The sequence below is a fragment of the Pseudomonas sp. 22189 genome, from assembly GCF_052045635.1.
GTDB lineage: Bacteria > Pseudomonadota > Gammaproteobacteria > Pseudomonadales > Pseudomonadaceae > Aquipseudomonas > Aquipseudomonas parakoreensis.
Genome location: NZ_JBQEPG010000003.1, coordinates 184,132 through 298,732, shown reverse-complemented (window position 1 = coordinate 298,732; position 114,601 = coordinate 184,132). Strand labels below are relative to the sequence as shown.

The 114,601-nt window shown below is 60.4% G+C and carries 103 protein-coding genes and 1 pseudogene (2 of these 104 running past the window's edge); 61 read left to right on the top strand and 43 right to left on the bottom strand.

Translation table 11 applies throughout. The annotated features are described in order from the left end of the window. Positions 1 to 771, bottom strand: partial view of a DNA-processing protein DprA gene (dprA, locus tag ACTJKS_RS04665; protein ID WP_108181238.1) — the 5' portion only. 330 nt of this gene lie to the left of the window's left edge; only the first 771 of its 1,101 coding nucleotides appear in the window; its start codon is at positions 769 to 771; the stop codon falls past the left edge of the window. A 79-nt stretch (positions 772 to 850) separates the two neighbouring features. Further along, complete coding sequence (locus ACTJKS_RS04660) at positions 851 to 1,876, bottom strand: LysM peptidoglycan-binding domain-containing protein (RefSeq protein ID WP_041073622.1); 1,026 nt, start codon at positions 1,874 to 1,876, stop codon at positions 851 to 853. A gap of 159 nt (positions 1,877 to 2,035) precedes the next feature. On the opposite strand from ACTJKS_RS04660, the gene def reads away from it, so the two are divergent. The 5 genes from def (at position 2,036) to ACTJKS_RS04635 (ending at position 6,747) form a co-directional block, all read left to right on the top strand. Continuing rightward, entirely contained in the window at positions 2,036 to 2,542 is a 507-nt protein-coding gene (def, locus tag ACTJKS_RS04655; RefSeq protein ID WP_027610272.1) for a peptide deformylase, read from the top strand. Positions 2,543 to 2,599: 57 nt separating this feature from the next. Then, positions 2,600 to 3,559, top strand: a complete 960-nt coding sequence (gene fmt, locus ACTJKS_RS04650; protein ID WP_108181237.1) for a methionyl-tRNA formyltransferase — start codon at positions 2,600 to 2,602, stop codon at positions 3,557 to 3,559. Beyond that, the gene (rsmB, locus tag ACTJKS_RS04645; protein ID WP_108181236.1) at positions 3,556 to 4,866 is read left to right on the top strand and encodes a 16S rRNA (cytosine(967)-C(5))-methyltransferase RsmB; all 1,311 of its coding nucleotides are present in this window, start codon (positions 3,556 to 3,558) and stop codon (positions 4,864 to 4,866) included. The genes fmt and rsmB overlap by 4 nt, the downstream gene beginning before the upstream one ends. A gap of 22 nt (positions 4,867 to 4,888) precedes the next feature. After that, a complete protein-coding gene (gene trkA, locus ACTJKS_RS04640) occupies positions 4,889 to 6,265 on the top strand; it encodes a Trk system potassium transporter TrkA (protein ID WP_003220233.1) in 1,377 nt (458 codons plus the stop codon). A 167-nt stretch (positions 6,266 to 6,432) separates the two neighbouring features. Further along, complete coding sequence (locus ACTJKS_RS04635; RefSeq protein WP_007960748.1) at positions 6,433 to 6,747, top strand: tetratricopeptide repeat protein; 315 nt, start codon at positions 6,433 to 6,435, stop codon at positions 6,745 to 6,747. A gap of 1 nt (position 6,748) precedes the next feature. Here the strand turns inward: ACTJKS_RS04635 and ACTJKS_RS04630 are convergent, their stop codons facing one another. The 3 genes from ACTJKS_RS04630 to ACTJKS_RS04620 form a co-directional block, all read right to left on the bottom strand. Then, positions 6,749 to 6,988 (bottom strand): PilZ domain-containing protein, encoded by a 240-nt coding sequence (locus ACTJKS_RS04630; protein ID WP_041073615.1) that lies wholly within the window; start codon positions 6,986 to 6,988, stop codon positions 6,749 to 6,751. A 110-nt stretch (positions 6,989 to 7,098) separates the two neighbouring features. Further along, positions 7,099 to 7,986 carry a lysophospholipid acyltransferase gene (locus ACTJKS_RS04625; protein ID WP_041073613.1) on the bottom strand — a complete coding sequence of 296 codons (888 nt, stop codon included), beginning with the start codon at positions 7,984 to 7,986 and terminating at the stop codon, positions 7,099 to 7,101. 40 nt (positions 7,987 to 8,026) lie between these two features. Then, a complete protein-coding gene (locus tag ACTJKS_RS04620) occupies positions 8,027 to 8,584 on the bottom strand; it encodes a DNA-3-methyladenine glycosylase I (RefSeq protein ID WP_108181235.1) in 558 nt (185 codons plus the stop codon). A gap of 81 nt (positions 8,585 to 8,665) precedes the next feature. Between ACTJKS_RS04620 and glyQ the strand changes: the two genes are divergently transcribed. The 4 genes from glyQ (at position 8,666) to ACTJKS_RS04600 (ending at position 13,076) form a co-directional block, all read left to right on the top strand. Next, complete coding sequence (glyQ, locus tag ACTJKS_RS04615) at positions 8,666 to 9,619, top strand: glycine--tRNA ligase subunit alpha (protein WP_003187265.1); 954 nt, start codon at positions 8,666 to 8,668, stop codon at positions 9,617 to 9,619. Then, complete coding sequence (gene glyS / locus ACTJKS_RS04610; RefSeq protein ID WP_108181234.1) at positions 9,616 to 11,670, top strand: glycine--tRNA ligase subunit beta; 2,055 nt, start codon at positions 9,616 to 9,618, stop codon at positions 11,668 to 11,670. The genes glyQ and glyS overlap by 4 nt, the downstream gene beginning before the upstream one ends. A gap of 4 nt (positions 11,671 to 11,674) precedes the next feature. Next, positions 11,675 to 12,214: a D-glycero-beta-D-manno-heptose 1,7-bisphosphate 7-phosphatase gene (gmhB, locus tag ACTJKS_RS04605; protein WP_177325594.1), complete on the top strand. Its 540-nt coding sequence runs from the start codon at positions 11,675 to 11,677 to the stop codon at positions 12,212 to 12,214. Between the two features lie 82 nt (positions 12,215 to 12,296). Continuing rightward, a complete protein-coding gene (locus tag ACTJKS_RS04600) occupies positions 12,297 to 13,076 on the top strand; it encodes a lysophospholipid acyltransferase family protein (protein WP_108181233.1) in 780 nt (259 codons plus the stop codon). A gap of 166 nt (positions 13,077 to 13,242) precedes the next feature. Here ACTJKS_RS04600 and ACTJKS_RS04595 read toward each other — a convergent pair whose 3' ends face one another. Then, a complete protein-coding gene (locus tag ACTJKS_RS04595; protein WP_108181232.1) occupies positions 13,243 to 14,775 on the bottom strand; it encodes a sensor histidine kinase in 1,533 nt (510 codons plus the stop codon). 168 nt (positions 14,776 to 14,943) lie between these two features. On the opposite strand from ACTJKS_RS04595, the gene ACTJKS_RS04590 reads away from it, so the two are divergent. Further along, positions 14,944 to 15,663 carry a response regulator transcription factor gene (locus ACTJKS_RS04590; RefSeq protein ID WP_108181231.1) on the top strand — a complete coding sequence of 240 codons (720 nt, stop codon included), beginning with the start codon at positions 14,944 to 14,946 and terminating at the stop codon, positions 15,661 to 15,663. A gap of 97 nt (positions 15,664 to 15,760) precedes the next feature. Here the strand turns inward: ACTJKS_RS04590 and gyrB are convergent, their stop codons facing one another. The 4 genes from gyrB to dnaA are packed head-to-tail and all read right to left on the bottom strand — an operon-like array spanning position 15,761 to position 21,968. Continuing rightward, the gene (gene gyrB / locus ACTJKS_RS04585) at positions 15,761 to 18,178 is read right to left on the bottom strand and encodes a DNA topoisomerase (ATP-hydrolyzing) subunit B (protein WP_007960764.1); all 2,418 of its coding nucleotides are present in this window, start codon (positions 18,176 to 18,178) and stop codon (positions 15,761 to 15,763) included. Between the two features lie 5 nt (positions 18,179 to 18,183). Continuing rightward, positions 18,184 to 19,287 (bottom strand): DNA replication/repair protein RecF, encoded by a 1,104-nt coding sequence (gene recF / locus ACTJKS_RS04580; RefSeq protein WP_003220208.1) that lies wholly within the window; start codon positions 19,285 to 19,287, stop codon positions 18,184 to 18,186. Positions 19,288 to 19,301: 14 nt separating this feature from the next. Further along, complete coding sequence (dnaN, locus tag ACTJKS_RS04575; RefSeq protein ID WP_003220202.1) at positions 19,302 to 20,405, bottom strand: DNA polymerase III subunit beta; 1,104 nt, start codon at positions 20,403 to 20,405, stop codon at positions 19,302 to 19,304. Between the two features lie 39 nt (positions 20,406 to 20,444). Beyond that, positions 20,445 to 21,968: a chromosomal replication initiator protein DnaA gene (dnaA, locus tag ACTJKS_RS04570; RefSeq protein WP_041073598.1), complete on the bottom strand. Its 1,524-nt coding sequence runs from the start codon at positions 21,966 to 21,968 to the stop codon at positions 20,445 to 20,447. 566 nt (positions 21,969 to 22,534) lie between these two features. Between dnaA and rpmH the strand changes: the two genes are divergently transcribed. The 24 genes from rpmH to ACTJKS_RS04450 all read left to right on the top strand — a co-directional run bounded on the left by rpmH (position 22,535) and on the right by ACTJKS_RS04450 (position 46,592). Further along, positions 22,535 to 22,669 carry a 50S ribosomal protein L34 gene (rpmH, locus tag ACTJKS_RS04565; protein ID WP_003213577.1) on the top strand — a complete coding sequence of 45 codons (135 nt, stop codon included), beginning with the start codon at positions 22,535 to 22,537 and terminating at the stop codon, positions 22,667 to 22,669. A 16-nt stretch (positions 22,670 to 22,685) separates the two neighbouring features. Further along, positions 22,686 to 23,087 carry a ribonuclease P protein component gene (rnpA, locus tag ACTJKS_RS04560; RefSeq protein ID WP_218191430.1) on the top strand — a complete coding sequence of 134 codons (402 nt, stop codon included), beginning with the start codon at positions 22,686 to 22,688 and terminating at the stop codon, positions 23,085 to 23,087. Then, positions 23,080 to 23,325, top strand: a complete 246-nt coding sequence (gene yidD / locus ACTJKS_RS04555) for a membrane protein insertion efficiency factor YidD (protein ID WP_080921994.1) — start codon at positions 23,080 to 23,082, stop codon at positions 23,323 to 23,325. The genes rnpA and yidD overlap by 8 nt, the downstream gene beginning before the upstream one ends. A 2-nt stretch (positions 23,326 to 23,327) precedes the next feature. After that, complete coding sequence (gene yidC / locus ACTJKS_RS04550; RefSeq protein ID WP_108184349.1) at positions 23,328 to 25,010, top strand: membrane protein insertase YidC; 1,683 nt, start codon at positions 23,328 to 23,330, stop codon at positions 25,008 to 25,010. Positions 25,011 to 25,091: 81 nt separating this feature from the next. Continuing rightward, positions 25,092 to 26,462: a tRNA uridine-5-carboxymethylaminomethyl(34) synthesis GTPase MnmE gene (mnmE, locus tag ACTJKS_RS04545; RefSeq protein ID WP_108184348.1), complete on the top strand. Its 1,371-nt coding sequence runs from the start codon at positions 25,092 to 25,094 to the stop codon at positions 26,460 to 26,462. A 551-nt stretch (positions 26,463 to 27,013) separates the two neighbouring features. Next, positions 27,014 to 28,912: a tRNA uridine-5-carboxymethylaminomethyl(34) synthesis enzyme MnmG gene (gene mnmG, locus ACTJKS_RS04540; protein WP_108184347.1), complete on the top strand. Its 1,899-nt coding sequence runs from the start codon at positions 27,014 to 27,016 to the stop codon at positions 28,910 to 28,912. Then, positions 28,909 to 29,553: a 16S rRNA (guanine(527)-N(7))-methyltransferase RsmG gene (rsmG, locus tag ACTJKS_RS04535; protein WP_108184346.1), complete on the top strand. Its 645-nt coding sequence runs from the start codon at positions 28,909 to 28,911 to the stop codon at positions 29,551 to 29,553. Before mnmG ends, rsmG begins: the two co-directional genes overlap by 4 nt. 18 nt (positions 29,554 to 29,571) lie before the next feature. Further along, the gene (locus ACTJKS_RS04530; protein WP_440828799.1) at positions 29,572 to 30,369 is read left to right on the top strand and encodes a ParA family protein; all 798 of its coding nucleotides are present in this window, start codon (positions 29,572 to 29,574) and stop codon (positions 30,367 to 30,369) included. Positions 30,370 to 30,378: 9 nt separating this feature from the next. Next, complete coding sequence (locus ACTJKS_RS04525) at positions 30,379 to 31,251, top strand: ParB/RepB/Spo0J family partition protein (RefSeq protein ID WP_003229785.1); 873 nt, start codon at positions 30,379 to 30,381, stop codon at positions 31,249 to 31,251. Positions 31,252 to 31,399: 148 nt separating this feature from the next. After that, positions 31,400 to 31,807 carry a F0F1 ATP synthase subunit I gene (locus tag ACTJKS_RS04520; protein WP_003229783.1) on the top strand — a complete coding sequence of 136 codons (408 nt, stop codon included), beginning with the start codon at positions 31,400 to 31,402 and terminating at the stop codon, positions 31,805 to 31,807. A gap of 16 nt (positions 31,808 to 31,823) precedes the next feature. Continuing rightward, a complete protein-coding gene (atpB, locus tag ACTJKS_RS04515; RefSeq protein ID WP_047297389.1) occupies positions 31,824 to 32,693 on the top strand; it encodes a F0F1 ATP synthase subunit A in 870 nt (289 codons plus the stop codon). A gap of 133 nt (positions 32,694 to 32,826) precedes the next feature. Beyond that, positions 32,827 to 33,084, top strand: coding sequence for a F0F1 ATP synthase subunit C (atpE, locus tag ACTJKS_RS04510; protein WP_003097235.1), 258 nt, complete (start codon positions 32,827 to 32,829; stop codon positions 33,082 to 33,084). A gap of 59 nt (positions 33,085 to 33,143) precedes the next feature. Then, positions 33,144 to 33,614 carry a F0F1 ATP synthase subunit B gene (locus ACTJKS_RS04505; protein WP_011336718.1) on the top strand — a complete coding sequence of 157 codons (471 nt, stop codon included), beginning with the start codon at positions 33,144 to 33,146 and terminating at the stop codon, positions 33,612 to 33,614. A 12-nt stretch (positions 33,615 to 33,626) separates the two neighbouring features. After that, a complete protein-coding gene (locus tag ACTJKS_RS04500) occupies positions 33,627 to 34,163 on the top strand; it encodes a F0F1 ATP synthase subunit delta (protein WP_007911956.1) in 537 nt (178 codons plus the stop codon). Positions 34,164 to 34,184: 21 nt separating this feature from the next. Continuing rightward, entirely contained in the window at positions 34,185 to 35,729 is a 1,545-nt protein-coding gene (gene atpA, locus ACTJKS_RS04495) for a F0F1 ATP synthase subunit alpha (protein WP_041073579.1), read from the top strand. Positions 35,730 to 35,779: 50 nt separating this feature from the next. Beyond that, a complete protein-coding gene (atpG, locus tag ACTJKS_RS04490) occupies positions 35,780 to 36,640 on the top strand; it encodes a F0F1 ATP synthase subunit gamma (RefSeq protein WP_007954161.1) in 861 nt (286 codons plus the stop codon). A gap of 27 nt (positions 36,641 to 36,667) precedes the next feature. Next, positions 36,668 to 38,044 carry a F0F1 ATP synthase subunit beta gene (gene atpD, locus ACTJKS_RS04485; RefSeq protein ID WP_007954162.1) on the top strand — a complete coding sequence of 459 codons (1,377 nt, stop codon included), beginning with the start codon at positions 36,668 to 36,670 and terminating at the stop codon, positions 38,042 to 38,044. A 45-nt stretch (positions 38,045 to 38,089) separates the two neighbouring features. Further along, the gene (locus ACTJKS_RS04480) at positions 38,090 to 38,515 is read left to right on the top strand and encodes a F0F1 ATP synthase subunit epsilon (RefSeq protein WP_007954164.1); all 426 of its coding nucleotides are present in this window, start codon (positions 38,090 to 38,092) and stop codon (positions 38,513 to 38,515) included. Between the two features lie 117 nt (positions 38,516 to 38,632). Beyond that, positions 38,633 to 40,000, top strand: a complete 1,368-nt coding sequence (gene glmU, locus ACTJKS_RS04475) for a bifunctional UDP-N-acetylglucosamine diphosphorylase/glucosamine-1-phosphate N-acetyltransferase GlmU (RefSeq protein WP_108184345.1) — start codon at positions 38,633 to 38,635, stop codon at positions 39,998 to 40,000. Positions 40,001 to 40,158: 158 nt separating this feature from the next. Further along, complete coding sequence (locus ACTJKS_RS04470) at positions 40,159 to 40,935, top strand: DeoR/GlpR family DNA-binding transcription regulator (protein WP_041073573.1); 777 nt, start codon at positions 40,159 to 40,161, stop codon at positions 40,933 to 40,935. A 2-nt stretch (positions 40,936 to 40,937) separates the two neighbouring features. Continuing rightward, positions 40,938 to 42,770, top strand: coding sequence for a glutamine--fructose-6-phosphate transaminase (isomerizing) (gene glmS, locus ACTJKS_RS04465; RefSeq protein WP_108184344.1), 1,833 nt, complete (start codon positions 40,938 to 40,940; stop codon positions 42,768 to 42,770). A gap of 75 nt (positions 42,771 to 42,845) precedes the next feature. Continuing rightward, a complete protein-coding gene (locus ACTJKS_RS04460; protein WP_108184286.1) occupies positions 42,846 to 43,772 on the top strand; it encodes a LysR family transcriptional regulator in 927 nt (308 codons plus the stop codon). 102 nt (positions 43,773 to 43,874) lie between these two features. After that, on the top strand, positions 43,875 to 44,501 hold the full coding sequence (locus tag ACTJKS_RS04455) for a glutathione S-transferase family protein (protein ID WP_041073785.1): 627 nt from the start codon (positions 43,875 to 43,877) through the stop codon (positions 44,499 to 44,501). Positions 44,502 to 44,561: 60 nt separating this feature from the next. Next, complete coding sequence (locus ACTJKS_RS04450) at positions 44,562 to 46,592, top strand: pyridoxamine 5'-phosphate oxidase family protein (protein WP_440828798.1); 2,031 nt, start codon at positions 44,562 to 44,564, stop codon at positions 46,590 to 46,592. Between the two features lie 36 nt (positions 46,593 to 46,628). Here ACTJKS_RS04450 and ACTJKS_RS04445 read toward each other — a convergent pair whose 3' ends face one another. Genes ACTJKS_RS04445 through ACTJKS_RS04410 form a run of 8 tightly spaced genes read right to left on the bottom strand, consistent with a single transcriptional unit; the run spans position 46,629 to position 55,634 of the window. Then, positions 46,629 to 47,759 carry a glycosyltransferase family 4 protein gene (locus tag ACTJKS_RS04445; protein WP_108184284.1) on the bottom strand — a complete coding sequence of 377 codons (1,131 nt, stop codon included), beginning with the start codon at positions 47,757 to 47,759 and terminating at the stop codon, positions 46,629 to 46,631. Further along, a complete protein-coding gene (locus tag ACTJKS_RS04440; RefSeq protein ID WP_108184283.1) occupies positions 47,760 to 48,890 on the bottom strand; it encodes a glycosyltransferase family 4 protein in 1,131 nt (376 codons plus the stop codon). Then, positions 48,874 to 50,250, bottom strand: a complete 1,377-nt coding sequence (locus tag ACTJKS_RS04435; protein WP_086792543.1) for a glycosyltransferase family 4 protein — start codon at positions 50,248 to 50,250, stop codon at positions 48,874 to 48,876. Before ACTJKS_RS04435 ends, ACTJKS_RS04440 begins: the two co-directional genes overlap by 17 nt. Beyond that, on the bottom strand, positions 50,247 to 51,512 hold the full coding sequence (locus tag ACTJKS_RS04430; RefSeq protein ID WP_041073794.1) for an ABC transporter ATP-binding protein: 1,266 nt from the start codon (positions 51,510 to 51,512) through the stop codon (positions 50,247 to 50,249). Before ACTJKS_RS04430 ends, ACTJKS_RS04435 begins: the two co-directional genes overlap by 4 nt. Continuing rightward, on the bottom strand, positions 51,512 to 52,309 hold the full coding sequence (locus tag ACTJKS_RS04425) for an ABC transporter permease (RefSeq protein WP_041073796.1): 798 nt from the start codon (positions 52,307 to 52,309) through the stop codon (positions 51,512 to 51,514). Before ACTJKS_RS04425 ends, ACTJKS_RS04430 begins: the two co-directional genes overlap by 1 nt. Then, positions 52,309 to 53,751, bottom strand: a complete 1,443-nt coding sequence (locus ACTJKS_RS04420; protein ID WP_108184282.1) for a mannose-1-phosphate guanylyltransferase/mannose-6-phosphate isomerase — start codon at positions 53,749 to 53,751, stop codon at positions 52,309 to 52,311. Before ACTJKS_RS04420 ends, ACTJKS_RS04425 begins: the two co-directional genes overlap by 1 nt. Before the next feature lie 3 nt (positions 53,752 to 53,754). After that, positions 53,755 to 54,723: a GDP-mannose 4,6-dehydratase gene (gene gmd / locus ACTJKS_RS04415; protein ID WP_047297367.1), complete on the bottom strand. Its 969-nt coding sequence runs from the start codon at positions 54,721 to 54,723 to the stop codon at positions 53,755 to 53,757. Next, entirely contained in the window at positions 54,720 to 55,634 is a 915-nt protein-coding gene (locus ACTJKS_RS04410) for a GDP-mannose 4,6-dehydratase (RefSeq protein ID WP_108184281.1), read from the bottom strand. Before ACTJKS_RS04410 ends, gmd begins: the two co-directional genes overlap by 4 nt. A 427-nt stretch (positions 55,635 to 56,061) precedes the next feature. On the opposite strand from ACTJKS_RS04410, the gene ACTJKS_RS04405 reads away from it, so the two are divergent. The 7 genes from ACTJKS_RS04405 to ACTJKS_RS04375 are packed head-to-tail and all read left to right on the top strand — an operon-like array spanning position 56,062 to position 65,193. After that, positions 56,062 to 57,672: a glycosyltransferase gene (locus tag ACTJKS_RS04405; RefSeq protein ID WP_108184450.1), complete on the top strand. Its 1,611-nt coding sequence runs from the start codon at positions 56,062 to 56,064 to the stop codon at positions 57,670 to 57,672. Next, complete coding sequence (locus ACTJKS_RS04400; protein WP_108184280.1) at positions 57,666 to 58,970, top strand: glycosyltransferase; 1,305 nt, start codon at positions 57,666 to 57,668, stop codon at positions 58,968 to 58,970. Before ACTJKS_RS04405 ends, ACTJKS_RS04400 begins: the two co-directional genes overlap by 7 nt. Beyond that, positions 58,967 to 59,857: a class I SAM-dependent methyltransferase gene (locus ACTJKS_RS04395; RefSeq protein ID WP_108184279.1), complete on the top strand. Its 891-nt coding sequence runs from the start codon at positions 58,967 to 58,969 to the stop codon at positions 59,855 to 59,857. Before ACTJKS_RS04400 ends, ACTJKS_RS04395 begins: the two co-directional genes overlap by 4 nt. Continuing rightward, the gene (locus ACTJKS_RS04390; protein WP_108184278.1) at positions 59,854 to 61,008 is read left to right on the top strand and encodes an acyltransferase family protein; all 1,155 of its coding nucleotides are present in this window, start codon (positions 59,854 to 59,856) and stop codon (positions 61,006 to 61,008) included. Before ACTJKS_RS04395 ends, ACTJKS_RS04390 begins: the two co-directional genes overlap by 4 nt. Beyond that, positions 61,002 to 61,823 (top strand): class I SAM-dependent methyltransferase, encoded by an 822-nt coding sequence (locus ACTJKS_RS04385; RefSeq protein WP_108184277.1) that lies wholly within the window; start codon positions 61,002 to 61,004, stop codon positions 61,821 to 61,823. Before ACTJKS_RS04390 ends, ACTJKS_RS04385 begins: the two co-directional genes overlap by 7 nt. Positions 61,824 to 61,883: 60 nt before the next feature. Next, positions 61,884 to 63,074 carry a DUF3142 domain-containing protein gene (locus ACTJKS_RS04380; RefSeq protein ID WP_108184276.1) on the top strand — a complete coding sequence of 397 codons (1,191 nt, stop codon included), beginning with the start codon at positions 61,884 to 61,886 and terminating at the stop codon, positions 63,072 to 63,074. Next, positions 63,061 to 65,193 (top strand): hypothetical protein, encoded by a 2,133-nt coding sequence (locus ACTJKS_RS04375; protein WP_262949061.1) that lies wholly within the window; start codon positions 63,061 to 63,063, stop codon positions 65,191 to 65,193. The genes ACTJKS_RS04380 and ACTJKS_RS04375 overlap by 14 nt, the downstream gene beginning before the upstream one ends. Here the strand turns inward: ACTJKS_RS04375 and ACTJKS_RS04370 are convergent. Then, positions 65,190 to 65,819: a LysE family translocator gene (locus tag ACTJKS_RS04370; RefSeq protein WP_108184274.1), complete on the bottom strand. Its 630-nt coding sequence runs from the start codon at positions 65,817 to 65,819 to the stop codon at positions 65,190 to 65,192. The two genes, ACTJKS_RS04375 and ACTJKS_RS04370, sit on opposite strands and share 4 nt — an antisense overlap. 144 nt (positions 65,820 to 65,963) lie before the next feature. Between ACTJKS_RS04370 and ACTJKS_RS04365 the strand changes: the two genes are divergently transcribed. Continuing rightward, on the top strand, positions 65,964 to 66,437 hold the full coding sequence (locus ACTJKS_RS04365) for an Lrp/AsnC family transcriptional regulator (protein ID WP_007960832.1): 474 nt from the start codon (positions 65,964 to 65,966) through the stop codon (positions 66,435 to 66,437). 157 nt (positions 66,438 to 66,594) lie between these two features. Here ACTJKS_RS04365 and lpdA read toward each other — a convergent pair. Further along, positions 66,595 to 67,995, bottom strand: a pseudogene (gene lpdA / locus ACTJKS_RS04360) (dihydrolipoyl dehydrogenase). A gap of 210 nt (positions 67,996 to 68,205) precedes the next feature. Here lpdA and hflK (ACTJKS_RS04355) point away from each other — a divergent pair. The 5 genes from hflK (ACTJKS_RS04355) to cfaB all read left to right on the top strand — a co-directional run bounded on the left by hflK (ACTJKS_RS04355) (position 68,206) and on the right by cfaB (position 75,571). Then, positions 68,206 to 70,167 (top strand): protease modulator HflK, encoded by a 1,962-nt coding sequence (gene hflK / locus ACTJKS_RS04355; RefSeq protein WP_108184272.1) that lies wholly within the window; start codon positions 68,206 to 68,208, stop codon positions 70,165 to 70,167. Continuing rightward, positions 70,164 to 71,210: a protease modulator HflC gene (gene hflC / locus ACTJKS_RS04350; protein WP_108184271.1), complete on the top strand. Its 1,047-nt coding sequence runs from the start codon at positions 70,164 to 70,166 to the stop codon at positions 71,208 to 71,210. Before hflK (ACTJKS_RS04355) ends, hflC begins: the two co-directional genes overlap by 4 nt. After that, a complete protein-coding gene (gene hflK / locus ACTJKS_RS04345) occupies positions 71,207 to 72,268 on the top strand; it encodes a protease modulator HflK (RefSeq protein ID WP_108184270.1) in 1,062 nt (353 codons plus the stop codon). Before hflC ends, hflK (ACTJKS_RS04345) begins: the two co-directional genes overlap by 4 nt. Continuing rightward, the gene (locus tag ACTJKS_RS04340; RefSeq protein ID WP_108184269.1) at positions 72,265 to 74,172 is read left to right on the top strand and encodes a heavy metal translocating P-type ATPase; all 1,908 of its coding nucleotides are present in this window, start codon (positions 72,265 to 72,267) and stop codon (positions 74,170 to 74,172) included. The genes hflK (ACTJKS_RS04345) and ACTJKS_RS04340 overlap by 4 nt, the downstream gene beginning before the upstream one ends. A 211-nt stretch (positions 74,173 to 74,383) precedes the next feature. Beyond that, positions 74,384 to 75,571: a C17 cyclopropane fatty acid synthase CfaB gene (gene cfaB, locus ACTJKS_RS04335; protein WP_047297352.1), complete on the top strand. Its 1,188-nt coding sequence runs from the start codon at positions 74,384 to 74,386 to the stop codon at positions 75,569 to 75,571. A 42-nt stretch (positions 75,572 to 75,613) separates the two neighbouring features. Here the strand turns inward: cfaB and cls are convergent, their stop codons facing one another. Beyond that, entirely contained in the window at positions 75,614 to 77,053 is a 1,440-nt protein-coding gene (cls, locus tag ACTJKS_RS04330; RefSeq protein WP_108184268.1) for a cardiolipin synthase, read from the bottom strand. Positions 77,054 to 77,185: 132 nt separating this feature from the next. Between cls and ACTJKS_RS04325 the strand changes: the two genes are divergently transcribed. Beyond that, entirely contained in the window at positions 77,186 to 77,704 is a 519-nt protein-coding gene (locus tag ACTJKS_RS04325; protein ID WP_027610324.1) for a DUF3617 domain-containing protein, read from the top strand. Positions 77,705 to 77,798: 94 nt separating this feature from the next. Here ACTJKS_RS04325 and ACTJKS_RS04320 read toward each other — a convergent pair whose 3' ends face one another. From ACTJKS_RS04320 to folE2, 6 genes are read right to left on the bottom strand one after another with little or no spacing between them, the layout of a single operon-like run. Continuing rightward, on the bottom strand, positions 77,799 to 79,118 hold the full coding sequence (locus ACTJKS_RS04320) for a dihydroorotase (RefSeq protein WP_108184267.1): 1,320 nt from the start codon (positions 79,116 to 79,118) through the stop codon (positions 77,799 to 77,801). A 3-nt stretch (positions 79,119 to 79,121) separates the two neighbouring features. Further along, complete coding sequence (locus ACTJKS_RS04315; RefSeq protein WP_108184266.1) at positions 79,122 to 79,682, bottom strand: gamma carbonic anhydrase family protein; 561 nt, start codon at positions 79,680 to 79,682, stop codon at positions 79,122 to 79,124. Next, positions 79,679 to 80,554 carry a metal ABC transporter substrate-binding protein gene (locus tag ACTJKS_RS04310; RefSeq protein ID WP_108184265.1) on the bottom strand — a complete coding sequence of 292 codons (876 nt, stop codon included), beginning with the start codon at positions 80,552 to 80,554 and terminating at the stop codon, positions 79,679 to 79,681. The genes ACTJKS_RS04315 and ACTJKS_RS04310 overlap by 4 nt, the downstream gene beginning before the upstream one ends. Positions 80,555 to 80,565: 11 nt before the next feature. Beyond that, positions 80,566 to 81,432: a metal ABC transporter permease gene (locus ACTJKS_RS04305; RefSeq protein ID WP_108184264.1), complete on the bottom strand. Its 867-nt coding sequence runs from the start codon at positions 81,430 to 81,432 to the stop codon at positions 80,566 to 80,568. After that, positions 81,432 to 82,100 carry a metal ABC transporter ATP-binding protein gene (locus ACTJKS_RS04300; protein WP_142579864.1) on the bottom strand — a complete coding sequence of 223 codons (669 nt, stop codon included), beginning with the start codon at positions 82,098 to 82,100 and terminating at the stop codon, positions 81,432 to 81,434. Before ACTJKS_RS04300 ends, ACTJKS_RS04305 begins: the two co-directional genes overlap by 1 nt. Next, positions 82,097 to 82,993, bottom strand: coding sequence for a GTP cyclohydrolase FolE2 (gene folE2 / locus ACTJKS_RS04295; RefSeq protein WP_108184263.1), 897 nt, complete (start codon positions 82,991 to 82,993; stop codon positions 82,097 to 82,099). The genes ACTJKS_RS04300 and folE2 overlap by 4 nt, the downstream gene beginning before the upstream one ends. A gap of 84 nt (positions 82,994 to 83,077) precedes the next feature. On the opposite strand from folE2, the gene ACTJKS_RS04290 reads away from it, so the two are divergent. Beyond that, positions 83,078 to 84,280 (top strand): N-acetylmuramoyl-L-alanine amidase, encoded by a 1,203-nt coding sequence (locus ACTJKS_RS04290; protein ID WP_108184262.1) that lies wholly within the window; start codon positions 83,078 to 83,080, stop codon positions 84,278 to 84,280. Here ACTJKS_RS04290 and ACTJKS_RS04285 read toward each other — a convergent pair. Next, positions 84,277 to 84,654, bottom strand: a complete 378-nt coding sequence (locus tag ACTJKS_RS04285; RefSeq protein ID WP_108184261.1) for a glutamine synthetase — start codon at positions 84,652 to 84,654, stop codon at positions 84,277 to 84,279. The genes ACTJKS_RS04290 and ACTJKS_RS04285 overlap by 4 nt on opposite strands. A gap of 233 nt (positions 84,655 to 84,887) precedes the next feature. Here ACTJKS_RS04285 and zigA point away from each other — a divergent pair, with 233 nt between their 5' ends. Then, entirely contained in the window at positions 84,888 to 86,093 is a 1,206-nt protein-coding gene (zigA, locus tag ACTJKS_RS04280; protein WP_108184260.1) for a zinc metallochaperone GTPase ZigA, read from the top strand. Next, positions 86,093 to 86,743 carry a DUF1826 domain-containing protein gene (locus tag ACTJKS_RS04275; protein WP_108184259.1) on the top strand — a complete coding sequence of 217 codons (651 nt, stop codon included), beginning with the start codon at positions 86,093 to 86,095 and terminating at the stop codon, positions 86,741 to 86,743. The genes zigA and ACTJKS_RS04275 overlap by 1 nt, the downstream gene beginning before the upstream one ends. Positions 86,744 to 86,747: 4 nt before the next feature. Here the strand turns inward: ACTJKS_RS04275 and ACTJKS_RS04270 are convergent, their stop codons facing one another. Further along, a complete protein-coding gene (locus ACTJKS_RS04270) occupies positions 86,748 to 87,104 on the bottom strand; it encodes a hypothetical protein (protein ID WP_047297341.1) in 357 nt (118 codons plus the stop codon). 28 nt (positions 87,105 to 87,132) lie between these two features. Between ACTJKS_RS04270 and ACTJKS_RS04265 the strand changes: the two genes are divergently transcribed. After that, the gene (locus ACTJKS_RS04265) at positions 87,133 to 88,104 is read left to right on the top strand and encodes a CobW family GTP-binding protein (protein ID WP_108184258.1); all 972 of its coding nucleotides are present in this window, start codon (positions 87,133 to 87,135) and stop codon (positions 88,102 to 88,104) included. Position 88,105: 1 nt separating this feature from the next. On the opposite strand, the gene ACTJKS_RS04260 is transcribed toward ACTJKS_RS04265, so the two are convergent. Further along, entirely contained in the window at positions 88,106 to 88,519 is a 414-nt protein-coding gene (locus ACTJKS_RS04260; protein WP_086792506.1) for a DUF3301 domain-containing protein, read from the bottom strand. 117 nt (positions 88,520 to 88,636) lie between these two features. Here ACTJKS_RS04260 and pdxY point away from each other — a divergent pair, with 117 nt between their 5' ends. After that, complete coding sequence (pdxY, locus tag ACTJKS_RS04255) at positions 88,637 to 89,509, top strand: pyridoxal kinase PdxY (protein WP_047297339.1); 873 nt, start codon at positions 88,637 to 88,639, stop codon at positions 89,507 to 89,509. Between the two features lie 95 nt (positions 89,510 to 89,604). Here the strand turns inward: pdxY and ACTJKS_RS04250 are convergent, their stop codons facing one another. After that, entirely contained in the window at positions 89,605 to 90,087 is a 483-nt protein-coding gene (locus tag ACTJKS_RS04250) for an acyl-CoA thioesterase (RefSeq protein WP_003229693.1), read from the bottom strand. A 282-nt stretch (positions 90,088 to 90,369) separates the two neighbouring features. Here ACTJKS_RS04250 and ACTJKS_RS04245 point away from each other — a divergent pair, with 282 nt between their 5' ends. After that, positions 90,370 to 92,133 (top strand): cation:proton antiporter, encoded by a 1,764-nt coding sequence (locus ACTJKS_RS04245; RefSeq protein WP_041073855.1) that lies wholly within the window; start codon positions 90,370 to 90,372, stop codon positions 92,131 to 92,133. A gap of 21 nt (positions 92,134 to 92,154) precedes the next feature. On the opposite strand, the gene ACTJKS_RS04240 is transcribed toward ACTJKS_RS04245, so the two are convergent. The 4 genes from ACTJKS_RS04240 to uvrD all read right to left on the bottom strand — a co-directional run bounded on the left by ACTJKS_RS04240 (position 92,155) and on the right by uvrD (position 96,516). After that, complete coding sequence (locus ACTJKS_RS04240) at positions 92,155 to 92,562, bottom strand: SMI1/KNR4 family protein (RefSeq protein WP_108184257.1); 408 nt, start codon at positions 92,560 to 92,562, stop codon at positions 92,155 to 92,157. A 136-nt stretch (positions 92,563 to 92,698) separates the two neighbouring features. Further along, positions 92,699 to 93,574, bottom strand: coding sequence for a Tim44 domain-containing protein (locus tag ACTJKS_RS04235; protein ID WP_041073858.1), 876 nt, complete (start codon positions 93,572 to 93,574; stop codon positions 92,699 to 92,701). Positions 93,575 to 93,750: 176 nt separating this feature from the next. Next, entirely contained in the window at positions 93,751 to 94,191 is a 441-nt protein-coding gene (locus ACTJKS_RS04230) for an EamA family transporter (protein ID WP_027610340.1), read from the bottom strand. Positions 94,192 to 94,332: 141 nt separating this feature from the next. Continuing rightward, the gene (uvrD, locus tag ACTJKS_RS04225) at positions 94,333 to 96,516 is read right to left on the bottom strand and encodes a DNA helicase II (RefSeq protein ID WP_262949060.1); all 2,184 of its coding nucleotides are present in this window, start codon (positions 96,514 to 96,516) and stop codon (positions 94,333 to 94,335) included. Between the two features lie 225 nt (positions 96,517 to 96,741). Here uvrD and ACTJKS_RS04220 point away from each other — a divergent pair, with 225 nt between their 5' ends. From ACTJKS_RS04220 to ACTJKS_RS04210, 3 genes are all read left to right on the top strand, one after another. Continuing rightward, positions 96,742 to 99,648 (top strand): GGDEF domain-containing phosphodiesterase, encoded by a 2,907-nt coding sequence (locus tag ACTJKS_RS04220; protein WP_108184256.1) that lies wholly within the window; start codon positions 96,742 to 96,744, stop codon positions 99,646 to 99,648. Positions 99,649 to 99,775: 127 nt separating this feature from the next. Continuing rightward, positions 99,776 to 100,642: a transcriptional regulator HexR gene (gene hexR / locus ACTJKS_RS04215; RefSeq protein ID WP_007962240.1), complete on the top strand. Its 867-nt coding sequence runs from the start codon at positions 99,776 to 99,778 to the stop codon at positions 100,640 to 100,642. 240 nt (positions 100,643 to 100,882) lie between these two features. Further along, a complete protein-coding gene (locus tag ACTJKS_RS04210; protein ID WP_025112635.1) occupies positions 100,883 to 101,095 on the top strand; it encodes a PA3496 family putative envelope integrity protein in 213 nt (70 codons plus the stop codon). Here the strand turns inward: ACTJKS_RS04210 and ACTJKS_RS04205 are convergent. Continuing rightward, entirely contained in the window at positions 101,037 to 101,999 is a 963-nt protein-coding gene (locus tag ACTJKS_RS04205; RefSeq protein WP_108184255.1) for a LysR family transcriptional regulator, read from the bottom strand. The two genes, ACTJKS_RS04210 and ACTJKS_RS04205, sit on opposite strands and share 59 nt — an antisense overlap. Before the next feature lie 190 nt (positions 102,000 to 102,189). Between ACTJKS_RS04205 and ACTJKS_RS04200 the strand changes: the two genes are divergently transcribed. Continuing rightward, positions 102,190 to 103,605 carry an acetyl-CoA carboxylase biotin carboxylase subunit gene (locus ACTJKS_RS04200; protein WP_041073867.1) on the top strand — a complete coding sequence of 472 codons (1,416 nt, stop codon included), beginning with the start codon at positions 102,190 to 102,192 and terminating at the stop codon, positions 103,603 to 103,605. Positions 103,606 to 103,616: 11 nt separating this feature from the next. Continuing rightward, positions 103,617 to 105,425, top strand: coding sequence for a sodium-extruding oxaloacetate decarboxylase subunit alpha (gene oadA / locus ACTJKS_RS04195; RefSeq protein WP_108184254.1), 1,809 nt, complete (start codon positions 103,617 to 103,619; stop codon positions 105,423 to 105,425). 134 nt (positions 105,426 to 105,559) lie between these two features. On the opposite strand, the gene ACTJKS_RS04190 is transcribed toward oadA, so the two are convergent. The 3 genes from ACTJKS_RS04190 to ACTJKS_RS04180 form a co-directional block, all read right to left on the bottom strand. After that, complete coding sequence (locus tag ACTJKS_RS04190; RefSeq protein ID WP_440828797.1) at positions 105,560 to 107,809, bottom strand: autotransporter outer membrane beta-barrel domain-containing protein; 2,250 nt, start codon at positions 107,807 to 107,809, stop codon at positions 105,560 to 105,562. A gap of 259 nt (positions 107,810 to 108,068) precedes the next feature. Next, positions 108,069 to 108,905, bottom strand: a complete 837-nt coding sequence (locus tag ACTJKS_RS04185) for an amino acid ABC transporter permease (RefSeq protein WP_003229672.1) — start codon at positions 108,903 to 108,905, stop codon at positions 108,069 to 108,071. Beyond that, positions 108,902 to 109,723 carry an ABC transporter substrate-binding protein gene (locus tag ACTJKS_RS04180; RefSeq protein ID WP_108184252.1) on the bottom strand — a complete coding sequence of 274 codons (822 nt, stop codon included), beginning with the start codon at positions 109,721 to 109,723 and terminating at the stop codon, positions 108,902 to 108,904. Before ACTJKS_RS04180 ends, ACTJKS_RS04185 begins: the two co-directional genes overlap by 4 nt. A 110-nt stretch (positions 109,724 to 109,833) precedes the next feature. Between ACTJKS_RS04180 and ACTJKS_RS04175 the strand changes: the two genes are divergently transcribed. After that, positions 109,834 to 110,733: a homocysteine S-methyltransferase family protein gene (locus ACTJKS_RS04175; protein WP_108184251.1), complete on the top strand. Its 900-nt coding sequence runs from the start codon at positions 109,834 to 109,836 to the stop codon at positions 110,731 to 110,733. Between the two features lie 88 nt (positions 110,734 to 110,821). Here the strand turns inward: ACTJKS_RS04175 and ACTJKS_RS04170 are convergent, their stop codons facing one another. The 3 genes from ACTJKS_RS04170 to ACTJKS_RS04160 are packed head-to-tail and all read right to left on the bottom strand — an operon-like array spanning position 110,822 to position 112,586. Beyond that, positions 110,822 to 111,493 carry a GNAT family N-acetyltransferase gene (locus ACTJKS_RS04170; RefSeq protein ID WP_108184250.1) on the bottom strand — a complete coding sequence of 224 codons (672 nt, stop codon included), beginning with the start codon at positions 111,491 to 111,493 and terminating at the stop codon, positions 110,822 to 110,824. A gap of 12 nt (positions 111,494 to 111,505) precedes the next feature. Then, the gene (locus ACTJKS_RS04165; protein WP_108184249.1) at positions 111,506 to 111,952 is read right to left on the bottom strand and encodes a GNAT family N-acetyltransferase; all 447 of its coding nucleotides are present in this window, start codon (positions 111,950 to 111,952) and stop codon (positions 111,506 to 111,508) included. Positions 111,953 to 111,962: 10 nt separating this feature from the next. Beyond that, a complete protein-coding gene (locus tag ACTJKS_RS04160) occupies positions 111,963 to 112,586 on the bottom strand; it encodes an FMN-binding negative transcriptional regulator (RefSeq protein ID WP_108184248.1) in 624 nt (207 codons plus the stop codon). Between the two features lie 92 nt (positions 112,587 to 112,678). On the opposite strand from ACTJKS_RS04160, the gene pdxR reads away from it, so the two are divergent. Continuing rightward, positions 112,679 to 114,235 (top strand): MocR-like pyridoxine biosynthesis transcription factor PdxR, encoded by a 1,557-nt coding sequence (gene pdxR / locus ACTJKS_RS04155; protein WP_108184247.1) that lies wholly within the window; start codon positions 112,679 to 112,681, stop codon positions 114,233 to 114,235. 34 nt (positions 114,236 to 114,269) lie between these two features. Here the strand turns inward: pdxR and ACTJKS_RS04150 are convergent, their stop codons facing one another. Then, positions 114,270 to 114,601: the final stretch of a hypothetical protein gene (locus ACTJKS_RS04150; protein WP_108184246.1), read on the bottom strand. 4,192 nt of this gene lie beyond the right edge of the window; 332 of the gene's 4,524 nt are visible here — the last part of the coding sequence; its start codon lies off the right edge, out of view — the gene reads right to left on this strand; the stop codon is at positions 114,270 to 114,272.

Here is a 114,601-nt window from a genome sequence, read left to right as displayed (position 1 = left end):
CTGTTCCGCCGCCAGTCGCGCGGTGATCAGCGAACCGCTGGCGACACTGGCCTCGACCACCAGCACGCCCAGGGACAGACCGCTGATGATCCGGTTGCGTCGGGGAAAATTGCTCGCCGTCGGGCCGGCGTCCAGGGGAAACTCTGAAAGCACCGCACTGCCGGAGGCGATCATTGCATCGGCAATGCGTCGATTGCGCTGTGGATAAATTTTTTCCAGTCCCGTGCCAAGCACGCCGACGGTTTGTCCGCCGACGTCCAGCGCCGCTTGATGGGCCGCCGCATCGATACCCAACGCCAAACCACTGGTGATGACAAAACCGGCCCCGGCCAGGCTACGGGAAAACGCTGCGGCGGTGTCCATTCCCGGACGTGAAGCACGTCGACTGCCAACCATCGCCAGTTGCGGTTTTTCCAAAATCAGCGGATCGCCGGCCACAAACAACAGCGGTGGCGGGTCGGGAATCTGCGCCAGCAGCGCCGGGTAATCTGCTTGATCCCACATCAGCACATGCTGCTGCGGCTGCTCTAGCCAGCGCAATGCATGGCTCGCGCCATCGCGCACTTCGCAACTGCGCCGAGCGTCACTGCACGCCGCCGGCAAACCCAGCGCACGCCAGGCACTGCCTGGCGCACTGATGGCTTTTGACGCCGAGCCGAAGGCTTCAAGCAGCTTGGCAAAACGTTTCGGGCCGATTTCCGGCAAGCGGTGCAGGCGCAAACGCGCTTCCAGTTCCGCAGGGGAAATGGAGGTACTGGCAGACAGCATCATGGATCATCCTTGATCGTTATAAGTCCCGAACCATTCGGAACAAGCTGTGGATAACTCTGTTGGTAACTTGTTAAGCCTGCTAAGGATTTCGCACCTTGTCGAGCACCGCCAACGAGCGTGATGCGTTGAGTACGAGGCCGTAACTGAGCTTGTCGTAGGTGCGGAACACCATCAGCAGACCGGCCCGTTCGTCAGGAATTTTCAGCGGCTGGCCGGTGATCCGGTCACGCACGGTTTCCCCGGTTTTCATCACCACCAGCACATTGCCTTCGGCGAGGCCGTCGCGCCTGCCCTTGTTCAGGGTGACCACGTCCATTACGCCGATCTGCGTGACACCACGCGGCACGTCGATGATCAGTCCATTGATGTGGGTGCTCGGGGCGCTGGGCATGAAGGTCGAATTGACCGAGCGCTCTTCGCCGCTGAACAGGCGGTCGCCCAGACGCACCTCCTGAGTGGTGCGTTGCAGGGCGAGGGTGGCGACGTCGCCTTCGGTGGCGACGATTTCACCGCCACCGATATCGTCGGCGTTGATCCCCAGGAACTCCTTGGTCTGCGGGTCGGTATAGACCTTGCCCTGGCGGAAGATGCCGTACACCGGTTGATTCGGGTCGAAATGCCCGCGAGCGAAGATTCGGTCACCGGTGCCGCTCAACACGCGCTCGGCATCGCCGGCGACGATGTACGGCGCCTTGTCGAAGTCCTCGACCTTGTCGACGATGCGGTTGCTCAGCAGAAAGCTGTTGATCGATTTCAGCGGAATGCTCGGAATCGCCTCGGCCACCGGGCTGGTGCGGATGCGTGGCGACAGCTTGATGGTGCCCCGTGACTCGCCGCGCTTGAGCGTCAGTTGCGGCTGGCCGTTGACGTAACTGAGCGTCAGCGTGTCGCCGGGGTAGATCAGGTTGGGGTTTTCAATTTGCGGATTGGCCCGCCACAGCTGTGGCCATTGCCAGGGCTCGCGCAGGTATTTGCCGGAAATGTCCCAGAGGGTGTCTCCCGAAACCACCGTGTATTGCTGTGGAAAACCATCCCTGAGTTGCACTTGCCCTTGCGCTGCCGCGGCCGAAGCCAGAAGCAGCAGGGCGAGTAGTGTTTTCCTCATGCAGCGAATCCCTTTATCATGTGCGTTCGCGTGAACCGTCAGAGCCCCCGTGGCTCGCTACTGCAAATTGCATTAGCTACGCTTCACAACGGTAGCCTGCATCTTCGGACCTGCCAGGCCATCGACCCGACTTTACTCAATACGTGCAGCAATCAGCCTATGGCCATTTTAAACATCCTCGAATTCCCGGACCCGCGTCTGCGTACTATCGCCAAGCCTGTGGCTGTAGTGGACGACGAAGTGCGTCAGTTGGTCGATGACATGTTTGAAACAATGTATGAAGCGCCGGGCATCGGCCTCGCCGCGACCCAGGTCAACGTGCACAAACGTATCGTCGTGATGGACCTTTCCGAAGACCGCACCGAACCCCGGGTGTTCATCAACCCCGAGTTCGAATCGCTGACCGACGAGATGGATCAATACCAGGAAGGCTGCCTGTCGGTGCCGGGTTTCTACGAAAACGTCGACCGCCCGCAGAAGGTCAAAATCAAGGCACTGGACCGCGATGGCCAGCCTTACGAACTGATCGCCGAAGGCCTGCTCGCGGTGTGCATCCAGCACGAGTGCGACCACCTCAATGGCAAGTTGTTCGTCGATTACCTGTCCACGCTCAAACGCGACCGGATCAAGAAGAAACTGGAAAAGCTGCACCGCCAGAACGCTTGATGCCCCTCTTCAAAGGCTTGCTGCGGCAAGCCTTTTTCTTTTTATGAGACTCCTTTCATGACTGAGCCACTGCGCATCGTTTTTGCCGGCACCCCGGAATTCGCCGCCGAACATCTCAAGGCCCTGCTGAACAGCCCTTACGAGATCGTTGCGGTCTACACCCAACCGGATCGTCCGGCCGGTCGTGGGCAAAAACTGATGCCGAGCCCGGTTAAGCAGTTGGCGCAGGAAAATAATATCCAGGTGTTGCAGCCGCCGACCCTGCGCAACGCTGAGGCTCAGGCTGAACTCGCCGCACTGAAGCCGGACTTGATGGTGGTGGTCGCCTACGGCCTGATCCTGCCGCAAGCCGTGCTGGATATTCCGCGCTTGGGCTGCATCAACAGCCACGCTTCGCTGCTGCCACGCTGGCGCGGTGCGGCGCCGATCCAGCGCGCCGTGGAACACGGTGATGCCGAAAGCGGCGTGACCGTGATGCGCATGGAAGCGGGCCTCGACACCGGACCGATGCTGCTCAAGGTCGTGACCCCGATCAGCGCCAACGACACCGGCGGCACGCTGCACGACCGCCTCGCCGAAATGGGTCCGCCCGCCGTGGTCCAGGCAATTGCCGGTCTGGCCGCCGGAACCCTCGAAGGCGAAGTGCAGAACGACGAGCTCGCCACCTACGCCCACAAACTGAACAAAGACGAAGCGCGCCTCGACTGGAGCCGTCCGGCGGTCGAACTGGAGCGTCTGGTGCGTGCTTTCAACCCATGGCCGATCACCCACAGCACCCTCAATGGCGAAGCGCTGAAGGTATTGGCCGCCACGCTGGCTGACGGCAATGGCGCACCGGGTGAAATCCTCAGCGCCAGCAAGGACGGCCTGATCGTCGCCTGCGGTGAGCAGGCACTGTGCCTGACCCGCCTGCAACTGCCCGGCGGCAAGGCGCTGAACTTCGCCGATCTGTTCAACAGCCGCCGCGAGAAATTTGCCGTCGGCACTGTGTTGGGTGCAGCGGTGGACGCGCAATGAACCCGCGTCTGGCCGCCGCCAAGGCACTCGCCGCCGTGCTCAGTGGCAAGGCATCGCTGAACAGCTCCCTGCCGACGCAACTGGATAAGGTCGAAGACCGTGATCGCGGTTTCACCCAGGATCTGGCGTTCGGCACCGCGCGCTGGCAGCCACGGCTGTCGGCACTGGCGGAAAAACTTTTGCAGAAACCGTTCAAGGCTGCCGACGCCGATGTCGAGGCGTTGCTGCTGGTCGGTCTCTATCAACTGCTCTACACCCGCGTGCCGCCGCACGCGGCCATCGGCGAAACCGTCGGTTGCGCCGACAAGCTGAAAAAGCCGTGGGCCAAGGGGTTGCTCAATGCCGTGCTGCGCAACGCCCAGCGCGAAAGCGAGACGATTTTCGCCGAGCTTGAGCGCGATCCGGTGGTGCGCACCGCCCACCCGCGCTGGCTGCAAAAATCCCTGAAAGCCTTCTGGCCTGAGCAGTGGGAAGCGATCTGCGCGGCGAATAACGCGCATCCACCGATGATCCTGCGGGTCAACCGCCGGCATCACAGCCGCGACGCCTACCTCGGCTTGCTGACTGAAGCGGGTATCGTTGCGGCGCCATGCGTTTACAGCCGCGACGGCATCGTCCTCGAAGCCGCCACCGACGTGCGCAGCCTGCCGGGTTTTGCCGAAGGCTGGATCAGCGTGCAGGACGAAGCGGCGCAATTGGCCGCCGATCTGCTCGATCTCGCCCCCGGCCAGCGCGTACTCGACGCTTGCTGCGCTCCGGGTGGCAAGACCTGCCACATCCTCGAAGCCGAATCGGCGCTGGCCGGCGTGGTGGCCGTGGATCTGGAAGCCAAGCGTCTGGTGCGCGTAAAGGAGAACCTTGAGCGGCTGGGCCTGAGCGCCGAGCTGATTGCCGCCGACGGTCGCGACACCGCCGCGTGGTGGGACGGCAAACCGTTCCAGCGCATCCTGCTCGACGCGCCATGCTCGGCCACCGGGGTGATCCGCCGCCACCCGGACATCAAGCTGACCCGTCAGCCGGAAGACATCGTTGCCCTCGCGCAGCTGCAAGGCGAGCTGCTCGACGCCCTGTGGAAAACCCTCGAAGTCGGCGGCATGCTGCTCTACGCCACTTGCTCGACCTTGCCAACCGAGAACACCGACGTCATCGCCGCGTTTCTCGAGCGCACGCCGGGTGCCCGCGAACTGGATCTGGCGACCACCGCCGGGATCAAACAGCCCCACGGTCGCCAATTGCTGGCCCAGCAGGGCGGGCATGACGGGTTCTACTACGCCAAGCTGATCAAGATCGCTGCCGCGCGCGGCTAAACGGATTCAACGGAGTGACTGGATGAAAATCATCATCCTCGGCGCGGGGCAGGTCGGCGGTTCGCTGGCCGAACACCTGGCGAGCGAAGCCAACGACATCACCGTGGTCGATACCGACGGCGAACGCCTGCGCGACCTCGGCGACCGTCTCGACATCCGCACCATTCAGGGCCGCGGCTCGCTGCCGTCGGTATTGCGTCAGGCCGGCGCCGACGATGCCGATATGCTCGTGGCGGTGACCAACAGCGACGAAACCAACATGGTCGCCTGCCAGGTCGCGCACACGCTGTTCCACACCCCGACCAAGATCGCCCGGGTGCGCGAAGCGTCCTACCTCAATCGCGAAGAACAGCTGTTCCAGAATGAAGCGATTCCGGTCGACGTGCTGATCAGCCCCGAGCAAGTGGTGACCAACTACATCAAGCGCCTGATCCAGCATCCGGGCGCGCTGCAAGTGATCGATTTCGCCGAAGGCCAGGCGCAACTGGTGGCGGTGCGCGCCTATTACGGCGGACCGCTGGTGGGCCAGCAACTGCGCCAGTTGCGCGAGCACATGCCGAATGTCGAGACGCGTGTCGCGGCTATTTTCCGCCGTGACCGACCGATCCTGCCTCAGGGCGATACGGTGATCGAGGCCGATGACGAAGTTTTCTTCATCGCCGCCCGTGAGAATATTCGCGCGGTGATGAGCGAAATGCGCCGTCTCGACGAAACCTACAAGCGCATCGTGATTGCCGGTGGCGGGCAGATCGGCGAGCGTCTGGCCGAGGCCATCGAAAGCCGCTACCAAGTGAAGATCATCGAGATGAACCCGGCACGCTGCCGCTATCTCTCCGACACCCTCGACAGCACCGTGGTGCTGCAGGGCAGTGCGTCGGACCGTGATCTGCTGCTGGAGGAGAACATTGCAGACGCCGACATCTTCCTGGCGCTGACCAACGATGACGAAGCCAACATCATGTCGTCGCTGCTGGCCAAACGGCTGGGGGCGAAGAAGGTGATGACGATCATCAACAACCCGGCGTACGTCGACCTGATTCAGGGGGGCGACATCGACATCGCCATCAGTCCGCAACTGGCGACCATCGGCACTTTGCTCGCTCACGTACGGCGTGGCGATATCGTCAGCGTGCACTCACTGCGTCGGGGTGCGGCGGAAGCCATCGAGGCGATTGCCCACGGCGATGCGAAGTCGAGCAAGGTCATCGGCCGGCCGATCGAGAAAATCGGCCTGCCGCCGGGCAGCACAATCGGTGCGATCATCCGCAACGAAGAAGTGATCATCGCCCACGACGATACGGTGATCGAAACGGGTGACCATGTGATTCTGTTCCTTGTGGATAAAAAGCATATCCGCGATGTGGAGAAGCTGTTTCATGTGGGTCTGAGCTTCTTCTGATCCTGAATGAGCGGTGCCTTCATTGGCCCCATCGCTGGCAAGCCAGCTCCCACGGGTTTTTCGGTTGTTCACAAATGTGATGTGCACCCGAGATCCTTGTGGGAGCTGGCTTGCCAGCGATGGCGGCACCGCAGATCTTTCTGAAGCACTAGAAAAGGACTCCACCCATGCTCGAATCCCTGGAAAAAATGCTCGCCAAGGGTGTGGATAACTCATTGCTGCGCTTCGGCCTGGGCAAGGGTTATCTGGATCTGGGGGAGAACGCCAAGGCTGCCGAACATTTTCAGCGCTGCGTCGGCTTCGATCCGAAGTACTCGGCGGCGTGGAAGCTATTGGGCAAGGCTCAGCTCGCACTGGGCGAGCACGCCGCCGCGCGGCAGGCGTGGGAGCAAGGTCTGGAAGCCGCCCGCGCCCATGGCGACAAGCAGGCGGAGAAGGAAATGACCGTGTTTCTGAAGAAGCTCGACCGCCAGGCGCAATAAGCTAGAGATAGCGCAGGCCGATGCCCTCGGCATCCACCGTGACCACTTCCATTCGCACCCGTGGCGCGCCGGTGGGTAAACCCTGCACCTGACCATAAACCACCGCGCCTTTGGGCAACGAAGCCAGGCCTGGATGCTGGACATACACGCCGGTGGCCGACAGATTGCGCGTCTGCCCCAGGCACTCACCGAAGCTGTCGTGGGTGATCTTGATGCGGAAGGATTTGCGTTGTTCGGACATCTTTATGCGCCCTTGTATGAACGAGGCTGTGGATAAGCCGCAGAAGCTGGATCAAAAGATCGCAGCCTGCGGCAGCTCCTGCAGGTTATCCACAGAGTGTGCCAACTTGCTCAGTACCAGCGCGCTTCGCCCGGCGGGCGTTTCTTGAAGCGCTTCATGCTCCACATGTACTGGCTCGGATACGCCGCGACATAGCGCTCGACCACTTTGCTCATGGCCGCACAGGACTCCTCGGTATCGGTGCTGTACATGGCTTCGGGCGCCGCCTCGAGGATCACTTTGTAGCCGGAACCGTCCGGCAGACGCAGGGCATGCAGGAACACGCCGACCGCTTTGCCGCCGGCGAGCATGTTCGGCACGAATTTGCTGGTCAGCGCCTGGGTGGCGAAGAACGGCACGAAAATCCCGGCGGACTCGGCCGGTTCCGGGTCAGCCGGAATGCCCACTGCACCACCTTTGCGCACTTCCTTGATCACGCTGAGGATGCCTTCCTTGGTGGAAGCAGCGACTTTGTTGCCCAGTTGCACGCGTTGCTTGCGCAGCAATTCATCCACCGCCTTGAGCTTTGGCGGGCGGTAGAAAATGATCGGTTTGCACTGGCTGCAATAGAAGTGGTTGAGCACTTCCCAGTTGCCCAGATGGCTGGTGATGCCGACCACGCCTTTGCCCGAGGCCAGCGCCTCCTTGAGGATGTCGAGGCCCTCAACTTCGCGCACCAGATCGATCGAACGCTGAGCCGGCCAGATCCAGGCGCAGGCGCTTTCGGTCAGGGATTTGCCGATGTCTTTCAGGCTCTGGCCGACCAGGCGCTCGCGCTCGGCCGGGTCCATCTGTGGAAAACATTTGGAAAGGTTGATCCGCACCACGTCGCGGGAACGGTTGGGGGTTTTCCACATGATCCAGCCGATCGCCGAACCCACGGCCTGCACGGCCCGCCATGGCAGCAGGGCAAACAGCCGCAGAGCGCCTACCAGCAAGGCGCCTTTAAACTTTTCCACAGGTCACTCCTGATTTTGTGCTGTGCGCGAGGCGGCCATTCTAACCGCCGTTGACCAGCTGCGCGTAGCGGTCACAGTCCTGAGTGTGATCCATGACCATGCCCGAAGCCTGCATCAGTGCGTAGCAAATGGTTGGGCCAACGAAGGTGAAGCCGGCCTTTTTCAGGGCCTTGCTCATGGCCAGCGCTTCGGGCGTGATCGCCGGGACTTCGCTGCGATCCTTGAAATGATTGATGATCGGGCGGTCGCCGACAAACGACCAGAGAAAGGCCACCGGGTCTTCCAGCGCCAGCCAGGCCTGGGCATTGCGCCGGGCGGCATTGAGTTTGAGGCGGTTGCGGATGATCCCCGGATCGAGCATCAATTCAGCGATTTCGGCGTCGCTCATCTGCGCCACACGCTGCACGTCGAAGCCGTACAACACCTCGCGGTAGCGCTCGCGTTTGCGCAGTACGGTGATCCACGACAGGCCAGCCTGGAACCCTTCGAGCAAAAGCAACTCGAACAAACCCTGCGCATCGCGTAGCGGCGTGCCCCACTCCTGATCGTGATAAGCCATGTACAGTGGATCTTCGGTACACCAAAAGCAGCGTGGCATAAGGCTCCAGGGGGTGGAGGTGCGACTGAATCGGGTATACTCCCGCTCTTTAAATCGCAGCCCAAGAAACAGGTGAATTTCGTGAGCCAGCCTACGCCAGCCGTGCGTACCTTCCAAGACTTGATCCTCGCGCTCCAGCAATACTGGGCCGAGCAAGGTTGTGTGGTACTTCAGCCCTACGATATGGAAGTAGGCGCCGGCACTTTCCACACCGCGACCTTCCTGCGCGCCATCGGCCCGGAAACCTGGAACGCCGCGTACGTGCAGCCAAGCCGCCGTCCGACTGACGGCCGCTACGGGGAAAACCCGAACCGTCTGCAGCACTACTATCAGTTCCAGGTGGTCCTGAAGCCGAACCCGGACAATTTCCAGGAACTGTACCTGGGCTCGCTCAAGCATGTCGGCCTGGACCCGCTGGTCCACGACATTCGCTTCGTCGAAGACAACTGGGAATCGCCGACCCTCGGCGCCTGGGGTCTGGGCTGGGAAGTCTGGCTCAACGGCATGGAAGTGACTCAGTTCACTTACTTCCAGCAGGCTGGCGGCATCGAGTGCTACCCGGTGACCGGCGAGATCACTTACGGTCTGGAACGTCTGGCCATGTACCTGCAGGGCGTGGATTCGGTCTACGACCTGGTCTGGGCTGACGGTCCGTTCGGCAAAGTGACCTACGGCGACGTGTTCCACCAGAACGAAGTGGAGCAGTCCACCTACAACTTCGAACACGCCAACGTCGACAAACTGTTCGAACTGTTCGACTTCTATGAAAGCGAAGCCAAGCGCCTGATCGAACTCGACCAGCCGCTGCCGTTGCCAAGCTACGAAATGGTCCTGAAGGCCTCGCACACCTTCAACCTGCTGGATGCGCGCCGGGCGATCTCGGTGACCGCGCGTCAGCAATATATTCTGCGCGTTCGCACCCTGGCGCGTTCCGTTGCGCAAGCCTACCTGCTGGCGCGCGCCAAGCTGGGCTTCCCGATGGCGACCCCGGACCTGCGTGACGAAGTACTGGCCAAGCTGGAGGCTGCACAATGAGTGCTCAAGATTTTCTGGTTGAACTGGGCACCGAAGAACTGCCGCCAAAAGCCCTGAACACCCTGGCTGAAGCGTTCCTCGCCGGTATCGACAAGGGCCTGCAAGCTGCCGGCCTGAGCTACGAAAGCAAAACCGTCTACGCCGCGCCGCGTCGCCTGGCCGTGCTGATCACGGCACTGGCCACCCAGCAGCCGGATCGCAGCATCAACCTCGACGGCCCGCCACGTCAGGCCGCTTTCGACGCTGAAGGCAACCCGACTCAGGCCGCCCTGGGCTTCGCCAAGAAGTGCGGCGTCGAGCTGAGCGAAATCGACCAGAGCGGTCCGAAACTGCGCTACAGCCAGAACATCGCCGGCAAGCCGACCGCGAGCCTGCTGCCGACCATCGTCGAAGATTCGCTGAACGACCTGCCGATCCCGAAACGCATGCGTTGGGGAGCGCGCAAGGAAGAGTTCGTGCGTCCGACCCAGTGGCTGGTGATGCTGCTCGGTGACCAGGTCATCGACTGCACCATCCTTGCGCAGAAAGCGGGCCGCGACTCCCGTGGTCACCGTTTCCACCATCCACAAAACGTGCGCATCGGTTCGCCGTCGAGCTACCTGGCCGACCTGCGTGCTGCTTATGTATTGGCCGACGCCAACGAGCGTCGCGAGATCATCAGCAAGCGTACCGAAGAACTGGCGACCCGTCAGGAAGGCACGGCAATCGTGCCGCCGGCGCTGCTCGACGAAGTGACCGCGCTGGTTGAATGGCCGGTGCCGCTGGTGTGCTCGTTCGAGGAACGTTTCCTCGACGTGCCGCAGGAAGCACTGATCACCACCATGCAGGACAACCAGAAGTACTTCTGCCTGCTGGATGCCGAGGGCAAGTTGCTGCCGCGTTTCATCACCGTGGCGAACATCGAATCCAAAGACCCGCAGCAGATCATCGCCGGTAACGAGAAAGTGGTGCGCCCACGTCTGACCGACGCCGAGTTCTTCTTCAAGCAAGACAAGAAGCAGAAACTCGAAGATTTCAACCTGCGCCTGCAGAACGTGGTGTTCCAGGAAAAACTCGGCAGCGTCTACGACAAGGCCGAGCGCGTTTCGAAACTGGCGGCATACATTGCCGCGCGCATCGGCGGCAACGCTTCGTGGGCGGCCCGTGCCGGCCTGCTGTCGAAGTGCGACCTGGCCACCGAAATGGTCGGCGAGTTCCCGGAGATGCAAGGTGTCGCCGGTTACTACTACGCGCTCAATGACGGCGAGCCGGAAGACGTCGCACTGGCGCTGAACGAGCAGTACATGCCACGCGGTGCCGGTGCTGAACTGCCGGCGACCCTGACCGGTGCGGCAGTGGCCATCGCCGACAAGCTAGACACCCTGGTCGGCATCTTCGGCATCGGCATGTTGCCGACCGGCAGCAAAGACCCGTATGCCCTGCGCCGTGCGGCGCTGGGTGTGCTGCGCATCCTGATCGAGAAACAACTGGATCTGGACTTGAACGACGCCGTGGCCTTCGCCGTGACTGCGTTCGGCGCCAAGGTCAAGGCTGCCGGCCTGGCCGATTCGGTGCTGGAGTTCATCTTCGACCGTCTGCGGGCGCGTTATGAAGACGAAGGCGTCGATGTCGCCACTTACCTGTCGGTCCGTGCCCTGAAGCCAGGTTCGGCGCTGGACTTCGACCAGCGTGTGCAAGCGGTTCAGGCCTTCCGCAAACTGCCGGAAGCGGCAGCGCTGGCGGCGGTCAACAAGCGTGTATCGAACCTGTTGAGCAAGGTTGAAGGCTCGGTGCCGACCGTGGTCGAGGCCAAATACTTCGACAACGCCAACGAGTTCTCGCTGTATTCGGCGATCCAGCAAGCGGATCAGGCAGTGCAGCCAATGGCCGCAGCGCGTCAGTACAACGAATCGCTGGCGCGTCTGGCGGCATTGCGCGAGCCGGTGGATGCGTTCTTCGATGCCGTCATGGTCAATGCCGAAGACGCCAAGGTCCGGGCCAACCGCTACGCGCTGCTGGCGCGTCTGCGTGGCCTGTTCCTCGGGGTTGCCGACATTTCGCTGCTGGGTTGAGGGACTGCTGTTGAAACTGCTGATTCTCGATCGGGACGGAGTGATCAATTACGACTCCGACGCTTACATCAAGTCGGTGGAGGAGTGGATTCCACTGCCCGGCTCGATCGAGGCGATTGCGCAGTTGAGCAAGGCCGGCTGGACGGTGGCGGTGGCCACCAACCAGTCGGGCATTGCTCGCGGCTATTACGACCTTGCCACCCTCGACGCCATGCACGCGCGCCTGCGCACGCTCGTGGCAGAGCAGGGCGGTGAAGTCGGGCTGATCGTGTACTGCCCGCATGGTCCGGACGAGGGTTGCGATTGCCGCAAGCCGAAGCCGGGGATGTTGCAAACCATCGCGGCGCATTACAACGTGGCGCTGACGAATGTCTGGTTCGTCGGCGACAGCCTTGGTGACCTGGAGGCCGCCAAAGCCGTCGATTCACAGCCCGTTTTGGTAAAGACCGGGAAAGGCGAAAAAACTCTGGGCAAGACCCTTCCGGTCGGCACCCTGATTTTTGACGATCTGGCGGCGATTGCCGCAGAACTTATCCACAACTAGAGTGCTTCTGAAGTTCCTGACCAGGGATTGATCGGGAGTGCGCTTGAACAGTCGGGCATCGCCCGTAACGGTAAACGTCGCCATGTCGATACTGCAGGCCATCAGAATTTTTCTCTTTTACCTGCTGCTGGGCACCACTGCCTTGCTGTGGTGCAGCCTGAGCTTTTTTATCGCGCCCTTTCTGCCGTTCAAGGCGCGTTATCGTTTTATCAACGTGTACTGGTGCCGTTGCGCCTTGTGGTTGACCAAGGTGTTTCTCGGCATTCGTTACGAGATCAAAGGTGCGGAAAACGTGCCGGATCGGCCCTGCGTGATTCAGTCGAACCACCAGAGCACCTGGGAGACGTTCTTTCTCTCCGCTTATTTCTCGCCCTTGAGCCAGGTGCTCAAGCGTGAATTGCTGTACGTGCCGTTCTTCGGCTGGGCCATGGCCATGCTGCGGCCGATCGCGATTGACCGCGACAACCCGAAAGCCGCACTCAAGCAAGTCGCAGCCAAAGGCGATGAGCTGCTCAAGGACAACGTCTGGGTATTGATCTTTCCGGAAGGCACCCGCGTTCCCCACGGCACTATTGGCAAGTTCTCGCGCAGTGGCAGCGCCTTGGCGGTGAATGCGGCGCTTCCGGTCCTGCCGATTGCACACAATGCCGGCAAGTTCTGGCCAAAAATCGGCTGGGGCAAGACGCCGGGTGTGATCACCGTGGTCATCGGTCAGCCGATGTACGCCGAAGGCACTGGACCTCGCGCCATTGCCGATCTGAACGACCGGGTACAGGCCTGGAATGAACAGACTCAGCGCGAAATGGGTTCGCTGCCACCGGCGCCGCAGGCACCTGCCGCGAATGATCAGGTAGCTGTCTGAAATTTGTGGATAACCTGTGTACGGTTTTGTAGAAAAAGCCTGAATATGAAATTAACTTATTGATTTACTTATATATTTCTCAAGCTCATAAAACACCATAAAAGGTGCATAAGTTTTTTTCGGAAGTAAAGAAACCGGCTGATATAGCCGGTTTTTTTGTGCCTGTTCACTCGGCCATCAACGGTAGCTGCAGCCGGAACGTAGTGCCTTGATCGACGATGCTATGGCACTCGATGCGACCGCCATGATGATCAATCACTGCCTTGACCATCGACAGCCCCAGACCGATACCATCAATTCCCTGCGCCGATGAAAATCGTCGGTATTGAGTGAACAGATCCGGCAGTTCCTCGGCGGCAATGCCTTTGCCCTGATCAGTCAATTCACAGCACAGCCACTCGCCTTGGCAACTGACGCTCAACTGAATCGTGGCGCCTGGCGGGCTGTACTTGATGGCGTTTTCCAACAGGTTGAACAAGGCCCGGGTCAACAGGCCTTGATCCGCGCTGATCAGGCGTTCCTGGGATTGCTCATCCATCGCGTGCAACAGTTTGATGCTTTTCTGCTGAGCAATGGGCAGCGCCTGATCCAGCACGTCCAGCACCAGCATCGCGAACAGACTGGGTTGAAACTGGTAAGCCTCGGATTCCGCACGGGCCAGCAACACGAAACCATCGGTCAATTCCAACGCGCGGCGTACCTGGCGCTCGATCTGTTCGAACAGCGGTGAGTCCGCTCCGGCTTGATGGCGATGCACATCGAGCAGGGCCAAAATCGCTGAATGTGGGGCGCGCAGGTCGTGGGAAAGAAACCGCAACAAGACCCCACGCTGCTCTTCGGCGGCGCGTTCGGCACTCAGGTCGGTGAGGCTCAGCAGCCAGCCGATGGGGGTATCGCCATCCACCGGCAGCAAAGCCGCCCGTTCCAGACGCAAGCTGCGTTCCTTGTGATCGCGAAACTCCAGCAGCGCCAGGGTGGAAAGCGCCGGACGCGGTTCTGTGGACAACTCCGGATAACCGAGGCGGGCCAGTTGCTCGAGGACGTCGTCGCCAACCAGCGGGTGATCAAACAATACCCGCGCCTTGCGATTGCCGAGCAGAATCTGCCCCTTGGGATCGCTGATCAGCGTCGCCACCGGCAGGTACTCCAGACCGTCGGCAATGAAGCGCCGGGTATCGCGCGTGCGGCTCATGGCTTGCTCCAGCGCCATGATCTGGCCCTGCAGCTGGTCAGCGCTGGTGAATTGCGCGCGGCGCCGTTCCGGGAATACTTTCGGCTCGCGGTCCAGCCGTGCCAGCTCCCAGCCAAAGTACGTCAGCACCACGCTCAGGCGCCGCCAGTTCCAGACCAGGTAGCCGAACAATATGCCGAGCGCTGCCGGCGTCGGTGACCACCAGTGACGAACTTCCGCTAGTGCGGCGCTGGTGAGCAACACACCCGCCACCCCACCCAGCGTTACCCAGATCGCCCAGCGCGGACGCCACGGCAGCAAACCGAGGACAACCGCCACCCATCCCGCCGAAAGCAACGCGCTCCAAACCGGTGACGCATCGTGCAGATTAATCTGCGCGCGATACGACAACAGGGCAGTCAGCGGCAACAGCACTAGACTTATCCACAACCACTCACGCACCAATCGCCGAAACAGGCGCTGAACCTGACTCGGCTCGCGGCTTTCACGCCGACGCGGGCTAATCATGACAAACAGGGCAGGGGACAGTGAATGGTTTCATGGGCCACAGGTCTGAGGATGTAGATCCGAAGAATCATAGCGGACGTCGACCGATGGTGAACGGCTTACTTTTATTGCTCAGGCCGAGCCGTTAACGTGGCCGGCCACTGCCCAAGCAACAAGGAACCCACGCGTATGCGCGTTGCGATACTGGATGATGAACCCGCCGAACTGCGTCGGGTCGAGCAAACCCTGCAGCAGATGGCTGCAGTGGGAGAGCAGCCTTGGTCGCTGCACAGCTTTGAACGGGGTGAGGACCTGTTGCGCCAGTTGCGTCGGGACACCTTCGACTTGCTGATCCTCGACTGGCAACTGCCCGACATCACTGGCCTGGCGCTGCTGCGCTGGACCCGCGAACACATGGAGTCGCCGCCCGCCGCGATCATGCTGACCAGCCGCGACGGCGAAAGCGATATCGTCCAGGCGCTGAACGCCGGTGCCGACGATTACGTCAGCAAGCCTTTCCGCCCCAACGAGCTGAAAGCCCGAGTCGCCGCCGTCCTGCGCCGGCACAGCCAGCCACGCAGCAGTGCTGGCGAAGTCCTGACCTTCTATGACCTGACCTTCGACGATGCCGAACTGAGTGTCACCCGCGAGGGAAAGTCAGTCGTCATGACCGAACGTGAGTACCGCCTGGCGCGGTGCCTGTTCAGTAACCTGGGTCGGCCGTTATCGCGGGAGTATCTGTACGAACGCTTCTGGCCGCATGAAGAAGTCGCGTCATCACGGCCGCTGGATACGCACATCTATCGCCTGCGCAACAAGCTGGGGCTGACGGCAGATCGAGGTTGGCAGTTGCTGACGATTTATGGGTATGGGTATCGGTTGGAGAGTGTGACGGTTGCATCCGAGTAAAAATCAAAAGATCGGACCGCGTTCGGACGATCTTTTGATCGGCCAATAAAAAGGCCAACGCATGAGCGTTGGCCTTTTTGTTTGACGCCAACCGGGATCAGAAATCCAGGTTGGATACCGCCAACGCATTGCTTTCGATGAAGTCACGGCGAGGTTCGACCGCATCACCCATCAGGGTGTTGAAGATCTGGTCTGCGCCAATGGCGTCTTCGATGGTGACTTTCAGCATGCGGCGCACGCTTGGGTCCATGGTGGTTTCCCACAGCTGATCCGGGTTCATTTCGCCCAGACCTTTGTAGCGCTGGATGGTGTGGCGCTTGGTGCTTTCGGCCATCAGCCAGTCGAGGGCTTCCTTGAACTCGGTGACCGCTTTCTTGCGCTCGCCGCGCTGGATGTACGCGCCTTCGTCGAGCAGGGTGCTCAGTTGAGCGCCGAGGGTGACGACGGTCTTGTAGTCGTTGCTGCCGAAAAAGTCGCGGTTGAAGGTGACGTAGTTCGACAGACCGTGGGAGATCAGCTCGACCTCCGGCAGCCACACGCCACGTTCACGGTCTTCACGCAGGCTGGCCTTGTAGACCAGGCCCGACTTCTCGACGGTGCGTAGACGCACTTCGTACTGGGCCAGCCAGTCTTGCATCTTGGCGTGGTCGCCGAGCATTTCCAGGCTCACGGCCGGCAGGTAGATGAAGTGCTCGGTCAGCTCCTGCGGGTACAGGCGCGACAGACGCTTGAGGGTTTTCATCACCATGCGGAAGTCGTTCACCAGACGCTCGAGCGCTTCACCGGAAATGCCCGGGGCCTCTTCGTTCAGGTGCAGGCTTGCATCTTCCAGGGCCGACTGCGTCATGTACTCTTCCATGGCGTCGTCGTCTTTGATGTATTGCTCTTGCTTGCCTTTCTTGACCTTGTACAGCGGCGGCTGGGCGATGTAGATGTAACCGCGCTCGATCAGCTCCGGCAACTGACGGAAGAAGAAAGTCAGCAGCAGGGTACGGATGTGCGAACCGTCGACGTCAGCATCGGTCATGATGATGATGTTGTGATAGCGCAGCTTGTCGATGTTGTACTCTTCGCGACCGATGCCGCAGCCCAGTGCGGTGATCAGGGTGCCCACTTCCTGGGACGAGATCATCTTGTCGAAGCGTGCTTTCTCGACGTTGAGGATCTTGCCCTTCAGCGGCAGGATCGCCTGGGTCTTGCGGTTACGTCCCTGCTTGGCAGAGCCGCCCGCGGAGTCACCTTCCACGAGGTACAGTTCGGACAGCGCCGGGTCTTTTTCCTGGCAGTCAGCGAGCTTGCCCGGCAGGCCGGCGATGTCCAGCGCGCCTTTGCGGCGGGTCATCTCACGGGCCTTGCGCGCCGCTTCACGGGCACGCGCCGCGTCGATCATCTTGCCGACGACCAGCTTGGCTTCGTTAGGGTTTTCCAGCAGGAAGTCGGAGAAGTACTTGCCCATCTCCTGCTCGACCGCGGTCTTCACTTCGGAAGACACCAGCTTGTCTTTGGTTTGCGAGCTGAACTTCGGATCCGGCACTTTCACCGAGATGATCGCGGTCAGGCCTTCACGGGCATCGTCACCGGTGGTGGCGACTTTGTGCTTCTTCGCCAGACCTTCCTGCTCGATGTAGTTGTTCAGGTTACGCGTCAGTGCGGAACGGAAACCCACCAGGTGAGTACCGCCATCGCGCTGTGGAATATTGTTGGTGAAGCACAACAGGTTCTCGTTGAAGCTGTCGTTCCACTGCAGAGCGATTTCCACGCCAATGCCGTCTTCACGCTGGATGTTGAAGTGGAACACCTGATTGACCGCAGTCTTGTTGGTGTTCAGGTATTCAACGAACGCACGCAGGCCGCCTTCGTACTTGAACAGCTCTTCCTTGCCGCTGCGCTCATCCTTGAGGACGATGCCGACACCGGAGTTGAGGAAGGACAGTTCACGAATGCGCTTGGCCAGGATGTCCCAGCTGAAGTGAATGTTCTTGAAGGTTTCGCTGGACGCCTTGAAGTGGATCTGGGTGCCGGTGGTTTCGCTGTCGCCAACGATCGCCATCGGTGCCTGAGGCACGCCGTGAACGTAGGTCTGTTCCCAGATCTTGCCGCTGCGGCGTACGGTCAGTACCAGCTCTTCGGAAAGGGCGTTCACGACCGACACACCTACACCGTGCAGACCGCCGGAGACCTTGTAGGAGTTATCGTCGAACTTACCGCCAGCGTGGAGGACGGTCATGATGACCTCGGCGGCGGAAACGCCTTCCTCTTTGTGCACGTCTACCGGGATGCCACGGCCGTTGTCTTTGACGGTGATGGACTCATCCGGGTGGATGATGATGCTGATGTCGTCGCAGTGGCCGGCGAGGGCTTCGTCGATCGAGTTGTCGACCACCTCGAACACCATGTGGTGCAGACCGCTGCCATCGTCGGTGTCACCAATGTACATACCGGGACGTTTGCGTACGGCATCCAGGCCTTTCAGCACTTTAATGCTCGTTGAGTCGTACGTATTTTCTTCGCTCAATGCCTTCACTCCCGATGGTCGTGGGTCTGGGTGATACGGCCCTGTTCCACGTGGAACAGAGCGACTGGCGTTTCCGTCTGCCAGCCTTCCCTCAATAATTCGTGATCTACACAGGTGATGAAAACCTGGCAGCGTAAGTCTTCCAGCAAGCGGCACAGCGCGCGACGGTGGCTCTCGTCCAGCTCGGACGGCAAGTCATCCACCAGATAAATACACTGGCCGCGTCGGGCCTGGCTCACCAGATGCCCCTGGGCAATTCGCAAGGCACAAACCACCAGCTTCTGCTGACCCCGGGACAAGATGTCCGCGGCATTGTGTGCGCCCAATCTAAGACGCAAATCAGCCCGTTGCGGTCCGGCCTGGGTATGACCCATTTGCTGGTCCCGTTGCACGGAGCCAGCCAGTACGGCACTCAATTCCCGGTCCTTGTCCCAGCCTCGGTAATAGCTGAGCGTCAAACCTTCAAGCTCAACCAGTTCGCTCAAGGTTTGTTCAAAGACTGGTTTCAAGGCTTTGATGTAAGCGCGGCGGTATTCATCGATTTCAGCGCTGGCCTGGCACAGTTCCCTGTCCCAAACCGCTTGCGAAACGGCGTCAAGTGTACCATGCCGCAGCCAGGAGTTTCTCTGGCGCAAGGCCTTCTGCAAACGCTGCCAGGTCGCCATGAAACGCGGCTCGACATGAAACACACCCCAATCCAGAAACTGCCGGCGAATCTTCGGCGCACCTTCGAGCAGCCGGAAGCTATCGGGGTTGATCAACTGCAGTGGCAGGATCTCGGCCAATTGCGCAGCGCTGCGGGCGTTCTGCCCGTCGATGCGAATCTGAAACTCACCCTGACGGTCGCGAGATATGCCCAACGCACTGTGGCCACCCTCGGCCAACTCGACCTGACCGAACACCGTGCAGGCGAGTTGCTCGTACTGGATGACCGGCAACAGCCGCGTGCTACGAAACGAACGGGCAAGCCCCAGCAGATGAATGGCTTCCAGAACACTGGTTTTGCCGCTGCCGTTGGCGCCGTAAAGAATGTTGATGCGGGGGGAGGGGGAGAAGGTCACCGGGTGCAGATTGCGCACCGCGGTGACCGAAACACGACTTAACGACATCCAGGATCAGCTGATTACAGACGCATCGGCATGACAACATAAGCCGAGTCGTCATTGTCGGACTCTTGCACCAGCGCACTGCTGTTGGAGTCGGACAGGATCAGGCGAACCTGTTCGGTGGTCATCACGCCCAGCACGTCGAGCAGGTAGCTCACGTTGAAGCCGATTTCCAGCGAACCGCCGTTGTATTCAACGCCCACTTCTTCTTCCGCTTCTTCCTGCTCCGGGTTGTTGGCCTGGATCTTCAACTGACCGTTAGCCAGTTGCAGACGAATACCACGGTATTTCTCGTTGGACAGAATTGCGGTACGGCTGAAGGCTTCACGCAGTGCCTGACGATCGCCCAATACCAGCTTGTCGCCGCCCTTCGGCAGAACGCGCTCGTAATCCGGGAACTTGCCGTCGACCAGCTTCGAAGTGAAGGTGAATTCGCCGGTGGTGGCGCGGATGTGGTGCTGACCCAGAACGATGCTGACGTTGCCGTCCGGCTCGGTGAGCAGACGCGCCAGTTCGAGGATACCTTTGCGCGGCACGATCACCTGGTGGCGATCCGGCTGACCGATATCGGCCTGCATCGAGCACATCGCCAGACGGTGACCGTCGGTGGCCACAGCACGGATCACACCAGCCGAGACTTCCAGCAGCATGCCGTTGAGGTAGTAGCGCACGTCCTGCTGGGCCATGGCGAAGCTGGTGCGTTCGATCAAACGACGCAGTTTGCTCTGCTCCAGGCTGCAGGTCAGCGAACCCGGGCCTTCTTCAACCGTCGGGAAATCGTTGGCCGGCAGGGTCGACAGGGTGAAACGGCTACGGCCGGCCTTTACGACCAGTTTCTGCTCGTCGACCTTGATGTCGATCAGCGCGTCATTGGGCAGGCTCTTGCAGATGTCCATCAGCTTGCGCGCAGGCACGGTGATGGAACCGGTTTCGGCCGGCTCTTCGAGTTGCACGCGACCGACCAGCTCGACTTCCAGGTCGGTACCGGTCAGCGACAGTTGCTGGCCGTCGACGACCAACAGCACGTTGGACAGTACCGGCAAGGTCTGTCGGCGCTCGACGACGCCTGCGACCAGTTGCAGGGGTTTCAACAGGGCTTCGCGTTGAATGGTGAAATGCATGGTCTAGTCCCTTGCCTTAATAAGCTGCGCTGGTGTTCATCAAGTGGTCAGTGTACGCAGCAGGTTCTTGTAGTCCTCGCGGATGTCCGCGTCGGATTCCTTAAGTTCGTTGATCTTGCGGCAGGCGTGCAACACCGTCGTGTGGTCGCGACCACCAAACACATCGCCGATTTCCGGCAGGCTGTGGTTGGTCAGTTCCTTGGACAATGCCATGGCCACCTGACGCGGACGTGCCACCGAGCGCGAACGGCGCTTGGACAGCAGGTCGGAAATCTTGATCTTGTAGTACTCGGCGACGGTGCGCTGAATGTTATCCACAGAGACCAATTTGTCCTGCAGTGCCAACAAGTCCTTCAGGGATTCGCGAATCAACTCGATGGTGATGTCACGGCCCATGAAGTGCGAGTGAGCGATCACGCGTTTCAGCGCACCTTCCAGCTCGCGGACGTTGGAACGAATTCGCTGGGCAATGAAGAACGCCGCGTCGTGAGGCAACTCGACTTTGGCCTGATCAGCCTTCTTCATCAAGATCGCCACGCGGGTTTCCAGCTCCGGCGGCTCAACGGCAACCGTCAGGCCCCAGCCGAAGCGGGACTTGAGGCGCTCTTCAAGGCCTTCGATTTCTTTCGGGTAGCGGTCACTGGTGAGAATGACTTGCTGGCCACCTTCAAGCAGGGCGTTGAAGGTGTGGAAAAACTCTTCCTGGGAACGCTCTTTACGGGCGAAGAACTGAATATCGTCGATCAGCAGAGCGTCCACCGAACGGTAGAAGCGCTTGAATTCGTTGATCGCGTTCAGTTGCAGCGCCTTGACCATGTCGGCCACGAAACGCTCGGAATGCAGGTACACGACCTTGGCATTCGGGTTCTTCTTTAATAGATGGTTACCCACCGCGTGCATCAAGTGGGTTTTACCCAGGCCGACGCCGCCATACAGGAACAGCGGGTTGTAACCGTGCTTGGGATTGTCCGCCACCTGCCAGGCTGCCGCGCGGGCGAGCTGGTTGGACTTGCCCTCGACGAAATTCTCGAAGGTGAAGGTGCGGTTCAGGTAACTGGTGTGCTTGAGCGCGCCTTCCACCTGCACCGTGCGCTGTTCGGCGCGAACCGGGGCCTGTTGCGAGGCCGCACCGGCCATCGGGTCAAAGCTGTCGCGGGACGGCTCTTCACTGACTTCCTCGGTTTTCTGCGTCGAGCGCTTGGCCGGGGCTGCACTTGGAGCCGGGGCTGGCGCGCTGGCCGGCGCGGTATTGGCCTGCGCCTGGGACACCTGCGCAGCGGCCAACGGCGCATTAGGCGCGGCACGCGGTGCCGAGCTGCGTTTGCTGCCTATTAATAAGGAAAGCGCTGGCGCCATTCCGTTGCCGTGCTCATCCAGCAGTTCAAGGACGCGACCGAGGTACTTTTCGTTGACCCAGTCCAGCACAAAACGGTTCGGTGCGTAGACGCGCAACTCGTCGCCTTCGGCTTCGACCTGTAGTGGACGGATCCAGGTGTTGAATTGTTGGGCAGGCAGCTCTTCGCGCAAAAGCTCCACGCACTGCTGCCAAAGTTCCACTGACACGGATATCCCCTAAGTTGAAAGCCGGTGAGGCAAAAACAAGCGGCCATTGTAGCGGCGAGCCGTCCAGTTATCCACATGCAGGTTGTGTGGTGACCATGATTAATCAATGCGTTAACCGGTAAAAAGGCGACCAACGGTGTGTGCATAAGCTCTGTGGATAACCGCCTCTGAGGGCACTGGACAACTGGGGGTGGAACTCGGTGGATAACCAGCCTGTGGATAACAGGCCATTCCACACACAGGTTATCCGACAGCGCAGCACAGGCTGAACACGGTTTTCCACTGTAGTTGTCATTCTCTGTACATCAAGCTTTATAAGGGCTGAGCATGGTTATCCACAGAAGAGGGGCACCCTAGCTTTTACAAGCTTTACAGAAAAGCTTTAAATAATTCCCTTCTTTATTTTTATGTCTGGCAAACAGGATTTCGCTTCCGCAAGCTCCAGAGATCTATTTATAAGGAAACGCTGGTTGGAAATTGACCTGAGGGCTTGCTTTCTCTAGAATCCCCGGTCTCTTAAAACGGGGGCCATTCCGGCCCGTTGTGGACGAACCAGGTAACACGACATGAAACGTACTTTCCAACCAAGCACTATCAAACGCGCTCGTACCCACGGTTTCCGTGCTCGCATGGCTACCAAGAACGGTCGCGCTGTCCTGTCGCGTCGTCGCGCCAAAGGTCGTGCGCGTCTGGCAGTTTGATAATCCGGTACTGGAGGTGAGTCAGGACTTCAGTCGGGAAAAGCGTCTGCTTACCCCCCGGCATTTCAAGGCAGTCTTTGACTCCCCTACCGGCAAGGTTCCGGGGAAAAATCTCCTGCTCCTTGCGCGCAACAACGATCTTGATCACCCCCGTCTCGGGCTGGTTATCGGGAAAAAGAGCGTAAAGCTCTCCGTTGAGCGCAATCGCCTCAAACGTCTGATGCGCGAATCGTTCCGTCTGCACCAGGATTCTCTGGTCGGCTGGGACATCGTTATCGTCGCGCGCAAAGGTTTGGGCGACGTAGAAAACCCCGAATTGATTCAGCATTTCGGCAAACTCTGGAAGCGCCTGGCCCGTAACAAGCCAGTTTCAGCAGTCAAAACCGAAACTGTAGGGGTAGACAGTCCAGATGCGTAAACTGGCCCTCGTTCCGATCCAGTTTTATCGCTACGCCATTAGTCCTTTGATGGCCAATCACTGTCGTTTCTACCCCAGTTGTTCTTGCTACGCGTATGAAGCCATCGAAAATCATGGCCTTCTGCGCGGTGGCTGGCTGACCTTTCGTCGTTTAGGTCGCTGTCATCCGTGGAATCCCGGTGGTTATGACCCGGTTCCACCTATCCCTACCTCCCGTTCTTCTTCGATGGCCGAGTAATCATGGATATCAAACGCACGATCCTGATCGTCGCCCTGGCAATCGTGTCCTACGTCATGGTTCTTAAATGGAACCAGGATTATGGCCAGGCTGCCCTGCCGACTCAGAATGTTGCTACCAGTACGACTGCATCCGGTTTGCCGGACACCGTTCCTGGCAATAACGCTTCCGCCAGTGACGATATTCCGCGTGCCGCCAGCGATACCAGCGCACCTGTGGAAACGCCAGTCGCTGCCAGCAAGGATCTGATCCAGGTCAAAACCGACGTGCTCGATCTGGCGATCGATCCACAGGGCGGTGACGTTGCTCAACTGACTTTGCCACTGTATCCACGTCGTCAGGACCGTCCTGATGTGCCGTTTCAACTGTTCGACAACGGCGGCGAGCGTACTTATCTGGCACAAAGCGGCCTGATCGGCACCAACGGTCCGGACGCAAGCCCGGCCGGTCGTCCGGTTTACGCCTCGGAGAAGAAAAGTTATCAACTGGCTGACGGTCAGGATCAACTGGTTGTCGACCTGAAGTTCAGCAAGGACGGCGTCAATTACATCAAGCGTTTCACTCTGAAACGCGGCCTGTATGACGTGACCGTGACCTACCTTGTGGATAACCAGAGCGCTCAGCCTTGGTCGGGTTCGATGTTCGCCCAGCTGAAGCGCGATGCCAGTGCCGACCCTTCGTCGACCACTGCCACCGGCACTGCGACTTACCTGGGCGCTGCCCTGTGGACAAGTTCCGAGCCGTACAAGAAAGTGTCCATGAAAGACATGGACAAAGGTCAGCTGAAGGAAACCGTCACCGGTGGCTGGGTAGCTTGGCTGCAGCACTACTTCGTGACTGCGTGGGTTGCGCCGAAAGGCGAAAACAACATCGTTCAGACGCGTAAAGACAGCAAAGGCAACTACATCATCGGTTACACCGGTCCTTCGCTGACCGCTGCACCGGGTGCGAAAGTTGAAACCAGCGCCATTCTGTACGCCGGTCCGAAAAGCCAGGCCGTGCTGAAACAGTTGTCCCCAGGTCTGGAACTGACGGTCGACTACGGCATTCTGTGGTTCATCGCTCAACCGATCTTCTGGCTGCTGCAACACATTCACGCGATTGTGGGTAACTGGGGCTGGTCTATTATCTTCCTGACCATGCTGATCAAAGGGATCTTCTTCCCATTGTCGGCCGCCAGCTACAAATCCATGGCGCGCATGCGTGCCGTTGCGCCGAAACTGGCTGCATTGAAAGAGCAACATGGCGATGACCGGCAGAAAATGTCGCAAGCCATGATGGAGCTGTACAAGAAAGAGAAGATCAATCCGCTGGGCGGCTGCTTGCCGATCCTCGTGCAGATGCCGGTTTTCCTTTCGCTGTACTGGGTTCTGCTGGAAAGCGTGGAAATGCGCCAAGCGCCATTCATGCTGTGGATCACTGACCTGTCGATCAAGGATCCGTTCTTCATCCTGCCGATCATCATGGGCGCGACCATGTTCATTCAGCAGCGTCTGAACCCGACTCCACCGGATCCGATGCAGGCGAAGGTCATGAAAATGATGCCAATCATCTTCACCTTCTTCTTCCTGTGGTTCCCGGCTGGTCTGGTGCTGTACTGGGTTGTGAACAACTGCCTGTCGATTGCCCAACAGTGGTACATCACGCGTAAGATCGAAGCGGCGACGAAAAAAGCCGAGGCGTAACTTACTCTGTGGATAACACCACTCAAAACGCCCCCTAGTGGGGCGTTTTGCTATCTGCCACTTTTGTCTGGATTCCGGTTTATGAGCGCACCTCGTGAAACCATCGCCGCTGTCGCCACCGCTCAAGGTCGCGGCGGTGTCGGCATCGTCCGTATTTCCGGGCCGTTGGCCAGCGTCGCAGCCAAAGCCATCAGCGGCCGTGAACTGAAACCGCGTTACGCGCATTACGGTCCGTTTTTCAGTGATGATCAGCAAGTGCTGGACGAAGGACTGGCCCTGTATTTCCCGGGGCCGAACTCGTTCACCGGTGAAGACGTGCTGGAACTGCAGGGCCACGGCGGCCCGATTGTTCTGGATATGTTGCTCAAGCGTTGCCTGGAACTGGGTTGCCGTCTGGCCCGCCCCGGTGAATTCAGCGAGCGCGCGTTCCTCAACGACAAACTCGACCTGGCTCAGGCCGAGGCGATTGCCGATCTGATCGAAGCCAGTTCTGCACAGGCTGCACGCAATGCCTTGCGCTCGCTGCAGGGAGCGTTTTCCCAGCGTGTGCATAACCTCACTGAACAACTGATCGGCCTGCGCATCTACGTGGAAGCTGCCATCGACTTTCCGGAAGAGGAAATCGACTTTCTTGCCGATGGCCATGTGTTGAGCATGCTCGACAAGGTACGTGAAGAGTTATCCACTGTGCTGCGAGAAGCCGGACAGGGTGCCTTGTTGCGCGACGGTATGACCGTGGTGATTGCCGGTCGTCCGAATGCCGGCAAGTCCAGCCTGTTGAATGCCCTGGCTGGCCGCGAAGCCGCGATCGTGACTGAGATCGCCGGTACCACGCGGGACATTCTGCGCGAACATATCCACATTGATGGCATGCCGTTGCACGTGGTGGACACCGCCGGTCTGCGCGATACCGATGATCAAGTGGAAAAGATTGGTGTTGAACGAGCGCTGAAGGCGATCACTGAAGCCGACCGGGTGTTGCTGGTGGTCGATGCCACTGCGCCGGAAGCGGCGGATCCGTTTGCCCTGTGGCCGGAATTCCTCGAAACCCGGCCAGATCCGGCCAAAGTCACCTTGATCCGCAACAAGGCTGACCTGACGGGTGAGACGATTGCCCTGGAAGTCAGTGACGATGGCCACGTGACCATCAGCCTCAGCGCCAAATCCGCCGGCGAAGGTCTGGAATTGCTGCGCGACCACCTCAAGGCCTGCATGGGCTATGAGCAAACCTCGGAAAGCAGCTTCAGTGCCCGTCGCCGCCATCTGGAGGCCCTCCGCCACGCCAGTGCAGCGCTGGAACATGGTCGTGCACAGCTGACGCTGGCAGGTGCCGGTGAACTGCTGGCCGAAGATTTGCGTCAGGCACAGCACTCACTGGGCGAAATCACCGGGGCATTCAGCTCCGATGACCTGCTCGGCCGGATCTTTTCCAGCTTCTGTATCGGTAAATAAGCCCTCTGCTGTAAGCAGACAGGCCCATTCGCGGCCTGTCTGCACCCTCATTTCCAATTCCTTTCTCCAGTGCCGGGCAGATTCCCTCTCCCTCAGCGGATTTCCCTCGGCCGTCGTACAGTCACTCAGCGGATTTCTGTGGATTAAGCCCTGTGAATAACTGCCGCTGAGGGCAGTTGATAACAGGGCTCCAAAACTGAATATAACTGCCTCTGTGGATAACCACCTCATTCATCCACAGGCTTAAAGCGGTTATCCAAGGGCCTCATTGGCACCTGGTCACAGGGTTTTGAAACGCTGTACATATTGAAATATATAGCCTGTAGCGATCTATCCACAGAAAGGATGGTCAGTAAGAATAAACATAAAAACAAAGGTTTTATAAATTTCTCTCTTTTTTATTCTTTTGATCTCGAGTTCTCCACAGCTGGTTAAATTTTGTGCAAAGGGTTCTTTAGGAAGGGCGAAGTCCCTATACTTGTCGACCAGGTTCAGAAACCTGATCTCAAACTATTCCTGAATGACCTACTTAAGCAGGCACGAGGTGCGTGGTGGATTTCCCTTCCCGTTTTGAAGTGATCGTCATCGGCGGCGGTCATGCCGGTACCGAGGCAGCACTGGCCTCAGCACGTATGGGGGCAAAAACCCTGTTGCTGACGCATAACGTGGAAACCCTCGGTGCCATGAGCTGCAACCCGGCCATCGGTGGCATTGGCAAAAGCCATCTGGTCAAGGAAATCGATGCCCTCGGCGGCGCGATGGCCGTGGCTACCGACCTCGGCGGTATCCAGTTTCGTGTGCTGAACAGCCGTAAAGGCCCGGCCGTGCGTGCAACCCGTGCCCAGGCGGATCGGATTCTGTACAAGGCCGCTGTCCGCGAAATCCTGGAAAACCAGCCGAACCTGTGGATATTTCAACAGGCTGCTGACGACTTGATCGTCGAGCAGGAACAGGTGCGTGGTGTGGTCACACAAATGGGTCTGCGCTTTTTCGCCGATTCCGTGGTGCTGACAACAGGAACGTTCCTCGGTGGACTTATCCACATCGGTTTGCAGAATTTCTCCGGCGGTCGTGCCGGTGATCCGCCATCGATTGCCCTAGCACATCGTCTGCGTGAACTGCCGCTGCGTGTCGGTCGCCTGAAAACCGGTACCCCACCGCGCATTGATGGCAAGTCTGTGGATTTCTCGGTGATGACCGAGCAACCAGGCGATACGCCGATCCCGGTGATGTCGTTCATGGGCAACAAGGAACAGCATCCACGCCAGGTCAGTTGCTGGATTACTCACACCAACGCCCGCACCCACGAAATCATTGCGGCGAACCTCGATCGTTCGCCGATGTATTCCGCTGCCGGTGAAATCGAAGGCATCGGCCCACGCTATTGCCCGTCGATCGAAGACAAGATCCACCGCTTTGCCGACAAGGAAAGCCATCAGGTGTTCATCGAGCCGGAAGGCCTGACCACCCATGAGCTGTATCCGAACGGGATATCCACAAGCTTGCCGTTCGACGTGCAATTGCAGATCGTGCAATCGATTCGCGGCATGGAAAACGCGCACATCGTGCGTCCCGGTTATGCGATCGAGTACGACTACTTCGATCCGCGCGACCTGAAGTACAGCCTGGAAACCAAAGTCATCGGCGGTCTGTTCTTCGCCGGGCAAATCAACGGCACCACCGGTTACGAAGAAGCCGGTGCGCAAGGTTTGCTCGCCGGGGCCAACGCTGCGCTGCGCGCCAAGGGCAAAGAAGCCTGGTGCCCGCGCCGCGATGAGGCGTACATCGGCGTACTGGTCGACGACCTGATCACCCTCGGTACCCAAGAGCCGTACCGCATGTTCACTTCCCGTGCCGAGTACCGCCTGATCCTGCGTGAAGACAACGCCGACCTGCGTCTGACCGAAAAAGGCCGCGAACTGGGTCTGGTCGATGACGCGCGTTGGGCGGCGTTCTGCAAGAAGCGCGAAAACATCGAACTGGAAGAGCAGCGCCTGAAAGGCACCTGGGTTCGCCCGGGCACGCAGCAGGGCGATGCGATTGCGGAAAAATTCGGCACACCGCTGACTCACGAATACAACTTGCTCAACCTCTTGAGCCGTCCGGAAATCGACTACGCTGGTCTGGTCGAAGTGACCGGGCAGGGCGCCGAAGATCCACAGGTCGCCGAACAGGTTGAAATCAAGACCAAATACGCCGGTTACATCGACCGTCAACAGGACGAAATCGCCCGTTTGCGCGCCAGTGAAGACACGAAACTGCCTGTGGATATCGATTACACCAACATTTCCGGTCTCTCCAAGGAGATCCAGAGCAAGCTCGGTGCGACGCGTCCGGAGACGCTCGGCCAGGCTTCGCGGATTCCGGGCGTGACCCCGGCAGCGATTTCGCTGTTGATGATTCATTTGAAAAAACGCGGCGCGGGCCGTCAGTTGGAGCAAAGCGCTTGAGTTCTAAGGTCACTTCGCAACACGCCGAAGAGTTATCCACAGGAGCCCGCGCGCTCGGTGTCGATCTCAGCGCAGCCCAGCACGAATTGCTGCTGGGTTACCTGGCCCTGTTGATCAAATGGAACCAGGCCTACAACCTGACTGCAGTGCGCGACCCGGACGAGATGGTCTCGCGGCATCTGCTCGACAGTCTGAGCGTGATGTCGTTTATCGAAAACGGTCGTTGGCTCGACGTCGGCAGCGGCGGCGGCATGCCGGGGATCCCGTTGGCGATCCTGTATCCGGACTCGCAAGTGACTTGTCTGGACAGCAACGGCAAGAAAACCCGCTTCCTGACTCAGGTCAAACTCGAACTCAAACTGGATAACCTGCAAGTTATCCACAGTCGTGTCGAAGCTTTCCAGCCTGCTCAGCCATTTAACGGGATCATCTCCCGAGCGTTCAGCAGCATGGAGAACTTCACCAACTGGACTCGCCATCTGGGCGATGCCGACACGCGCTGGCTGGCAATGAAGGGCGTTCATCCGGCCGATGAGCTGGTAGCATTGCCGGCAGACTTCAAACTCGATAGCGAACACGCCCTGGCCGTCCCCGGTTGCCAAGGCCAACGCCATCTGCTGATACTGCGCCGCACGGCATGATTGGGAACACAAGCAAGAATGGCTAAGGTATTCGCGATAGCGAACCAGAAGGGTGGTGTGGGCAAAACCACCACCTGTATCAACCTCGCAGCATCCCTGGTCGCGACCAAGCGCCGGGTGCTGTTGATCGATCTCGATCCACAGGGCAACGCCACCATGGGTAGCGGTGTGGATAAACACGGCTTGGAAAACTCGGTCTACGACCTGCTGATCGGCGAATGCGATCTGGCCCAGGCCATGCACTTCTCGGAATATGGCGGTTATCAACTGCTGCCGGCCAACCGGGATCTGACGGCGGCCGAAGTGGTGCTGCTGGAAATGCAGATGAAGGAAAGCCGTCTGCGCAGCGCGCTGGCGCCGATCCGTGAAAACTACGATTACATTTTGATCGACTGCCCGCCGTCGCTGTCGATGCTCACGTTGAACGCTCTGGTTGCCGCCGATGGGGTCATTATCCCCATGCAATGCGAATACTTTGCGCTCGAAGGCTTGAGCGACCTTGTGGATAACATCAAGCGCATCGCCGAACTGCTGAACCCCAACCTCAAGGTCGAAGGTTTGCTGCGCACCATGTACGACCCGCGGCTGAGTCTGATGAACGACGTCTCGGCCCAGCTCAAGGAACACTTTGGCGAACAGTTGTACGACACAGTGATCCCGCGCAACATCCGTCTGGCCGAAGCGCCGAGCTACGGTATGCCGGCACTGGCCTACGACAAGCAATCGCGCGGCGCGCTGGCCTATCTGGCTCTGGCGGGCGAAATGGTTCGCCGTCAGCGCAAAAATTCACGTATCGCCGCTGCCCAGCCAACTTAAGGAATCCCCATGGCCGTCAAGAAACGAGGTCTCGGACGTGGACTGGATGCACTGCTGAGTGGTCCGACCGTCAGCGCGCTGGAAGAACAGGCGGCGCAGGCCGATACCCGTGAACTGCAACACTTGCCGCTGGACCTGCTGCAGCGCGGCAAATACCAGCCACGCCGCGACATGGACCCGCAGGCACTGGAAGAGCTGGCGCAGTCAATCAAGTCGCAAGGCGTGATGCAGCCGATCGTGGTGCGCCCGATTGGCGGCGGCCGCTTCGAAATCATCGCCGGTGAACGCCGCTGGCGCGCCAGCCAGCAGGCCGGCCAGGAAACCATCCCGGCGATGGTCCGTGATGTGCCGGATGAAACCGCGATCGCCATTGCGCTGATCGAGAACATTCAGCGTGAAGACCTGAACCCGATCGAAGAAGCCGTCGCCTTGCAGCGTCTGCAACAGGAATTCCAGCTCACACAACAACAGGTGGCCGAGGCTGTGGGTAAGTCCCGCGTGACTGTGGCTAACCTGTTGCGACTTATTGCACTGCCGGAAGTCATCAAGACCATGCTGTCCCACGGTGACCTGGAAATGGGTCATGCCCGTGCTTTGCTCGGTCTGCCGGACAATCAGCAGGTGGAAGGGGCGCGACATGTTGTCGCACGCGGCCTGACTGTGCGCCAGACTGAGGCACTGGTTCGCCAGTGGTTGAGTGGCAAACCGGAGCCTGTGGAAGCGGCCAAACCCGACCCGGATATCGCCCGGCTCGAACAGCGTCTGGCCGAGCGCCTAGGCTCTGCGGTGCAGATCCGCCACGGGAAGAAGGGAAAAGGGCAGTTGGTGATCGGTTACAACTCCCTCGATGAGCTTCAAGGTGTGCTCGCACACATCCGCTGAAACATTTCCTCATGTAGCGCGCAGTCGGAAATCACTACCTGACAGTTGAATAGGGGCAGAACCGCCCCTATACTCTGCGCGCATTTTGTCGGCACAAATTATGCCAAGTTATTGAATTTCGGCAGCCGACCATTGGAGAGCAAACGTGATGGAAACCCGCAAGCCAAACCGCCTGCCGTTCCATCGCCTGGCGGTTTTTCCGGTGTTGATGGCTCAATTTGTCATTTTGCTCATTGCCGCTTTGGCGCTCTGGCAATGGCACGGAGTCGTTGCCGGATACTCGGGACTTTGCGGAGGCCTGATAGCCTTGCTGCCCAATGTTTATTTCGCTCACAAGGCATTTCGGTTTTCCGGCGCCCGAGCAGCCCAGTCCATCGTCCGGTCATTTTATGCCGGCGAGGCAGGCAAACTGATTTTGACAGCAGTGCTGTTTGCACTGGTGTTTGCAGGTGTGAAGCCATTGGCGCCGATCGCAGTATTCGGCGCCTTCGTGCTGACTCAGTCGGTCAGCTGGTTCGCTCCCCTGCTGATGAGAACAAGACTTTCGAGACCTTAGGGCGTTTGAGGCAACCATGGCAGAAACAACCGCTTCGGGCTATATCCAGCACCACTTGCAGAACCTGACCTTCGGTCAGCTACCTAACGGCGGCTGGGGCTTTGCCCATTCCGCAGCAGAAGCCAAGGAAATGGGCTTCTGGGCTTTCCACGTCGATACCCTCGGCTGGTCGGTCGCGCTGGGTCTGATCTTCGTTTTTCTTTTCCGCATGGCGGCAAAGAAAGCGACTTCGGGTCAGCCGGGTGCTTTGCAGAACTTCGTTGAAGTATTGGTCGAATTCGTCGATGGCAGCGTGAAAGACAGCTTCCATGGCCGTAGCCCGGTGATTGCACCGCTGGCACTGACCATCTTCGTCTGGGTGTTCCTGATGAACGCCGTCGACCTGGTACCGGTCGACTGGATTCCTCAGCTGGCCATCCTGATTTCCGGTGACCACCACATCCCGTTCCGCGCCGTGTCGACAACCGACCCGAACGCGACCCTGGGCATGGCGTTCTCGGTTTTCGCGCTGATCATTTTCTACAGCATCAAGGTCAAGGGCATCGGCGGTTTCATCGGCGAACTCACCCTGCACCCGTTCGGCAGCAAGAACATCTTCGTTCAGGCCCTGCTGATCCCGGTGAACTTCCTGCTGGAATTCGTGACCCTGATCGCCAAGCCGATCTCTCTGGCTCTGCGTCTGTTCGGCAACATGTATGCCGGCGAGCTGGTGTTCATTCTGATCGCTGTGATGTTCGGCAGCGGCCTGCTCTGGCTGAGCGGCCTGGGCGTTGTTCTGCAGTGGGCGTGGGCTGTGTTCCACATCCTGATCATCACCCTGCAGGCGTTCATCTTCATGATGCTGACCATCGTCTACCTGTCGATGGCGCACGAAGAAAACCATTAAGACGAGTCTCGACTAGTCTGATGTCCTTCCCGGTCAAACGGGAGGGGGCTCCTAACCGGGCCTCTGAAACGATTTGTTTTACCGCTTTAATCTAAAAAACCTAAACCATACGACGTAAAAGTCGGGAGGAAAGATGGAAACTGTAGTTGGTCTAACCGCTATCGCTGTTGCACTGTTGATCGGCCTGGGCGCACTGGGTACCGCAATTGGTTTCGGCCTGCTGGGCGGCAAGTTCCTGGAAGGCGCAGCGCGTCAGCCAGAAATGGTTCCAATGCTGCAAGTTAAAATGTTCATCGTTGCCGGTCTGCTCGACGCCGTAACCATGATCGGTGTTGGTATCGCTCTGTTCTTCACCTTTGCGAACCCGTTCGTTGGTCAGATCGCTGGCTAATTACCCGGATTCTTCCGAGTAATTTGATGTGATGGACAACGTAACTGCGAGGTGTTGGCGTGAACATTAATGCGACCCTGATTGGCCAGTCCGTTGCGTTCCTGATTTTTGTACTGTTCTGCATGAAGTTCGTATGGCCTCCGGTCATTGCGGCACTGCACGAACGTCAAAAGAAGATCGCTGATGGTCTGGACGCTGCCAGCCGAGCAGCTCGCGACCTGGAGTTGGCCCAAGAGAAAGCGGGTCAGCAACTGCGCGAAGCGAAAGCTCAGGCAGCTGAAATCATCGAGCAAGCCAAGAAACGCGGTAACCAGATCGTTGAAGAGGCTGTTGAAAAAGCCCGTATCGACGCTGACCGTGTGAAGGTTCAGGCTCAAGCCGAGATCGAACAGGAACTGAACAGTGTCAAAGACAAGCTGCGCGCCCAAGTGGGCTTGCTGGCTGTCGGCGGCGCCGAGAAGATCCTGGGTGCCACAATCGATCAAAACGCGCACGCAGAGCTAGTTAACCAACTGGCTGCTGAAATCTAAGCGAGGGCGATCATGGCAGAACTGACCACGTTGGCCCGACCTTACGCTAAGGCGGCCTTCGAGCACGCTCAGGCCCACCAGCAACTGGCCAATTGGTCAGCCATGCTCGGCCTGGCAGCAGCGGTGTCGCAAGACGACACCATGCAGCGCGTGCTCAAGGCCCCGCGACTGACGAGCGCAGAAAAGGCCGCCACGTTCATTGACGTGTGCGGCGACAAGTTCGATGCCAAGGCACAGAATTTCATCAATGTCGTTGCCGAAAACGACCGTCTCCCGCTTCTGCCGGAGATCGCCGCTCTTTTCGACCTGTACAAGGCCGAGCAAGAGAAATCGGTAGACGTTGAAGTGACCAGTGCTTTTGCATTGAACCAAGAACAGCAAGACAAACTCGCCAAGGTTCTCAGTGCACGACTCAACCGGGAAGTGCGCCTGCAAGTTGCGGAGGATGCTGCCCTTATAGGTGGTGTCGTTATCCGCGCCGGCGACCTGGTTATCGATGGCTCGATTCGCGGCAAAATCGCGAAACTTGCCGAAGCATTGAAATCTTGAGTTTGAAGGGGCAGCAGAGCAATGCAGCAACTCAATCCTTCCGAAATAAGTGAAATTATCAAGGGCCGCATCGAAAAGCTCGATGTGACCTCCCAAGCCCGTAACGAAGGCACTGTCGTCAGCGTATCTGACGGCATCGTGCGGATTCACGGTCTGGCCGACGTCATGTACGGCGAGATGATCGAGTTTCCGGGCGGCGTCTACGGTATGGCCCTCAACCTGGAGCAAGACTCCGTAGGTGCCGTTGTACTGGGCGCATACACCAGTCTGGCTGAAGGCATGAGCGCCAAGTGCACCGGCCGCATCCTCGAAGTTCCGGTAGGTAAGGAACTGCTGGGTCGCGTAGTCGACGCACTGGGTAACCCTGTTGACGGCAAAGGTCCACTGGGCAACACCGAGACCGACGCGGTCGAGAAAGTTGCACCGGGCGTGATCTGGCGTAAGTCGGTAGACCAGCCTGTACAGACTGGCTACAAGGCTGTCGATGCCATGATCCCTGTCGGCCGTGGCCAGCGTGAGCTGATCATCGGTGACCGTCAGATCGGTAAAACCGCTCTGGCGATCGACGCGATCATCAACCAGAAAGACAGCGGCATTTTCTGCGTCTACGTGGCAATCGGTCAGAAGCAGTCGACCATCGCCAACGTGGTTCGCAAGCTGGAAGAAAACGGTGCACTGGCTAACACCATCATCGTTGCAGCGAGCGCTTCGGAATCTGCAGCACTGCAATTCCTGGCTCCGTACTCCGGTTGCACCATGGGTGAATTCTTCCGCGACCGCGGTGAAGACGCGCTGATCGTTTATGACGATCTGTCCAAGCAAGCAGTGGCTTACCGCCAGATTTCCCTGCTGCTGCGCCGTCCACCAGGCCGTGAAGCTTACCCAGGCGACGTGTTCTATCTCCACTCCCGTCTGCTGGAGCGCGCATCCCGCGTTTCGGAAGAGTACGTTGAGAAGTTCACCAACGGCGCAGTGACCGGCAAAACCGGTTCCCTGACCGCACTGCCGATCATCGAAACCCAGGCTGGCGACGTTTCCGCGTTCGTTCCGACCAACGTGATTTCCATCACCGACGGTCAGATCTTCCTGGAATCGGCCATGTTCAACTCGGGCATTCGCCCTGCAGTGAACGCCGGTGTTTCGGTATCCCGTGTGGGTGGTGCCGCTCAGACCAAGATCATCAAGAAGCTGTCCGGTGGTATCCGTACCGCTCTGGCTCAGTACCGTGAACTGGCAGCATTCGCCCAGTTCGCTTCTGACCTGGACGAAGCGACCCGCAAGCAACTTGAGCATGGTCAGCGCGTTACCGAGCTGATGAAGCAGAAGCAATACGCACCGATGTCGATCGCTGACATGGCGCTGTCGCTGTATGCCGCTGAGCGTGGGTTCCTGACTGACATTGAAATCGCCAAGATCGGCAGCTTCGAACAAGCGCTGATTGCTTTCTTCAACCGCGATCACGCCGATTTGATGGCCAAGATCAACGTTAAAGGTGACTTCAATGACGAAATCGACGCTGGCCTCAAAGCCGGTATCGAGAAGTTCAAGGCCACCCAAACCTGGTAAGCCGCAGCGGGAGCCGCAAGGCTCCCGCTTGCTAACCTGATAGGTGTTACATGGCAGGCGCAAAAGAGATTCGCAGTAAGATTGCGAGCATCAAAAGCACGCAAAAAATTACCAGCGCCATGGAAAAAGTGGCGGTCAGCAAAATGCGCAAGGCACAAATGCGCATGGCTGCTAGCCGTCCTTATGCGGAACGTATCCGCCAGGTAATTGGGCATCTGGCCAACGCCAACCCGGAATACCGCCACCCGTTCATGATCGACCGTGAAGTAAAGCGCGTCGGTTATGTCGTAGTGAGCAGTGACCGTGGTCTGTGCGGCGGCTTGAACACCAACCTGTTCAAGGCCCTGGTCAAGGACATGGCGGTAAACCGCGAAAACGGCGTCGAGATTGATCTGTGTGTTGTTGGTAGCAAGGGTGCGGCCTTTTTCCGCAACTTCGGCGGTAACGTCGTTGCAGCTATCAGCCACCTGGGTGAAGAGCCGTCGATCAATGATCTGATCGGCAGCGTCAAGGTGATGCTGGATGCCTACCTGGACGGCCGTATTGACCGCCTGTCCGTGGTATCCAACAAGTTCATCAACACCATGACGCAACAGCCTACCGTGGAGCAGTTGATTCCACTGGTGGCGACCCCGGATCAAGAACTCAAGCACCACTGGGACTACCTCTACGAACCAGACGCCAAAGAGCTGCTAGACGGCTTGATGGTGCGCTACGTGGAGTCGCAGGTGTACCAGGCGGTGGTCGAGAACAACGCGGCCGAACAAGCTGCGCGGATGATCGCGATGAAGAACGCTACCGACAACGCCGGTGATTTGATCAGCGATTTGCAGCTGATCTACAACAAGGCGCGTCAGGCTGCGATCACCCAAGAGATCTCGGAAATCGTCGGCGGCGCTGCCGCGGTTTAACGGTTCAAATATTCAGAGGATCCAGCTATGAGTAGCGGACGTATCGTTCAAATCATCGGCGCCGTTATCGACGTGGAATTCCCACGCGACAGCGTACCGAGCATCTACGACGCCTTGAAGGTTCAAGGCGCCGAAACCACTCTGGAAGTTCAGCAGCAGCTGGGCGACGGCGTGGTACGTACCATTGCGATGGGCTCGACCGAAGGCTTGAAGCGCGGTCTGGACGTCAACAACACTGGCGCAGCCATCTCCGTACCGGTCGGTAAAGCGACTCTGGGCCGGATCATGGACGTACTGGGCAACCCGATCGACGAAGCTGGCCCGATCGGCGAAGAAGAGCGCTGGGGTATTCACCGCGCCGCTCCTTCCTTCGCTGAACAAGCTGGCGGCAACGAGCTGCTGGAAACCGGCATCAAGGTTATCGACCTGGTTTGCCCGTTCGCCAAGGGCGGTAAAGTCGGTCTGTTCGGTGGTGCCGGTGTAGGCAAAACCGTAAACATGATGGAACTGATCCGTAACATCGCCATCGAGCACAGCGGTTATTCCGTGTTCGCCGGTGTGGGTGAGCGTACTCGTGAGGGTAACGACTTCTACCACGAGATGAAGGACTCCAACGTTCTGGACAAAGTGGCCCTGGTTTACGGTCAGATGAACGAGCCGCCGGGAAACCGTCTGCGCGTAGCACTGACCGGCCTGACCATGGCCGAGAAGTTCCGTGACGAAGGTAACGACGTTCTGCTGTTCGTCGACAACATCTATCGTTACACCCTGGCCGGTACTGAAGTATCCGCACTGCTGGGCCGTATGCCTTCGGCAGTAGGTTACCAGCCGACTCTGGCTGAAGAGATGGGCGTGCTGCAAGAGCGCATCACTTCGACCAAGCAAGGTTCGATTACTTCGATCCAGGCGGTATACGTACCTGCGGACGACTTGACTGACCCGTCGCCAGCGACCACCTTCGCCCACTTGGACGCCACTGTCGTTCTGTCCCGTGACATCGCTTCCCTGGGTATCTACCCAGCGGTAGACCCACTGGACTCGACTTCGCGTCAGCTGGATCCGAACGTGATCGGCAACGACCACTACGAAACCGCTCGCGGTGTTCAGTACGTGCTGCAGCGCTACAAAGAGCTGAAGGACATCATTGCGATCCTGGGTATGGACGAGCTGTCGGAAGCCGACAAGCAGTTGGTAAACCGTGCTCGTAAGATCCAGCGCTTCTTGTCGCAGCCGTTCTTCGTGGCTGAAGTCTTCACCGGTGCTTCGGGTAAATACGTTTCCCTGAAAGACACTATTGCTGGCTTCAAAGGCATCCTCAACGGTGACTACGACCACCTGCCAGAACAAGCGTTCTACATGGTTGGCGGCATCGAAGAAGCGATCGAGAAAGCCAAGAAACTGTAATCCCGGCGCCCGGCAACGGGCGCTAATTTAGGTTGAGGCAATCAGATGGCTATGACAGTCCATTGCGATATCGTCAGCGCGGAAGGGGAAATCTTTTCCGGCCTGGTCGAGATGGTGATTGCGCACGGTGCACTGGGTGATCTTGGTATCGCTCTGGGTCACGCGCCGCTGATCACTAATCTGAAGCCAGGTCCGATCCGCCTGATCAAGCAAGGCGGGGAAGCCGAGGTGTTCTACATCTCCGGTGGTTTCCTCGAGGTTCAGCCGAACATGGTCAAGGTGCTTGCCGATACCGTGCAACGTGCCGCCGACCTGGATGAAGCTCAGGCTCAAGCAGCCCTCAAGGCTGCCGAAGCTGCTCTGCACGAGAAGAGCGCAGATTTCGATTACGGAGCTGCGTCCGCACGTCTGGCCGAGGCTGCAGCTCAGCTGCGCACCGTCCAGCAGATCCGCAAGAAGTTTGGCGGTTAATCCGTCAGCCACTTGTTGTGCGATTGATAAAAAAGGGTAGCCTCGGCTACCCTTTTTTCTTTTCCGATTTTTACAACCCGGTCGCAGTTGCTGACCGCCCAGGATTGGTAGCCAGTCATGTCTCTCGAAATCGTTATTCTCGCGGCCGGTCAAGGCACCCGTATGCGATCGGCGTTGCCGAAAGTGCTGCACCCGGTTGCCGGCAATTCCATGCTTGGGCATGTTATCCACAGCGCACGACAGCTCGATCCACAGCGCATTCATGTGGTGATCGGCCACGGTGCCGACATGGTGCGCGAACGTCTGGCGGCTGACGACCTGAATTTCGTGCTGCAGGACAAGCAATTGGGCACTGGACATGCCACGGCTCAGGCGGTCCCGTTCATCAGTGCTGATACCGTACTGATCCTTTACGGTGACGTGCCTTTGATCGAAGTCGAAACCCTGCAGCGTCTGCTCAAGCACGTCGTACCTGGGCAGATGGGCCTGCTGACCGTTGAGCTGGAAGACCCGACCGGTTACGGCCGCATCGTGCGCGGCGCTGACGGCAAGGTCGCTGCCATCGTCGAACACAAAGATGCCAGCGAAGCCCAGCGCGCGATCACCGAAGGTAATACCGGCATTCTCGCTGTCCCGGCCAATCGTTTGGCCGACTGGATGAGCCGCCTGTCAAACAACAACGCGCAAGGCGAGTACTACCTGACCGACGTGATCGAAATGGCGGTCAGCGATGGTCTGGTGGTGGCCACCGAGCAGCCGCACGACCCGATGGAAGTGCAAGGCGCCAATGATCGCAAGCAACTGTCGGAACTGGAGCGTCATTACCAGCTGCGCGCCGGCCGCCGCCTGATGGCGCAAGGCGTGACCCTGCGTGACCCGGCGCGTTTCGATGTGCGTGGCGAAGTCACCGTCGGTCGCGATGTGCTGATCGACGTCAACGTGATTCTCGAAGGCAATGTTGTCATCGAGGACGACGTGGTGATCGGCCCGAACTGCGTGATCAAGGACAGCACCCTGCGTAAAGGCGTGGTGATCAAGGCCAACAGCCACATCGAAGGTGCGGTGTTGGGTGAAGGCAGCGATGCCGGTCCTTTCGCCCGTTTGCGTCCCGGCACGGTTCTGGAAGCGCGCGCGCATGTGGGTAACTTTGTCGAACTGAAAAACGCGCGCATGGGCGAGGGCGCCAAGGCCGGGCATCTGACCTACCTGGGCGACGCGGAAATCGGTGCACGCACCAACATTGGCGCCGGCACCATCACCTGTAACTACGATGGCGCCAACAAATGGAAAACCGTGTTGGGCGAAGATGTATTCATCGGCTCCAACAACTCGCTGGTCGCGCCTGTGGATATCTCGTCCGGTGCAACCACGGCGGCTGGCTCGACCATTACCCAGAATGTGGATAACGCGCAATTGGCCGTTGGTCGGGCGCGGCAGAAAAATATCGATGGCTGGAAGCGGCCGGAGAAAATCAAGAAGAGCTGAGTTTTCCACAGCAGTTTTTACATCAAAAGATCGCAGCCTTCGGCAACTCCTATAGAGGATGCCGGGGGCTGCGATTTTTTTATGGCCTGAGCTTGACGATTGAAGGGCAATAGGTTTTGATTGCTTACGTTATCTTTCGAAACGAAACTTAAGCCGCCATGTCGAAACGCAATACACCCCAGCGCCGCCACAACATTCTCGCCTTGCTCAACGAGCAGGGTGAAGTCAGTGTGGATGAACTGGCCAAGCGCTTCGAAACCTCGGAAGTTACGATCCGCAAGGATCTGGCTGCGCTGGAAAGCCATGGTCTATTGCTGCGCCGTTACGGCGGGGCAATCACGATGCCGCAGGAGCTGGTGGCGGAACCCGGCCAAAGCGTTTCGAAGTACAAACAGGCGATTGCCCGCGCTGCCGTCAAACGTATCCGCGAGCACGCCCGCATCATCATCGACAGCGGCAGTACCACCGCCGCCATGATCCCCGAGCTGGGCCAGCAGCCGGGTCTGGTCGTCATGACCAACTCGCTGCATGTCGCCAATGCCTTGAGCGAACTCGAGCACGAGCCGGTGCTGCTGATGACTGGCGGCACCTGGGATCCGCATTCGGAGTCCTTCCAGGGCCAGGTGGCGGAGCAGGTACTACGCTCTTACGACTTCGACCAGTTGTTTATCGGCGCCGATGGCATCGATCTGGTGCGCGGTACCACCACATTCAACGAGTTGCTCGGTTTGAGCCGGGTGATGGCGGAAGTGGCGCGGGAAGTGATCGTGATGGTCGAGGCCGACAAGATCGGCCGCAAGATTCCCAACCTGGAGCTGCCGTGGAGCAGCGTCCATACCCTCATTACCGATGATCGCCTGCCACAAGAGGCCCGCGATCAGATTCAGGCCCGCGGTATCACATTGATTTGCGCGGCTGTCAGTCAGGAGAAATAAGCATGTGTGGAATTGTCGGCGCAGTTGCTGAACGTAATATTACCGCCATCCTGCTCGAAGGCCTCAAGCGCCTTGAATACCGCGGCTATGACAGCGCCGGTGTAGCGGTTTTCACCAACGATGCAAAGCTCGAGCGCATGCGTCGTCCGGGCAAGGTCAGCGAACTGGAAACTGCGCTGGCCGAACAGCCGCTGGCCGGCCGTCTCGGTATCGCCCACACCCGTTGGGCGACCCACGGTGCACCATGCGAGCGTAACGCGCACCCGCATTTCTCCGGTGATATCGCCGTGGTGCACAACGGCATCATCGAGAACCACGAAGCCCTGCGTGAGCAACTGAAAGCGCTGGGTTACGTGTTCACTTCGGACACCGATACCGAAGTCATCGCGCACCTGCTGAGCCACAAACTCAAGGATCAGCCTGACCTGACCGTTGCGCTGAAAGCCACCGTCAAAGAGCTGCACGGCGCCTACGGTCTGGCCGTGATCAACGCACAACAGCCGGATCGTCTGGTGGCCGCGCGCAGTGGCAGCCCGTTGGTGATCGGTCTGGGCCTGGGTGAGAACTTCCTCGCGTCCGACCAGTTGGCCCTGCGTCAGGTCACTGACCGCTTCATGTATCTGGAAGAAGGCGATATCGCCGAAATTCGCCGCGATAACGTGCAGATCTGGGACGTCAATGGCAACGCCGTCGAACGCCAGACCGTGCAGTACAGCGATGGCGCCGAAGCCGCCGACAAGGGCGAATTCCGCCATTACATGCTCAAGGAAATCCACGAACAGCCCATCGTGGTGCAGCGTACCCTCGAAGGCCGCCTGAGCAACAATCAAGTGCTGGTGCAGGCCTTCGGCCCACAGGCTGCCGAATTGTTCGCCAAAGTGCGCAATGTGCAGATCGTCGCCTGCGGTACCAGTTACCACGCCGGCATGGTTGCGCGTTACTGGCTCGAAGAACTGGCCGGCATTCCGTGCCAGGTCGAAGTCGCCAGCGAATTCCGCTACCGCAAGGTGGTGGTGCAGCCTGACACCCTGTTCGTCACCATCTCGCAGTCCGGCGAAACCGCCGACACTCTGGCCGCGCTGCGCAACGCCAAAGAGCTGGGCTTCCTCGCCAGCCTGGCGATCTGCAACGTCGGCATCAGCTCACTGGTGCGTGAGTCCGACCTGACCCTGCTGACTCAGGCCGGTCGCGAAATCGGCGTAGCCTCGACCAAGGCGTTCACCACACAACTGGTCGGCCTGTTGCTGCTGACCCTGTCGCTGGGTCAGGTACGCGGCACGCTCGGCAAAGGCGTTGAGGCCACGTTGGTGGAAGAGTTGCGTCGCCTGCCGACCCGTCTGGGTGAGGCACTGGCCATGGACAGCACCGTGGAAAAAATCGCCGAGCTGTTCGCCGAGAAGAACCACACCCTGTTCCTTGGCCGTGGCGCGCAGTTCCCGGTGGCGATGGAAGGTGCCTTGAAGCTCAAGGAAATCTCCTACATCCACGCCGAAGCCTACCCGGCCGGTGAACTGAAGCACGGCCCGCTGGCGCTTGTGGATAACGACATGCCGGTGGTCACTGTGGCGCCGAATAATGAACTGCTGGAGAAGCTCAAGTCCAACCTGCAGGAAGTCCGTGCCCGTGGCGGTGAACTGATCGTGTTCGCTGACGAAAAAGCCGGGATGACCAATGGTGAAGGCACCCACGTGGTGCAGATGCCGCACATCCACGACATCCTCTCGCCGATCCTCTACACCGTCCCGCTGCAGTTGCTGTCGTACTACGTCGCCGTGCTCAAGGGCACCGACGTCGACCAGCCACGCAACCTGGCGAAGTCGGTGACGGTGGAATAAGTTATCCACAGCTGACATTGACCCGCAAAAATCGCAGCCTCGGCTGCGATTTTTGTATCCGACTCGAGGGCATCCATGGACCGCTTCCAGGAAATGCAGATCTTCGCCACGGTGGCTCAGGAGCAGGGCTTCTCGGCAGCGGCGCGACGCCTTGGCTTGTCCGCCGCCAGTGTCACTCGCGCGGTTGCAGCGCTGGAGCAGCGTATCGGCACGCAGTTGCTGATCCGTACCACACGCAGTGTGCATCTGAGCGAAGCGGGTCAGCGTTATCTGGAAGACTGTCGGAGAATTCTCGCCGAAGTGCAGGAAGCCGAGGATTCGGCGGCCGGCAGTCACGCCCAGCCCCGTGGGCAATTGACGGTGACTGCGCCGGTTTTGTTCGGTGAGTTGTTTGTCACGCCACTGATGACCAGTTATCTGACGCAATACCCGGACGTTTCGATCAATGCGCTGTTGGTTGATCGAGTGGTAAGCATGGTCGAGGAGGGCATCGATGTCGCGGTGCGCATCGGTGAGTTGCCGGACAGCAATCAGCACGCGATCCGGGTTGGCGAAGTGCGGCGGGTGATCTGTGCGTCGCCGGCTTATCTGGCCCGGTACGGCCGCCCCGAGCATCCACAGGCGCTGGCCGGCGCGCCGGTGGTGGCGACCTCGGCCATCGGCCAGTTGCGCAGTTGGCCGTTTGTGGATCAGGGCGAAGCGATCAGCGTGCGGCCAGAACCGAGGCTGGTGGTCACCGCCAACCAGGCGGCGATTACTGCGGCTTGCCTGGGCTTGGGGCTGACCCGGGTGTTGTCTTATCAGGTCGCCGGCAAGGTGGCCTGCGGTGAGCTGGAAATTGTCCTCGCCGACTTCGAACTGCCGCCGCTGCCGATCCATGTGGTGTATCAAGGCGGGCGCAAGGCTCCGGCGCGGGTACGCAGTTTTGTCGACCATGCAGTGAAAGCCTTGCGAGAGCACCCGGCGCTGCAGAACGCAGCGTTATTTCATCCAGTGAAATAATCGATTGCGATTGCTGGTGATTCTGTTGCTTTGAAGATGGGTGGAAGATGGCCTCCATCGGCGCTGCCATCCCGAACGGCGCCACCTCCAGCGGAGTCGACCATGCAAGCGATCAAACTCTACAACTTCCCGCGTTCCGGCCACGCCCATCGGGTGGAGCTGATGTTGTCCCTGCTGCAACTGCCGACCGAACTGATCCTGGTCGATCTGGCCAAGGGTGAGCACAAGCAGGCGCCGTATCTGGCGATCAACAGCTTCGGCCAGGTGCCGGCGATCGATGATGGCGGTGTAGTGCTGGCCGACTCCAACGCGATTCTGGTGTACCTGGCGCTCAAGTATGGCAATGGTCGCTGGCTGCCGACCGATCCGCTGGGCGCTGCAAGGGTTCAGCGCTGGCTGTCGGCCGCAGCAGGGCCGATTGCTTTCGGACCTGCTGCTGCCCGATTGGTGACGGTGTTTGGCGCACAGTTGAATGCTGAAGAAGCGATTACCCGTGCGCACAACCTGCTCAAAGTGATGGACGTGGAACTGGGCAAGACCCCGTACCTGGCCGGCAGCGAGCCGACCATCGCCGACGTGTCCGCCTACAGCTACATCGCCCATGCGCCGGAAGGCAACGTGTCGCTGGACGACTACACCAACGTGCGTGCCTGGCTGGCGCGGGTTGAAGCCTTGCCCGGTTTTGTCGGCATGCCACGCACGGTCGCTGGTCTGCAAAAGACTGCCTGAGGTTCAGCCCTGATCTGATCGAGTTATCCACAATGCGCCGGCGGCGCGGGGAGAGGCGTGATGGAACGTTCACCGTGGCACGCTGGCGAGCAACAACTGCAGGCCCATGTCGGCGTTGCCGAGCGCATGGAGGCCTTTGGCCGAAAAGTGATTCGCGACTGGATGCCGGATCAACACCGCGCCTTTTATGAGCAATTGCCGTTCATGCTGTACGGCGCGGTCGATGGTGACGGGCGTCCATGGGCCAGTGTGCTCGAGGGCGCGCCAGGGTTTGCTCATTCGCCTGATCCCGGGCATCTGCATTTCGCCAGCCAACCCGCTGCTGATGATCCAGCGCAATTGCGCAATGGCGAACCGATCGGGTTGCTCGGCATTGAATTGCATACCCGCCGCCGCAATCGCCTCAACGGTCATGTCGCCAATCTCACCGAGCAGGATTTCGAGGTGAGCGTGGATCAGGCTTTCGGCAACTGTCCGCAATACATCCAGCTACGCCAGTTTCAGCGCGTACCGCTGACCGATCCGCAGACGCGGCCAGCGCAGCACGGCAACGGTCTTGATGACGCGGCCCGGGCGATGATCGAAAGCGCCGACACCTTCTTTGTCGCCAGTTACGTCGATACCGACGGACAACGTGCGGTGGATGTTTCCCATCGCGGCGGGCAGGCCGGATTTGTCCGGGTCGAAGGTCATCGCCTGACCATCCCGGATTTTGCCGGCAATCTGCACTTCAACACGCTCGGCAATCTGCTGCTCAATCCCAAGGCTGGCCTGCTGTTCATCGACTTTTCCACAGGCGATGTGCTGCAACTGAGCGGGCGGACCGAGATCATCCTTGAAGGGCCGCAGATTGAAGCGTTCCAGGGCGCCGAGCGTCTGTGGACATTCGAGGTAGAGAAACTCGTGCGGCGTCCGGCGGCACTGGCCCTGCGCTGGCGCTTCGACGGCATGTCGCCCACCAGCCTGCTGACCGGCACCTGGGCCCAGGCTGATGCACGTCTGCAGGCCAAGGCTCTCGGTGACCGCTGGCGGCCGCTGCGGGTAACCCGTATCGAAAGGGAGAGCCAGCACATCCGCTCGATCTATCTGCAACCGGACGACGGTGCAGGGATGCCAGTGTTTCAGGCCGGCCAGCATCTGCCGCTGCGCTTCATTCTGGGTGGAGAAACGCATATCCGCACCTACAGCCTGTCGAGTGCGCCATCGGATGATTTCCTGCGCATCAGTATGAAACGCGAGGGCCTGGTTTCAGGCCACTTGCACCAGCAGGTCCGGGTCGGCGATGTCCTTGAGGCACGGGCGCCACAGGGGCACTTCACAGTGGCGCCGCTGGAACACCGGCCGCTGGTGCTGCTGGCGGCGGGGGTTGGTATCACGCCGTTGCTGTCGATGCTGCGTGAGGTGGTGTACCAAGGTCTGCGCACCCGGCGGATTCGGCCGACGTGGTTGCTGCAGAGTTCGCGCAGCCTGGCCGATCAACCGTTTCGCCAGGAACTTGATCGCTTGCTGGACAGTGCTGGCGACGCGGTTCGGGTGATTCGCCTGCTCAGCCAGCCGGAAGCCGATGTGCATGAAGGCGTGGATTTCGACCGCCGTGGGCGTGTCGACGGGGCACTGCTGCGCGATCTGCTGGAGGTCGAGGATTACGACCAGATCGATTTTGCCGTCTGTGGCCCCGGCGCTTTCACCCAAAGTGTCTACGACGGACTGCGGGAGTTGGACATTCGCGACGCACGGATTCACGCCGAAACCTTCGGCCCTTCAACGCTCAAGCGCCAGCCAGACCCGGATGCGGTGGTCATCGAGCAGCCACCGGCCGCGATCACGTCAGTGCCGGTGATGTTCGAACGTTCTGCCAAGGAGGCGCGCTGGCAGCCGGACGGCGGCAGTCTGCTGGAGCTCGCAGAAAGCCGTGGCTTGCGCCCCGAGTTCAGTTGCCGGGGAGGTTCGTGCGGCACCTGCAAGACACGCCTGGTCAGTGGCGCGGTGAATTATCCACAGCCCCCGGCGGACATGCCGGAAGCGGGGCAGGTGCTGATTTGCTGCGCGGTGCCGGCGCAGAGCGAACAATTGCTGGTGCTGGATCTGTAACGCAGCTCCTACAGAGGATTGATGTGTTGTGGTGGATCAGGCGTAAGACAGGTCTTTCTCTTCCAGCAGCTCCTGATACAACGCGGTCCACTTGCGGCCCATCTCGTCGGCGGTGAACAACTGCCGGTAACGCGCCTCGGCCTTGACGCCCATGGCCGCCGCGCGTTCGGGGTTTTCCCAGAGGGTACGCATCGCCTCGCGAAACGCCTGTGGATGACTCGGTGGCACCACCAACCCGGTTTCGTTGTGGATATTGATGTAGCTGGTGCCGGTGCCGATCTCGCTGGAGATCATCGGCTTGCCGTACATCGCGCCTTCGAGCAGCGAAATGCCAAACGCTTCGGAGCGCAGATGCGAGGGGAACACGATGGCGTAGCTCAGTTGCAGCAGGGCAACTTTGTCTTCATCGCCCAGACGCCCGAGGAAGTGGATATTACGCAGGCCCAGCGCGGCGGCCTGGGCATGCAGTTCCAGTTCCAGCGGCCCGGCACCGACGATGACCACCGGATAATCCACGTCCTTCAAAGCATCGAGCAGGATGTGCAGACCCTTGTAATAACGCATGACCCCGACGAACAGGAAAAACTTATCCCCAAGCTGCTGGCGCCAGCGATTCATCCGTTCGCTGGCGGCCTGTGGATAACCGGCCTTGTTCAGACCGTACGGAATCACCCGGGTCTTGTTCTGAAACTGCTGCAGCACGTCGCTGGTGTGCAGGTAGTTCGGCGAGGCCGCGACAATCCGGTCGGCGCTGGCCAGGAAGCGGTTCATCAGCGGGCGGTAGAGTTTGAGCAGATGCTTCTGGCGAATGATGTCCGAGTGATAGGTCACCACGCTCGGTTTGTTCAGGCCGCTGGCAAAGTGCACCAGGTCCATGAACGGCCACGGAAAGTGATAGTTGACCACATCGGCTTCGGCGGCCAGCTCGCGAAACTGTTTGAACACGCTCCAGGAAAACCCGGTGGAGGCGAACTGGATGTCGAGTCTGGCGCGATGCACCTCGTGTGAGCCGAGTTGCATCACAGGAGGGGTCGGGTCGGCGCTGAGGGTCAGCACCTGACCGTCGATGCCGTGATGCGCGCCGCTTTCGCAGAGCTGGAAGATCACTTGTTCGATGCCGCCGACCGAATCTGGCAGGTACGTCTTGAAAAAATGAAGAACTCGCATTCAGCCTCCCATGGCCTGGCGGTAGGCACCGGCGGTGGCCTGTGCGCAACGTTCCCAGGAAAATAGCCGCGTCCGGTGCAATCCGGCTTCTCGGCAGGCCTGCCAATGCGCTTGATCGTCGATCAGGCGGATCAGCGCATCACGCAAGCACTGTGCATCATCAGGTTCAATGTAGTTGCCCGCCGCGCCGGCGACTTCCGGCATGGCTGAAGAACGGGTGAGAATCACCGGAGTGCCACTGGCCATGGCTTCCAGTACCGGCAATCCGAAGCCTTCGTACCGCGACGGAAACACCAGTGCCCGGGCGCCGGCCAGCAGTTGTGCGACCTGTTCATCCGGCAGATAGCCGAGCAGGCACACATGCCCCGACGCGAGGGCCTGACGCAGTTCATCGCTGAACTGGGCCTGTTGCCAACCGGCCATGCCGACGATCAGCAGCGGAAAACGCTGGCGCACGGCCTCCGGCAGCAGGGCATGGGCGCGCAATGCCAGGCTGAGGTTTTTGCGCGGCTCCAGAGTACCGACACACAGGAAATATTCGCGCGGGGCAACGGCATGTGCCTTGAGCACCGCTTCGATAGCGTCGGGTTGCCGTGGGTGGAAGCGCTCGGCCACACCCAGTGGCGCCACCACGAAACGCTCGGCCGGCAGACCAAAATAAGCCTGCGCCTCGTCGGCAATCGCCTGCGAGTCGGTGATGATCCGTTGCGCCTGTTGCACGCCAGCCGCCAGACGCCGTTCGATTTCCTTGAGGCGCGCCAAGGGCTGGGTCTCAGGGAAATGCAGATGGGTCAGGTCGTGCAGGGTGATCACGGTCGGGCCATCGAAGGCCAGCGGCCACAGGCTCGGCTCGTGATACAGGTCGATGCCTTGCGTGCGGCCCTGATCGAAACGTTTCTGCTCCAGCCAGCGCCGCGCTTGATAGGCCCCGGGGATCTGCCGCAGCAGTGGCGTCAAGCGCGAGTAGCCGGGCATGGCCGCTTCCGGCAGGGCCGAGCTCCAGCCCCAGCCGTGAAACAACGCCACCTCGACTTCAGTGCTGGCGCGCAGGGCGCGGACCAGTTCGGCGACGTAATGGCCGATGCCAGTGCGTGGCGCCTGAAGAATCCGCGCGTTAAGAGCAATGCGCATGCTGGCCTTCGGATGCGGGCAGTGGATGGTTCAGGTTGCGCTCGATGCGCTGCACCAGTTGTGCGCTTGCTTCGCGCCAGCTCAGCCAGCGCCATTGGTCGAGGCTCAGAGGTGCCGGAAACTCACCCGAGCGCTCCATCCCGAGCACCAGGTCGGTAAGGCTCTGCGGATTGTGCAGATCGAAATACGCCATGTAATCGCCGCCGATTTCGCGGAACACCGGGATGTCGCTGGCCATCGCCGGCAGCCCGCGTTGCATGGCTTCCACCAGAGGCAGGCCGAACCCTTCGACATGCGACGGGAATACCAGCGCGGTGGCGTGGGAGTAGGCGTGCTCAAGGCTTTTGTCCGAGAGCGAGTTGAACATGAACAGGCGACGGTTCAGTTGTGGGTGCTGGCGAATCCGCTCGATCAGGGCTTCGCACTTCCAGCCGATTTTCCCGGCGATGCACAAGCGCGCTGTGGAGCCAGCCGCCCAGGCACGTTCGAACGCATCGAGCAGGTAGGCGTGGTTCTTGCGCGGCTCGATGGTGCTGACCATCAGGAACACCGGCTCCGGGGTCTTGAACAGGTTCAGCAGGTTGCGATCGACCTCGGCTGCGGCGTCGGTCAGATCCAGTTCGGAACCCAGGTGGAAGTAGTCGAACCAGCGCTGCTGGACCTGTTGCGTGCCGATCCGGCGCAACATCTCCTGGCGCACCTGATCACGAATGGTGGTCGAGATCGCGACATAGCCATCGGCCGTGCGTGCAATCCAGTCGAACCAGTCATTGAACACCTTGACCAGACCCGCGTCGCAAAACTGCGGATGGGTCAGCGGGATCAGGTCGTAGATCACCGAAACGATACCCACGCCATCGCGTTTGAGTTGTTCGGCCAAGGGGAAAAAGTTGGCGTGCCAGGAGGAATCGAGCAACACCAGTTGATCGCCGGCCCGATGTTGCAGCGGCACGCAACGTTCCGGAATCGGTTTGCCCTTGAGCAGGCGCCCGAGTACGCGCATCGGCAGGCTGAAACAGGCAAACGCCGTGAGCCGGCAGAGCACATACAACACCCGCCGGGCGAAATGCGACTGGCTGAAAGGCCGGCGTCGTTCCAGAGCGCGATGGCGCAACCAGAAGCTGTTGGCCCACTGTTCCAGCTTCACCCGCAGGCTGGTCAGATTGATTCTCGGGGTTTTGATCGGCGCCAGGCTTTTCACCTCATACAGGGCACCGTCGAGCATCACCACCGGGATGCATTCGCGCTCGGCATTGGCTTCTGGCAACTGTTGAATAACGTTGCGCACCACGCGTTGAATGCCCGAATTGGCGGACGGGTGTTCGAAAACGTAGGTGCACTCCATCAACAGTCGTGTCATCGCGAGATCTCCCTGTCTGGCTGCGGCGTTGGGTGTTCGCTGGAGCGGCTGATCTCGGTCCGGGCTTGCAGCCACGAGCAACCGACAAAGTCTTCCTGACGGTTGTTGATGACGTGGAAGACCAGACCGTAATCGCGCCATTCGAAATTGCGATCCAGATGCGAATCCAGACGCGACAGGCTCAGCGCCACCGAATAGCTGCCCTTGCCCAGGCGCATGTCGAAGGCGAAGCGGAACGTCACCTGTTCTCCGGCGCTCAGGTCGCTGATTGCCTGGTCCTGACGATGGGTATTGATGCCGTAGATCGCCTGGCCGAGGCGATCCTTGATCAGAAAGCCCAACACCAGACGCTCGATGTCCTCGCGCACCTCGGTCTGCACTTCCAGCACCACTGGCTGGCCGACTTCCGCCACTTCCAGGCTGCGCCCTTGAGCGTCGAGCAGGCGCACGCTGACGATCCCCGCTTCACCGGTCCCGGAAATGGTCTGCACCTGGCCGTTGGCGAGCATTTCCTGGCGCACGATCTGCCCTTCGCGCTGGGCGAGCATGGCGTTGTAGTAATCCATGACCTCTTCGGGTTTGCCGCGCATGGCCAGGCGGCCGTTCTCCAGCAGGATCGCGGTGTCGCAGATCGACTGAATCGCCGAACGGTCGTGGGACACGATCAACAGCGTGGTGCCAGCCTTGCGAAAGTTGCGGATGCGCTCAAAGCTTTTGTGCTGGAAGTAGGCATCGCCCACCGACAGCGCTTCATCGACGATCAGGATGTCCGGACGGCGCGCGGTGGCGACACTGAAGGCCAGGCGCATCTGCATGCCGCTGGAATACGTGCGCACCGGGTGATCGATGGCTTCGCCGATTTCGGCAAAGCTTTCGATCTGCGGCATCAAGGCTTCGATCTCTTCGACCTGCATGCCCAGTAACTGGCCGGCCATGAACGCGTTCTGACGCCCGGTGAAATCCGGGTGGAAACCCATGCCCAGCTCCAGCAGCGCGGCCACGCGACCTTGCAGTTGAATCTGCCCGCAGCTGGGTTGCGTGGTGCCGGTGATCATCTTCAGCAGCGTACTTTTGCCCGCGCCATTGACCCCGACGATGCCGACGGCTTCGCCGGGCTGAATCTCGAAATCGATGTCCTGCAGGATCCAGTGCAAGTGGTGCCGCGTGCCGGAAAACGGCACCAGCCACTCGAACAACCGGCTCCAGCGATTGGGGTATTGCTTGTAGGCCTTGCCCAGGCCACTGACGCGTATATGTCCCATCAGAGTTCATCCACCATTTCGCCGACACGTTGCCGGAACAGGCGCAGGGCCATGGCGCAGAACAGCAGGCCGAGGATCAGCAACGGCAGCAGCGATGACCAGTTTGGCCACTGGTTGTAGAGGAACACGTTCTGGTAACTGGTCATCAACGCCGTCATCGGGTTGAGGCTGATCAGGTGCTGGATGCCCGGCGGCAGGATCGACAGTGGGTAAACGATGGGGGTCAGCCAGAACCAGAATTGCAGGCAGATGCCGAACATCTGTCCGACATCGCGGAAGAATACGTTGAGGATGCCGAGGATCATCCCCAGCCCGGCGGCGAAGATCACCTGCACCAGCAACAGTGGAATCAGCGCCAGCAAGGCCATGCCGGGCAGGCGCCCGCTGATCAGCAGAAAACCGAAGAACAGCGCGAGAATGATCGCGAAGTTGATCCCGGCGTTGAGCAGCGCAATCACCGGCAGGCAGATCCGCGGGAAGCTGATTTTCTTCAGCAGGTTGGCGTTTTCCAGAAACATGCTCTGGCTGCGCGAGGTGATTTCCGCGAACAGTCCCCAGGTCAGCAGGCCCGCGCACAGGTACACACTGTAGGCCAGGCCGTCATCCACACCCGGCAGGCGCGCGCGCATGATCTGGGAAAAGATCACCGTGTACACGACGATCATCGACAACGGGTTGAGCACGGTCCACAGCGCGCCGAACAGCGAATTGCGATAACGCGCCTGAAACTCCCGCTTGACGCTGCCGAGGATGAATCCGCGGTAGCTGCGCAGCGAGCGATACAGGGAAAGCAGCATCAAACCGTCCTGCCGTATTGGTCTTCGAAGCGCACGATATCGTCTTCACCCAGGTATTCGCCGCTTTGCACCTCGATGATCACCAGGTCGATCACGCCGGGGTTTTCCAGGCGATGGCGGTGCCCGGCGGCAATGAACGTTGATTCGTTCTTTGCCACCAAATGCGTGCCGGTACCGTTGTTGGTGACCTTGGCCATGCCTTCGACCACCACCCAGTGTTCGTTGCGGTGATGGTGCATTTGCAGCGACAGCTTGCCGCCGGGCTTGACCACGATGCGCTTGATCTTGAAGCGCGGGCCTTCCTCGAGCACGGTGTAGGTGCCCCACGGACGGCTGACCGTGCGATGCAGGCGGTAGGCTTCGTGGGACTTGTCCTTGAGCTGCTTGGCGACGCGCCGCACATCCTGGGCACGGTCGGCATGGGCCACCAGCACGGCATCGGCGGTGTCGACGATGATCAGGTTATCCACACCCACGGCAGCCACCAGCCGGCCTTCGCTCTGCACGAAGTTGTTGTGACTGTCGATGAACACCGCTTCGCCGCTGGCGCGATTGTTGTCGGCATCGGCCGGTACCAGTGCTGCCACGGCGCCCCATGAACCAATGTCGCTCCAGTCGAAACCGGCGGGCACCACCACGACTTTGTCCGAGCGTTCCATCAACGCGTAATCGATGGAGATGTCGGTGATCTCAGCGAACAGCGCTGCTGACAGTTCCTGTTGCAGACAGCCGACGGTTTCCACCGGGGCGCTGGCCTCCATGCAGGCGCGGGTCTGCTCCAGCAACTCCGGCGCGTGCAATTGCAACTCGTTGATCAGGGTCGCGGTGGTGAAGCAGAACATGCCCGAGTTCCACAGGAAGTTGCCGCTTTCCAAATAATGCGTGGCGGTTTGCAGGTCAGGCTTTTCCACGAAACGCTGCACTTTTGCCGCGCCTTTGGCATCCAGTGGCGCGCCGGTTTCGATGTAGCCGAAGCCGGTTTCCGGGGCGGTCGGCAGCACGCCGAAGGTCACCAGATAACCGTCCTTCGCCAGGTTGACCGCGTGTTCGACGGCGCTTTTGAGGGCTTGCTGATTAACGATCAAATGGTCGGCGGGCATCACCACCATGATCGCGTCGTCACCGTGCAACGCTTGCAGTGACAAGGCCGCCGCAGCGATCGCCGGGGCGGTGTTGCGCCCGGTCGGCTCCAGCAGGAAATGTCCGCGATGGCGCGACACGTGGGCGGCGCAATAGTGATCTTTGCTCTGGAAGTAGTATTCGCGGTTGGTCACCGTAACGATGTCGCCCCAGCCGTCCAGCAATGCGGCGGCACGCTGATAGGTCTTGCCCAGCAGCGACTGGCCGTCGGGCAGGGTCATGAACGGCTTGGGATGGCCCTCGCGGGACACCGGCCACAGACGAGTGCCGGCGCCGCCGGACAGAATCACGGGGATCAGCATGGCCTACTCCTTGGCGACGCGTTTCATGTCCGCATCCATCATCATGCGGATCAGGGTGTCGAGGTCGGTTTTCGGTTTCCAGCCCAGCACGCGCTGCGCCTTGGCCGGGTTGCCAAGCAGCACTTCGACTTCGGCGGGGCGGAAGAACGCCGGGTCGATCTTCACGTAATCGCGGTAGTTCAAACCGACGTGATCGAAAGCGATGCGGCACATCTCGCGCACGGTGGTGGTGATGCCGGTGGCGACCACGAAATCGTCAGGTTTGTCCTGCTGCAGCATCAGCCACATGGCTTCGACGTAGTCACCGGCAAAACCCCAGTCGCGTTTGGCGTCGATGTTGCCCAGGGCCAGTTCCTGCTGCTTGCCCTGTTTGATGCGGGCAGCGGCGTCGGTCACCTTGCGGGTGACGAATTCAATGCCGCGCAGCGGCGATTCATGGTTGAACAGGATGCCGCTGCTGGCGTGCAGGTCGAAACTTTCACGGTAGTTGACGGTGATCCAGTGGCCGTAGAGTTTGGCGACACCATAGGGGCTGCGCGGGTAGAACGGCGTGTTCTCGTCCTGCTGCTCAGCCTGGATCAGGCCGAACATTTCGCTGGTCGAGGCCTGATAGAAACGGGTGTGCGGGCTGAACTGGCGGATCGCCTCGAGCAGGTGGGTCACGCCCAGGCCATCGACGATACCGGTGGTCACCGGCTGATTCCAGGACGCGGCGACAAAGCTTTGCGCGGCCAGGTTGTAGACTTCGTCCGGCGCCGACTTGATCACCGCGCGTTGCACCGAGCAGGCATCGGCCATGTCACCGTCAAGGTAGACGATGTCGCCTTCGACGCCCATCTCGCGCAGGCGCCAGCGTGAATCGCTGCTGCGCCGTGCGACCAGACCGTGAACCTTGTAGCCCTTGTCGAGCAGCAGTCTGGCCAGATAAGCGCCGTCCTGGCCGGTGATCCCTGTGATCAGTGCACTTTTCATTCTTGTCGTACTCGCTGCTCCCAGTCGGACAGGATCGCCCGCAGGGATTGTTGTGTTGTAATTTTCGGCGCCCATCCCGTGACTTGGGCAAGCCTTGCATGACTGCCGCAAACGCGACGCTGATCCGCGCGGCGCATGCGCGCCGGATCCTGGACCAGTTGCAGGTCGACCTCGGCAAGGTCGGCCATTTGCTCGATCAAACTGCGGATGCTTTGCTCGCGTCCCGAGCAGATGTTGTAGACCTGCCCCGGCGTGCCTTTTTCCAGCAAGGCGAAATACGCCGCGATCACATCGCCGACATCGAGGAAATCGCGCGTGACGTCAATGTCACCGACTTCCAGTTGCGCGACTTGCAGGCCTTGTTTGATGCGGTTGATCTGGCGTGCAGCACTGGCGATGACAAAGTTGTCTTTCTGCCCGCTGCCGATGTGATTGAACGGCCGCGCCACCAGCACCGACCAGCCTTCGCTCAGGCCCCATTGCAGGCAGAGGAATTCCGCCGACAGTTTGCTCACGGCGTAGGGATTGCGCGGGCAGGGCGGTTGCAGTTCGGTAATGGGTAGGGCGCTCTCGTCGACTTGTCCATAGACGTCGCCGGAGCTGACATACAGGAAAGTCCCCTGAAATCCGCGCGCCTTGAGGGCCTGCAACAGATTGAGGGTACCGAGCAGATTGATTTCGAGCGTTCGGCCCGGGTCACGGAAAGCTTCGGGAACGAAGGTCTGACCGGCCAGGTGAATCACCGCGTCGGGCAATTGTGGCCACAGATCGGTGAGGCTGGTCGCAGCCGTGAGATCGTAGGGCGCCGCCGCAGACAGCAGTTCCCACGTCGAGCCAGGCTGTTCCAGATGCGACTGGAGATGTTGTCCCACGAACCCACTGAGGCCCGTGATGAACAGACGTTTTTTCAAACACTGACCCCTTGGTCTTTAACATTCGCCACTTTCCCATAGGCTTTGGGGGAGGAGTCGTCAGGCCGGATAAAAAAGTCTGACAGGACAATCGGCGAAGTCATTGTTGTAGTTATTTGTTACCAATCTGTGCCAAATGCTCGGCAATTTCAACACCGCAAACCGTGACCGGTCAGTTCTCGTCAGCGTAGCCCTATTTATTCTTGTCGGGCGGTTCCCGGATTCGCAAAGGATGTGTTTAGAATGGCCCTCGTCGCCATCTCCCCGGATTCGCCGGGGATGTTGCGCAACAGGGTGAAACCAGCCAATAAAACAAGAACGAAGACGAGCTCAGGACGAAGGACGAGCAGCGGTGATCCCGACTCGATTCAGCGCCTGGCCGTCATAGCGTGAAACTGCCGGGATGGTGGTGTCACCGTGGGATGCCATGAATTTCATTCTTTACTCGGACGTCAATGACCGCTCCATCAGCCAGAGTCTGGGGCGTCCGGAATACAGCTATTACTTCGTGCTCAAGGCCTACCGTCCTGTGCTGGAAAGCCTTGGACAGGTGCACGTCGTGTCGTCGGCGGCTGAAGTCGACCCGTTGTATCGGCAGTTGCAACTTGCCGGTCAGGACTGCCTTTTTCTTTCGTTTGCGCCGCCGCATAAAACCCCGACCGACCTGCAGTGCCCCGTGGTCTGCGTGATCGCGTGGGAGTACGATTCGATCCCGGATGACCCTCGCGATGACGATACGCGGCACGACTGGAGCCGGCTGCTGGCCAGCCATGGTCGGGCGATCACGTTGTCCAGTCACACCGCACAAGCCATTCGCCGGACCATGGGCGAAGATTTCCCGGTACTGGTATTGCCGACACCTTTGTGGGAAGGCTTCGCCGGGGTGCGCCGGCAGTTCCCGCCTGCTGCGGTGAACCCGGGCGCGGTGTTGCAGATCAAGGGCTGCATCATCGACAGCCGCACGCTCGGTTTGTCCGCCGATGGGCTGATCGCACCCGCCGTCGATGTGCAGGAGCCGCAGCCCGACGCGGTGGTTACGCCCGAAGCAGCGCCATTACCGCCACTGACCTTGCGCCGACGTGCGTTCATCACCAAACACTACCTGCGCGAAAGTTATCGCGCCGCCGCGACCCCGACTGACCACGGGCCGCTGTTTTTGCTCAAGCACAATCTGTTGTTGTGGTATCGCGAAGCCGTTCGCGACTTGCTGCCGCTCGCCCTGCGCCGCCAGCTCTTCCGATTGCGTACCCCGGCCCCCGAGCCATTGCCGCCGGCCGTCATCGTCGAAACACCGCCGGTGGTCGAGCATCCGCAGGCCAGCCTGCCGGACACCAGTGCCACGGTACAGACCGAGGTCAGCGGTGTGGTCTATGTGAGCGTGTTCAACCCTGAAGATGGACGCAAGAACTGGCATCACCTGATCACGGCGTTCTGCTGGGCCATGCGCGATGTCGAAGATGCCACGCTGGTGCTGAAGATGACGCAGAACGAGCTGGCGACTTATTACGTGCACCTGATCACCTTGTTGTCGCAGCTGTCGCCCTTCGCCTGCCGGGTGGTGGTCATGCACGGCTATCTGGAGGACGAAGAGTTCGCCAGGCTCTACGGTGCTGCCAGTTTCTACGTCAACGCGTCCCGCTGCGAAGGTTTGTGCCTGCCACTGATGGAATTCATGTCCTGCGCTCGTCCGGTGATCGCGCCGGACCACACGGCAATGCACGACTACGTCGACGAGCGCGTCGGCTTCATCGTCAAGTCCAGCCGTGAGCCGACGATCTGGCCGGATGACGTGCGGATCCTCTACCGCACCCTGCGCCATCGTCCGGATTGGGGCTCGTTGAAAACCGCTTACGAAAACAGTTACGCCATGGCCAAAAACGATCCGGTGGCTTATCAGGCCATGGCCCTGGCGGCCAATGAGCGAATGCGCGATTACTGCAGTTTTGCCCCGGTGCAGCAGCGTCTGGCGCAGTTTTTTCAACTGACGCCGAGTGCAGGCCCACAGTTGATCGCCGAGGCGGGGACTGCATCATGCTGATCATCATTCATTCGGAAACCAACAAGAGCAACATCCAGCAGAACCTCGGCCGGCCCGAGTACAGCTATTACTTCGTGCTCAAGGAATTCCGCCCGGTGCTGGAGCGCCTCGGGCAAGTCATTGAAGTGAGCAACCCGGACGAACTGGTTGATCGCCTGTACTTCGATTGTCTGAGCCGTGGCGAAGCGTGCGTGTTCCTGTCGTTCTCGCCGCCGCATCGCACACCGATTCATTACGCCTGCCCGACCATCCCGGTATTTGCCTGGGAATTCAGCACTATCCCCACCGAGAGCTGGCAGGGCGAGCCACGTCACGACTGGCGCGTGGTGTTGAACGCCTGCGGCATGGCGATTACCCATTCGAGTTTCACGGTGAACGCGGTCTGCGACGTGATGGGCGCGGACTATCCGATCTGCGCGATACCCGCGCCAGTCTGGGACCGTTTTGCCGCACGCGGTGCGCAGTTGCGCAAGCAGCCTGTGGTCGAAGCGGTGCAGTTGAAGTTGCGTGGCCTGTTGCTCGACAGCCGCACGGTGGATCTGCGCGCGTACGGTCCGCCGGGGTTGTGCGAAGGCACGCCAATGTCATTTGCCGGGCCACCGCAGGACTGCCAGTTGCAACTGGACGGCGTGGTCTACACCTCGGTGTTCAACCCGTACGACGGGCGCAAGAACTGGCAGGACATGATCAGTGCCTTCTGCACCACGTTCCGTGACGTCGCCGATGCCACCCTGGTGCTGAAGCTCACGCACCATGACATCGCCAATGCCCTGAATGACATGCTGCATCACCTGTACAAGAACCAGTCCTACCAGTGCCGGATCGTGCTGATCCACGGTTATCTGGCGGACGCCGATTACGAAGCGCTGGTGCAGGCCACCAGCTATGTGGTCAACAGCTCCTATGGCGAAGGGCAGTGCCTGCCGCTGATGGAGTTCATGTCCTGCGGCAAACCGGCGATCGCCCCGCTGAACACGGCGATGGCCGACTACGTCGACAGCGACAACGCGTTCATCGTTGATTCCACCGACGAGCTTACGGCATGGCCCCACGACCCACGCGCGGCTTACCGTACCTTGCGCTACATGACCGATTGGGACTCGTTGTGCGCTGCGTACCGCGACAGTTATGAGGTGGCGAAAAACGACGTTGAACGCTATGCGCGAATGTCCGGGCATGCCGTTCACAACCTGCAGAAGTTCTGCAGTCAGGCGAGTGCAGAAGAACGCCTGCGGAGGTTTTTTGCGCAGCGCGCGCAGGCCCTCAAGCCGTTGTCCGTGGAAGCCTCGGGCGCATGATCCGGCGTCTGCTCGCACGCTTGCTCCCGGCTCCGTCGCCTGCTGCACCTGCACCTGAGCCAAGCGCGCAGGTCTCGCCACGGGATGTGGGGTTGCATGACGCGATTCTCGACGGCTGGTTTTTGCCGGGCAGCGGCGAGTTGCTCAAGGGCTTCGCGATCACGGCTGACGACACCTTGCTCGACGTCGGTTGCGGCGAGGGCGTGGCGACGCTGTTCGCTGTGCGGCAGGGCGCCTCGGTGATCTTCACCGACAGCGAACATGACAAGGTTCGCGATCTGGCCCGGCAGGTGGAGGCGCAGAGCACAAAGCCGAATCTGGGGCTGGTCAGCAACAGCCTGCCATTGCCGCTGGCCGCTGGTTGCGCGAGCAAAGTGGTGTGCATGGAAGTGCTGGAGCACATCGATCAGCCGGAACCGTTCATGGCCGAACTGGTGCGCATGGGCCGCCCCGGTGCGCAGTATCTGCTGAGTGTGCCGGCACCGGTGGGCGAGCACCTGCAACAAGGTATCGCCCCGGCCAGTTATTACCAGACGCCCAATCATGTGCAGATTTTCACCGAGCAGCGCTTTGCCGAACTGGTGGAGAACGCCGGGCTGGTGATCGAGCATCGGCAGGCCAGCGGCTTCTTCTGGGTGATGGGCATGATCTTCTTCTGGGCCAGCGAACGCGCTGCTGGCCGGGACCTCGGTGGCGCGGTACGCGACCGGATTCAGGCGCCGTATCCGCCGCTGATGGAAAGCTGGGCACGGACCTGGCAAGACCTGCTGGCGCAGCCTGACGGTTTGGCGATCAAGCAGATGCTCGACCGCTTCATGCCCAAGAGCCAGGTGATCATCGCCCGCAAACCGCTGGCTGGCGAAACCTGCACCGGGGGCCAGCCATGAGCGCCAGGCGGATCATGGACATCGAGGTGCTGCGTGCCATCGCCGTGCTCGGCGTGCTGTTCCATCACTTGCAGGGCAGCCTGTTCACCGACACCGTGCCGCTGCTGGAAAAAATCCACGCCTGGGCGCAACCCTGGTGGGGCGTTGATCTGTTTTTTGCGATCTCCGGCTTCGTTATCGCGCGCAGCCTGATCCCCGCGCTGCAAGGCTGCACCACGCGTCAGGAGTACTGGCAGCAGACGCGCAATTTCTGGCTGCGCCGGGTGTTTCGCCTGTTGCCGTCGGCCTGGTTGTGGCTGGCGCTGATTCTCCTCGCGTGTGTGTTTCTCAACCGCTCCGGTGCCTTTGGCAGCTTGCACGCCAACCTGCAGGCGACGCTGGCGGGGGTGTTGCAGTACGCCAATTTCCGTTTTGCCGACAGTTTCTTTCATTACGAGTACGGCAGCAGTTTCGTCTACTGGAGCCTGGCGCTGGAGGAGCAGTTTTACCTGCTGTTCCCGCTGCTGATTGTGCTGTGCCGCAAGCATCTGGTCTGGGCCTTGCTGGCGCTGGTGGCGGTACAACTTTTCACCCTGCGCACGCCGTTGCTGATGGTGGTGCGCACTGATGCCCTGGCGCTCGGCGTGCTGCTGGCGCTGTGGAGTGCGCAACCTTCTTACCAGCGCTGGCAGCCGACGTTTCTGCGGCGACCGTGGGCTGGCGTGTCAGTGTTGATCGGCGTGGCGCTGCTGATGAGTTTCATGGCCACCGACCGTTTCACTTTCGCGCCTTATCGCATCGGCTCGATTGCCGTGCTCGGCGCGCTGCTGGTGTGGATCGCTTCGTACAACCGCGATTACCTGCTGCCGGCAGGCCACCTGCAGCGGCTGATGGCGTGGATCGGCAGTCGTTCCTACGGCATTTACCTGATTCATATCCCGGCCTATCTGCTGGTGCGGGAGCTGATTTTCAGGCTGCAGGCTGCCGGTTTGCCGAGCCCGGCCGGGCACCCGATGCTGACTGTGCTGATCGCCTTCGGCCTGATCGTGCTGCTCAGCGAGCTGAACTACCGCTTCATCGAAATGCCGATGCGTAATCGCGGTGCCGCCCTGGTACGGCGCCTCGACACGTCCCGAACTGCCGTTTCAACCCCCGGAGCCACCTCATGCTGAGCCTATTGAAAAAACTCACGGCGCCTGCACCGGCCCCCGCGCAACCTGTCGCCCCGGTGGCGGACAAGGTCGATCCGTACATGCTCGGCCTCTACGATGCCAAGCTCAGCGGCTGGTTCAACCAGGAGACCGGCGAGCTGTTCAAGGGCTTCCCGGTGACCGCCAATGACACCTTGCTCGATGTCGGCTGTGGTGACGGCGGCAACGTGCATTTTTGCGGCATGCGCGGGGCGAAGATCATCATCGCCGACATCGAAGGCGCCAAGGTCGAGGCCACCCGCCAACGCCTGAGCGATACCCCGGCGCGCAGCGTCGAGTGCCACGTCACTGACTGTAATCCGTTGCCGATCGCCGACGGCACCGCTACCCGTGTGGTCTCCACCGAAGTCATCGAGCACGTCGACGACCCGGCGCAGTTTCTCGCCGAGCTGGTGCGGGTCGGCCAGTCCGGTGCGCTGTACCTGCTGAGCGTGCCGCACCCAAGCTCTGAAGATTTGCAGAAGGACATTGCGGCGCCGGAGTATTTCCAGAAGCCCAACCACATTCGCATCATCAGCGAAGCGCAGTTCAAGACGCTGGTCAGCGACGCCGGGCTGGAGATCATCAGCCACAGCCAGTACGGTTTTTACTGGTCGATGTGGATGCTGTTGTTCTGGGAAGCCAAGGTCGATTTCAGCAACCCGGATCACCCGTTGCTCGAGCATTGGGCCAACACCTGGCAAGCGGTGCTCGATTCGCCCCGGGGTGCGCAGATCAAGCAGGCGCTGGACGCGGTCGTGGCGAAGAGTCAGGTAATCATTGCCCGCAAGCCTTGAGTCGCTCCACCAGGGATTTGTGTACCCTGCATTTTTGCATCGGCAGGGAATAAACATTTCATGCGGTTCGGCTTTTCGATTTTGATCGCGGCAACGCTGCTGCTCGCTGCTTGCGAGCGGCAGGATGCCCCCGCCCTCGATCAACAACTTTATATCTGGCAACGTCAATGGACGCCGGCCCATGACGCCGCCCTGCGCGAAAGCCGCGAGAGTTTCTCGACACTGCGCGTGCTGGCCTTGCAGGCATTCCCCAATGACGGCTGGCATCGGGCGCAAATTGATGCGCCGTTGCTCAAGCACGATGGCCGACCGCTGATTGCGGTGGTTCGTCTCGACGGTCAGCTCAAGGCGCTCGATCAGCAACAGGTGAGCGCACAGATCCTTCAGATGCTGGCTGACTGGCAAGCGCAGGGCCTGACGGTAAGCGGGGTCGAGATCGATCACGACGCCGGTAATGCGCGTTTGCTGGCGTACAGCGAATTTCTCGTGCATCTGCGTGGCGCATTGCCGGCCAACTTGCCGCTGAGCATCACTGCGTTGCCGGCGTGGCTCGACAGTTCGCAACTGCCGGCACTGCTGGCCAGCGTCGACAGCAGTGTGCTGCAGGTGCACGCGGTCAGCGATCCGCGTCGTGGTCTGTTCGACCCCGAGCAGGCGCGGCGCTGGGCCAAGGCCTGGGGGCGAGTGAGCGACAAACCGTTTTATCTGGCGCTGCCGGCCTACGGCGTGGCGCTGTTGCCGGATGCCGATGGCGTTCCGGTGGTGGAAAGTGAAGTGCCACTCGAGCGCGGCGGCCAGCGGCGCGAATTGCTCGCCGATCCGCAACAACTGAGCCGACTGGCCACTGACATGCGCGAGGATCGCCCGGAACATCTGGCCGGGTTGATCTGGTTTCGTCTGCCGCTGGCCAATGATCGCCGCGCCTGGAGCCTCAGTACGCTGCGCGCTGTGGCCCGTGGCGATACGTTGAGCAGCCGGCTCGGTCTGACGTTCAGCGACCACGATGGCCTGCAGGACATCGCCCTGCGCAATGTCGGTAACCTCGACAGTGCCTGGCCCACGCGCATCACCGTCAAGGCCAGCGCTTGCGAGGGCGCCGATGCGCTTGCCGGTTACGCGTTGCAACAGAGCGCGGATCTGCTTACCTTCACCCGCCTGCGCGACGGTCGTCTGCCGGCGGGTGGACAACGTGCCATCGGTTGGGCGCGCTGTGCATTTATTGATCAAGGAGGTTCGCATGTTGACCCGTAACTGGCCCCGCCATCTGCTCTGCCTGAGCCTCAGCCTGCCGCTGGGTTCGGCGCTGGCCTGCGGCCCGGACTTTCCGATGCGCCTGCTCGACAATCGTGGGCAAAGCCTGGCCGAGCTGCCGGAGGGCAACTTCAACTTCGAGATCAGCCGCCTCGGCAAAACCATTGCCGGACTGAAGAACGTTACCGCCGCGACGCAGAATCCCGACGACATGTACGGCGACGAGAACGAGCCTGCGGCGCTTCGCGAAAAAGCCGAACAGGTGGGTCTGAGCGCCGAGCAGCAAGCACTGGTCAAGCAACTGCGCGGCCTGACCGACGCGCGTCAGGTCGAGGCGCAGGGCGCCAGCCTGCCGGCGGAAATGCGCTTGTACGTGGCCGGCGCGGTGGCGTTTGCCACTGGCGATCATCCGCTGGCGATCGAATACTTCAACAAAGTGCTGGCGCTGCCGGCCGATCAGCGTCCGCTGCGCAGCACTTGGGCGGCATACTCCCTGGGCCGCGCCTGGTTTGCCATGAGTGCCGAGGCGGACGATGTCATTGAAGTGCTGGAGGACGCACGCGCAGCCTTCCGTCAGGCCCGACAATTGAGCATCGATGGCTTCAGCGATCCGCTGGAACTCGGTGTCGCCAGTCTCGGTGAGGAGGCGCGAGTGCTGCGCAACGCCGGTGACTGGAACGGCGCCATCGAACTGTATGAAGCGCAGAACCTGCACGGCTCGGCCGTGGGTTATACCTCGCTGAAACAACTGATGAATGAGCTGGCCGAACTGCCCGAGCCGCAACTGGCCAAGTTGCTGGAGCGCAAGGCTGTGCAGCAATTGGTTACCGCCTCGTTGATCAGCCGCATGGGCTGGTCGTTCGACGAACAACCGCCGAACGAGAAGAAGCTGATCAAGCTGCTGCAGGACAGCACCCGTGGCAGCCTGGAAAACGCCGATCGACTGGCGGCCATGAACTATCAACAAGGTGATTACGCCAGCGCCAAAGCCTTCCTTGAAAATGCCGGTGATGGCGGATTGGCGTGGTGGTTGCGGGCCAAGCTGGCGGTGCGTGACGGTGATAAAAATGCCGCGGCTGCCGCCTATTCCAAAGCTGCGCAGGCTTTCCCGCAGAGCGAGGATTGGGGCTACCGGCGCACCCCGGACTGGGACTTTGAAACCGTCCAGCCGAAATGCCGGGTCGAAGGCGAGAGCGCGATTCTCGCGCTGCAACGTGGCGAATACCTGCAAGCGTTCGTGCAGTTGTATCGCAGCAACAGCATCTACTGGTTCGACGCGGCGACGGTGGCCGAGCGCGTGCTGACGGTCGATGAGCTCAAGCGCTATGTCGATGACAACGTGCCGGCGCCGCCGGCGCTGACCCAGCAGCAGCGCGACAACTATGTGCCGCTGCCGGTCGCCGCCAGCCTGCGCAATCTGCTGGGCCGGCGCTTGCTGCGTGAAGGGCATTACGAGGAAGCGGTCGGCTATTTCGACAATCCCGACCTGCAGCACAAGGCCCGGCTCTACGGCGAACAACGGATGAAGGCCGACGCTGCGTGGTGGCCGACCAAACGCGCCAGCGCCTTGTACAACGCGGCGTGGACCGCGCGTGAATGGGGCATGGACATTCTCGGTTACGAGATGGCGCCGGATTACGCCACGTTTGGCGGCAATTACAGTCTGGAAAGCACCGAGCTGAAAGTCGGGCCGCTGGTGGCCGAGGCTGAAGTCCAGCGCCAGAAGGCCAGCCAGGCGCAACCGGACGAGCGTTATCACTACCGTTTTGTCGCTACCGCGCTGGCCAGCCGGGCTGCCGACAACTTGCCGCACACCAGTCAGGCGTTTGCTGCGGTGTTGTGCAATGCCGCCGGTTTCAACAGCAGCCTTGAAGAACAGAGCGCGTTGTATCGACGCTACGTCAACGAAGGCCCATACGTGCCTTGGGCGGTGGACTTCGGCAATCAGTGCCCGTACCCGGATTTCGAAAACGCCGACAAGCGTTACGTCACCCAGGTGACCGATGCCGTACGCAATACGTTGCGCCCGTATAAATGGCCGGTGGTCGGTGTCCTGGTGCTGTTCAGTGCGGGCGCCTTGGTGTTGCTCAGTCGTCGGCGCAAGGCACGCAAGCCCTAAGCCTGCTGGATAAACGTCAGGCGCACGGCAAAGCCGATCAACAGGCTGCCGAACAGCCATTGCTGAACGCGTTGGGCGGTTGGACTGTGTTGCAGCCAACGGCCCAGCGCCGCGCCGGTCAGGGCATAGGCGCTGTCGAACAGCAGCCCGACGCCCACCAGCAACACGCCGAGGGTGGCAAATTGGGTCAGTACCGCTGCGCCGTCATTGACGATGAATTGCGGCAACAGCACCGAGCAGAACAGCAACGCCTTGGGGTTGAGCAGATTGGTCAGCAGGCCACGGCGAATCGCCTCGCGCCATTGCCCTTGGGTGTGTGTCACGGCAGGCGTGTTCAGGTTCGGCAGCAAGCTGCTGCGCAAGCATTGAATGCCGATCCACAGCAGGTACGCCGCCCCGGCCAGACGCACCATATCAAACGTCCACGGTGCCGCCTTGAACAGCGCCGCCAGACCCAATGCCGCCAATGCCACGTGACAGCCTCGGGCGATCGCCAAGCCAACGGCGGTCGCCAGCGCCGTACCGCGACCCTGTCGGGCACCGGTTTGCAGCAACAGGATCATGTCCGGCCCCGGCAACAGGAAGACCACCGCCAATGCCAGAAAAAACAGCCAGATACTTGTCATGTCGCAGCCCTTTCGTTGTCGATTCGGTGAGCAAAGTTTATGGCGCAAGGGCGGGGCAGGTGCTTGCGAAGTCAGCTTCAAAAAGCCACAGGATTGGCATAACCTGCTTTCTTTTTGCCACTTGACCAGCAGGATCTGCCAACCATGAAACTCGACGCTTTTGACCGCAAGATTCTCGCGGCGCTGCAACGCAACGGCCGGCTAAGCAACGTCGAACTGGCGGATGAGATCGGCCTGTCGGCGTCACCGTGCCTGCGTCGGGTGCGGATGCTCGAGGAGGCCGGGGTGATTCGTGGCTATCAGGCCAACCTCGATCGCGATGAGGTGGGGTTGGGGCTGACGGTGTTTGTCGGGGTCAAGGTCGAGCGCCACAACGATGAGCAGGCCGAAGCCTTTTACGCGGCGGTCACGGCACTGCCGGAGGTGATTTCAGCGTTTCTGGTGTCCGGGGAATCGGACTTTCTGTTGCAAGTGGTAGTGCCGGACCTGCGCGCGTATGACCGCTTTCTCAGCGGCTGTCTGCTGAAGCTGCCGGGGGTGAGTGACATTCGCAGCAACTTTGCGATTCACACCGTGAAGACGCCGGGTGCGTTGCCGTTGGGGCATCTGCCGCTGTAGAGCGGGTTGCTCCCACATTCGACCGCAGTCCTCCAGCAGGAACACGGTCAACTGTGGGAGCTGGCTTGCCAGCGATAGCGGTGTGTCAGCGACCGCAACGGTTACAGGACTGACGCCATCGCTGGCAAGCCAGCTCCCACAGGGTTTAGGTGACCACCTACATCTGCGTTGCCATCCCCTCGACATTCATCGCCGCCTGACGCAGCGCCTCGGAGCGGGTCGGGTGCGGATGGCAGGTCAGCGCGATGTCTTCGGCCGAGGCGCTGAACTCCATGGCCACGCAATATTCACCAATCATTTCGCTGACACTCGGGCCGACCAGGTGCACACCGAGGATTTCGTCTGTGCGTTCGTCGGCGAGGACTTTGGCAAAGCCTTCGGTTTCGTGATTGATCTTCGCCCGACTGTTGGCGGTGAACGGGAATTTGCCGACTTTGTAGGCACGTCCTTCGGCCTTCAGTTGCTCTTCGGTCTTGCCGACGCTGGCCAGTTCCGGCCGGGTGTAGATGACGTTGGGAATCAATTCGTAATTGACCTCGCCGGCCTTGCCAACGATTTGTTCGACACAGGCCATCGCTTCGTCTTCAGCTTTGTGCGCGAGCATCGGCCCGGACGTTACGTCGCCGATTACCCAGACGCCATTGGCTTCGGTGCGGTGCTGGCGGTTGGCGAGCATGCCACGCTTGTCGGTGCTCAGCCCGACGTTCTCCAGGCCCAGGCCTTTGGTGTACGGGCGCCGGCCGATCGCGACCAGTACGTAGTCGGCTTCCAGTAACTCGGCGCTGCCGCCCGCTGCAGGTTCGACGCTGAGCTGCACCCCGTTGGCCGAGGTCGTGGCGCGGGTGACTTTCGAGCTCAATTTGAAGCTGATGCCTTGCTTGCTCAGCGAACGCTGCAGGGTCTTGCCGGCCTCGGCATCGACGCCCGGACAGATGCGGTCGAGGTATTCGACCACGGTCACCTGGGCGCCGAGACGCCGCCAGACCGAGCCCAGCTCCAGGCCGATCACTCCTGCACCGATGACCACCAGATGCTTGGGTACTTCACTCAGCGACAGCGCGCCGGTGGAGTCGAGGATGCGCTGATTGTCGATCTCGACGCCGGGCAGGGGCGTGGGTTCGGAGCCGGTGGCGATGATGATGTCCTTGGCGCTCAGCTCGGTCTTGTTGCCCTGATCGTCGGTCACCGTGACTTTGCCCGGTCCATTGATGTGGCCCCAGCCTTTGATCCAGTCGACCTTGTTCTTGCGAAACAGAAACTCGATGCCTTTGGTCAGGCCGCTCACGCTGTCGTCTTTCTGTTTCATCATTTGCGCGAGGTTGAGCGTGGGTTTGACCTCGATGCCGAGGTTGGCGAACTCCGCACCCATGGCCGCGTCGTACAGCTCCTAAGCATGCAGCAAGGCCTTGGACGGCATGCAACCGACGTTCAGGCACGTGCCGCCGAGGGTGGCGCGGCCTTCCACACACGCGGCTTTCAGGCCCAACTGGCCGGCGCGGATCGCCGCGTTATAACCACCGGGGCCGCCGCCCAGAATGACCACGTCGTAGTGACTCATGCTCTTGCTCCTCGTTGGGGATGCGGATCGCTAAAAGTAGTAGGCGATTAAAATTACGAACGTAATATGTGCGTTTCCGGACATTTCGGTCAAGGCTTCAGGCAAGCGACAGGTTGCGCATCTTTAGATAAGCGAATTTGTGTACGAATATTTCACGCTTTTCGTTATATCGTAACGATTGGACCGGTGAATCAATGGCTTTGGGGTGATATGCAAGTCGATCTGGATGTCGATGGCACGCAAGTGACCGGGTTGCCGCGCTTTCAGCAAGCGGCTGCGCAGGGGCGACGATTGCGCCGTCTGGCCTTTGGCCTCGGTGGATTGGCCGGGGCAGGGTGGGTGCTGGCGTTGTTTGTCGAGCTGTTTGCCGCGCAATCGATATGGCCGGCCTTGCTGGTGAATCTGGGCGCGGCGTTGCTGGTGCTGGTCGCCGGACTGCAGTCGGCGTGGTGGGTGACGCAATGGCGCGCACGGGTCATGCACCCAGTGGCGCAGCAACCGCTGAACGAGGTCGAGCAAACCGCTCCTGACGGCTGGTACGAACGGGTGCTGGAGCGATTGAGTCAGCGCGGTCTGCACCTGCTCGGTCAGATTGGCGTGGCCACGTTGTGGCTGGGCGGCTGGTCAGTGCTGGTGATTATCGGCATCGAACAAGTCTGGAACCTTGCGTTGCCGCCAGCTGCGGTTGGGCTGTCGGCTACGGTGGGCGCCGTGCTGATGTTGCTGTTGGGTTTCGGCCTGTTGGTGCTGGAGCGGCAACTGGCTCAGGAAAACCCCGCGCAATGGCCGGAAGCCGGGTCCCTTGCGCAACTTGCGCGGGTGGCGATCATCAGTCTGGTACTGGGGGCGTTGTGCCTGCTGTTCGCCAGCGAGGCTTCGGTGTGGCCCGTGCGCCTTGCGGTATTGATCGGGATCTTGCCGGGATTGATCGCGATCGAGTTGCTATTGCGCGCAGTTTTGTCGGTATTCAGCCCTCGACGCGAGCAGCTGGAACCGACTCTGCTGGCGCGCAGTTTTGTTGCCGATATGCTGCGTTGGCCACCACAGCCATTACTCGCTTTGCAGCACGAACTGCACAACCGGTTCGGCATCGATTTGCGTCAGATCTGGGCGTTCAGCTACATGCGCCGCGCTTTTCTGCCGGTGCTGGCGCTGGTCGCCGCCTTCGGATGGCTGCTGACCGGGATCCACGAAATCCCGCTGCAAGGGCGCGGTATCTACGAGCGCTTCGGCAAACCGGTACAAGTCTTTGGCCCTGGCTTGCACGCCGGTTTGCCGTGGCCACTGGGCCGTGTATTGAGCGTCGAGAACGGTGTGGTGCACGAATTGGCAACCAGCGTCGGCGATGCGCCTGCGCCGACACAGGCTGACCCCGCCGAAGGCCCGGCGCCGATGAGCGCCAACCGCTTGTGGGATGCCAGCCACGTTAACGACAAATCCCAAGTGATCGCCAGCAGCCGTGGCGATCAGCAGAGCTTTCAGATCGTCAACATGGACGTGCGCTTCGTTTATCGCATTGGTCTGAGTGATCAGGATACTTTGGCCGCGACTTACAACAATGCCGATGTGCCGACGCTGATTCGCAGCACCGCGAGCCGGATTCTGGTGCACGACTTTGCCTCGCGTACCCTCGACGGTCTGCTCGGTGCTGACCGGGTTGGGCTGGGCGAAGAAATCGGTCGCGCGGTGCAAGGCGATCTGCAGAAGCTCAACAGCGGCGTGGAAATTCTCGCCACCGTGGTCGAAGCGATTCACCCGCCAGCCGGCGCCGCCAATGCTTATCACGGTGTGCAAGCGGCACAGATCGGCGCGCAGGCGTTGATCTCCCGTGAGCGCGGCGCTGCGGCTGAAGCCAGTAACCAGGCGTTGTTGCAGGCCAGCCTTGCCCGTGATCAGGCCAGTGCCAGCGCTCGCGAAATCAACGCCACGGCGCAGGCGGCAGACCTGAAGTTCAGCGCTGAACAGAAAGCTTATGCCAGCGCTGGTCAGGCATTCGTGCTGGAGCAATACCTCAGCCAACTTAGCCACGGTCTGAGCAAAGCCAAACTGTTGGTACTCGACCACCGATTAGGCGGCAGCAGCAATGCGCCGACCATCGACCTGCGTACGTTCACGCTGCCGGCTGATCCGACGCCTGCGCGCACCACCGCTCAACCAGGAGTTGCCCCTTGAGCCAGTCGCACACTCACGATTCCCATGATCACAGCGGCCACGATCACGGCCACGCCGGGCATCACCATCATCATGGGCATCATCACCATCACCACGGTGCGCCGGAGGACGCGGGACCGTTCCCTTGGCGGCGGATGGGCTGGGCGCTGTTGCTGGTGGCGTTTGCCATTGCGGCGGCGAGCCTGGTGCAAGTGCGCTCGGGTGAAGCCACGGTCATCACCCGTTTCGGCAATCCTTCACGGGTGCTGCTTGAACCCGGTTTGAGCTGGCGCTGGCCGGCGCCGTTCGAAGCGGCGATCCCGGTGGATCTGCGCCTGCGCACCACCTCCAGCGGTTTGCAGGATGTCGGCACTCGCGACGGTTTGCGCATCATCGTCCAGGCCTACGTGGCGTGGCAGGTGCAGGGCGATCCGGATAACGTGCAGCGTTTCATGCGCGCGGTGCAGAACCAGCCGGACGAAGCGGCGCGGCAGATTCGTACCTTTGTCGGCTCGGCGCTGGAAACCACCGCCAGCAGTTTCGACCTGGCGGATCTGGTGAATACTGATGCCGGCAAAGTGCGTATTGCCGATTTCGAGGCGCAACTGCGTCAGCAGATCGACCAGCAGTTGCTGGCCACTTACGGTGTGCGCGTGGTGCAGGTGGGCATCGAACGCCTGACCTTGCCTTCGGTCACGCTCACCGCCACGGTCGATCGGATGCGCGCGGAGCGTGAAACAATTGCCACCGAACGCACCGCCATCGGTAAGCGGGAAGCTGCACAAATTCGTTCTGCTGCCGAGCGCGATGCACGAATTGTTCAGGCTGACGCGACAGTTAAAGCCGCAGAAATCGAAGCGCAATCCCGAGTCGAAGCGGCGCAAATTTATGGCCGTGCCTACGCTGGGTCGCCGCAGTTGTACAACCTGCTGCGTTCGCTGGACACCCTGGGCACTATCGTCACGCCGGACACCAAGCTAATCCTGCGCACCGACGCCGCGCCATTCCGCGTGCTGGTGGACGGCCCGCCGAATGTCGAAAACAAATCCGGATCGCAGCCATGAGTGATGAAGTTCCACGTGGAACACATTCGCTGAGCAGTCCGTGGATTCAGGCCGGACGTTTGGCGTTTTTTGCCTTGTACGCGGTCACGGTGTTGGCCGCGTTGGCGTGGGCGTTTTCCAATGTGCGGCAGATCGATCCGCAGAATCGCGCCGTGGTTCTGCACTTTGGCGCACTGGAACGCATCCAGAATGCCGGGCTGTTACTGGCTTGGCCACAGCCGTTCGAGCAGGTGGTTTTACTACCGGCAGCGGATCGGGTGATCGAGCGTCGAGTGGAAAACCTGCTGCGCAGCAGTGAGGCGATCAAGGCTGATCGTGTAGCGACTTTCGCCACACCGCTAAGCGATGCATTGGCCGGTTCCGGTTACTTGCTGACGGGGGACGCCGGCGTGGTGCAACTGGATGTGCGGGTGTTTTACAAAGTGACCGACCCTTACGACTTCGTCCTGCAGGGTGGTCATGTGCTGCCGGCACTGGATCGGCTGGTCACCCGTAGCGCTGTGGCTTTGACCGCTGCCCGGGATCTGGACACGATTCTGGTCGCCCGTCCGGAGTTGATCGGTACTGATAACCAGGCCGCCGAAAGACGTGAGCGTCTGCGCGGTGATCTGGTGCAAGGCATCAACAAGCGCTTGGCTGAGTTGAAGGCGAGCGGGCAGGGCATCGGCATTGAAGTGGCGCGGGTCGACGTGCAGTCGAGTCTGCCGGACCCTGCGGTCAGCGCTTTCAATGCGGTTCTGACCGCCAGCCAGCAAGCCGACAAAGCCGTTGCCAACGCACGCACCGAAGCAGAAAAACTTACCCAGACCGCCAACGAACAAGCCGACCGCATCCTGCAAGTGGCCCACGCGCAGGCCGGCGAACGGTTGGCAAAAGCCGCTGCCGATACCGCCACGGTGCTGAGCCTGGCCAAGGCGCAACAACAGGGTACCGACCCGCAGATGCTCCTGCGGCTGTACCGTGAACGCATGCCGAAGATTCTTGGCCAGGCCGGTTCAGTGACCACGGTCGATCCGAAAGACGATTCCCGCCTGATCATTCAGGGAGCCAGCAAATGACTGCGACCACTGCCGCACCGAGCCTGTTGTCCTCGGCCGAACAGCGCCGCGCCGCACGGCAATTGACCTTGGCGATGCTCGCCCTTGGCTTGCTCGGCCTCGGTCTGCTCTGGCGCTGGCTGTTACCGGAGCAAACCGGTGTCAGTCAGTTGCTGCTGGGTTTCGCTTCTCTATTGGTGGCGGTGCCGGTGATGCGCTCGGCGTGGTACAGCCTGCGCTATCCAAGCCTGCACGGCATCACCGATCAATTGATCGCCCTGGCGATGCTCGGTGCGTGGGCGACCGGCGATCTGCTGACCGCCGCGTTGCTGCCGATCATCATGATCTTCGGCCACGTGCTGGAAGAGCGCAGCGTGATCGGCTCGCAGGAAGCGATTCACGCCCTCGGCCAGTTGACCCGCAGTCACGCGCGCAAGATTCAGTCCGATGGCTCGATCATCGAAGTCGATAACGGCACGCTGAAACCCGGCGACACGGTTGAGGTGCGGGCCGGAGATCGGGTGCCAGCGGATGGTCGAGTGTTGTTCGGCCAGGCCAGCCTTGACACGGCGTCGATTACCGGTGAGTCGGTTCCGGTGGAAACGGCGGTGGGCATGACGGTGTTTGGTGGCGCGATCAACCTCGACGGCTTGCTGCGCATCGAGGTGACCCGTACCGGCGATCAATCGACGCTGGGCAAAGTCATTGCGCTGATGCAGAACGCCGAGCGCTCGAAGCCGCCCATAATGCGCCTGCTTGAGCGCTATGCCGGTAGCTACATGGTGCTGGTGTTGCTGCTGGCGGCGGTGACCTGGTTTGTCACCCATGACGCGCAGGCGATGCTCGCGGTGCTGGTGGCGGCATGTCCCTGCGCTTTGGTGCTGTCGGCACCGGCCACGGCGATTGCCGGCGTGGCAGTGGCGGCGCGCCACGGCATTCTGATTCGCAGTTCGGCGTTCCTTGAGGAGTTGGCAGATCTCACTTCACTGGTGGTCGACAAAACCGGCACGCTGACTTACGGCACCTTGCGTTTGCAATCGATCAGCAGCCCACGACTGGATCAGGCCTCGGTAATGGCACTGGCCGCCAGCCTCGGGGCGGCCAGCAGCCACCCGGTCAGCCGCGCGTTGGCTGGGCTGGTCAGTCAGGAACAGAGCCTGCCGCTGACTGATATTCATGAGCGTCAGGGTCTCGGTGTAGTCGCCACGACTGCCCAAGGCGAGGCGGCGTTGGGCCGGCCCGAGTTGTTCGCGCAACTGGATATCGTCACCACCACCGTTCCCGAGCACGATGGGCCGATTGCCGGATTGGCACTGAACAGCGAATTTGTCGCCTGGCTGTTGCTGGCCGACAGCGTCAAACCGGAAGCCCGCTTTGCCCTCAGCGAATTGCGCGAGCTCGGTCTGGGTCGCCAGTTGCTGTTGACCGGCGACCGCCTGAGTGTCGCGCAGACCCTGGCCCGCGAGGTCGGCCTGCAAGAGCTGGAAGCGCAGGCGCTGCCCGAGGACAAACTCAACCGCGTACTGAAGGAAATCGACAACGGATTTCGGCCGATGGTGGTGGGCGACGGCATCAATGATTCGCTGGCGCTGAAGGCTGGTGTGGTCGGTGTCGCAATGGGCGCGGGCGGCGCTGACATCGCACTGGCCTCGGCGGATATCGTCTTGATCGGCAGTGATCTGCGCCGCCTCGGAACCTGTGTGCGGCTCAGCCGCCAATGCCGACGAACCTTGCAGGTTAACGTGATCATCGGTCTGGGCTGGACCTTGGCGATTGTCATCTTTGCTGCATTTGGCTGGCTCGGCGCGGCCGGGGCGATGATCGCCGCGCTGCTGCACAACCTCAGCACGTTGCTGGTGTTGGGCAATGCCGGACGGCTGCTGCGGTTTCAGGAGCCATTGCTCAAGCTCAAGGACGGTCATTGAAATGATTTGCAGCGAACTGTGCGCCGAATAGGCAGTCATCTATATAGAAGGCGCACACGTCATTGCCGGTTTCCGTGTCGAAAGCACGGGTTGCATTCCGGCCTGCTGGCGCGTCTGAAACGATAGTCTCGGCTAATTAAATCGATAGCCTGCTATTTTTCAAGGATGGTCTACCCTCAGATCTGACGTCTGAAACAAGGGGGGATTTTCCATGCTCGCGCAACTTCCACCGGCCTTACAGAATCTGCAGCTTCCGCTTCGCCTGCGACTCTGGGACGGCCATGAGTTCAACCTGGGGCCGACGCCCAGCGTCACCATCGTGGTCAAGGACCCGACGATGGTCACCCAGTTCACCCATCCAAGCCTCGACGCGCTGGGGGCGGCGTTTGTTGAAGGCAAGCTCGAACTGGAGGGCTCGATCAGCGAGGTCATCCGGGTCTGCGACGAATTGAGCAGCGCCTTGCTCGATGAAGATGAAGGCGCTCAGCCAGTGCGTGCAGTGCACGACAAGGAAACCGACGCCAAAGCCATTTCCTATCACTATGACCTGTCCAACGCGTTCTATCAGCTGTGGCTGGACAGCGACATGGCGTATTCCTGCGCGTATTTCGAAACGGGCAGCGAAACCCTGGAGCAGGCGCAGCAAGCCAAATTCCGCCATCTGTGCCGCAAGCTGCGTTTGCAGCCGGGCGATTACCTGCTGGATGTCGGTTGCGGCTGGGGTGGTCTGGCGCGTTACGCCGCACGTGAATTCGGCGCCAAAGTGTTCGGCATCACCCTGAGCAAGGAACAGCTGGAACTGGCCCGCGAGCGGGTCAAGGCCGAGGGCCTGGAAGATCAGGTTGAGCTGCAATTGCTCGACTACCGCGATCTGCCGCAGGACGGGCGTTTCGACAAGGTAGTCAGCGTCGGCATGTTCGAACACGTCGGTCACGCCAACCTCGCTGAATACTGCAAAGTCCTGTTCGGTGCAGTGAAGGAGGGCGGTCTGGTGATGAATCACGGCATCACCGCCAAACACACCGATGGTCGTCCGGTAGGACGCGGCGCTGGCGACTTCATCGAGAAATACGTGTTCCCCAACGGCGAGTTGCCACACCTGGCGATGATCTCGGCCGAGATCAGCGAAGCCGGGCTGGAGATCGTCGATGTCGAAAGCCTGCGTCTGCATTACGCGCGCACGCTGGATCACTGGAGCGAGCGGCTGGAGGATAACCTCGAAGCGGCCGGGAAACTGGTACCGGATCAGGCGTTGCGTATCTGGCGGCTGTATCTGGCTGGATGTGCCTACGCGTTCGCGCGTGGTTGGATCAACCTGCACCAGATTCTGGCAGTGAAGGCTCATCCGGACGGCAGTCATGAACTGCCCTGGACCCGTGACGACATCTACAATCCTTGATGCCTGAACCCTGCCCTCTCCCTTGGAGAGGGTGATGGGCTTCTAGAGAATCGGTGAAATAAGCCGGGCGATTCGCATGCCGAGCTGTTGCAGGCGGTGGATCTCCCGGCTTTCTTCTTTGGCAACCTCATAAGCCTGCTCGAAATCATCGTTGAGCATACGTTCCATGTGGGCGGCGAATTCGCTGTCGACGGTCAGTAGCATCACTTCGAAATTCAGCCGGAACGAACGGTTGTCCAGATTGGCGCTGCCGACGGCGCTGATTTCGCTGTCGATCAACACCACTTTCTGATGCAGGAACCCCGGTTCGTAGCGGAACACCCGCACGCCGGCGCGCACCGCTTCGAATGCATACAGGCTGGACGCGGCGTAGACGATGCGGTGATCGGGGCGCGATGGCAGCAGCAGGCGCACGTCGACGCCGCGCAGCACCGCCAGACGCAACGCGGCGAACACGGCTTCATCGGGAATGAAGTACGGGCTGGTGATCCACACCCGCTCGGTTGCGGCGTGGATCGCTTCGACGAAGAACAGCGAACAGGTTTCGTAGGCGTCGGCCGGGCCGCTGGCCAGCAACTGACAGAGCACGCCGTCGTCCGGGTAAACGTCCGGCAGGATCAGCGGCGGCAATGTGCGCGCGGCCCAGAACCAATCCTCGGCAAATGACTCCTGCATGCAGGCCACCACCGGCCCGCGCACTTGCACATGGGTATCGCGCCATGGCGCCAACGGCGGCTTCTCGCCCATGTATTCATCGCCAACGTTGTGCCCGCCAACAAAGCCGAGCACACCATCGACCACGACGATTTTGCGGTGGTTGCGGAAATTCACCTGGAAGCGATTGAGCCAGCCGCTACGTGTGGCGAAGGCTTTGACCTCGACACCGCCATCGCGCAACGCCTGTACATAACTGTGGGGCAGGGCGTGGCTGCCGATGCGGTCGTAGAGCAGATGAATCGCCACGCCTTCGGCAGCTTTCTTCAGCAACAGATCGCGCAGGCGCTGCCCGAGGCGGTCGTCATGGATGATGAAAAACTGGATCAGTACGGCTTCGCGCGCTTGATCGATGGCCTGGAAAATCGCCTCGAAGGTCGCGTGGCCATTCACCAGCAGTTGCACTTCGTTATTCGCCAGGCATGGCATCCGCCCCAGTTTGGGCATGGCCCGTAGCGAGGCATAGGCATTTGAGGCGCGGGCGGTAAGGGCTTCTTCGACCCACGGACGCCAGTTCAACTCGGAGATCGCCTGGCGCATCTGTTCGTTGGCCTGGCGCCGTGCCTTGATATAGCCGTCGAAGGTACTGCGGCCGAAGACCAGATAAGGGATGAGTGTCAGGTAGGGAATGAAAATCAGCGACAATGCCCAGGCGATCGAGCCTTGGGCGGTGCGAACGGTCAGCACCGCGTGGATCGCGGCGATCAAGCCGAGGCTATGTATCAGGGCGATCAGATAGCCGAAAATGTGCGGTCCAAAATAATCCATGGGGCAGCCTTGCTCCTGAAGACTCAATGCGTAACAGACCATGTTCCGAGGCGAATGTCGCTATTTAATTGGTGCATGAACCGAAGCAATCGGCCGACGTCTAACGGCCACTACTGATCAGGAGTTTTTTCGATGAACGTTCGTCTGCTGGGTTTGGCGCTGGGCCTGGGTTTGGCAATGCCGGTGGTTGCGCAGGCGCAAATGCTGCAGCCGGGGTTGTGGGAAATGACCTCAAGCAACGTCAAGGTCGATGACCAGCCCATGGATGTGCAATCGATCCTCGGCCAGTTGCAAGGCCAGATGACCCCGCAACAACGCGCGGCGCTGGAGAAGAACGGGATCAACATCGGTGGTAAGGGCATTCGTGCCTGTCTGACGCCGCAGCAAGTGGCGACCAACGATATTCCGCTGGCCGATCCGCAGTCGGGCTGCAAACAGCAGATTACCGAGCGCACCGGCAACCAGTGGAAATTCCGCTTCAGCTGCCCGAAAGCGCAAGGCACGGGTGTCGCGACGTTCCTCAGTGATCGTGAGTTCACCACCGTGGCCAACGGCACGTTCAATGCGATCGGGATCAACCAGAAGGGCAGTCTGGAAACCCGTGCGGTGTGGTTGGGTCAGGATTGCGGCACCGTGAAGCCAAGAGCTTAAAAGCTTCGCGAGCAAGCTCGCTCCCACAGGGCCAGCGCGACTCCTTGTGGGAGCGAGCCTGCTCGCGAAGACGTTCTGTCAGACACCTGATCATTTAACGCATAAACCGCAGCGGCAGCCCCTGACAGCTTTCGTTGATGCGCTGCTCCCGCCATGCAATCTGCCCCGACACCAACGTGGTATTCACCCGATAGCGGAAAGTCTTGTCAGCAAACGGCGTCCATCCGCACTGCGACAGAATCGGTTGCCGCGACACCTCCATGGCCGCGGGCTCAACCAGCACCAGATCCGCCCAATACCCCTCGCGCAAATAACCCCGATCCGGAATCGCAAACAGATCCGCCACGCGATGGCTGGTCTTCGCCACCAACGTGGTGATCGGCAGCACGCCATCGGCCACCAGCTCGAGTAGTGCCGGCAGGGCGTGTTGCACCAGCGGTAACCCGGACGGTGCTTCGGTGTAAGGACGCTGTTTTTCCGCCCAGGTATGCGGTGCATGATCGCTGCCGATCACATCCAGCCGGTTGCTCAGCAGCGCCGCGCGCAAGGCGTCTCGGTCGGCCTGGGTCTTGATCGCCGGGTTGCATTTGATCAGGTTGCCGAGTGCTGGATAGTCGCGGTCATCGAACAGCAGGTGGTGCAGGCAGACTTCAGCGCTGATGTGCTTTTGAGTGAGAGGTTTGTCTTCGAACAGCTCCAGCTCGCGAGCGGTAGTCAGGTGCAAAACGTGCAGGCGGGTGCCGTGACGTCTGGCCAGTTCCACCGCCAGCGAAGAGGATCGGTAGCAAGCCTCGGCATCGCGAATCAGTGCATGGATATTCGCCGGCAGGCGTTCGCGCAGACGTGCTGCATTGGCCTCGATGCTTGGTGTGTGTTCGCAATGCGCCAGCAGAATCGTCGGCACTTCGGCGAATAAACGTTCGAGAATCTTAGGATCATCCACCAGCATATTGCCAGTGGAGGCGCCCATGAACACTTTGACCCCGGCCACTTCGCAGGGGTTGAGCGCGGCCACGGTGTCGAGGTTGTCCTGACTGACACCGAAGTGAAATCCGTAGTTGGCCACGGAGTTGATCGCCGCCCGGCGTTTTTTATCCGCCAGCGCTTCGAGATTGAGGGTGGCCGGTTGGGTGTTGGGCATGTCCATGAAACTGGTGATGCCACCCGCCACCGCTGCGCGCGACTCGGAGTGAATACTGCCCTTGGCCGGCGCTCCCGGTTCGCGAAAATGCACCTGATCATCAATCATCCCCGGCAACAGCCATTGGCCATTGGCGTCGATCTCCACACGGGCATTTTCACCGTCGATGCGGCCTGCGATCTTGACGATGCGACCATGGCTGACCAACAGATCGCCGTCGAACTCGCGCCCTTCATTGACCAGTCTGGCGTTGCGAATCAACACGCTGCTCATGGTTCAGAACTCGTTCTGCAAGGCTTTGTAACCGCGCACCAGATCGACATTGGTGCGCGCCACGTCTTCGGAAAACTCCGAGGCGCTGACACTCACCGGCGGGAACTGCGAGAGGTCGGTGCTGGGGCCGATGCGGGTGGTGGAGGGCACGTAGAACGCGTCCGGCAAATCGCGGCCATCGACCACCGAGTTGTGCCGCACCACACAGCCGTCACCGACCACGCAATTGAACAGCACGCTGTTGAATCCGATGAACACCCGGTCGCCGACTACGCACGGGCCATGCACGATCGAGCGGTGAGCGATCGAGGTGAATTCGCCGATGGTCACGGCAGCACCAGATTTCGAATGGATCACCACGCCGTCCTGGATGTTCGAATTGGCGCCGATGGTGATCGGCTCCATCGTGCCCGAAGCGTCTACTTCGTCGGCGCGGATCACCGCGTAGGGGCCGACGAACACATTCTCGCCAATGACCACCTTGCCGCAGATGATCGCGGTTTTGTCGACGTAGGCCGACTCGGCAATTTGCGGCAAATCGCCTGAGGGATTTTTGCGGATCATGGTTGGCTCAGCGCGTCGTAAAGGGTGTTGAGGTTGTATTCGAACAGTCCGGTAAAGGTGCTGGCCGGGCCTCTGGCGGCGAGGGCATCGGAGTACAACGTGCCGCCGATATGCGCGCCGCTTTCATCAGCGATCTGCTTGAGCAGGCGCGCGTCCTTGATGTTTTCCATGAACACCGCTTTGACCTTGGCCTGACGGATCTGCGTGATCAGTGCAGCGACTTCGGCGGCCGATGGTTCGCGCTCGGTGGAAAGACCTTGCGGCGCCATGAAGTCGATGCCGTAGGCCTGCCCGAGATAACCGAAGGCGTCGTGGCTGGTGACGATCTTGCGATTGCCTGGTGGCAGCGAGCCGAGCTTGGTCTTGGCTTCGGCGAGCAGGGCGTAGATCTGTTTCAGGTAGGTCTGGCTGTTGCGTTGATAATCGGCCTTGTTCGCCGGATCGGCGGCGATCAGCGCCTTGGTGATGTTGGCGATGTACAGCTCGGTGTTGGCCAGATTGTGCCAAGCGTGCGGGTCGGGAATGGTTTCACCGTCTTCATCGAGCGAGCGCGGAATCACACCGTGGCTGGCACTGATGAGCGGGGCTTGGGTGCCGGTGCTGGTCACCAGTCGATCGAGCCATGGTTCGAAACCGAGGCCGTTCTTGATGATCAGCTTGGCTTTGAGCAGCGCTTTGGCGTCGTCCGGTGTTGGCTCATAGGTATGCGCATCGGCGTCCGGGCCGACCATGTTGGTGATCTGGATATGCTCGCCGCCGACCTGATGCACCATGTCGGCGAGGATGCTGAAGCTGGTGACCACCGGCAATTTTTCCGCCGCCGATAACGACATCGACAGCAGCAAGCTGAACAACACGAGTAGAACGCGCATCGGGAAACACCTCATTGGGATGTGAGCAAAGGCGGGCGGCGCAGCAGCCCGTGAACCGGTCCGAACACCACGGACAGCAGATAACCGATACCGGCCACCAGCACGATCGCCGGACCGCTGGGCAGCGAGTAGTAGAACGAGATCAACAATCCGCACCACACCGAGAGGCAGCCGATAAGCGCCGAGATGGCAATCAGGCTCGGCAGGCGACGACTCCAGAACCGTGAGGCAGCGGCAGGCAGCATCATCAGACCGACCACCATCAACGCGCCGATGGCCTGGAAACCGATCACCAGATTGAGCACCACCAGGGTCAGGAACACGCCGTGGGCGAGAGGGCCGAGGCGGCTGACGGTTTGCAGGAATAGAGGATCGAGGGTGTCGAGCAGCAGCGGTTTGTAGATGACGGCCATGGCGATCAGGCTGAGGGCCGAGACCCATAACATGCCGTTGAGGGTCGGGCCGTCGACCGCGAGCGCCGAGCCGAACAGCAAGTGCAGCAAGTCGAGGCGTTTGCCAGCGATGCCGAGAATCAGCACGCCGCTGGCGAGTGAGATCGGGTAGATCGCGGCGAGGCTGGCATCTTCGCGCAAACCGGTGCGACGGGTAATCCACGCAGCCAGCCCGGCCATGCTCAGGCCCGCACCCAGACCGCCGAACGTTAGCGCGGGCAGACTCAGACCGGCGAACCAGAAGCCCAATGCGGCGCCGGGAAGAATGCCGTGAGCGACGGCGTCGCCGATCAGGCTCATGCGCCGCAGGATCAGAAAAACGCCGAGCGGTGCTGTGCTGCAGGCCAAGACCAATCCGCCGAGCAGCGCTCGGCGCATGAACAGGAATTCGCTGAACGGTTGCCAAAGGTGGGCGACGGTGAGCATCAAGCCACCTGCGTGCCGGGTGTTTGCTGGATCAGTTCGACGCTGGCGCCAAACACGCATTCGTGGTTTTTGATCAGCAGTGTCTGCGGGATGTGTTGGCGGACGGCGGCCAGGTCGTGGCAGACCACCAACAAGGTTCGACCTTCGGCGTGCCAGGCCTGGATGTGTTGCCAAAGCAATTGCTGACCCAGTTCGTCGAGCGCAGCGTGGGGTTCGTCAAGCAGGAGTAGCGGCGCGTCAGCCAGACTCAAACGGGCGAGCAATGCGCGTTGTAGTTCGCCACCGGAGAGCGCCATCAGCGGGCGTTTCTCGAGTCCGCTCAAGTGCCAATTGTCGAGTGCGTGAGTGAGGCGCTGTGCGCGCAATTGCGTCGACAATCGACGGCCCCAGAACCCGGCAGCCACCAGTTCTTCTAGACTGATGGGAAACTGTCGGTCGAGGTGTTGCTGTTGCGGCAGGAATGACAATCCTCCTTGGCGGGGGACGCCTAGCGCGACTTTTCCGCTCAAGGGTTTCTGCAACCCGGCGATGACTTTCAGCAGGCTGCTTTTACCGCAGCCGTTGGCGCCGACGATAGCGCTCAGACTGCCGCTTTCCAGCGTGACCGTCAGTGGTGAAGTCAGCGGTTGCCCGGGGGCGCCCCAGCTCAAGGAATGGCAGCGGATCATGCGTGTTCTCGATGCCAGTGGCTTTCGGCGACGGCGTCGTGGGCGTGCAGACTTTCAGCGTGGATCACTCGCAGGTGGAACCCGCTGACACCAGGGCAGCGACGCAGGGCCAGATGGAGTCGTCGCGCGGCGTCCTCGCAGAACATCAGGTTCTGCCCGTTGGCCAGCGCGAAGGCTTGTTCGTCGGCGCGTTTCACGGCGGTTTGCACGGCGGTGCCCAGTGCGGCTTCAGCGTCGTTGATGATCACGCTCAGGGGCAACTCATCGATAAACTCCTCCAGATGCATGTGCAATTGCGCGGTGCTGCGTTGGCTGTGCGGAGTGGCAACGATGCCGTGGCTTGAGCCAAGCCAAGCCAGAACTTCAGCGTGCTGCAGTGGCTTATTGGCAAAATCATCGATGAACTGCTGCTGGATCAGTTGCCTTGCTAATGCGGCTGAGCACGGGCAGGTCGAGGAGTAGGGCACATCGATCTTGAGTTCCACGTGGAACACTTTGTTTTTGAGGCTGGCAGAAATGCTCACTGGATAGCTTTTCCACCCCGCCAGTGGGCTGACCAACGCGGGTCGTTTCAGCAGCACTTCGCTGTGGATATTCAGGTAAGCATTGCTGGATAAGCCCTCGTGGCTCGCCAGAAAATCGTCCAGTACCTGATGCAAAACCCGTGGAGAAAGGTTCTGCTGCTCAAGCCTTGCCAAGGCCAGATACAAACGCGACATGTGAATGCCACGCGCCTCACCATCGTCAAGACTGACGCCTGCATCTGCCTTCGCGCTCAGACGTTGGCCATCCAATAATACCGGCAAGGCAATGCCGCGCATTCCCACCCACTCAAGCGGTAATGCTTGTCGAGAGGCTTGAGTGGCGATATCCGGAAGTGTCAGCGAATTCATGTTCGGAACCATCGTGTTGACTGAATTGGATGTTACATTATAACAATTCAAATCACGATGCTTTTTTCATGAACGGGTTTTCATATGCACAGACGCCACTTGCTCAGTTTGTTTTTGACCAGCGCAGCCTTGGCTCTGCCCTTCAGTGTCTCAGCAACCCAAGTGCGAAATGCGCGGCTCTGGCGTTCGCGTGAAAAGCTGCGACTGGTCTTCGATTTGAGCGGCCCGGTGCGCTACAAAACGTTCACGTTGAGTGCTCCAGAGCGTTTGATCATTGACCTGTCCGGGGCGAGTCTGAGTGGTGATTTCAGTCAATTGCCGTTAGCAGATACGGCCATTCGCTCGATCCGCGCCGGGCATGTTGGTCTAGGCGATACCCGGATCGTTCTCGATCTGAACACTCCCGTTCTATTGAACAGCTTTGTTTTGGCACCGCAGGATGGTCAAGGCCACCGTTTGGTGCTCGATCTGGTGAACGCCGATAAAGTCCTGAGCACCGCAGTAGTTCCACGTGAAACATCCACGAATAACCATCACCTTAAACGCGACATCATTGTCGTGGTTGATCCCGGACACGGTGGTAAAGACCCTGGTGCCGTCGGCGCCAAGGGTGAGCGGGAAAAGGACGTGGTGCTGTCCATCGCACAATTGCTCGCCAAACGTCTTAAAAAGGAGAAGGGCTTCGACGTGAAGTTGGTTCGCAATGACGATTTTTTCGTGCCCCTTCGCAAGCGTGTAGACATTGCCCGTCAGCACAAGGCCGACATGTTTATCTCCGTGCACGCCGATGCAGCGCCGCGTCTGACGGCGTCGGGAGCTTCGGTGTATTGCCTGTCAGAAGGGGGTGCGACGTCAGCGACTGCACGCTTCATGGCACAGCGCGAGAACGGCGCGGATCTGCTCGGCGCGACCAGTCTGCTTAATCTCAAGGACAAGGATCCGATGCTCGCCGGCGTGATCCTCGACATGTCGATGAACGCCACCATCGCCGCCAGTCTGCAACTCGGCAGCAGCATATTGGGCAGTCTGCAAGGCATCACCACATTGCATCAAAAGCGCGTGGAACAGGCGGGGTTTGCGGTGCTGAAGTCGCCGGATGTGCCGTCGATCCTGGTAGAAACCGGCTTTATTTCCAATGCGCGTGACAGCCAGCGCCTGGTGACAACTCGACATCAACAGGCTATCGCTAACGGGTTGTTTGAAGGATTGCAGCGCTATTTCCAGCAGAACCCGCCAATCGATAGTTACATCGCCTGGCAGCAGACGCAGAAAAAGGTGCAGGTTTAGCAGCCGGTGATCCGGCTGCAGGTGAACTTCGCGCTGCTGCCGCCTGAGCTGGAGAAGCGATTGATCGTCGTCCAGCCAACGCGACGGGTGTAGCCGACCCAGGCTTCGCCGTCAGAGGCGATGCCGGTGAAGAACGTCAGTTGGCCGAACCGACTGTTGGTCTGCGCCCAGTAGCGTTTGCCGTCCTTTTCAAAGCCGCGCAGGTAAATCGTGCTGCCCACCGTATTCACGCTGTAGGCGTTGCCTTGCGCATCGACACATGCCAGCAGGTTAGCGCTGTGTGTGCACTTGGCGAGCATCGGCGCTTGTCCCCATACGTTGGCACCCGACAGCAATGCCAGACTCATTAGCGAGCATTTCAGGACATTTTTCATCACGGTTCCCGACGGGCATATGGCATGCAGCTTCATGCTCTTTATCGGTTTGGGCAAGAGCAGGTCTGGCTAATTCATATTGTTATACTATAACATCAATTTTATTGAGCCTGAGTCCGCCGATTTAAAGCGTCAGCTTCTGCCGTCACTCTGTCTCGAAGCTCTAGAACGCGGCGCGTTACGCCAAATCCGGCATAAACGCCCATCGGCCACCATCTGATGAGGATTATCCAATGTCATCTCCGCTTCCCGTGACCGTTCTTTCGGGCTTTCTCGGCGCCGGAAAAAGTACGGTTTTGAATTACGTACTACGTAATCGAGAAGGCTTGCGCGTTGCAGTCATCGTTAACGATATGAGCGAGATCAACATTGATGGCAGCGAAGTCCAGCGCGATGTCCGCCTGAACCGTGCTGAAGAAAAACTGGTGGAGATGAGCAATGGTTGTATCTGCTGTACGTTACGCGAGGACCTGTTGGAAGAGGTCAGCAAACTTGCTCGTGAAGGTCGTTTCGATTATCTGCTCATCGAATCCACCGGTATTTCCGAGCCGCTGCCGGTCGCCGAAACCTTCACCTTCCGCGATGAGCTGGGTCAGAGCCTCGCCGACGTTGCTCGACTCGACACCATGGTCACGGTAGTCGACGGCGTGAACTTTCTCCTCGACTATCAGGCTGCCGAGAGCCTCGCGTCCCGCGGCGAGACCTTGGGCGATGAAGATGAACGCTCGATCACCGACCTGTTGATCGAACAAATCGAGTTCGCCGACGTATTGCTGATCAGCAAGATCGACCTCATCAGCCACCAGGCGCGCGACGAACTCACGGCAATTCTCAAGCGCCTCAATGCCCAGGCGGAAATTATCCCGATGGTGATGGGCGAGGTGGTGCTGGAGAAGATCCTCAACACGCGCCGATTCGATTTTGACAAAGCCGCCCAAGCCCCGGGCTGGCTGCAGGAATTGCGCGGTGAGCATGTGCCGGAAACCACCGAGTATGGCATTGCTTCCACGGCTTATCGCGCACGCCGCCCGTTCCACCCGCAGCGCTTTTACAGCTTCATTGATCGTCCATGGACGAACGGTAAATTACTGCGCTCCAAGGGTTTTTTCTGGCTCGCCAGCAAGGTCACGGATGCGGGCAGCTGGTCGCAGGCGGGCGGCCTGATGCGCCACGGTTTCGCTGGACGCTGGTGGCGTTTCGTGCCGAAAAACCAATGGCCGCAGGATCAGGACAGTACCGCAGCAATCATGGAAAACTGGACGCCGAGTGTCGGAGATTGTCGTCAGGAGCTGGTATTCATTGGCCAGAACATCGATTTCGTACAGCTCAAGTCGGAGCTCGATGCCTGCCTGCTGACTGACGAAGAAATGGCTGCTGGCGTAGACCGTTGGCGCACGCTGCCGGACCCTTTCGGCCCTTGGCACGATGAGGCCGCCTGATGCTTGCGCTCAAACTGCAGCAGAATCGAGTACGTCATCAGCATCAGGGGGCGACGCCGAAAACGCTGACGCGAATCCTCGAAGACGACGTCAATCTTGCGGTCTGGCAGCGTCAACTGCCGCTGCACATCGCCGATTTCGCAGCGTTGTTGCTGTCGCTCAACGAGCCACTGGCGCAGTCGCTCTGCCTCGAATTGCCGGATGAAGACGGCGAGCCTGATCTCAGTGGACTGGCCGCCGGGTTCCGTGACCTGGAAGGCTATGAAGGCTTTGTCGCTGATCTGGGATGGCTGGTCAGTGCCTTCGCCTGCCTGCTGGGTGCACGGCGTATCGGCTTGCGCCTGCGGGTGCTGGACAAGGCCATGTGTCCGCGTTTCCACGTCGATCATGTGCCGGTGCGCCTGATCACCACGTATGGCGGAATCGGCAGTCAGTGGCTCAAGGAGGGCGCGATGGACCGCGAGCAATTGGGTCAGGCGAACGCTGAGCCAAACGACATGGCAAACATCCAGCAACTGCGCAGTGGCGACGTGGCGCTATTGAAAGGCGAGAAATGGCACGGCAACGAAGGCTTCGGTCTGATCCATCGTTCTCCGCAACTGCCAGCGGGTGAACGACGGTTGCTGCTGACGCTCGACTGGCTCGGTTGACGGCTCAAGGCTTGAGCCATTTACCCTGGCTCTGGCCTTCGCAATACGGCTTCAAATACGCCATGTCTGAAGCCACGCCGTAATAGTGGATATCCTGGCGATAGGGCATATTGGCGACTTGCGCGTTGCTGCACACGCCGAACGCGCCGCTCGGGCATTGATCGACGTACTGCACCTCGACTTTCTGCCCGGCCAGGGTCGGTTGGCAGAACCCGTCGCTGAACAGCTTCTCGGGAATACTGCGGTTTTGCTGGCAAACCTTGACGTCGAGTCGCTCGCCCTGACTGTGCACAACGCAGGCTTGAGCCAAGGCTTCGCTCGACAGCAACATCAACAGCAACGACCATCCCATCCAACGCATGTCCAATCCCCTCAGAAAACGCCCAGTCATGTTGCAGAACATTCCTACCCATGTCATCGCCGGCCCTTTGGGCGCCGGCAAGACCAGTCTGATTCGCCAGCTCATGGCCCAACGGCCGGAGGGCGAGCGCTGGGCGGTGCTGATCAACGAGTTCGGTCAGATCGGCCTCGACGCGGCGCTGCTGACCCGCGATGGCGATGGTATCGCACTGGGCGAAGTTGCCGGGGGCTGTTTGTGTTGCGTGAACGGTGCGCCGTTTCAAATCGGCCTCGGCCGTTTGCTGCGCAAGGCCAGACCGGATCGGCTGTTCATCGAGCCGTCCGGACTGGGCCATCCGGCGCAATTGCTCAAGCAGTTAGGCGAGGCGCCGTGGTTGGGTGTGCTGGCGCTGCAGCCCTGCGTGTTAGTGCTGGATGCCCAGGCGCTGGCCGCCGGGAAAGCGTTGCCCCCCGCTCAGCAGGACGCTTTGGGCAGCGCCGGTCTGCTGTTGCTGAACAAGGCAGAAGGTCTGGATGAGGCTGTGCGGCAGACCATCGCCGAGCGTTTGCCGGCGGTCAAATTGATCTGGACGCAGCAGGCGCACCTGTCTTTACGCGAGTTGCCGGGTGTGACGGCGCAAGCAATGGCGGGTGTGGATAACCTTGTTGTGCCGCAGGGGGCGGGACCGATTCCGGCGCTCTGGAGCGACCCGGCATCGCCGATCTGCCTGAGTCAGGCACAAGAGGGCGGTTGGAGCATCGGCTGGCGTTGGCACCCGGGGCAGACGTTCGATACGCATCGTCTGAGCCAATGGCTGCAGAGCCTGAACTGGCGGCGGGCGAAACTGGTTATCCATAGCGTCGAGGGCTGGGTGTCGGCCAATGCCGTGGATAACGCTGAACTGGATTGGCAGCCCAGCGAGTGGCGACGGGATTCGCGTATAGAGCTGATCTTTGCCGATGCGCGAAGTATCGATGCTTTGCAGTCAGGCTTGACGCAATGTCGAGTTCAAGCGGATTAGCTTACGGCTTCCACTTATTGTGTTCCTGACGCCACTGGCTCAGTTCGATCACTTCGGCCCGTGGGCGGGTAACTTCGACCACCGGTGGCGTGTCGTCGAACGGCGCCGGATAGGGCGCCAGTTCAATCTGAGCGCTGTGCGCACCAAACTGGGTGATGATGCCGTTGTGCCGGGTTTCGCCAGTCACGGTGAACTCGAAGTTGTAAACCCGGGCCAGACGCCGCCGACCGCTGGCATCCTTGATCAAGCCGATTTTTTTCAACGCGACGTTACCGTCCAGCAGTTCAACGCCCACGTTGATGCAATGCTGCTTGACCCGCTCCAGCGCCCGCTCGCGCAAGCCGTGGTTGTGCCAAAGCCATGCGCCGGCAGCGGCGAACAGCATCAGCACGAAGATGTTTTCAAGGGTCAGCATCAACAGGAAACTCCAAAAGATAAGCTCAGCTTAACTGCGTCGCCGGTCTGTCGTACAGGCTGTGTTTCGTCGCATACTGCGCGGCTTGAATTTCAATCGTTTTACGGAATAACCCGAATGAAACGTACGCCTCATCTGCTCGCCATTCAGTCCCATGTGGTCTTCGGCCACGCCGGCAACAGCGCTGCGGTTTTTCCGATGCAGCGGGTCGGGGTGAATGTCTGGCCGCTCAACACGGTGCAGTTCTCCAACCATACCCAGTACGGCCAATGGGCCGGTGAAGTGCTCGCGCCGCAGCAGATCCCCGAACTGGTCGACGGCATTGCCGCCATTGGCGAACTGGGCAACTGCGACGCTGTGCTCTCCGGCTATCTGGGCAGCGCGGCGCAGGGTCGGGCGATTCTCCGTGGTGTCGAGCGCATCAAATCGGTCAATCCGAAGGCGTTGTACCTGTGCGACCCGGTGATGGGCCATCCGGAGAAGGGCTGCAGTGTGCCGGCCGAAGTCAGCGACTTTCTGCTGGAAGAAGCCGCGGCGGTGGCGGACATCATGTGCCCGAACCAACTGGAGCTGGACAGCTTCTCCGGGCGCAAGCCGCAGTCGCTGTTCGATTGCCTGGCGATGGCTCGGGCGCTGCTGGCGCGCGGGCCGAAAGCGGTGCTGGTCAAGCATCTGGATTATCCGGGCAAGCCGGCGGACGGTTTCGAGATGTTGTTGGTGACCGCTGATGAAAGCTGGCACTTGCGTCGTCCGCTGCTGGCGTTTCCGCGTCAGCCGGTGGGCGTGGGCGATCTGACGTCCGGGCTGTTCCTCGCGCGGGTGCTGCTGGGTGACAGCCTGGTGGCGGCGTTCGAGTTCACCGCAGCGGCGGTGCATGAAGTACTGCTGGAGACCCAGGCGTGTGCCAGTTATGAGCTGCAACTGGTGCGGGCGCAGGACCGGATCGCGCATCCGCGGGTGAAGTTCGAGGCGACGGCGATCAGTCTGTAATCGCGTTATTGTTCAAAAGATCGCAGCGTGCGGCAGCTCCTGCAGGGTGAACATTAATCCTCTGTAGGATCTGCCGCAGGCTGCGATCTTTTGCTTTAGGCGTCGCCCTTGATCTCCTGATAACGCTTCTCCAGCTCCTGGCGAATTTGCCGACGCTGCTGCGCCTGCATATAACGACGCTTGTCCTCACTGTTCTGCGGTTGCAGCGGCGGCACGGCGGCCGGTTTGCGCTGGTCATCCACCGCAACCATGGTGAAGAAGCAGCTGTTGGTGTGGCGCACCGAGCGCTCGCGGATGTTCTCGGTCACCACTTTGATACCGACTTCCATCGAGGTGTTGCCGGTGTAGTTGACCGACGCGAGGAAGGTCACCAGTTCGCCGACATGGATCGGCTCGCGGAAAATCACCTGATCCACCGACAGCGTCACCACGTAGCGGCCGGCATAGCGGCTCGCGCAGGCGTAGGCCACTTCGTCGAGGTATTTGAGCAGGGTACCGCCGTGGACATTGCCAGAGAAGTTGGCCATGTCGGGGGTCATCAATACCGTCATCGACAGTTGGGCGTTTCCGGGTTCCATAACGTTCTCACGGATCAAGGCTGGATGGCTGGACGCACCTCTGCGGGTGCCTGGTGGCTTTTTCAAAAGCACCGTTATCGGGACGCCAGACGGCTGGCTGCCGTCACGCCGCGACCGATCTGTTTCCTTATATTGCACCGCCTTTCAGCCGGAAGTCGCGGTGTTAACCTGCAAAAGGCCCTGTCCAAGGGCAATTCCTACACGAAAAGTGGATTTTTACCCAACTCGCTCAGAGCTTTCTGAAGTCTGACGGCGAGTCACGTCATACAAGGAGCCCACACCATGCATGCCATCAGCTTTATTCAGGACCTGGCAGTGATCATGTTGGTCGCAGGTGTGGTCACCGTGTTGTTTCACCGTTTCAAGCAGCCGGTGGTGCTCGGCTACATCGTCGCCGGTTTCATCATCGGCCCGCACACCCCGCCATTCGGTCTGATTCACGACGAAGAAACCATCAAGACCCTCGCCGAGCTGGGGGTGATTTTCCTGATGTTCTGCCTCGGGCTGGAGTTCAGCCTGCGCAAGTTGTTCAAGGTCGGGGCCACGGCGTTTATCGCGGCGTTCCTCGAAATTGTCCTGATGATCTGGATCGGCTATGAAATCGGCCGCTGGTTCGACTGGAACACCATGGACTCGCTGTTCCTCGGCGCAATCCTCGCCATCTCCTCGACCACTATCATCGTCAAGGCGCTCAACGACCTGAAGATGAAGAACGAGCGCTTCGCGCAGCTGATCTTCGGCGTATTGATCGTCGAGGACATCCTCGGCATCGGCATCATCGCCTTGCTGTCGAGCATCGCAGTCAGCGGCACGGTCAGTTCGGGCGAAGTGTTTTCCACGGTCGGCAAGCTGTCGCTGTTCATGATCGTCGCGTTGGTGATCGGCATTCTGCTGGTGCCGCGCCTGCTGGCGTACGTCGCCAAATTCGAAAGCAACGAGATGCTGCTGATCACCGTGCTCGGCCTGTGTTTCGGTTTTTGTCTGTTGGTGGTCAAGCTCGAATACAGCATGGTGCTCGGCGCCTTCCTGATCGGCGCGATCATGGCCGAGTCGCGGCAGTTGCTGAAAATCGAGCGCCTGATCGAACCGGTTCGCGACCTGTTCAGTGCAATCTTCTTCGTCGCTATCGGCCTGATGCTCGATCCGATGATCCTGCTGCAATACGCCTGGCCGATCGCGGTAATCACCGTGGCGGTGGTGCTCGGCAAGATGTTGTCCTGTGGCCTCGGGGCGTTTATCGCCGGCAATGATGGACGCACCTCACTGCGGGTCGGGATGGGACTGTCACAGATTGGCGAATTTTCCTTCATCATCGCCGCACTCGGGATGACGCTGCAGGTCACCAGTAACTTTCTTTATCCGGTGGCGGTGGCGGTGTCGGTGATCACCACGCTGCTGACGCCGTACCTGATCCGCGCGGCCGATCCGCTGTCGATCAAACTCTCTGCGGCGGTACCCAAGCGTCTGGGCCGAGTATTCGGCATGTACGGCGAGTGGCTGCGCAGCATTCAGCCGCAAGGCGAGGGCGCGATGCTGGCGGCAATGATCCGGCGGATTCTGTTGCAGGTCGGGGTCAACCTGGCGCTGGTGATCGCGATCTTCTTCAGCGGTGCGTTCTTTGCCGGACGGCTGTCGGAGTGGATGCAGGACTGGGTCGCTGATCCGAGCTGGCAGAAGGCGTTGATCTGGGGCGGGGCGCTGCTGCTGTCGCTGCCGTTCCTGATCGCGGCGTATCGCAAGCTCAAGGCGCTGTCGATGCTGCTGGCGGAGATGGGCGTGAAGCCGGAGATGGCCGGACGGCACACGCAGCGAGTGCGGCGGGTGATCTCCGAAGTGATCCCGATCCTCTCGCTGCTGGTGATCTTCCTGCTGTTGGCAGCCTTGTCGGCCAGTATCCTGCCGACCAACAAGTTGCTGGTGCTGGTCGCCGTAGTCGCTGCCGCCGTGGCGGCGCTGCTCTGGCGCTGGTTCATCCGTGTGCACACGCGGATGCAGGTGGCCCTGCTGGAAACCCTCGACAATCACAAGGAGTCGTCGGGGCACTGACCGACCCGGGCGTCTGGCGAATCAGCTTTCCAGCCAGACGTCCCGCGCCCAGTGCCACACCGATTCCCAGGACTCTTCGGTGATCAGCTCTTCTTCGCCGGACCACAGCACGACGGTGCCGTCTTCCTCCACGCAGTAGTAGTCGTCGCCGTCCTGGCAGATCGGGATCAGGTCGCGCGGCACACCGATGTCCCAGGCGTTGGCTGCAACCTCCGGCAGGTAGGTGTGCGATTGCGGGTCGGTGACGGTCACCGGCTCGAGGCTGCCGTAAACCACATCACTGACGGTCAGCAGAAACTCTTTGAAGACGAACGGGATGTTGATGAAGAGTTCTTCTTCGATCTCCACCAACTGGTCTTCGTCAGGCAGCTCCAGGGGAACCGGTACGGGTTCGTTGGCTTCGCGCAGTTGTTCGATGATTTCTTCCACGTCCGGGATCCTCTTGCTTGAATGGCGCGGTTTATATGGGCCGGTTTATACAGTAGCTCGCTATAGATGCAACCGCGAAATAGAAAACCCCGGCCTGAGCCGGGGTTTTATTACCACATGCGTAACGCGATGGGGATCAGCCGTTCTGGCGGATACCGGCCACCAGCCAAGGCTGGTTCTCGCCCTGTGGACGTTCCATGTTCCAGCTCTCGCTGAACACTTCGCCCTGGTCGAAACGCGAGGTCTTCGACACGCCGCTGAAGGTCAGGGTGGCGATGGTCTTGTCGGCGCGATCATCCACGCCGTCCAGCTGCACTTGCAGGTTGTCGATGTAGGTCGACTGGAAGCCGTCGCCCAGATCCGCACGCTCACGCTTGAGGAACTCGAGCATCTGCGGGGTCACGAACTCGGCGATCTTGTCCATTTCGTTGGCGTCCCAGTGCTGCTGCAGCGACTGGAAGTGGCTGCGCGCGGCTTCAAGGAAGCGCTGTTCGTTGAACCAGGCTGGCGCGTTGATCACCGGACGAGCGGCAGCCGGAGCAGCCGAACCACCGAAGATCGAACCCATGGCAGCAGGCTTCTGTTCGAATACTTCACGCTGCATCGGCGCGCCGGCCGGAGCCAGGTGCTCCTGCTGCTTGCGTCGACGAGCGGCGATGAAGCGGAAGATCACGAACGCGATCACGGCCATGATCAGGATGTCGAAGATCTGCATGCCCTGGAAGCCGCCGCCCATGAACATGGACGCGAGCAGACCACCGGCGGCGATACCGGCCAGAGGGCCGAGCCATTTCGAAGCGCCGCCAGCCTTGGCCGCGGCACCGGCAGCGCCGGCTGCACCAGCGGTCGCTGCTGCGCCGCCCATGCCTGGGGAAGAAGGAGCCATCTGGCTGGTCTGGTGCGTCGGCGCAGCGCCGGCACTTTTGCCACCACCAAAGCGCTTGGCGTTGGCGTCGAGGCTCATCGTCAGGCCGATGCACAACGCCATGGCGATGCTAAGAAAACGTTTCATAAAGGGAATTCCCGTTTGTGGAGACACGCGCGCCATGTTGCACAGCTGAAGTGTTACTGGCTAGCGAGAGAGTGTTTCGGGCTTTTGCCTGACAGGTTACGTTCAGCTCCGTCGAAGCAATCAGGCCATGTACTTTTGTCTGTAGGAAAATGGGATAGGTTCAGCGGGAAACCTGCTTATCGACGCAACGCCAACATCACTACACCCGCGGTGATCAAGCCGATACCGCCCCATTGGCGCAGGTCGAGTTTCTCGCCCAGCAGGATCACGCCGAGCACCGCCACCAGTACCACGCTGAGCTTGTCCACTGGCGCGACCAGCGAAGCCGGGCCGACTTTCAGCGCGCGGAAGTAGCACAGCCACGACGCGCCGGTACCCAGGCCGGACAACAGCAGGAACAGGTAGCTCTTGGCGGAAATTGATCCCAATGACTGATATTGGCCCGTCGCGTACAAAATCAAGGCCAGACTGACCAGTACCACGATAGTACGCAGCAGAGTGGCGAAGTCAGAATTGACGTTTTCGATGCCGATCTTGGCAAAGATCGCCGTCAGCGCGGCGAACGTCGCCGAGAGCAAAGCCCAGAATGTCCAGGAAGAGAAGAAGCCTGAGCCCATGGATATGTCCTTGTTAGATCATCCAACGCCGACCCCTGTGGGAGCGAGCCTGCTCGCGAAAGCCACACTGCGGTTTATCAGATCAACCACGGTGATGTCATTCGCGAGCAGGCTCGCTCCCACAGAAAAGCGAAAACGGCGTCAGATCGCTTCCAGCTTGGCGTACCCCAGCATCAGCCACTTGCTGCCTTCGCTGAAATTCACCTGCACCCGTGCCTGCGCGCCGGAACCTTCGAAGTTGAGGATCACGCCGTCGCCGAAGATTGAATGGCGCACTGCCTGACCCAGGCTGAAGCCGGTTTCCGGGATCTCGCTACCGCTGAACAGGTTGCTGCCGCTCATCGACTGGTTGCCGCCGAACGGTCGGCTGACACTGTTCGACAGGCGCACTTCCTGAATCAGCCCCTTCGGCACTTCACGGACGAAACGCGAAACCTTGTTGTAGGTCTCGCTGCCGTACAGGCGTCGGGTTTCAGCATAGGTCATCACCAGGTTCTGCATGGCGCGGGTGATGCCGACGTAGGCCAGACGGCGTTCCTCTTCAAGGCGCCCCGGTTCTTCCAGGCTCATCTTGTGCGGGAACAGGCCTTCTTCCATGCCCACCAGGAACACGTAAGGGAATTCCAGGCCTTTGGCGCTGTGCAGGGTCATCAGTTGAATGCTGTCTTCATGCTCGTCGGCCTGAGTGTCGCCGGCTTCCAGCGACGCGTGGCCGAGGAATGCCGCCAGTGGCGTCAGCTCTTCGTCTTCTTCGGTGTTTTCGAAGTTGCGCGCGGCGCTGACCAGTTCCTCAAGGTTTTCTACCCGGGCCTGGCCTTTCTCGCCTTTTTCCGCTTCGTGATAGGCGATCAGCCCCGATTGCTCGATGACGGTCTGGGTCATCAAATGCAACGGCATCTCCATGCACTTGGCAGCGAGATTTTCGATCAGCTCGATAAACGCCCCCAAGGCGCCGGCAGCACGACCGGTCAGGCCTTTATTGGCGACCAGTTGGCGCATCGCTTCCCACATCGACACATCGCTGTGACGGGCATGGTCGCGGATCGCCTCGACGGTTTTCTCGCCAATGCCACGGGCCGGGACGTTGATCACCCGCTCCAGCGCGGCATCGTTGCCGCGACCTTCCAGCAAACGCAGGTAGGCCATGGCGTTCTTGATTTCCGCGCGCTCGAAGAAGCGCTGGCCGCCATAGATGCGGTACGGAATGCGCTCGCGCAGCAAGGCTTCTTCCAAAACGCGCGATTGGGCGTTGGAGCGGTAAAGAATCGCGATGTCGCTGCGAGCCAGGCCGGTTTTCAGCGCGCTTTCGATGGCTTCGACAACATAGCGTGCTTCGTCGTGTTCGTTGAACGCGGCATACAGGTTGATCGCTTCGCCATCGCCACCGTCGGTCCACAGCTCTTTGCCGAGGCGTCCGGTGTTGTTGGCGATCAAGGCGTTGGCCGCTTTGAGGATGCCGGCGGTGGAGCGGTAGTTCTGCTCCAGGCGGATGGTCACCGAATCCGGGAAGTCGGACGAGTACTGATGAATGTTCTCGATTTTCGCCCCGCGCCAGCCGTAGATCGACTGATCGTCGTCGCCGACCACCATCAGGCTGTCACCGCCCTTGCCGAGCAGGCGCAACCAGGCGTACTGCACGGCGTTGGTGTCCTGAAACTCGTCGACGAGGATGTGGCGGAAGCGCTTTTGATAGTGCGCCAGCAGACCCGGGTGATCGCGCCACAGGTCGAGGGCGCGCAGCAGCAGTTCGGAGAAGTCGATGACGCCGGCGCGCTGGCAGGCCGCCTCGTAGGCTTCATAGATGCCGCGCATGGTCGCCAGGTACAAGTCGCCGCTGGCCTGAATGTGCTGTGGGCGCAGACCTTCGTCTTTCTGCCCGTTGATGAACCACTGGGCCTGCCGGGCTGGCCAGCGTTGTTCGTCCAGCCCCAGCTCGCGGATCACCCGCTTGACCAGGCGTTGCTGGTCGTCGCTGTCAAGAATCTGGAAAGTCTGGCTCAACCCGGCTTCCTGCCAGTGCGCCCGCAACAGGCGGTGCGCCAGGCCGTGGAAGGTGCCGACCCACATGCCGGCCGGGTTGATACCCAGCAACTGCTCGATGCGGTGACGCATCTCGGCAGCGGCCTTGTTGGTGAAGGTCACCGACAGAATGGAGTGGGGCGAGGCGTTTTCGACCTGGATCAACCAGGCGATACGGTGCACCAGCACTCGGGTTTTACCGGAACCGGCACCGGCCAGGACCAACTGACGGCCAACGGGGGCTGCTACGGCCTGGCGTTGGGCATCGTTGAGGGAGTTCAGCAGAAGGGAGAGATCATCGCGCATCGGGGCATTCTAGGGTGCGCCGCAGGCCCGGGCAAACCGAGCTTTGCATTAGCCGATGAAAGCGCCGCCGATGACGACCGGTCGGTCACTGGCTACAGGCTTCGGCCCGCCTCGCTTTGCGGGTTTTGCCGGTGATCGGACGGGAAAAGTTTCCGGCAAATTATGATCTGGAGCAGTTTGGCAACGGGGTCTGCTTGTGTATGCTCCGTCCACGTTTCGGGCCCAATGCTCACTCTTATAAGAACAACAACATTGCACAAGACCCTCAGCTCAGACCTGTCGGGCCCCTCTGTGGAACCCCGGGTCATCCGCAAGCATTACGCCGTCGAAATGGCGGTCGAACGCACGCGCCTGCTGTATCAGGGCTCGCTGCTGCCGACGATGTTCATGTTGCTCAATGGTCTGGTCTGCGCCGCTTTGCTCTGGAGCCCGCAGCGCTATTTCGTGGTCAGCATCTGGCTGGTCTGGTTGTTGTCGCTGGTGGCGCTGCGGGTGATCCAGGTCGCCGCGTTCGATTCGGCGATCCCGGACCGTCAGGCCCAGCCGATCTGGTTCCGCATGTTCCTGCTCGGCTCGACCATGACCGGCCTGACGCTGGCTGGCGCCGGCATCGCGCTGGTGCCCGCCGACAACTTCATGCAGCAAGCCTGGGTGTTCGGCCTGATCGGCGCCGCGACATTGTCGGCCAGCGTTGCTTATGCCGTCAGCCTGCCGGCGTTTCTGTCCTTTACCTTGCCGTGCCTGCTGCCGGCGATCGGCTACCTGTTCTGGGGCGGCGACGAACAGGCACGCGGCTGGGGCTGGCTCGGGCTGATTCTGCTCGGCTCACTGAGTGTGGTGGCATGGCAGGTCAATCGGCTGATCGACCGCGGCTTGCTGCGGCGTTTTCAGAACCAGCACCTGATCGAACACCTGCAGCAGGCGCAGAACCGCAGCGAGCAGCTCAATCAGGCGCTGGCCAAAGAGATCGAACAGCGGCGCTGCGCCGAGGGCCAATTGCGTGAGGCGCAGGTCGAGCTGGAAGACCGGGTGGCGCAGCGCAGCCGCGAACTGGACGTGGCCAACCAGGCGCTGAGCAAAAGCGAAGCCCGGCTGGCCCTGGCGTTGAAGGCCAGTGAACTGGGGCTGTGGGACTGGAATCTGCAAACCGACGAAGTCCACCACACGCAGATTCAGGAGCTGTTCGGCCTCGCGCCTGAATATGTCACGGCGATCCTGCGCGACCTCAAGCCACGCCTGCACCCCGAGGATGTGCCCGGACTCAAGCAGGCGCTGATCGAACACCTGAAAGGGCGCTCCGAGGACTATCAGATCGAATACCGCGTACGGCACGGTGACGGCCATTGGGTATGGATCGAAGACCGCGGCCGCGCTGTGGAGCGCAGTGACAGTGGCCGGGTGATCCGCATGGTCGGTACCCGGCGCGACATCAGCGCGAGCAAAAGCCTTGAAGAACAGCAGCGACTGGCGGCCACGGTGTTCGAAGCGGCCAGCGAAGGCATCGTCATTCTCGACCCGAACTACGCGCTGATCGCGATCAATCAGGCGTTCAGCCGGGTCACCGGTTATGACATCGAAGACATGCTCGGGCGTAATGTCGTCGAGCTGCCGTGCAGTCGTGATGCGCGGCGACATTACGTTTCGATCCGCCACGCGCTGGAGCAGCACGGCAGCTGGCAGGGCGAACTGGTGGAAACCCGCAAGAACGGCGAGCTGTATCCGCAGTGGCTGCAACTCAATGCGGTGCGCGACAGTCGGGGAAATGTCAGCCATATCGTCGGCTTCTTCGCCGATCTTTCCGCGCGACGCGAATCCGAGGAGCGTATGCGCTTCCTGACGCATTACGATGAGCTGACCGGGCTGGCCAATCGTTCGCTGTTCCGCGAGCGCCTGCACGAAGCCCATCAGCGCGTGCGTCAGGGCGGCCGGCGCAGTCTGGCGCTGCTGCACATCAATCTCGATCGCTTCAAGCTGCTCAACGACAGCCTCGGTCACGAGGTCGCGGACCAACTGCTGCAGAAAATGGCCCGACGCCTGGTCAATGCATTGCCGGAGGCTGACACCATCGCGCGACTGTCCGGTGACGAGTTTGCCGTGCTGTTCGATGCTTACGGCAACCTGTCGAGCCTGGCACGGGTCGCCACGCGGCTGTCGAGCAAGCTGCGCCTGCCGTTGACGGTCGAAGGGCATGAACTGGTGGTCAGTGCCTCGATGGGCATCAGCATGCTGCCGGACAACGCCCGAGAGATTTCCGCGCTGGTCAGTCAGTCGAACATGGCCATGCAACACGCCAAGCACCTGGGCGGCAACAGTTTCCAGTTCTACACCGACAGCTTGCAGGCCAGCACCCTTGAGCGTCTGCAACTGGAGAACCAGTTGCGCAAAGCCATCGAAGACAAGCAGCTCAAGGTGTTCTACCAGCCGAAGCTGTGCCTGCAAACCGGGCGCCTGAATGCGGCGGAAGCGCTGGTGCGCTGGGATCATCCGACCATGGGCCGGGTGCCGCCGGGGGACTTTATCGGCCTGGCCGAGGAAACCGGACTGATCGGCCCGATTGGCGAATTCGTGCTGCGCCAGGCTTGCTGGCAGGCGTGCGAATGGCAGCGCCAGGGGCTGGCGCCGATTCGGGTATCGGTGAACCTGTCGGTGCATCAACTGCGGCAGGGCAAACTGGTCAGCCTGGTGCGCCAGGTGCTGGAAGAAACCGGGCTGGCGCCGCACTACCTCGAACTGGAACTCACCGAAAGCCAGTTGCTCGACAGCGTCGAACACATCATCGCGACCTTCCAGCAACTGCGCGATCTGGGGGTGAAGCTGGCGATCGACGATTTCGGCACCGGCTATTCGTCGCTGAGTTACCTCAAACGGATTCCGGTGGATTACGTGAAGATCGATCAGGCGTTCATTCGCGGGCTGGGGCAGGGCAGTGAGGATGCGGCGATCACCCGAGCGATCATCGCCATGGCTCACGGGCTGTCGTTAAAAGTGGTGGCCGAAGGTGTCGAGCGGCAGGAACAACTGGAGTTTCTACGCGTCGAGCGCTGCGACGAAGTGCAGGGTTATCTGATCAGTCGTCCGGTGGAGGCCGACCGTCTGGCCGGGCTGTTGCGCGAACAGGAAAAACCGCTTTAAGGGCTACATGCACTCCATCGCGCCTGATATGGGGACATGGAGTTACGCATTGAGCAGGCAAAAAGCCAATTCATGTAGTATAACTACAAGCGTGCTACATCCTTGCCCATAAGAAGAGTCCAGCCCCTTGAATCTGCTGCAACACATCGCCCAGTCACGTCACCTGTTACGCAAGTCGGAGCTCAAGGTCGCCGACCACGTGCTGCTTGACCCTGCGGCGGTGATGCACAGTTCCATGGCCGACCTGGCCCACAGCGTCGGCATCAGCGAACCGACCATCGTGCGCTTCTGCCGGGCCATTGGCTGCTCCGGGTTTCAGGATCTCAAGCTCAAACTGGCGCAGAGCCTGGCCGCCGGTGCCAGCTTCGGCCAGTTCGCGATCCATGAAGACGACTCGGTCGCCGACTACAGCCTGAAAATTTTCGACACCACATTGCATACGCTGATGGAGGTTCGCGAGAAGCTCGATCCGGTGGAATTGCAGCGTGCCGTGACGCTGATGTCCCAGGCGCAGCGCGTCGAGTTCTACGGCTTTGGTGCGTCGGGCGCGGTGGCGGCGGATGCGCAGCACAAGTTCTTCCGTCTGCTGCTGACCGCTGCGGCGTATTCCGACCCGCACATGCAGGCGATGTCGGCGGTGACCTTGAAGCCGACCGACGTGGCGATCTGCATTTCCCAGTCCGGGCGTTCCAAGGATCTGCTGATCACTGCCAACCTGGTGCGCGAGAGCGGCGCCTCGCTGATCACTTTGTGCCCGAGTCAGACACCGTTGGCCGAGCTGTCGACGGTCAACCTGGCAATCGATGTACACGAAGACACCGAGATCTACACACCGCTGACCTCGCGCATTGCGCATCTGGTGGTGATCGACGTGCTGGCGATGGGCGTGGCGATGGCGCGTGGGCCGAGTCTGGTCAACCATCTCAAGAGTGTGAAACGCAGTTTGCGTAGCTTGCGGTTGTCGCCCAAAGCCGTGAAAGCCCTCGATGACTAAAGTCATCGTAAGGTCGTTCCGACCTTAATCGCGAGCAGGCTCGCTCCCACATTTGAGCTCGGTGTGACACAAAATTTGTGTTCACAGAAAATCCACTGTGGGAGCGAGCCTGCTCGCGAAGGCGTCCTCAGAAACACCACAACCCTGCGCAACTTTCATCGCACTGTCATCCCCGCGCAGCCAAACCGTCATCCCCCACGCCTATCGTGAAACTCCCGTACTCGCCTTGGGAGACTCGAAATGGCTCAGCCCTACGAAGAACGCAACAGCGCCGCGAAAACCCGTCGTCAGCAGGAAGACCAGCGCCGCATGGAATTCCGTCGCGCCATCGAAGATCGCTTCGAACTCCGTCAGCTTCAGAGCGAAATCAGCGATTTTCCCGAGGACATCGAACTCAACTACTGGCAGGCCGCACCGGCAGTTTCCCGTCGAAGCGCTCAACCAGCGCGCTGATCTGCACCCGCTCGCTGCGGATAAACGCCAGGAAGGCATGCGCTACCGGTGACAGCCGTTTGGCCTTGGCTTGCACCAGACACCAGCTGCGAAACAGCGGCAACTCTTCGACCGGCAGCTCCACCAGGCCGCCGGTCGCCAGTTCCAGGTTCAGGGCGTGGCGCGTCAACAGCGCCAGGCCCAGACCCGCCACGACGCATTCACGTTGAGCTTCGGCCGAGGCCACTTCCTGAGTCTGGGTGAAGTGCACGCGTTTCTCTTTGAAATACTCTTCACAGGCCAATCGCGTACCTGAACCCGGTTCGCGGATCAGCAGCGTGTAAGGCTCAAGATCCTGCAGGCGCAGCGGCCCCATGTGCGCCAGCGGATGGTTCGGGCGCGCCACGGCGACAATCGGGTTGTTCAGAAACGGCAGAAACTCCAGCCCCATGTCCTGCGGCACCATCGACATGATCACCAGATCATCGCGGTTGTCCGAGAGGCGGCGAATCACCTGGCCGCGGTTGACCACAGTCAGCTGCAGGTTCACTTCCGGGTGCTGGCGCTTGAACGCGGCGAACAGGTGCGGCACGAAGTATTTGGCACTGGATTCCACGGCCAGCTTCAACTGGCCTTGCAGCGAGCCCTGCATGTCCGACAGCTGCATGTCGAGGTTTTCCAGGCGGCCGAAGATGTCCCGGCTGGCACGCTGCAGGGCTTCGGCGGCCTCGGTCATGTAGAGTTTTTTGCCGACGTAATCGAATAATGGCTGGCCGATCAGCTCTTCCAGCTGACGAATCTGTAGGCTCACGGCCGGTTGTGTCAGAGACATTTCATCGGCGGCACGGCTGTAGGAACGTAAATCACACACTTCGTTGAAGATCTGCAATTGGCGTAATGTCATACGCATCAAGGACTTACGCATTTCTTATAGGCTCTGACGGCAGGCTGATGGTTTAACTATAAGTCTTTGCTTATGCCTGACCCAATTTTTATTCATTTTTGTTAATCCCTTGCGAGCGCTAGTGTGGGGCTGCGACTAAATTGAAACATTTAGTCACGCGTCGACCTGGGTCTAGCAGGTCGTGGTGCCACCGGCTCAAGGGAACCTCCAAGTGATAACAAAGATCCTGATCGCCAACCGTGGTGAGATTGCCGTACGAATCGTGCGGGCCTGCGCCGAAATGGGCATTCGCTCGGTTGCGATTTTTTCCGACGCCGACCGGCATGCCTTGCATGTGAAGCGTGCGGACGAAGCCCACAGCATCGGTGCCGAGCCACTGGCCGGTTACCTCAACCCGCGCAAGCTGGTGAACCTGGCGGTGGAAACCGGTTGCGATGCATTGCATCCCGGTTACGGCTTCCTGTCGGAAAATGCCGAGCTGGCAGACATCTGCGCCGAACGCGGAATCAAGTTCATTGGCCCATCGGCGGAAGTCATTCGCCGCATGGGCGACAAGACCGAAGCCCGGCGCAGCATGATCAAGGCCGGCGTACCCGTCACCCCAGGCACCGAAGGCAACGTCTCCGGTATCGAAGAAGCCTTGGCCGAAGGCGACCGCATCGGTTATCCGGTGATGCTTAAAGCTACCTCTGGTGGTGGCGGGCGCGGCATCCGTCGCTGCAACAGCCGCGAAGAACTCGAACAGAATTTCCCTCGGGTGATTTCCGAAGCGACCAAGGCTTTCGGTTCGGCGGAAGTGTTCCTGGAAAAATGCATCGTCAACCCGAAACACATCGAAGCGCAGATCCTCGGCGACAGCTTCGGCAATGTCGTGCACTTGTTCGAGCGTGACTGCTCGATCCAGCGCCGCAACCAGAAGCTGATCGAGATCGCCCCGAGCCCGCAACTGACCCCGGAACAGCGCGCCTACATCGGCGACCTGTCGGTGCGTGCGGCCAAGGCTGTGGGTTACGAGAACGCCGGCACCGTGGAGTTCCTGCTCGCCGAGGGCGAGGTGTACTTCATGGAGATGAACACCCGGGTCCAGGTGGAGCACACCATCACCGAAGAAATCACCGGGATCGACATCGTCCGCGAACAGATCCGCATCGCCTCCGGCCTGCCGCTGTCGGTGAAACAGGAAGACATCCAGCACCGTGGTTTTGCGTTGCAGTTCCGCATCAACGCCGAAGACCCGAAAAACAACTTCCTGCCGAGCTTCGGCAAGATCACCCGTTACTACGCTCCCGGCGGCCCGGGCGTACGCACCGACACGGCGATCTATACCGGTTACACCATTCCGCCGTTCTACGATTCGATGTGCCTGAAACTGGTGGTCTGGGCGTTGACCTGGGAAGAGGCGATGGACCGTGGCCTGCGGGCGCTGGACGACATGCGCCTGCAAGGCGTGAAGACCACCGCCGCGTACTACCAGGAAATCCTGCGCAACCCGGAATTCCGTAGCGGCCAGTTCAATACCAGCTTCGTTGAAAGCCACCCTGAACTGACCAACTACTCGATCAAGCGCAAACCCGAAGAGCTGGCCCTGGCCATCGCCGCCGCCATCGCCGCCCACGCAGGCCTGTGAGGAATATAAGAATGAGCAAGAAGATCTTCGTTACCGATACCATCCTGCGCGACGCTCACCAATCGCTGCTCGCCACCCGCATGCGCACTGAAGACATGCTGCCGATCTGCGACAAGCTCGACAAAGTCGGCTACTGGTCGCTGGAATGCTGGGGCGGCGCGACGTTCGACGCCTGCGTACGCTTTCTGAAAGAAGACCCGTGGGAACGCCTGCGCCAACTGCGCGCCGCGCTGCCCAACACCCGCCTGCAAATGCTTCTGCGCGGGCAGAACCTGCTCGGCTACCGCCATTACAGCGATGACGTGGTCAAAGCCTTTGTCGCCAAGGCCGCGGTCAATGGCATCGACGTATTCCGCATCTTCGACGCAATGAACGACGTGCGTAACCTGCGCGTAGCGATCGAAGCGGTGAAGGCTGCCGGCAAACACGCTCAGGGCACCATCGCCTACACCACCAGCCCGGTGCACACCATCGACGCGTTCGTGGCGCAGGCCAAGCAGATGGAAGCCATGGGTTGCGACTCGGTGGCGATCAAGGACATGGCCGGTCTGCTCACGCCATATGCCACCGGTGAACTGGTGCGAGCGTTGAAGGCCGAGCAATCGCTGCCAGTGTTCATCCACTCGCATGACACGGCTGGTCTGGCGGCGATGTGCCAATTGAAAGCCATCGAAAACGGCGCCGACCACATCGACACCGCGATCTCCAGCTTCGCCTCGGGCACCAGCCATCCGGGCACCGAGTCGATGGTTGCTGCGCTCAAAGGCACCGAGTACGACACCGGTCTGGACCTGGAGCTGCTGCAGGAAATCGGTCTGTACTTCTACGCCGTACGCAAGAAGTACCACCAGTTCGAAAGCGAATTCACCGCAGTCGATACCCGTGTGCAAGTCAATCAGGTGCCGGGCGGGATGATCTCCAACCTTGCCAACCAGCTGAAAGAGCAGGGCGCGCTGAACCGCATGGCCGAAGTGCTGGCGGAAATTCCGCGGGTACGTGAAGACCTCGGCTTCCCGCCGCTGGTGACTCCGACGTCGCAGATCGTAGGCACCCAGGCGTTCTTCAACGTGCTGGCCGGCGAGCGCTACAAAACCATCACCAACGAAGTGAAGCTGTACCTGCAGGGCGGTTACGGCAAGGCGCCGGGCGTGGTGAATGAAAAACTGCGTCGTCAGGCCATCGGCAGTGAAGAGGTGATCGATGTACGTCCGGCCGATCTGCTCAAGCCGGAGATGACCAAGCTGCGTGCCGACATCGGCGCACTGGCCAAGTCCGAAGAAGACGTGCTGACTTTCGCCATGTTCCCGGACATCGGCCGCAAATTCCTCGAAGAGCGTGCCGCCGGCACCCTCGTTCCGGAAGTGCTGTTGCCGATCCCTGAGGCCGGTGGTGTGGCGAAGGCCGGCGGCGAAGGCGTGCCGACCGAGTTTGTCATCGACGTCCACGGCGAAACCTACCGCGTCGACATCACCGGTGTCGGCGTGAAGGCCGAAGGCAAGCGTCACTTCTACCTGTCCATCGATGGCATGCCGGAAGAAGTGGTGTTCGAACCGCTCAACGAATTTGTCGGCGGTGGCAGCAGCAAACGCAAGCAGGCGTCGGCACCGGGCCATGTCAGCACCACCATGCCAGGCAACATCGTCGATGTGCTGGTCAAGGAGGGCGACACCGTCAAGGCTGGCCAGGCTGTATTGATCACCGAAGCGATGAAGATGGAAACCGAAGTCCAGGCAGCGATTGCCGGCAAGGTCACCGCCATTCATGTGGCCAAGGGCGACCGGGTCAACCCGGGCGAAATCCTGATCGAGATCGAAGGCTGAGATAACCGCCGCGATCCAACGCTTTAAACCTCGGGGGGGCATGTGCTCCCCTTTTTTTTCGCCTGCAATATGCTGTTCTTTGTAGGGGCTGCCGCAGGCTCGGGCCTGCGGCAGCTCCTACACGTAGCGTTGTGTCAGAACGCCATGCGCCACTGGCCTGTCACGCCGTAACTGCGGCTATCGTTGCCGGCCTCGCCGCTGAGGCCAATGCCTAGAGTGTTACGGGCGGACAGGGTCAGATCCAGACCTGCATCCAGCGTGAAGCTGTTGCGATCCATCTCGGCGCCAGTGACTTCAAAGCTTTTGCCACCCTTGACCAGGTGCTGGCGCGTTACGTTATCCAGATCGCCGTAGGTGTGTTTCACGCTCGCGCTCAAACGCGGCGTCAGTTGCATACCGTTGGACAGCTGGCTGGTGTTCGCCAGGCGCAGGCCGAGGGTGCTGCTCGGATTCGCCTGGGTCTGACCCTGAACCTTGAGCGCCGCATCGCCACCGTTCTCGGTGTAGCCGTCACGTTGATAGCGTTGATAACCGACGCTGGCGAACGGCTCGATGCTGACGTCGCCACGACCGAGGTTGTAGCCGACTTCGGCAAAGGCGTGCTGGGTGCTGGCGTCATAGCGGCTCTTGAGCCGATCGCTGAAACCATTGAAGGCGACGCGACGTTTGCCGCTGCCGTCATGGCTGCCGTACGAGGCGCCCAAGCGCAAGGCGAACGGGCCATCCTGACGCAGCGCGTAGGCGCCGAGGTGCCAGCTGTCGAGATCACCGTCGAACTGTTGGGCATCGAAGCGGGTTTGCGCTTTTGCACCCATCAGGCCGACATGCCATTGTTCGTCGATTCGCCAGTCCGCCCCCATGACCAGACCTTGGGTGGAATGCTTCAGAACACTGGCGGCGTCACGATCAACCTGGCCGCGATGCCCGAGCGTTTGCAGCCAGACCCGCCCTTTGCCTTCGCCACCAGCCGTCAGGCGCGGTGCATTCCCAGAGCTTGGCGCGCCATTGCCGCTGTCCAGTTGATGCATGGCCGAAAGCATGCTGGCGCTGAGCGGATTGACGCTGCTCAGTGTGGCTTTGGCGAGGTTGGCGTTGCTGCCGGCGGCGAGTTGTTCGAGGGCCAGGCTGGCCGTCGGCTTGCTGGCACCGAGCAGGGCCGTGACGGCAGTATTTTGAGGTGTAGCCGCGCTGATGGCCTTGCTTGTCTGGCGAAGTGCCTCAGGCTCTTGAGGTTGCTGAGGTTGCTGAGGTTGCTGAGGTTGCTGAGGTTGCTGAGGTTGCTGAGGTTGCTGAGGTTGCTGAGGTTGCTGAGGTTGCTGAGGTTGCTGAGGTTGCTGAGATGGGGAGGGTGTCTCGTCAATGCTCTGGGCGAGCGCCTGGCTATTCTGCGTGGTCGCAAGGTTTTCGAGCCGCACATCGTTACGGGCATAGAGCAAGCCCACTCGTTGTGCTTCGTAGTGCAGCGTCGGGGTCATGTATGCCAGATCGTTTTCAACGGTGCCAAACTGTCCCTCAATCGTTTCCGCTTGCAGAACAGTGTGCTGACTGCTTTGCAGATAGTCGCCGGCGGTGACGAGTTTCAGGGTGGCGTCACCCAAATGAGCGGTTCCTTTTACGACCACCGTCTGACTGTTGCCGGAGGCATCCACGGCATAGGCCAGCACGGCAGAACGGGCCAGGCGCAGATCTCCCGAAACCTTGGGTGCGCCGTAGACATCGTCGACGGTCATGCGTCCGTACACATTCAAATGATTTACCGCACCATTCCCGGCTATATGGGCGTTTTCATGAATATCCACCGTGCCGTCAATGAGGCCCTGGTTGGTCAGGTCACCGCCAGACGCGACAGTGGCGCCGCCATTGATCGCTCCTTTGTTGATCAGAATCCCCTCGGTCACTGCCGTACCCAGAATTTGCCCATCGTTGACCAGCATTGCCTTCGGATGGACCAGTACGCCGATGTTGAAATCACCCGGTCCGCTACGGGTCCAGTTCCCGCGCCTGACCTCCAGCCCGCTGAAGTTACGGGTTTCACCCAGCACGCCTTTCTTGTTCGCGTCGAGTTGCAGCAGATTGTCGCCCCCGCCACCGTCGACCAGACCGGCGAAACTGCCGCGAGATTGCACGGTGACAAGATCGTTGCGGCCATCGAGCGCCAGCGCTACACCTTCCTGCGCCGGATACGCTTTGCTGACCTTCAGTTGGACGGTGTCCGGATGATTGGCGAAAGCGTTGATCGCTGATTTGAACGTTTCAGAGGGGGCGGGAGAGATGCCTTGAGTGTCGGGCGGTGTGTCCTGAGCCATGGACAGATCAGCACATCCCATCGCCAGAGTAATGGCCAGTGTCAGGTGTTTCGGTCGAAAGTGGAATTGAACGGGCATCGAGTTCAGCCTCTCTTGGAAGGAGGCCAAACTCTAAGTTGGAGGCTGCAGGCACCGATGTCAGCCGGATCGCCCGGTGCTGCGGGCTACGTCGTTTTGATCGGCGGAAAAGGCCGGATCAACGCAGATTTGCGCATTACGTCCTGCCGGCCTGCTGCCCTTTCCTACAAGTTGTGTTGTCACTGGCCGCTGGTAATGATCAGAAACTCATCTGCCACTGCTCGATCCGCCCGTGGTAGATGTCTGTCGACGCATCAGCTCAGCTACGCCGCACATAAGCCTTGCCATAATGCCGTTCCATGCGCGCCTGAATCAGCTCCAGACCGATCGACATCAGCCAGTAAATGATCGCCGCCGTGGTCAGCATCTCGATGTAGCGGTAGCTCGAGCGTCCGTAGGACTGCGCCAGAAACATCACTTCCCAGACGCCCATCACCGAGATCAGTGACGAGTCCTTGAGCATCGAGATGAACTGGTTGGTGGTCGGCGGGATGATTGTGCGCATCGCCTGGGGCAGGGTGATGCGCCAGAAGATCACGCTCTCGCGCATGCCCAGCGCCAGCGAAGCTTCGCGTTGGCCGTAGGGCACGCCGAGAATGCCGGCGCGGAAAATCTCGCTCAGGTACGCGCCATAGTTGAGTGACAGGGCAATGATCCCGGCGACCACCGCGCCGGGCACGACACCCAGTTGCGGCAGGCCGAGGTAGATCAACAGGATCTGGATCAGCAGCGGCGTGCCGCGAAAGAACGAGGTGTAGAAACTGGCGATCCCGAATGCCACGGCGCTTTTCGACAGGCGCGCGAGGGCGGTGACGAAGCCCAGCAAAGACGAAGCGACGATGGCGCACGCGCAAAGAAACAGGGTCAGCGCCGCGCCCTGCAGGAAGCCGTTGGGCGCTAGGTGCACGCCGAGCAGGTTCGGCAGCTTGTCGAGGATGATCGAGAGCTTCAGATCGAAGCTCAGGAAAAACCCGGCGAACAGGCTGAACATCGCCGCCCAGGTCAGGTACAGGCGCGTGCGGAAACCGAACAGCCGTTGCAGGCGCGATTCAGCCACCGGTTGCGGCGGCTGTGGAGGTGTCGGGAAGGCAGTCATTGGCTGATATCGGCGCCGATCCATTTCTGCGACAGCTTGCTCAGCGTGCCGTCCTGCTTGAGTTGCGCGAATACCTCGCGCACTTTGGCGTCCCACTCGGCGTCACCCTTTTCGATGGCCACCGAGTTCGGTTCCGAGTACAGCGGCGTGCCGGCCAGTTTGAAACGCTGATCCTGATTCAGGCGCGGCTGCGCGGTCACCAGATTGGTGAGGATGGCGTCCAGGCGCACACCGGCGCCCAGGCCCAGATCCTGGAAGGCGACGTTGTCGGTATCGTACGGAGCGATCTGCACATCCTCGAACGGGTACTCCAGGCGCGTGTCTTCGGCGCCTTCAATGACCAGATTCTTGTTCAGATAACTTTCGTAGCTGCTGGCGCTGGTCAGGCCGACTTTCTTGCCGCTCAAGTCCTTGGCGCCGTGGATGCGATCGTCCTTGGCGTTGACCACGATCACGGCGGGCGAGGCGTAGTACTCGACCGGGAAATCGAACACTTCGGCGCGGGCCTTGCTCGGGGTCATGGAGCAGATGCAAATGTCGTAGCGCCCGCTCCAGCGACCGGCAGCGATCACGTCCCAGGATGGCGTTTCCAGGCGCAGCTTGACCCCCAGTTTTTCCGCGACGGCTTTGGCGACGTCGACGTCGAAGCCGTCCAGTTGATTCTGCTCATTGAGAAACGAGAAGGGCGGGTAGCTTTCCATCAGCACGCCGACCAGCTCTTTTTTCTGTTCGACGCGATCGAGTGTGGCGCCGCCGAAGGCTTGAGTGGACGCGGCCAGAATCGTCAGGCCCAGGGCCAGTAGCGGTTGAAGTTTCACAGTCGACACCTGAAAAAAGGGGTTGTTATTAACCGAATGGTGCGTATTAAATAGTTATAAGAACTACTCTGGTAGTGAGAAATATTCATAAGCATATGAGCGAAAAGCATATGGGCACAGCAAGCACGGTAATTCTCGATGGCGGCATGGGCCGTGAGTTGCAACGCGCCGGGGCGCCGTTTCGGCAGCCCGAGTGGTCGGCGCTGGCCCTGATCGAAGCGCCGCAAGCGGTCGAAGCGGTGCACGCCGCCTACATCGCCAGCGGCGCCAATGTGATCACCAGCAACAGTTATGCGGTCGTGCCGTTTCATATCGGCGAGGCGCGGTTTGCCGCTGAAGGCCAGGCTCTGGCGGCGTTGGCGGGCGAGCTGGCACAGCGTGCGGTGCAGGCGTCGGGCAAAGCGGTGCGAGTGGCCGGTTCGTTGCCGCCGCTGTTCGGCTCCTATCGCCCGGACCTGTTCGAAGCGACGCGGGTGAACGAATTGCTGGCGCCACTGGTGACCGGCCTGGCGCCGCATGTCGATTTGTGGCTGGCGGAAACCCAGAGCTCGATCATCGAGGCGCGCTCCATTCGTGCCGGTCTGCCGCAGGACGGCAAACCGTTCTGGCTGTCGTTTACTTTGAAGGATGAAGACACCGACGAAGTACCGCGTCTGCGTTCCGGTGAGCCGGTGGCTGAGGCAGCGGCCGTGGCGGCGGAGCTGGGCGTCGAGACGCTGCTGTTCAACTGCAGCCAGCCGGAAGTGATCGGCGCGGCGATTGACGCAGCGCGCGCCACCTTCGAACGCCTGGGCGTGCAGATTCACATCGGCGCGTATGCCAATGCATTTCCACCGCAACCGAAAGAGGCAACGGCCAATGACGGCCTCGATCCGTTGCGCGATGACCTGGATCCGCCGGGGTATCTGCACTGGGCGATTGACTGGCAGCAGCGGGGCGCCAGCCATTTGGGCGGTTGTTGCGGGATCGGGCCGGAACACATTGCGGTGCTGGCGCAGAAACTGGGGTAAACAACAGATCAAAAGATCGCAGCCTTCGGCAGCTCCTGCATGGGATTGACGTTCACCCTGTAGGAGCTGCCGATTTTGCTTTGACGATTTAACGACGGCACTCGACCAAGCCTTTCACCTGCCCGGTCGGCGTCTGGTTGGCATCGCTCAACCACTGCTCGAACCCTGCCGCAATCGCCGGCCATTCTGAATCCAGAATCGAATACCACGCGGTATCGCGGTTCTGGCCCTTGACCACCATGTGCTGGCGGAACACGCCTTCGAAGCTGAAGCCCAAGCGTTCGGCGGCGTATTTGGAGCGGGCGTTGCCGTTGTTGCACTTCCATTCCAGGCGCCGGTAGCCCAGCGCGAAGGCATATTTGGCGAGCAGGTACACCGCTTCAGTGCTTTTCGGCGAGCGCTGCATCGACGCGCCGAAGGTCACGTGGCCGATCTCGATGCGGCCCTGCGCCGGGACGATCGACATCAGGCTGAGGATGCCCTGCACCTGGCCTGTAGCGCGGTCGATGATGCTGAAGAAATACGGATCGCTGCTGGCCGCATGGTTGTTCAGCCAGTCATTGAACGCGTTGCGCTGCGGAAACGGCCCATAGGGCAAGTAATCCCACAGCTTCGGGTCGGCGCCGGGGCCTTCGAGGGCGTTGAACAACTCGTCGCCATGGCGCGTCGGGTCAAGTCTTTCCAGGCGGATAAAGCGGCCTTCGAGCAGTTTGCTGGTGGGCGCCGGAACGCCTTTCCAGTCGGCGAGTGAAGTGGTCATGCACGCGGCTCCTTAAATGGCTTTGCGAAACTGGATGAATCCCGGGCGCTCGGCGATGCGCTCGTAGAGCTGGATCGCGGTGGCATTGGTTTCGTGGGTCAGCCAATGCACTTTGCAGCAACCGTCGGCCTTGGCAGTGGCGTAAACGTGTTCGATCAGCAAGCGACCGACACCCGTGCCGCGGGTCTCTGGCGCTACCAGCAGGTCCTGCAGGTAACAGGAGTTTTCGATGCTCCAATTGGAACGGTGATAGATGAAGTGCACCATGCCCACTGCTTTACCGTCGGCCCAGGCGAGGGCGGCATGGGTCGGCTCGCTCGGGTCGAGGAAACGCTGCCAGGTGCTGTGGCTGACGGCGTCCGGCAACTCGCTGTTGTAGAAGCGCAGGTAGGCCTGCCACAACGGCAGCCAGGCGGTGTGATCACCGGCAGTCACCGGGCGGATCTGGATCTGACTCATGCTGATTTCCTTAACGCATCAAGTGGGCGAGGGTCTGGTCATTGATGTCGGGGCTGGCAGCCAGGCCTTCGCGCACGCCGGCAATGTCTTCGGCGCTGCGGTTCTGGCTGAGCTTGCGCTTGCCTTCGAGGCGGTCGATGGGTATGGCGAAACCGACGATGGCCTTGAGCATGCCGTCGATGTAGTCGGCCGGCGCGTCGTCGACCTTCCACGGCTGCGCGCGCCCGGCTTCATGGCGATCGGTCAGTGTGCTGACGATGTCGAGCAGGCGCCCGCCGTCGCTGAAGGTTTCGGCGTGGCCGTAGGCGTGCACGGCGACGTAGTTCCAGGTCGGCACGACTTTGCCGTGCTCGGCCTTGCTCGGGTAAAACCCGGGGCTGACGTAGGCGTCGGGGCCGGCAAATATCAGCATCGCTTCAGCGCCGTCGCGCAGGTCTTTCCATTGCGGATTGGCTTTGGCCAGGTGCCCGTACAGCGTGCCGTTAGGACCCTGTTCGCGGTGCAGCAGCACCGGCACATGGCTGGCTTGCAGACCGTTCTCACCATGACTCACAAGAATGGCAAGGCGAGTGGCGAGGATCAGTTCGTGCAATTGCGACAGGTCGTTGATGGCGAAGGCGCGGGGCGTGTACATGGAGAGATTTTCCTTGGCGAATGCCTGCATCCTAGGCAGGCTATTGGTCTGTTGTAAGAGCCATTGATGACCAATTTCATAGGTCCATTGCCATGCCCGAATCGACCACACTGTCTATGCCGTTCAATCCGGCCGGAATCGAACTCGACCGCCGCCAAGGCTTGAGCCGCCAGCTCTATCAGGCATTACGATTGCGCGTACTGGACGGGCGGCTGTGCAGCGGCACGCGGCTACCGGCCAGTCGTGATCTGGCGGCGGCGCTGGCCATTTCGCGTAACAGTGTGGTGCGCGCCTACGATCAACTGTATGCCGAAGGCTTCATCGAAGGTCGGGTCGGTGATGGCACTTACGTTGCGCATTTGCCTCACGCAGCGTTGCCAGCGAAAAAGTTGTCCACAAAAATATCCACAGGGTTTTCAACAGGCTTACCCACAGCCTTATCCACAAAATGCCCGGATTTACCTGTAGATCCATCCAGCAAGGTTATCCACAACGATCCGCTGACCCGGGTCAGAAATAACCATTTGGCCCGGCCGCCCAGTGGTCCGCCCCGGGCTTTTCGGGTCGGTGTACCGGCGTTTGATCTGTTCCCGTTCGACGTCTGGGCCAAGCTGAATGCGGCTTTCTGGCGAAAACCGGATTTGCAGCAGCTGTGTTATGGCGATCCGGCCGGTGATGCACGGTTGCGCGGGATGATCGCTGCCTATCTGCGCAGTTCTCGGGGCATGCAATGCACAGCTGAACAAATTGTGATCACCAGCGGTGCGCAGCAGGGAATAAGCCTTTGTGCACAGTTGCTGGTCGAGCCGGGTGACGGCGTCGCGATTGAAAATCCGGGGTATCGAGCAGCGGGTCACGCCTTCGCCGTGGCCGGTGCGAAACTGCTCGGTGTGGCTGTGGATAACGAGGGCATCGACTGTGCCGAACTGACGAGGTTGAACGACTGTCGCCTGACTTATGTAACGCCTTCCCATCAATATCCCACCGGGGTGGTGATGAGCCTTGCCCGACGCCTTGAACTGCTTGCCTGGGCCGAGCGCACAGGAGGCTGGATCGTCGAGGACGACTACGACGGCGAGTACCGCTACAGCGGCGCGCCGCTGGCCCCTTTGGCGGCGCTCGATCGGCAGGGACGGGTGCTGTATGTCGGCACGTTCGGCAAGGTGGCGTTTCCGGCATTGCGCCTGGGGTATCTGGTGCTGCCTCCGGGGTTAGTGGAGGCGTTCGCTCAACGGCGTGCAGTGGATGTAAGGCATTCCGAAGTCAGCACCCAGGCGGTCATGGCCGAATTCATGGCGAGCGGACACTTCCAGCGGCACATCCGCCGTATGCGGCGAGCGGCGCTGAGCCGGCGCGACACGCTGCTCAAGGGGTGGCCGGCGAACATCCCGGGAGTCGGCCCGTTGCCCGTCGTGGCCGCAGGCCTGCATATGACCGTGCCAGTCGACAGCGTGGCGCGTGAGCGGGAGTTGATCGAATTGGCCCGTGACGTCGGGGTCGAGATCAATGGCTTGAGCAGCTATTGGTTGCCAGACGCCGGCGCTGAGCTGGAGCAGCGCGCCGGTCTGGTGATGGGGTTTGCTGCGGTGCCTGAACCGGCGATCGACGCCGCGCTGGACAGGTTGCGCAGGGCCTGGCAGGTGGATTGAAAGGGGCGGGCTCCAGACCGCCCCGTCGCCTGAGTCAGGGCTGGGGTTCGAGATTGAAAAACAGCGCCGGGTCGCTGATTCGTCGCAGCACATAGTCGATCGGTGCCAATGTGCCGAGTGCCTCGCGGCGTTCGGCAGTGAACTGCTGCAAATGCGCATCAGCGATTTTCAGGTGCGCCGCTGTGAAGCTTTCCAGTGGAGCCTCCAGTGAGTCGTAGTGAAAATGCGCCAGCCACAATGGTTGATGCTTGTTGGTTACATCCAGAATCCGATATTCCTGAAAGTAATCGCGACGTTTTTTGGTCCTGATCCTTCCCTGAACATTGCGTTCGATTTGCACTTGATGATTGTCCAGCATCCATTGCA

Coding starts and splice junctions, on each gene's coding strand:
- ACTJKS_RS04175 (WP_108184251.1), top strand. CDS start 109,834: ATGGGCACAGCAAGCACGGTAATTCTCGATGGCGGCATGGGCCGTGAG.
- ACTJKS_RS04250 (WP_003229693.1), bottom strand. CDS start 90,087: ATGGAACCCGGAAACGCCCAACTGTCGATGACGGTATTGATGACCCCC.
- ACTJKS_RS04190 (WP_440828797.1), bottom strand. CDS start 107,809: ATGCCCGTTCAATTCCACTTTCGACCGAAACACCTGACACTGGCCATT.
- ACTJKS_RS04620 (WP_108181235.1), bottom strand. CDS start 8,584: ATGCCACGCTGCTTTTGGTGTACCGAAGATCCACTGTACATGGCTTAT.
- ACTJKS_RS04425 (WP_041073796.1), bottom strand. CDS start 52,309: ATGCTGCTTTCCCTGTATCGCTCGCTGCGCAGCTACCGCGGATTCATC.
- atpG (WP_007954161.1), top strand. CDS start 35,780: ATGGCAGGCGCAAAAGAGATTCGCAGTAAGATTGCGAGCATCAAAAGC.
- glyS (WP_108181234.1), top strand. CDS start 9,616: ATGAGTGCTCAAGATTTTCTGGTTGAACTGGGCACCGAAGAACTGCCG.
- rsmB (WP_108181236.1), top strand. CDS start 3,556: ATGAACCCGCGTCTGGCCGCCGCCAAGGCACTCGCCGCCGTGCTCAGT.
- zigA (WP_108184260.1), top strand. CDS start 84,888: ATGTCATCTCCGCTTCCCGTGACCGTTCTTTCGGGCTTTCTCGGCGCC.
- ACTJKS_RS04220 (WP_108184256.1), top strand. CDS start 96,742: ATGCTCACTCTTATAAGAACAACAACATTGCACAAGACCCTCAGCTCA.
- ACTJKS_RS04285 (WP_108184261.1), bottom strand. CDS start 84,654: ATGAAAAATGTCCTGAAATGCTCGCTAATGAGTCTGGCATTGCTGTCG.
- glmS (WP_108184344.1), top strand. CDS start 40,938: ATGTGTGGAATTGTCGGCGCAGTTGCTGAACGTAATATTACCGCCATC.
- ACTJKS_RS04365 (WP_007960832.1), top strand. CDS start 65,964: ATGAAACTCGACGCTTTTGACCGCAAGATTCTCGCGGCGCTGCAACGC.
- dnaN (WP_003220202.1), bottom strand. CDS start 20,405: ATGCATTTCACCATTCAACGCGAAGCCCTGTTGAAACCCCTGCAACTG.
- atpA (WP_041073579.1), top strand. CDS start 34,185: ATGCAGCAACTCAATCCTTCCGAAATAAGTGAAATTATCAAGGGCCGC.
- yidC (WP_108184349.1), top strand. CDS start 23,328: ATGGATATCAAACGCACGATCCTGATCGTCGCCCTGGCAATCGTGTCC.
- ACTJKS_RS04400 (WP_108184280.1), top strand. CDS start 57,666: ATGCTGATCATCATTCATTCGGAAACCAACAAGAGCAACATCCAGCAG.
- pdxR (WP_108184247.1), top strand. CDS start 112,679: ATGCCCGAATCGACCACACTGTCTATGCCGTTCAATCCGGCCGGAATC.
- atpE (WP_003097235.1), top strand. CDS start 32,827: ATGGAAACTGTAGTTGGTCTAACCGCTATCGCTGTTGCACTGTTGATC.
- ACTJKS_RS04165 (WP_108184249.1), bottom strand. CDS start 111,952: ATGAGTCAGATCCAGATCCGCCCGGTGACTGCCGGTGATCACACCGCC.
- ACTJKS_RS04325 (WP_027610324.1), top strand. CDS start 77,186: ATGAACGTTCGTCTGCTGGGTTTGGCGCTGGGCCTGGGTTTGGCAATG.
- ACTJKS_RS04385 (WP_108184277.1), top strand. CDS start 61,002: ATGCTGAGCCTATTGAAAAAACTCACGGCGCCTGCACCGGCCCCCGCG.
- ACTJKS_RS04310 (WP_108184265.1), bottom strand. CDS start 80,554: ATGCGCGTTCTACTCGTGTTGTTCAGCTTGCTGCTGTCGATGTCGTTA.
- pdxY (WP_047297339.1), top strand. CDS start 88,637: ATGAAACGTACGCCTCATCTGCTCGCCATTCAGTCCCATGTGGTCTTC.
- ACTJKS_RS04635 (WP_007960748.1), top strand. CDS start 6,433: ATGCTCGAATCCCTGGAAAAAATGCTCGCCAAGGGTGTGGATAACTCA.
- ACTJKS_RS04305 (WP_108184264.1), bottom strand. CDS start 81,432: ATGCTCACCGTCGCCCACCTTTGGCAACCGTTCAGCGAATTCCTGTTC.
- ACTJKS_RS04205 (WP_108184255.1), bottom strand. CDS start 101,999: ATGCGTAAGTCCTTGATGCGTATGACATTACGCCAATTGCAGATCTTC.
- ACTJKS_RS04405 (WP_108184450.1), top strand. CDS start 56,062: ATGAATTTCATTCTTTACTCGGACGTCAATGACCGCTCCATCAGCCAG.
- def (WP_027610272.1), top strand. CDS start 2,036: ATGGCCATTTTAAACATCCTCGAATTCCCGGACCCGCGTCTGCGTACT.
- ACTJKS_RS04275 (WP_108184259.1), top strand. CDS start 86,093: ATGCTTGCGCTCAAACTGCAGCAGAATCGAGTACGTCATCAGCATCAG.
- rpmH (WP_003213577.1), top strand. CDS start 22,535: ATGAAACGTACTTTCCAACCAAGCACTATCAAACGCGCTCGTACCCAC.
- ACTJKS_RS04660 (WP_041073622.1), bottom strand. CDS start 1,876: ATGAGGAAAACACTACTCGCCCTGCTGCTTCTGGCTTCGGCCGCGGCA.
- ACTJKS_RS04170 (WP_108184250.1), bottom strand. CDS start 111,493: ATGACCACTTCACTCGCCGACTGGAAAGGCGTTCCGGCGCCCACCAGC.
- ACTJKS_RS04590 (WP_108181231.1), top strand. CDS start 14,944: ATGCGCGTTGCGATACTGGATGATGAACCCGCCGAACTGCGTCGGGTC.
- mnmE (WP_108184348.1), top strand. CDS start 25,092: ATGAGCGCACCTCGTGAAACCATCGCCGCTGTCGCCACCGCTCAAGGT.
- ACTJKS_RS04185 (WP_003229672.1), bottom strand. CDS start 108,905: ATGACTGCCTTCCCGACACCTCCACAGCCGCCGCAACCGGTGGCTGAA.
- ACTJKS_RS04290 (WP_108184262.1), top strand. CDS start 83,078: ATGCACAGACGCCACTTGCTCAGTTTGTTTTTGACCAGCGCAGCCTTG.
- trkA (WP_003220233.1), top strand. CDS start 4,889: ATGAAAATCATCATCCTCGGCGCGGGGCAGGTCGGCGGTTCGCTGGCC.
- ACTJKS_RS04520 (WP_003229783.1), top strand. CDS start 31,400: ATGGAAACCCGCAAGCCAAACCGCCTGCCGTTCCATCGCCTGGCGGTT.
- ACTJKS_RS04245 (WP_041073855.1), top strand. CDS start 90,370: ATGCATGCCATCAGCTTTATTCAGGACCTGGCAGTGATCATGTTGGTC.
- cls (WP_108184268.1), bottom strand. CDS start 77,053: ATGGATTATTTTGGACCGCACATTTTCGGCTATCTGATCGCCCTGATA.
- ACTJKS_RS04380 (WP_108184276.1), top strand. CDS start 61,884: ATGCGGTTCGGCTTTTCGATTTTGATCGCGGCAACGCTGCTGCTCGCT.
- ACTJKS_RS04315 (WP_108184266.1), bottom strand. CDS start 79,682: ATGATCCGCAAAAATCCCTCAGGCGATTTGCCGCAAATTGCCGAGTCG.
- ACTJKS_RS04160 (WP_108184248.1), bottom strand. CDS start 112,586: ATGTACACGCCCCGCGCCTTCGCCATCAACGACCTGTCGCAATTGCAC.
- yidD (WP_080921994.1), top strand. CDS start 23,080: ATGCGTAAACTGGCCCTCGTTCCGATCCAGTTTTATCGCTACGCCATT.
- ACTJKS_RS04210 (WP_025112635.1), top strand. CDS start 100,883: ATGGCTCAGCCCTACGAAGAACGCAACAGCGCCGCGAAAACCCGTCGT.
- atpD (WP_007954162.1), top strand. CDS start 36,668: ATGAGTAGCGGACGTATCGTTCAAATCATCGGCGCCGTTATCGACGTG.
- ACTJKS_RS04265 (WP_108184258.1), top strand. CDS start 87,133: ATGTTGCAGAACATTCCTACCCATGTCATCGCCGGCCCTTTGGGCGCC.
- ACTJKS_RS04440 (WP_108184283.1), bottom strand. CDS start 48,890: ATGCGCATTGCTCTTAACGCGCGGATTCTTCAGGCGCCACGCACTGGC.
- ACTJKS_RS04600 (WP_108181233.1), top strand. CDS start 12,297: ATGTCGATACTGCAGGCCATCAGAATTTTTCTCTTTTACCTGCTGCTG.
- ACTJKS_RS04370 (WP_108184274.1), bottom strand. CDS start 65,819: ATGACAAGTATCTGGCTGTTTTTTCTGGCATTGGCGGTGGTCTTCCTG.
- ACTJKS_RS04375 (WP_262949061.1), top strand. CDS start 63,061: ATGTTGACCCGTAACTGGCCCCGCCATCTGCTCTGCCTGAGCCTCAGC.
- fmt (WP_108181237.1), top strand. CDS start 2,600: ATGACTGAGCCACTGCGCATCGTTTTTGCCGGCACCCCGGAATTCGCC.
- ACTJKS_RS04500 (WP_007911956.1), top strand. CDS start 33,627: ATGGCAGAACTGACCACGTTGGCCCGACCTTACGCTAAGGCGGCCTTC.
- ACTJKS_RS04270 (WP_047297341.1), bottom strand. CDS start 87,104: ATGCGTTGGATGGGATGGTCGTTGCTGTTGATGTTGCTGTCGAGCGAA.
- glmU (WP_108184345.1), top strand. CDS start 38,633: ATGTCTCTCGAAATCGTTATTCTCGCGGCCGGTCAAGGCACCCGTATG.
- ACTJKS_RS04460 (WP_108184286.1), top strand. CDS start 42,846: ATGGACCGCTTCCAGGAAATGCAGATCTTCGCCACGGTGGCTCAGGAG.
- ACTJKS_RS04470 (WP_041073573.1), top strand. CDS start 40,159: ATGTCGAAACGCAATACACCCCAGCGCCGCCACAACATTCTCGCCTTG.
- atpB (WP_047297389.1), top strand. CDS start 31,824: ATGGCAGAAACAACCGCTTCGGGCTATATCCAGCACCACTTGCAGAAC.
- ACTJKS_RS04450 (WP_440828798.1), top strand. CDS start 44,562: ATGGAACGTTCACCGTGGCACGCTGGCGAGCAACAACTGCAGGCCCAT.
- ACTJKS_RS04480 (WP_007954164.1), top strand. CDS start 38,090: ATGGCTATGACAGTCCATTGCGATATCGTCAGCGCGGAAGGGGAAATC.
- ACTJKS_RS04260 (WP_086792506.1), bottom strand. CDS start 88,519: ATGCTGACCCTTGAAAACATCTTCGTGCTGATGCTGTTCGCCGCTGCC.
- ACTJKS_RS04235 (WP_041073858.1), bottom strand. CDS start 93,574: ATGAAACGTTTTCTTAGCATCGCCATGGCGTTGTGCATCGGCCTGACG.
- ACTJKS_RS04300 (WP_142579864.1), bottom strand. CDS start 82,100: ATGATCCGCTGCCATTCCTTGAGCTGGGGCGCCCCCGGGCAACCGCTG.
- ACTJKS_RS04595 (WP_108181232.1), bottom strand. CDS start 14,775: ATGATTAGCCCGCGTCGGCGTGAAAGCCGCGAGCCGAGTCAGGTTCAG.
- ACTJKS_RS04340 (WP_108184269.1), top strand. CDS start 72,265: ATGACTGCGACCACTGCCGCACCGAGCCTGTTGTCCTCGGCCGAACAG.
- folE2 (WP_108184263.1), bottom strand. CDS start 82,993: ATGAATTCGCTGACACTTCCGGATATCGCCACTCAAGCCTCTCGACAA.
- ACTJKS_RS04395 (WP_108184279.1), top strand. CDS start 58,967: ATGATCCGGCGTCTGCTCGCACGCTTGCTCCCGGCTCCGTCGCCTGCT.
- hflK (WP_108184270.1), top strand. CDS start 71,207: ATGAGTGATGAAGTTCCACGTGGAACACATTCGCTGAGCAGTCCGTGG.
- ACTJKS_RS04230 (WP_027610340.1), bottom strand. CDS start 94,191: ATGGGCTCAGGCTTCTTCTCTTCCTGGACATTCTGGGCTTTGCTCTCG.
- ACTJKS_RS04445 (WP_108184284.1), bottom strand. CDS start 47,759: ATGCGAGTTCTTCATTTTTTCAAGACGTACCTGCCAGATTCGGTCGGC.
- uvrD (WP_262949060.1), bottom strand. CDS start 96,516: ATGCGCGATGATCTCTCCCTTCTGCTGAACTCCCTCAACGATGCCCAA.
- ACTJKS_RS04390 (WP_108184278.1), top strand. CDS start 59,854: ATGAGCGCCAGGCGGATCATGGACATCGAGGTGCTGCGTGCCATCGCC.
- recF (WP_003220208.1), bottom strand. CDS start 19,287: ATGTCGTTAAGTCGTGTTTCGGTCACCGCGGTGCGCAATCTGCACCCG.
- hflK (WP_108184272.1), top strand. CDS start 68,206: ATGCAAGTCGATCTGGATGTCGATGGCACGCAAGTGACCGGGTTGCCG.
- ACTJKS_RS04320 (WP_108184267.1), bottom strand. CDS start 79,118: ATGAGCAGCGTGTTGATTCGCAACGCCAGACTGGTCAATGAAGGGCGC.
- gmd (WP_047297367.1), bottom strand. CDS start 54,723: ATGAAAAGTGCACTGATCACAGGGATCACCGGCCAGGACGGCGCTTAT.
- ACTJKS_RS04530 (WP_440828799.1), top strand. CDS start 29,572: ATGGCTAAGGTATTCGCGATAGCGAACCAGAAGGGTGGTGTGGGCAAA.
- ACTJKS_RS04455 (WP_041073785.1), top strand. CDS start 43,875: ATGCAAGCGATCAAACTCTACAACTTCCCGCGTTCCGGCCACGCCCAT.
- ACTJKS_RS04525 (WP_003229785.1), top strand. CDS start 30,379: ATGGCCGTCAAGAAACGAGGTCTCGGACGTGGACTGGATGCACTGCTG.
- ACTJKS_RS04435 (WP_086792543.1), bottom strand. CDS start 50,250: ATGACACGACTGTTGATGGAGTGCACCTACGTTTTCGAACACCCGTCC.
- ACTJKS_RS04630 (WP_041073615.1), bottom strand. CDS start 6,988: ATGTCCGAACAACGCAAATCCTTCCGCATCAAGATCACCCACGACAGC.
- ACTJKS_RS04420 (WP_108184282.1), bottom strand. CDS start 53,751: ATGCTGATCCCCGTGATTCTGTCCGGCGGCGCCGGCACTCGTCTGTGG.
- oadA (WP_108184254.1), top strand. CDS start 103,617: ATGAGCAAGAAGATCTTCGTTACCGATACCATCCTGCGCGACGCTCAC.
- cfaB (WP_047297352.1), top strand. CDS start 74,384: ATGCTCGCGCAACTTCCACCGGCCTTACAGAATCTGCAGCTTCCGCTT.
- ACTJKS_RS04430 (WP_041073794.1), bottom strand. CDS start 51,512: ATGGGACATATACGCGTCAGTGGCCTGGGCAAGGCCTACAAGCAATAC.